At 59.9% G+C, this 93,820-nt stretch carries 93 protein-coding genes, 1 tRNA gene and 1 riboswitch; of the genes, 44 read left to right on the top strand and 50 right to left on the bottom strand.

The window, feature by feature from the left end; genetic code table 11:
* The first annotated feature begins 168 nt into the window (after positions 1-168).
* The 3 genes from ACP15V_RS13855 to ACP15V_RS13865 are packed head-to-tail and all read left to right on the top strand — an operon-like array spanning position 169 to position 1,660.
* Positions 169-732 carry a hypothetical protein gene (locus ACP15V_RS13855; RefSeq protein WP_424944297.1) on the top strand — a complete coding sequence of 188 codons (564 nt, stop codon included), beginning with the start codon at positions 169-171 and terminating at the stop codon, positions 730-732.
* Positions 733-757: 25 nt separating this feature from the next.
* Positions 758-1,432: a hypothetical protein gene (locus ACP15V_RS13860; protein WP_424944298.1), complete on the top strand. Its 675-nt coding sequence runs from the start codon at positions 758-760 to the stop codon at positions 1,430-1,432.
* 48 nt (positions 1,433-1,480) lie between these two features.
* Positions 1,481-1,660 (top strand): hypothetical protein, encoded by a 180-nt coding sequence (locus ACP15V_RS13865; RefSeq protein WP_424944299.1) that lies wholly within the window; start codon positions 1,481-1,483, stop codon positions 1,658-1,660.
* Positions 1,661-1,875: 215 nt separating this feature from the next.
* Here ACP15V_RS13865 and ACP15V_RS13870 read toward each other — a convergent pair whose 3' ends face one another.
* From ACP15V_RS13870 to ACP15V_RS13880, 3 genes are all read right to left on the bottom strand, one after another.
* On the bottom strand, positions 1,876-2,394 hold the full coding sequence (locus ACP15V_RS13870; protein ID WP_424944300.1) for a hypothetical protein: 519 nt from the start codon (positions 2,392-2,394) through the stop codon (positions 1,876-1,878).
* Between the two features lie 89 nt (positions 2,395-2,483).
* Positions 2,484-2,723 carry a hypothetical protein gene (locus tag ACP15V_RS13875; protein WP_424944301.1) on the bottom strand — a complete coding sequence of 80 codons (240 nt, stop codon included), beginning with the start codon at positions 2,721-2,723 and terminating at the stop codon, positions 2,484-2,486.
* A gap of 53 nt (positions 2,724-2,776) precedes the next feature.
* The gene (locus ACP15V_RS13880; RefSeq protein ID WP_424944302.1) at positions 2,777-3,016 is read right to left on the bottom strand and encodes a helix-turn-helix domain-containing protein; all 240 of its coding nucleotides are present in this window, start codon (positions 3,014-3,016) and stop codon (positions 2,777-2,779) included.
* Between the two features lie 227 nt (positions 3,017-3,243).
* Between ACP15V_RS13880 and ACP15V_RS13885 the strand changes: the two genes are divergently transcribed.
* From ACP15V_RS13885 to ACP15V_RS13900, 4 genes are read left to right on the top strand one after another with little or no spacing between them, the layout of a single operon-like run.
* Positions 3,244-3,387: a hypothetical protein gene (locus ACP15V_RS13885; RefSeq protein WP_424944303.1), complete on the top strand. Its 144-nt coding sequence runs from the start codon at positions 3,244-3,246 to the stop codon at positions 3,385-3,387.
* A complete protein-coding gene (locus ACP15V_RS13890; protein ID WP_424944304.1) occupies positions 3,387-3,728 on the top strand; it encodes a hypothetical protein in 342 nt (113 codons plus the stop codon). Before ACP15V_RS13885 ends, ACP15V_RS13890 begins: the two co-directional genes overlap by 1 nt.
* Positions 3,729-3,753: 25 nt before the next feature.
* Positions 3,754-3,993: a hypothetical protein gene (locus tag ACP15V_RS13895; RefSeq protein ID WP_424944305.1), complete on the top strand. Its 240-nt coding sequence runs from the start codon at positions 3,754-3,756 to the stop codon at positions 3,991-3,993.
* Positions 3,994-4,031: 38 nt separating this feature from the next.
* Positions 4,032-4,490: a hypothetical protein gene (locus tag ACP15V_RS13900; protein ID WP_424944306.1), complete on the top strand. Its 459-nt coding sequence runs from the start codon at positions 4,032-4,034 to the stop codon at positions 4,488-4,490.
* 904 nt (positions 4,491-5,394) lie between these two features.
* Here the strand turns inward: ACP15V_RS13900 and ACP15V_RS13905 are convergent.
* Positions 5,395-5,481: transfer RNA gene (locus tag ACP15V_RS13905), tRNA-Leu, on the bottom strand.
* A gap of 125 nt (positions 5,482-5,606) precedes the next feature.
* Between ACP15V_RS13905 and lipB the strand changes: the two genes are divergently transcribed.
* The 5 genes from lipB to ACP15V_RS13930 all read left to right on the top strand — a co-directional run bounded on the left by lipB (position 5,607) and on the right by ACP15V_RS13930 (position 10,535).
* A complete protein-coding gene (lipB, locus tag ACP15V_RS13910) occupies positions 5,607-6,278 on the top strand; it encodes a lipoyl(octanoyl) transferase LipB (RefSeq protein ID WP_424944307.1) in 672 nt (223 codons plus the stop codon).
* Positions 6,279-6,424: 146 nt separating this feature from the next.
* Positions 6,425-7,096 (top strand): c-type cytochrome, encoded by a 672-nt coding sequence (locus tag ACP15V_RS13915; protein ID WP_424944308.1) that lies wholly within the window; start codon positions 6,425-6,427, stop codon positions 7,094-7,096.
* 440 nt (positions 7,097-7,536) lie between these two features.
* Positions 7,537-8,019 carry a c-type cytochrome gene (locus ACP15V_RS13920; RefSeq protein ID WP_424944309.1) on the top strand — a complete coding sequence of 161 codons (483 nt, stop codon included), beginning with the start codon at positions 7,537-7,539 and terminating at the stop codon, positions 8,017-8,019.
* Between the two features lie 204 nt (positions 8,020-8,223).
* Positions 8,224-9,897 carry a cytochrome c oxidase subunit I gene (locus ACP15V_RS13925; RefSeq protein ID WP_424944310.1) on the top strand — a complete coding sequence of 558 codons (1,674 nt, stop codon included), beginning with the start codon at positions 8,224-8,226 and terminating at the stop codon, positions 9,895-9,897.
* 134 nt (positions 9,898-10,031) lie between these two features.
* Complete coding sequence (locus ACP15V_RS13930) at positions 10,032-10,535, top strand: DUF2244 domain-containing protein (protein WP_424944311.1); 504 nt, start codon at positions 10,032-10,034, stop codon at positions 10,533-10,535.
* Between the two features lie 66 nt (positions 10,536-10,601).
* Here the strand turns inward: ACP15V_RS13930 and ACP15V_RS13935 are convergent, their stop codons facing one another.
* Entirely contained in the window at positions 10,602-11,060 is a 459-nt protein-coding gene (locus tag ACP15V_RS13935; protein ID WP_424944312.1) for a GatB/YqeY domain-containing protein, read from the bottom strand.
* A gap of 202 nt (positions 11,061-11,262) precedes the next feature.
* On the opposite strand from ACP15V_RS13935, the gene carA reads away from it, so the two are divergent.
* Together carA and ACP15V_RS13945 are read left to right on the top strand one after the other, a co-directional pair.
* Positions 11,263-12,453: a glutamine-hydrolyzing carbamoyl-phosphate synthase small subunit gene (gene carA, locus ACP15V_RS13940; RefSeq protein WP_424944313.1), complete on the top strand. Its 1,191-nt coding sequence runs from the start codon at positions 11,263-11,265 to the stop codon at positions 12,451-12,453.
* Positions 12,454-12,613: 160 nt separating this feature from the next.
* On the top strand, positions 12,614-14,569 hold the full coding sequence (locus tag ACP15V_RS13945) for a glycosyltransferase family 2 protein (protein ID WP_424944314.1): 1,956 nt from the start codon (positions 12,614-12,616) through the stop codon (positions 14,567-14,569).
* Here ACP15V_RS13945 and ACP15V_RS13950 read toward each other — a convergent pair.
* On the bottom strand, positions 14,535-15,176 hold the full coding sequence (locus ACP15V_RS13950; protein ID WP_424944401.1) for a GntR family transcriptional regulator: 642 nt from the start codon (positions 15,174-15,176) through the stop codon (positions 14,535-14,537). The genes ACP15V_RS13945 and ACP15V_RS13950 overlap by 35 nt on opposite strands.
* A 265-nt stretch (positions 15,177-15,441) precedes the next feature.
* Between ACP15V_RS13950 and ACP15V_RS13955 the strand changes: the two genes are divergently transcribed.
* From ACP15V_RS13955 to ACP15V_RS13965, 3 genes are all read left to right on the top strand, one after another.
* Positions 15,442-16,089 (top strand): pyrimidine 5'-nucleotidase, encoded by a 648-nt coding sequence (locus ACP15V_RS13955; protein ID WP_424944315.1) that lies wholly within the window; start codon positions 15,442-15,444, stop codon positions 16,087-16,089.
* Between the two features lie 9 nt (positions 16,090-16,098).
* Entirely contained in the window at positions 16,099-17,310 is a 1,212-nt protein-coding gene (locus ACP15V_RS13960) for an FAD-dependent monooxygenase (protein ID WP_424944316.1), read from the top strand.
* A gap of 114 nt (positions 17,311-17,424) precedes the next feature.
* Positions 17,425-17,625, top strand: coding sequence for a hypothetical protein (locus tag ACP15V_RS13965; RefSeq protein ID WP_424944317.1), 201 nt, complete (start codon positions 17,425-17,427; stop codon positions 17,623-17,625).
* A 90-nt stretch (positions 17,626-17,715) separates the two neighbouring features.
* Here the strand turns inward: ACP15V_RS13965 and ACP15V_RS13970 are convergent, their stop codons facing one another.
* Positions 17,716-18,843, bottom strand: a complete 1,128-nt coding sequence (locus tag ACP15V_RS13970; protein WP_424944318.1) for an alanine--glyoxylate aminotransferase family protein — start codon at positions 18,841-18,843, stop codon at positions 17,716-17,718.
* 422 nt (positions 18,844-19,265) lie between these two features.
* Here ACP15V_RS13970 and ACP15V_RS13975 point away from each other — a divergent pair, with 422 nt between their 5' ends.
* A complete protein-coding gene (locus ACP15V_RS13975) occupies positions 19,266-19,592 on the top strand; it encodes an ArsR/SmtB family transcription factor (protein WP_424944319.1) in 327 nt (108 codons plus the stop codon).
* Here the strand turns inward: ACP15V_RS13975 and ACP15V_RS13980 are convergent.
* Positions 19,589-20,044, bottom strand: a complete 456-nt coding sequence (locus ACP15V_RS13980) for an Lrp/AsnC family transcriptional regulator (protein ID WP_424944320.1) — start codon at positions 20,042-20,044, stop codon at positions 19,589-19,591. The genes ACP15V_RS13975 and ACP15V_RS13980 overlap by 4 nt on opposite strands.
* Entirely contained in the window at positions 20,041-20,496 is a 456-nt protein-coding gene (locus ACP15V_RS13985; RefSeq protein ID WP_424944321.1) for an Lrp/AsnC family transcriptional regulator, read from the bottom strand. Before ACP15V_RS13985 ends, ACP15V_RS13980 begins: the two co-directional genes overlap by 4 nt.
* Between ACP15V_RS13985 and ilvC the strand changes: the two genes are divergently transcribed.
* Together ilvC and ACP15V_RS13995 are read left to right on the top strand one after the other, a co-directional pair.
* Positions 20,495-21,661 carry a ketol-acid reductoisomerase gene (gene ilvC / locus ACP15V_RS13990; RefSeq protein WP_424944322.1) on the top strand — a complete coding sequence of 389 codons (1,167 nt, stop codon included), beginning with the start codon at positions 20,495-20,497 and terminating at the stop codon, positions 21,659-21,661. The two genes, ACP15V_RS13985 and ilvC, sit on opposite strands and share 2 nt — an antisense overlap.
* Positions 21,662-21,739: 78 nt before the next feature.
* Positions 21,740-22,681, top strand: coding sequence for a DMT family transporter (locus tag ACP15V_RS13995; protein WP_424944323.1), 942 nt, complete (start codon positions 21,740-21,742; stop codon positions 22,679-22,681).
* A 56-nt stretch (positions 22,682-22,737) separates the two neighbouring features.
* Here the strand turns inward: ACP15V_RS13995 and glmM are convergent, their stop codons facing one another.
* The 8 genes from glmM to ACP15V_RS14035 form a co-directional block, all read right to left on the bottom strand.
* A complete protein-coding gene (glmM, locus tag ACP15V_RS14000) occupies positions 22,738-24,084 on the bottom strand; it encodes a phosphoglucosamine mutase (RefSeq protein ID WP_424944324.1) in 1,347 nt (448 codons plus the stop codon).
* A complete protein-coding gene (folP, locus tag ACP15V_RS14005) occupies positions 24,081-25,091 on the bottom strand; it encodes a dihydropteroate synthase (RefSeq protein WP_424944325.1) in 1,011 nt (336 codons plus the stop codon). Before folP ends, glmM begins: the two co-directional genes overlap by 4 nt.
* Positions 25,088-25,963 (bottom strand): dihydroneopterin aldolase, encoded by an 876-nt coding sequence (locus ACP15V_RS14010; protein WP_424944326.1) that lies wholly within the window; start codon positions 25,961-25,963, stop codon positions 25,088-25,090. The genes folP and ACP15V_RS14010 overlap by 4 nt, the downstream gene beginning before the upstream one ends.
* A 108-nt stretch (positions 25,964-26,071) precedes the next feature.
* Positions 26,072-26,749: a cell wall hydrolase gene (locus ACP15V_RS14015; protein ID WP_424944327.1), complete on the bottom strand. Its 678-nt coding sequence runs from the start codon at positions 26,747-26,749 to the stop codon at positions 26,072-26,074.
* Between the two features lie 156 nt (positions 26,750-26,905).
* Positions 26,906-29,455 (bottom strand): pyruvate, phosphate dikinase, encoded by a 2,550-nt coding sequence (gene ppdK, locus ACP15V_RS14020; protein WP_424944328.1) that lies wholly within the window; start codon positions 29,453-29,455, stop codon positions 26,906-26,908.
* A gap of 178 nt (positions 29,456-29,633) precedes the next feature.
* Positions 29,634-31,859 carry a glycine--tRNA ligase subunit beta gene (gene glyS / locus ACP15V_RS14025; protein ID WP_424944329.1) on the bottom strand — a complete coding sequence of 742 codons (2,226 nt, stop codon included), beginning with the start codon at positions 31,857-31,859 and terminating at the stop codon, positions 29,634-29,636.
* 17 nt (positions 31,860-31,876) lie between these two features.
* Entirely contained in the window at positions 31,877-32,344 is a 468-nt protein-coding gene (locus ACP15V_RS14030; RefSeq protein ID WP_424944330.1) for a DUF6446 family protein, read from the bottom strand.
* A gap of 27 nt (positions 32,345-32,371) precedes the next feature.
* On the bottom strand, positions 32,372-33,310 hold the full coding sequence (locus ACP15V_RS14035) for a glycine--tRNA ligase subunit alpha (RefSeq protein ID WP_424944331.1): 939 nt from the start codon (positions 33,308-33,310) through the stop codon (positions 32,372-32,374).
* Between the two features lie 185 nt (positions 33,311-33,495).
* On the opposite strand from ACP15V_RS14035, the gene ACP15V_RS14040 reads away from it, so the two are divergent.
* The gene (locus ACP15V_RS14040) at positions 33,496-35,292 is read left to right on the top strand and encodes a trypsin-like peptidase domain-containing protein (RefSeq protein WP_424944332.1); all 1,797 of its coding nucleotides are present in this window, start codon (positions 33,496-33,498) and stop codon (positions 35,290-35,292) included.
* A gap of 227 nt (positions 35,293-35,519) precedes the next feature.
* Here the strand turns inward: ACP15V_RS14040 and ACP15V_RS14045 are convergent, their stop codons facing one another.
* From ACP15V_RS14045 to ftsY, 8 genes are all read right to left on the bottom strand, one after another.
* A complete protein-coding gene (locus ACP15V_RS14045; protein WP_424944333.1) occupies positions 35,520-37,133 on the bottom strand; it encodes a 5-guanidino-2-oxopentanoate decarboxylase in 1,614 nt (537 codons plus the stop codon).
* A gap of 42 nt (positions 37,134-37,175) precedes the next feature.
* Complete coding sequence (locus tag ACP15V_RS14050) at positions 37,176-38,624, bottom strand: TrkH family potassium uptake protein (protein WP_424944334.1); 1,449 nt, start codon at positions 38,622-38,624, stop codon at positions 37,176-37,178.
* An 89-nt stretch (positions 38,625-38,713) separates the two neighbouring features.
* Positions 38,714-38,941, bottom strand: coding sequence for a hypothetical protein (locus ACP15V_RS14055; RefSeq protein WP_424944335.1), 228 nt, complete (start codon positions 38,939-38,941; stop codon positions 38,714-38,716).
* Positions 38,942-39,076: 135 nt separating this feature from the next.
* Positions 39,077-40,183: a GTP cyclohydrolase FolE2 gene (gene folE2 / locus ACP15V_RS14060; RefSeq protein ID WP_424944336.1), complete on the bottom strand. Its 1,107-nt coding sequence runs from the start codon at positions 40,181-40,183 to the stop codon at positions 39,077-39,079.
* An 82-nt stretch (positions 40,184-40,265) separates the two neighbouring features.
* Positions 40,266-41,444, bottom strand: coding sequence for an O-succinylhomoserine sulfhydrylase (gene metZ, locus ACP15V_RS14065; protein WP_424944337.1), 1,179 nt, complete (start codon positions 41,442-41,444; stop codon positions 40,266-40,268).
* Between the two features lie 64 nt (positions 41,445-41,508).
* A riboswitch (SAM riboswitch) is annotated at positions 41,509-41,587 on the bottom strand.
* Positions 41,588-41,764: 177 nt separating this feature from the next.
* Positions 41,765-42,376 (bottom strand): inner membrane-spanning protein YciB, encoded by a 612-nt coding sequence (locus ACP15V_RS14070; RefSeq protein ID WP_424944338.1) that lies wholly within the window; start codon positions 42,374-42,376, stop codon positions 41,765-41,767.
* 92 nt (positions 42,377-42,468) lie between these two features.
* Positions 42,469-43,371, bottom strand: coding sequence for a DMT family transporter (locus ACP15V_RS14075; RefSeq protein WP_424944339.1), 903 nt, complete (start codon positions 43,369-43,371; stop codon positions 42,469-42,471).
* 62 nt (positions 43,372-43,433) lie between these two features.
* On the bottom strand, positions 43,434-44,657 hold the full coding sequence (ftsY, locus tag ACP15V_RS14080) for a signal recognition particle-docking protein FtsY (protein WP_424944340.1): 1,224 nt from the start codon (positions 44,655-44,657) through the stop codon (positions 43,434-43,436).
* A 108-nt stretch (positions 44,658-44,765) separates the two neighbouring features.
* On the opposite strand from ftsY, the gene ACP15V_RS14085 reads away from it, so the two are divergent.
* Positions 44,766-45,515, top strand: a complete 750-nt coding sequence (locus ACP15V_RS14085) for a hypothetical protein (RefSeq protein WP_424944341.1) — start codon at positions 44,766-44,768, stop codon at positions 45,513-45,515.
* On the opposite strand, the gene ACP15V_RS14090 is transcribed toward ACP15V_RS14085, so the two are convergent.
* The gene (locus ACP15V_RS14090; protein ID WP_424944342.1) at positions 45,512-46,144 is read right to left on the bottom strand and encodes a lysoplasmalogenase; all 633 of its coding nucleotides are present in this window, start codon (positions 46,142-46,144) and stop codon (positions 45,512-45,514) included. The two genes, ACP15V_RS14085 and ACP15V_RS14090, sit on opposite strands and share 4 nt — an antisense overlap.
* A 108-nt stretch (positions 46,145-46,252) precedes the next feature.
* Here ACP15V_RS14090 and ACP15V_RS14095 point away from each other — a divergent pair, with 108 nt between their 5' ends.
* Entirely contained in the window at positions 46,253-47,272 is a 1,020-nt protein-coding gene (locus ACP15V_RS14095; RefSeq protein ID WP_424944343.1) for a lytic transglycosylase domain-containing protein, read from the top strand.
* 59 nt (positions 47,273-47,331) lie between these two features.
* Here the strand turns inward: ACP15V_RS14095 and ACP15V_RS14100 are convergent, their stop codons facing one another.
* Entirely contained in the window at positions 47,332-49,017 is a 1,686-nt protein-coding gene (locus tag ACP15V_RS14100; RefSeq protein ID WP_424944344.1) for an NAD(P)H-dependent oxidoreductase subunit E, read from the bottom strand.
* Positions 49,018-49,189: 172 nt separating this feature from the next.
* Between ACP15V_RS14100 and ACP15V_RS14105 the strand changes: the two genes are divergently transcribed.
* The 7 genes from ACP15V_RS14105 (at position 49,190) to dtd (ending at position 56,561) form a co-directional block, all read left to right on the top strand.
* On the top strand, positions 49,190-50,242 hold the full coding sequence (locus ACP15V_RS14105) for an alkane 1-monooxygenase (protein WP_424944345.1): 1,053 nt from the start codon (positions 49,190-49,192) through the stop codon (positions 50,240-50,242).
* A gap of 430 nt (positions 50,243-50,672) precedes the next feature.
* Positions 50,673-51,584: a 5-bromo-4-chloroindolyl phosphate hydrolysis family protein gene (locus ACP15V_RS14110; RefSeq protein ID WP_424944346.1), complete on the top strand. Its 912-nt coding sequence runs from the start codon at positions 50,673-50,675 to the stop codon at positions 51,582-51,584.
* A 27-nt stretch (positions 51,585-51,611) separates the two neighbouring features.
* Positions 51,612-52,775, top strand: coding sequence for a toxic anion resistance protein (locus ACP15V_RS14115; protein ID WP_424944347.1), 1,164 nt, complete (start codon positions 51,612-51,614; stop codon positions 52,773-52,775).
* A 7-nt stretch (positions 52,776-52,782) separates the two neighbouring features.
* On the top strand, positions 52,783-53,754 hold the full coding sequence (locus tag ACP15V_RS14120; RefSeq protein ID WP_424944348.1) for a DUF2927 domain-containing protein: 972 nt from the start codon (positions 52,783-52,785) through the stop codon (positions 53,752-53,754).
* Between the two features lie 31 nt (positions 53,755-53,785).
* Positions 53,786-54,925 (top strand): SPFH domain-containing protein, encoded by a 1,140-nt coding sequence (locus ACP15V_RS14125; protein WP_424944349.1) that lies wholly within the window; start codon positions 53,786-53,788, stop codon positions 54,923-54,925.
* Positions 54,926-54,992: 67 nt separating this feature from the next.
* The gene (locus ACP15V_RS14130) at positions 54,993-56,108 is read left to right on the top strand and encodes a primosomal protein N' (replication factor Y) - superfamily II helicase (RefSeq protein ID WP_424944350.1); all 1,116 of its coding nucleotides are present in this window, start codon (positions 54,993-54,995) and stop codon (positions 56,106-56,108) included.
* A 15-nt stretch (positions 56,109-56,123) separates the two neighbouring features.
* Positions 56,124-56,561, top strand: coding sequence for a D-aminoacyl-tRNA deacylase (dtd, locus tag ACP15V_RS14135; RefSeq protein ID WP_424944351.1), 438 nt, complete (start codon positions 56,124-56,126; stop codon positions 56,559-56,561).
* Positions 56,562-56,737: 176 nt separating this feature from the next.
* On the opposite strand, the gene ACP15V_RS14140 is transcribed toward dtd, so the two are convergent.
* Both ACP15V_RS14140 and ACP15V_RS14145 read right to left on the bottom strand, forming a co-directional pair.
* Positions 56,738-57,499, bottom strand: a complete 762-nt coding sequence (locus ACP15V_RS14140; RefSeq protein WP_424944352.1) for an esterase/lipase family protein — start codon at positions 57,497-57,499, stop codon at positions 56,738-56,740.
* Positions 57,500-57,646: 147 nt separating this feature from the next.
* Entirely contained in the window at positions 57,647-58,795 is a 1,149-nt protein-coding gene (locus ACP15V_RS14145) for a hypothetical protein (RefSeq protein ID WP_424944353.1), read from the bottom strand.
* Positions 58,796-58,998: 203 nt separating this feature from the next.
* Here ACP15V_RS14145 and ACP15V_RS14150 point away from each other — a divergent pair, with 203 nt between their 5' ends.
* Entirely contained in the window at positions 58,999-60,162 is a 1,164-nt protein-coding gene (locus ACP15V_RS14150; RefSeq protein WP_424944354.1) for a hypothetical protein, read from the top strand.
* 196 nt (positions 60,163-60,358) lie between these two features.
* Here the strand turns inward: ACP15V_RS14150 and groL are convergent, their stop codons facing one another.
* The 4 genes from groL to ACP15V_RS14170 form a co-directional block, all read right to left on the bottom strand.
* Entirely contained in the window at positions 60,359-62,008 is a 1,650-nt protein-coding gene (groL, locus tag ACP15V_RS14155) for a chaperonin GroEL (RefSeq protein WP_424944355.1), read from the bottom strand.
* A 51-nt stretch (positions 62,009-62,059) separates the two neighbouring features.
* Entirely contained in the window at positions 62,060-62,347 is a 288-nt protein-coding gene (locus ACP15V_RS14160; protein WP_424944356.1) for a co-chaperone GroES, read from the bottom strand.
* Positions 62,348-62,564: 217 nt separating this feature from the next.
* Positions 62,565-63,671, bottom strand: a complete 1,107-nt coding sequence (locus ACP15V_RS14165) for a cytochrome-c peroxidase (RefSeq protein WP_424944357.1) — start codon at positions 63,669-63,671, stop codon at positions 62,565-62,567.
* Between the two features lie 79 nt (positions 63,672-63,750).
* On the bottom strand, positions 63,751-64,401 hold the full coding sequence (locus ACP15V_RS14170; protein WP_424944358.1) for a DUF2161 domain-containing phosphodiesterase: 651 nt from the start codon (positions 64,399-64,401) through the stop codon (positions 63,751-63,753).
* Positions 64,402-64,568: 167 nt separating this feature from the next.
* On the opposite strand from ACP15V_RS14170, the gene ACP15V_RS14175 reads away from it, so the two are divergent.
* Positions 64,569-65,096, top strand: a complete 528-nt coding sequence (locus tag ACP15V_RS14175) for a dihydrofolate reductase family protein (protein WP_424944359.1) — start codon at positions 64,569-64,571, stop codon at positions 65,094-65,096.
* A gap of 108 nt (positions 65,097-65,204) precedes the next feature.
* Entirely contained in the window at positions 65,205-66,125 is a 921-nt protein-coding gene (locus ACP15V_RS14180; protein ID WP_424944360.1) for a manganese-dependent inorganic pyrophosphatase, read from the top strand.
* An 81-nt stretch (positions 66,126-66,206) separates the two neighbouring features.
* Here the strand turns inward: ACP15V_RS14180 and ACP15V_RS14185 are convergent, their stop codons facing one another.
* The gene (locus ACP15V_RS14185; RefSeq protein WP_424944361.1) at positions 66,207-67,016 is read right to left on the bottom strand and encodes a M48 family metalloprotease; all 810 of its coding nucleotides are present in this window, start codon (positions 67,014-67,016) and stop codon (positions 66,207-66,209) included.
* Positions 67,017-67,128: 112 nt separating this feature from the next.
* Between ACP15V_RS14185 and ACP15V_RS14190 the strand changes: the two genes are divergently transcribed.
* From ACP15V_RS14190 to ACP15V_RS14215, 6 genes are all read left to right on the top strand, one after another.
* Positions 67,129-68,004: a TIGR01459 family HAD-type hydrolase gene (locus ACP15V_RS14190; protein WP_424944362.1), complete on the top strand. Its 876-nt coding sequence runs from the start codon at positions 67,129-67,131 to the stop codon at positions 68,002-68,004.
* 259 nt (positions 68,005-68,263) lie between these two features.
* Positions 68,264-68,701 carry a MaoC family dehydratase gene (locus tag ACP15V_RS14195; RefSeq protein ID WP_424944363.1) on the top strand — a complete coding sequence of 146 codons (438 nt, stop codon included), beginning with the start codon at positions 68,264-68,266 and terminating at the stop codon, positions 68,699-68,701.
* 145 nt (positions 68,702-68,846) lie between these two features.
* Positions 68,847-69,785: a bifunctional riboflavin kinase/FAD synthetase gene (locus ACP15V_RS14200; protein WP_424944364.1), complete on the top strand. Its 939-nt coding sequence runs from the start codon at positions 68,847-68,849 to the stop codon at positions 69,783-69,785.
* 11 nt (positions 69,786-69,796) lie between these two features.
* Positions 69,797-70,093, top strand: a complete 297-nt coding sequence (locus tag ACP15V_RS14205) for a Dabb family protein (RefSeq protein WP_424944365.1) — start codon at positions 69,797-69,799, stop codon at positions 70,091-70,093.
* Positions 70,094-70,096: 3 nt separating this feature from the next.
* Complete coding sequence (locus ACP15V_RS14210; protein ID WP_424944366.1) at positions 70,097-70,546, top strand: YcgN family cysteine cluster protein; 450 nt, start codon at positions 70,097-70,099, stop codon at positions 70,544-70,546.
* Positions 70,546-71,595 (top strand): threonine aldolase family protein, encoded by a 1,050-nt coding sequence (locus ACP15V_RS14215; RefSeq protein WP_424944367.1) that lies wholly within the window; start codon positions 70,546-70,548, stop codon positions 71,593-71,595. The genes ACP15V_RS14210 and ACP15V_RS14215 overlap by 1 nt, the downstream gene beginning before the upstream one ends.
* 167 nt (positions 71,596-71,762) lie before the next feature.
* Here ACP15V_RS14215 and ACP15V_RS14220 read toward each other — a convergent pair whose 3' ends face one another.
* Positions 71,763-72,608, bottom strand: a complete 846-nt coding sequence (locus tag ACP15V_RS14220) for an alpha/beta fold hydrolase (protein WP_424944368.1) — start codon at positions 72,606-72,608, stop codon at positions 71,763-71,765.
* 9 nt (positions 72,609-72,617) lie between these two features.
* Complete coding sequence (locus ACP15V_RS14225) at positions 72,618-73,226, bottom strand: 2-hydroxychromene-2-carboxylate isomerase (protein WP_424944369.1); 609 nt, start codon at positions 73,224-73,226, stop codon at positions 72,618-72,620.
* 167 nt (positions 73,227-73,393) lie between these two features.
* Here ACP15V_RS14225 and ACP15V_RS14230 point away from each other — a divergent pair, with 167 nt between their 5' ends.
* Positions 73,394-74,407 carry a ribose-phosphate pyrophosphokinase gene (locus ACP15V_RS14230; protein WP_424944370.1) on the top strand — a complete coding sequence of 338 codons (1,014 nt, stop codon included), beginning with the start codon at positions 73,394-73,396 and terminating at the stop codon, positions 74,405-74,407.
* 77 nt (positions 74,408-74,484) lie between these two features.
* On the opposite strand, the gene ACP15V_RS14235 is transcribed toward ACP15V_RS14230, so the two are convergent.
* The 11 genes from ACP15V_RS14235 to ACP15V_RS14285 form a co-directional block, all read right to left on the bottom strand.
* On the bottom strand, positions 74,485-74,835 hold the full coding sequence (locus ACP15V_RS14235) for an H-type lectin domain-containing protein (RefSeq protein WP_424944371.1): 351 nt from the start codon (positions 74,833-74,835) through the stop codon (positions 74,485-74,487).
* A 52-nt stretch (positions 74,836-74,887) separates the two neighbouring features.
* Positions 74,888-76,096 carry an MFS transporter gene (locus ACP15V_RS14240; protein WP_424944372.1) on the bottom strand — a complete coding sequence of 403 codons (1,209 nt, stop codon included), beginning with the start codon at positions 76,094-76,096 and terminating at the stop codon, positions 74,888-74,890.
* A gap of 223 nt (positions 76,097-76,319) precedes the next feature.
* Complete coding sequence (locus ACP15V_RS14245; RefSeq protein ID WP_424944373.1) at positions 76,320-76,874, bottom strand: hypothetical protein; 555 nt, start codon at positions 76,872-76,874, stop codon at positions 76,320-76,322.
* A 51-nt stretch (positions 76,875-76,925) separates the two neighbouring features.
* A complete protein-coding gene (locus ACP15V_RS14250) occupies positions 76,926-77,336 on the bottom strand; it encodes a F0F1 ATP synthase subunit epsilon (protein WP_424944374.1) in 411 nt (136 codons plus the stop codon).
* Positions 77,337-77,394: 58 nt separating this feature from the next.
* A complete protein-coding gene (gene atpD / locus ACP15V_RS14255; RefSeq protein WP_424944375.1) occupies positions 77,395-78,819 on the bottom strand; it encodes a F0F1 ATP synthase subunit beta in 1,425 nt (474 codons plus the stop codon).
* Positions 78,820-78,837: 18 nt separating this feature from the next.
* A complete protein-coding gene (locus tag ACP15V_RS14260; protein WP_424944376.1) occupies positions 78,838-79,713 on the bottom strand; it encodes a F0F1 ATP synthase subunit gamma in 876 nt (291 codons plus the stop codon).
* Between the two features lie 14 nt (positions 79,714-79,727).
* Positions 79,728-81,266: a F0F1 ATP synthase subunit alpha gene (atpA, locus tag ACP15V_RS14265; protein WP_424944377.1), complete on the bottom strand. Its 1,539-nt coding sequence runs from the start codon at positions 81,264-81,266 to the stop codon at positions 79,728-79,730.
* The gene (locus tag ACP15V_RS14270) at positions 81,266-81,826 is read right to left on the bottom strand and encodes a F0F1 ATP synthase subunit delta (RefSeq protein WP_424944378.1); all 561 of its coding nucleotides are present in this window, start codon (positions 81,824-81,826) and stop codon (positions 81,266-81,268) included. The genes atpA and ACP15V_RS14270 overlap by 1 nt, the downstream gene beginning before the upstream one ends.
* 87 nt (positions 81,827-81,913) lie before the next feature.
* On the bottom strand, positions 81,914-82,201 hold the full coding sequence (locus tag ACP15V_RS14275) for a hypothetical protein (protein ID WP_424944379.1): 288 nt from the start codon (positions 82,199-82,201) through the stop codon (positions 81,914-81,916).
* 272 nt (positions 82,202-82,473) lie between these two features.
* A complete protein-coding gene (locus ACP15V_RS14280; RefSeq protein ID WP_424944380.1) occupies positions 82,474-83,262 on the bottom strand; it encodes a methyltransferase domain-containing protein in 789 nt (262 codons plus the stop codon).
* 457 nt (positions 83,263-83,719) lie between these two features.
* Positions 83,720-84,325: a DUF938 domain-containing protein gene (locus ACP15V_RS14285; protein WP_424944381.1), complete on the bottom strand. Its 606-nt coding sequence runs from the start codon at positions 84,323-84,325 to the stop codon at positions 83,720-83,722.
* Positions 84,326-84,528: 203 nt separating this feature from the next.
* Between ACP15V_RS14285 and gloB the strand changes: the two genes are divergently transcribed.
* From gloB to ACP15V_RS14300, 3 genes are all read left to right on the top strand, one after another.
* The gene (gene gloB, locus ACP15V_RS14290; protein WP_424944382.1) at positions 84,529-85,308 is read left to right on the top strand and encodes a hydroxyacylglutathione hydrolase; all 780 of its coding nucleotides are present in this window, start codon (positions 84,529-84,531) and stop codon (positions 85,306-85,308) included.
* A gap of 286 nt (positions 85,309-85,594) precedes the next feature.
* A complete protein-coding gene (gene clpA / locus ACP15V_RS14295; protein ID WP_424944383.1) occupies positions 85,595-87,919 on the top strand; it encodes an ATP-dependent Clp protease ATP-binding subunit ClpA in 2,325 nt (774 codons plus the stop codon).
* 8 nt (positions 87,920-87,927) lie between these two features.
* A complete protein-coding gene (locus ACP15V_RS14300) occupies positions 87,928-88,902 on the top strand; it encodes a M23 family metallopeptidase (protein ID WP_424944384.1) in 975 nt (324 codons plus the stop codon).
* A 67-nt stretch (positions 88,903-88,969) separates the two neighbouring features.
* Here the strand turns inward: ACP15V_RS14300 and ACP15V_RS14305 are convergent, their stop codons facing one another.
* From ACP15V_RS14305 to ACP15V_RS14315, 3 genes are all read right to left on the bottom strand, one after another.
* Positions 88,970-90,685 carry a peptidoglycan -binding protein gene (locus ACP15V_RS14305; protein WP_424944385.1) on the bottom strand — a complete coding sequence of 572 codons (1,716 nt, stop codon included), beginning with the start codon at positions 90,683-90,685 and terminating at the stop codon, positions 88,970-88,972.
* Positions 90,686-90,688: 3 nt separating this feature from the next.
* Positions 90,689-91,936 carry a biopolymer transporter ExbB gene (locus tag ACP15V_RS14310; RefSeq protein WP_424944386.1) on the bottom strand — a complete coding sequence of 416 codons (1,248 nt, stop codon included), beginning with the start codon at positions 91,934-91,936 and terminating at the stop codon, positions 90,689-90,691.
* A 114-nt stretch (positions 91,937-92,050) separates the two neighbouring features.
* Positions 92,051-92,596: a gamma-glutamylcyclotransferase gene (locus tag ACP15V_RS14315; protein WP_424944387.1), complete on the bottom strand. Its 546-nt coding sequence runs from the start codon at positions 92,594-92,596 to the stop codon at positions 92,051-92,053.
* A 67-nt stretch (positions 92,597-92,663) separates the two neighbouring features.
* Between ACP15V_RS14315 and ACP15V_RS14320 the strand changes: the two genes are divergently transcribed.
* A complete protein-coding gene (locus ACP15V_RS14320) occupies positions 92,664-93,665 on the top strand; it encodes a DUF2125 domain-containing protein (RefSeq protein ID WP_424944388.1) in 1,002 nt (333 codons plus the stop codon).
* Positions 93,666-93,820 lie beyond the last annotated feature (155 nt).

A 93,820-nucleotide genomic window follows, 5' to 3' on the forward strand; every position in this document is an offset into this window, starting at 1 on the left:
AGGTTGTCGTGTTGTTTTTCAGCGAGCGCCACCTCAACTCTAAGTGGAGAAATTTCCCTTGACGGGAACCTTAAAATGCCGTTTTTGTCGTCTAACAATAAGAAACTTACCTGCCTCACGCATTTGACCGGCGTATTTTTTGGACGAGACTTGGAGGATTCAGCGACCATGCGACCCACTGCTAATTGTGAAGCTGTCTCGGATTCAACGGCTTATGTGAAGCAGGATACGACCTATGAGACTTCAGTGACTGAAGCTCGCAAGTCGCGCTCTTCACGCATTCTCGACAATCTTTCACTTCTCCATGCTGAACATGTGGTCAAGGAGCTCTTCCAGTTGGCTTTGGAGGAAAAAGCGGATGTCATGATTTCTTCTGGCACTCTTAACTCGAAGTGCTACAGCGGACAAGTCTACAACCTAGCAGAAAAACTCTTGCAACAGGGGGGGAAAATCACCGCAGTCGTTGATGACCCAACCCACCTCGATATCGAAGGAAACAGGTTCGCTATGCTCATCGCAAATCAAAGTGATGAGCATCTATTTGCGTTGAATACTGACCGTATCGATGATGAGATCTCTCATTTTTGCGTGGTCAAGGGGCACGCTTTTCGGTTCGAGACCGACCACAGCCTAGCGAAGGCCAAACTCTCATTTAATCAAGCTGACATAGCTGGCGACCTCAGTGAAGAGTTTGAATTTTATCGCGCAAATAGTACCCCTATTGGTATCTGACTATCCCAACCCATAGAGTTCCTTTATGTCCATTCAGTTTGGTGATGTAACTCAGCTCTGCTCGCTAGGGCTCGCAATTTCTGCGCTCGGATTAGGGGTGGATGCCCTCATGGTACCGCGCCTCGAGAGAGTTCGGGACGAGACGATTGCCCGCGCAAGCCATATCGTTGACGACAACGGCATGAGGGATAAAGTTGAAGCCGCGTTGGAGAATAAGCACTCAAAGTCGGCCACAAAAATTCGGGATAACTATGCGACCCTTGAAGGGATCCGAGACGACCTGAGAGCGAGACGTTTCTTCAAAGAACTCTCATCAAGGCTATTTTTAAAGGGCTCTATCGTCCGCGTCCTGCTACTATCAATGGCCGGTTTTGCAATTATTTTAACATTGGCGGTGTTTTCCGCCTGGGAAAGTGTTCCATTGGGCGCGTCCGAAGTAGATTCTGCAGAAATTCATCCCTCTACAATCATGACCTTCGCAGAAACCCATGGCATGACTTCGTGGCTCAGAATGATAGATTTTAAGCCTCAAACATTGGCGTTGTTTTCCATTCTGATTATTGCATATCAGACATTTTCTCTTATGCGGTATATGCAAAAATGGCGCAAACAACTCGGTGAAGTCATGGAGCATGACAACAAAGCAAAAGACCTCGCCAGCGACCTCGAAATTCACTCGCATTTGCTAACCCAAAGGTAAGATCTCAGAGCCACTCAGCGTCAATAGCGGCGAAAAGAAAGGTTACTCATGTATGTCACCGCAGTAATTCTCCAGAACAATGTCGAGATACAACGCATTAAATTGGAGGTCACAAAAGATGGTATCGAAACAGCTCCACTTCAAGCTGAAATGAACCGTATTCGTAAAGAGGGCGTGGAAGTATTCGATTCCATTTCCGCAACATTTATTTCAAGTCTCGAAGAATGATGGGATCGCCTTTCACAAGGTTCTTTATTTAGAACATATCCTATTGGACGCAAACAGTACCTCTCACGTCAAACGTGGAGGGCAATATTCGTTAACGCTCCGTTCATCAATTACTGTGATAAGGGGTTAGCCAAAAAGGCAATAACCAATAACTTCCGATCAATAAGCTAGAAAAGGGGCGTCTCATTCGCTCCTATTCGCTTCATAAGCCCCCTCTACGGGTTAGAATTGCCGATAGCTTCCGCCACGCTCAATAGCCCCAAACTAAAGAAAACTAGCGATAAGATGCCTGCCAACACGGCAGCAACATGGGCAAGGTGAGTAACCCTGAGTAACCACTTCGAAGCCTGGCGCTCCTCGATGTACAGGAACTCCCAAGTAAAAGTTACCTCGCTAGATACCGCTCCCTGCAAAAACATGACGCAATAAGCCAGCCCAGAGCACACGGCAGCCACCAGCACACCCCACCCAAACCACATCAACGCATCAACGATGTCCGGCATTTCAAGCTTCACCGCCCCCGAACCATCCGCGACGCTTGCGACAAAACCTAGCATGGCGACCGCAGCACCGCCATTAATCAGGAGAAAGGCTTTCGTGGCGCTTGAAGTCAATTCAATCGCAGACTGATTGGTAAAGCCGATGAAGTCGCGACGGATGGCGTGCGCCTCTTTTGCGTCCTCCAAATTTCGCTTGAACGCATCAATTTGATCCTGCCGCTCACGATCATTCAAAGCATTTCTCCTTACTTTTCAACACCATCCCAATATTCGGGCCTATCACGCTGGGTAGTGCCGACAAATTTTGTCACCAAGTCGCGCACTCAGTGGGCCTTAAGCGCACCAGCTTCAAGGCTGAAAATGGTTTCTGCCAGCGCCCGGACCTCTACCGGTTTCCTCTTCGACTTTTCATGCCACAGACGAATGATCGCGTCAGCCTGTGCAAGAGTATACGAGATTGCCGCGGGCCGCCCGGTAAGCTGAACAGTTTCAGTCTCGTGCGGACCACGCGGTTTGATCTTGCGAAACTCAGCGAAATGGCGCGAGGTGCTATTAGGGAACACGTCATGTCAAGCGTAACGGTAGGGTTAAAGCAGCGCACCCTTTGATACTGTCATCAGTTCTTCAGCGCCACACCCGGTCCTGTTGCGGCGTCACCGCTTTCAAGGAACTGGACGCCTGCCGCCTCCAATGCTTTTTTAACGGCGTCCTGATTTTCCGCGCTCAGGCTACGGGTTCGCCCACTTTCGAATGACCGAATTGTGTCCGGTGAAATCCCAGCAGCCACTGCAAGATTGTTGGCGCTCCACCCGACAAGCCCACGTGCAGCCTTGGAGATTTCTTTTGTAATCAACATATTCCACATAAGTTGTATCATATTACACATAATGTGTTGACACAACACCTCCTGCGCCTTACATATTTTATGTATCACCCTGAAGCAATCGAATTTGACCACATTCGGGATGCGCAGGGGCGACGACCCAAAGGAGAGTGCGTGACGCCTTTTTTTGGAATAACATCATACACCTGTGAATTGCTCTCACTGTGGCCCACAAATGCTCTCAGAAAGGAGATTGAGCAATGACACGCTTTCAATGGGCGACCGCCCGCGCGGCGAGGCGCTTGGGGATCAACCTCAACTGGCTATTTGCCCCGGTGATCACTTGGCAGCGCTCTGAGCCGTTTCTACTGAAAAACATGCACAAAACTGAGGAGATTGACTGATGAAACGTAGAGATTTGATCGTTGCCACCGTCGCCGCAGCGGCAGCCATGCCCATTCCTGGATCGGCATCAACAGCAAACACTTTGACGCCAGTTGCCATGCTATTCGAAGAATGGAGCAGAAACTGGGATTGTACAACCTCAACCCCCTTGACGGATGAAGAGGGCGACAAAGCACTTGAGGTCATCTCGAACCTCGAAAAGCAGATCCTGAAAGAGCCCTGCCAATGCCCTGAGGATTTCATCAGGAAAGTTGTCGCGCTCAGCGCCTACGGCGAGTGGATGCTGCCAGACAAACGAGAAAAGCCCAGCATTTGGGCCGAAGCCAAAGCTTTCATTTAGCACCTCAAGGAATGGAGAATAACAAATGACTGATCTAATTTACGGAGAAGGCTTTTCCGGGCACGACGCAGAACGTGATGCACTCCACATTGGCAATCTGGCAAAAGCCGGGGTGGCTGCATGTGACAGCGCTACGAATATTCGCAACTTGGAAGTTGTGCTTGAAGCGCTGTTTGAAGAAATTGCCATCAAAGCGTTTGATCTGGCCGTGCGGATCGACACAGAAACTCGGCCCGTCGAAAAGATCAAGCAGGACGCCGCTTGAACTGTTATAGCACAAACCGTCGCTGGTCTGACCGCTTCATGCCTGAGATTAAGCGCATCGTTGGGGGCCACCTGATGAGGGAGGCCCCTGACCTTCTGGATATGCGTGAAGCAACCGACCTGCTGTTGTTTGACGCCAGAGACACCCGGATTGCAGCCAGGGTCCGCCGACATGGTTTTGCCAGCCGCTATCCTCACCAATTCACCATCCGTGCAGAAACCGCATATGGCGGTGAAACCGAGTTGTCCAAGATTGTAAATGGCAAGGGTGATTGGATGTTCTATGGCCATGCTAGCGCTGATGGAACACGCCTTGAGGCATGGTGGCTTCTGGACCTGAATGCTTTTCGGGCGGGACTGATCAGACAGGCAACCAACGGGTGCCGCATCCTCAGTGGAGACAAACGCAATTCTGACGGCACCGCATTTAAGTGGTTTGATATTCGGTCATTTCCGAAAGAGCCAAAACTGGTATTAGCTGGGTCGCCTCCAGCCTGATCCACGAAAACAGCTGAGCCGTTGACATGCTTCACGAGGCCATTGTGCAGGACACAGCGCGTAATCAACCCCGAGCGAAGCCCTTAGACCACCTCTGTGCGAGTGGGACAATTGGGGAGGCTTGTAGAATCGTTGCACGGCAAAGTAGAGCGAGGTAGCTTCCCGCAAAAGATAGTGGAAGGGAATTCTATGAAGGTTCGATTGTTGATCAGCGCAGCGCTCCTGGGGCTCGCGGGGTGCGCATCTGCAATTATGGAAGACTATGTTGGAAAAGACATTTCTGATGTTGTGGTGAAGTATGGTCCACCGACAAATGTCTTTGACACACCTGATGGGCGCCGGGCCTTTCAATGGCGGAGAGACGCTGCCTATGCGGTCCCCGCCACAACTACCGTGAACGCGTACGGTTATGGGAACTATGCAAGCGCCACAGCTGTCACGACTGGTGGGTATGTCTCTTCGTACTCATGTCACTATACGCTTTATGCGAAAAACACAGGCAGCAATGCTTGGACGATCACTGGCTTTGAAAAGCCCAATGTTATGTGTGAATAAGTCACATCCCCCAAGAGCGGCTCTTGTGTCACACTTGGGTTTGCCATGTGGAAAGTCAACCAAGAGTTAGGAGGGGTTTTACCCATTGGAAAACCCATCGCAGACGTAAGAACGCTTTTAAAGCGCCGCCACAGAATTGAAGGCGGCGCAAGCCATCATCCTGACGAGATATAGTGAGATACGTCCAAGCGAGTTGGCGGATGCATTGGCTAGACCCAACCAATCCAGAATTCACAACTAGCTCTGCCAAAAAGCCGCGCAGCAAACATAATTGGGTGGGTGGCAGGGTGGATAAAACCGCAAGCCTTCGCCTTAAGTTCTTGTTTTTACTAATTTTAATGGGCTTGAGTGGTGCGGTCGGTGGGACTCGAACCCACACGAGTGTTACCTCACAGCGACCTCAACGCTGCGCGTCTACCAATTCCGCCACGACCGCAAGTCTAGCTTTGGTGAGGCGCTACATAGCGAAGGGGGTGGGGCTTGTGAAGCGCAAAATGCACGGGGATCACAATTTCTGTGACCTTTTTGACATTCGCCCCATTCGCTGCCAAATGAGACCTTATGAAAGCACCTGACACCCTGCCGCCCGTCATCTGGGAAACCGCCGAAACTTTGGTTGATTACGAGGCCGCCGTGGCCCGGATGGAGGCCCATGCCGATGCGATGGCGCGCGGCGAAGCGGGCGAAATGATCTGGCTTTTGGAACACCCGCCCCTTTACACCGCCGGCACATCTGCGGACCCCAAGGATCTGGTCGCGCCCGATCGCTTTCCGGTCTACCCGTCAAAACGCGGCGGGCAGTACACCTATCACGGGCCGGGGCAGCGCGTGGCCTATGTGATGCTGGATGTGGGGGCCCGGGGCCGCGATGTGCGCGCCTTCGTGGCCGCGCTTGAGGATTGGGTGATCAAGACGCTTGCGGAATTCAATGTGACCGGTGAAAAGCGCGACGGGCGCGTCGGGGTCTGGGTGGTGCGCGATGACAAACCGCTGACCGCTTTGGGCACCAAGCCCGAGGACAAGATCGCCGCCATCGGCGTGCGCCTGCGCAAATGGATCAGCTTTCACGGCATTTCGATCAATGTCGAACCGGATCTGGAGCATTTTTCCGGCATCGTGCCCTGCGGTATCACCGAACATGGCGTCACCAGCCTCGTGGATCTGGGCCTGCCAGTCACGATGGACGATGTGGACCTGGCCTTGCGGCGCAGTTTTGACGAGGTGTTTGGCTAAGACCCGAGGCCCCAACCCATCTGATGTTAACCATTCCTTGGCCGCCTGCCCCGGCATCGCAGGCTTGGAAAACAAAGGGCGACATGGCAGCATCCTCTCATCAGCCATCCCAATCAAAGGGACCGCCGGGGGGACCGCCAATGCCAATGCCTTTCAAAACTCTCTGTAAAACCCTTGCCACATTTGCGTCGCTTATTGTCTGGCATGTCGAAGCCGCCTTGGCGGACCCGGCCTCCGCCTTTGAAGGGCGGCGGCTCTATGTCTCCTATTGCCAGCTGTGTCATGGGGTGTCCGGTCAGGGGGATGGGCCGCTCGCGAAGTCGATGCAGATCACCCCGGCCGATCTGACCACCACGGTGCGGGCACGCAGCGATGCCATCCTGACCAAGATCATCACCGGAGAGGGCGAGCAGACCATCACCGGGCGCGACCGCCACAACCTGATCAGCGACGCGATGCCGGAATGGCGCGCGTTCTTTGATGACCGGGAAATCGGAGCCTTGATTGCCTGGCTACGTTTCATGAGCCGCGCCAAGCATGACCTGATGGGGGATCCGCAGCTGGGATACGAGCTGTTTCAGAACTATTGCACGGTCTGTCATGGCGAAGACGGGTATGGCGACGGTGTGATGGGCAAGTTGCTGGCGATGTCACCGATGGATCTGACCAACCCCATCGAGACCGATACGCTGGACAACGCCGAACTTGCGACGGCCATTTTGGACGGGCGCGGTCGGTACATGCCCGCCTGGCGCGGCATTCTGGGGCAGGAAGATGTAGAGGCCCTGGTCAGCTATATTCGCCTCTTGGCGTTCTGATCCCGTTTCCGAGGGAATCGCCCCCGCCCATTGGCATTCCGCAAGCCACGGCCTGACACAGCAAAGATTGCCACCGCGGACGCAAGGACCGTACAGATCTACGCCTGCGATCACAAATGCGGGATGGGCTGCGACAGGTGACCGCAGTATCGGCCCGAGCAACCAGACAGGTTTGCGCTCCATTTCCATGGGCGCTTCCCCCCATCTGCTTTAACTTTCCCCCTGTTTTCAAAGGCATCCCACGCCCCCATACTCCATCTGGGTCAACTGGCGGACCTGCAGGACGGATTTCCTTGCCATGTTAAGGGGTTCGGCGAAATCCCACCGTTACAATCCGTCACAGTTCACACCCTTTTATTTTACATGAATTTGCGGCAAGGTCCGCTCCGGAATGAAATGTCACGTGCAGTAGCGTGGTTCTGTCAAACACGAGGACAAACATGAAAAAAGCTCTTACTTCCGCCGCCCTTCTCTTCGCTCTGGCCGGTGGTGCCCAAGCCGAAGGTGATGCGGCCGCTGGCGAAAAAGACTTCAAAAAATGCAAGGCCTGCCACACCGTGGTCAGCCCGGAAGGCGACGTGATCTTCAAAGGCGGCAAAACCGGCCCGAACCTTTATGGCATTGTTGGCCGTCAAATCGCCTCGGTTGAAGGGTTCAAATACGGCGCGTCGATCGCAGCCCTGGGGGAAACCGGCGCGGTCTGGACCGAAGAATTGCTGGCCGCCTACATCATGGACCCCAAAGGCTTCCTGAAAGAGCAGTTGGGGGATGGCAAAGCCAAGTCGAAAATGACCTTCAAGTGGAAAAAACCGGAAAACATCATCGCCTATCTGGCAAGCGTGGCCCCTGCGATGGAAGCCCCGGCTGAAGACGCCGCCGCTGAGGAAGCACCTGCTGAAGGCGAATCGACTGCCACCAACTAAGGCACCGGCGGAAATCGCGGCCTGACGGCCTTTTCTGCACCGCAACATCGCGCCTCGGCGGGTCAATCCCCTGCCGGGGCGCATTTTTTTGGCCCTTCATCTGCATCGCAGCGTTGCACCAGCCCCCCTTCCCATATTAAACACGTTAAAAAACCGGGCGAAGTGACTCTTCGGCCCATAATTTAATCCCATAGGGAGGTATCTATGGCGGACGCAGCCGTTTCGAGCCATGACCACCACGACGATCGCGGGTTTTTCACGCGGTGGTTCATGTCCACCAACCACAAGGATATCGGCATCCTTTACCTGTTTCTGGCAGGTCTGACCGGTCTGATTTCGGTCAGCTTCACCGTTTACATGCGGATGGAGCTGATGGAGCCGGGCGTGCAATACATGTGCCTGGAAGGCGCACGGTTCTTTGCGGACGCCTCCGCCGAATGTACCCCGAACGGGCACCTTTGGAACGTGATGATCACCTATCACGGTGTGTTGATGATGTTCTTTGTTGTGATCCCCGCCCTCTTCGGTGGGTTTGGCAACTATTTCATGCCGTTGCAGATCGGCGCGCCGGATATGGCGTTCCCACGGATGAACAACCTGTCCTTCTGGCTGTATGCCACCGGTGTGGCGCTTGGCGTGGCCTCGCTGCTGGCGCCGGGGGGCAATGACCAGCTGGGGTCGGGCGTGGGCTGGGTTCTGTACCCGCCGCTGTCGACCACCGAAGGTGGCTACTCGATGGACCTCGCGATCTTCGCGGTGCACGTTTCCGGTGCTTCGTCGATCCTTGGGGCGATCAACATCATCACCACCTTCCTCAATATGCGCGCACCGGGCATGACCCTTTTCAAAGTGCCGCTGTTTGCCTGGTCGGTATTTGTCACCGCCTGGCTGATCCTTCTGTCGCTGCCGGTTCTGGCAGGCGCGATCACCATGCTGCTCGTGGACCGCAACTTTGGCGGCACCTTCTTTGACCCGTCGGGCGGCGGTGACCCGATCCTTTACCAGCACATCCTTTGGTTCTTCGGCCACCCGGAAGTGTATATCGTGATCCTGCCCGGCTTTGGCCTGATCAGCCATGTGTTCGGCACCTTTGCCCGCAAACCGATCTTTGGCTATCTGCCGATGGTCTGGGCGCTGATCGCGATTGGTGTGATTGGCTTTGTCGTCTGGGCGCACCACATGTACACGGTTGGCATGTCGCTGCAGCAGCAGTCCTACTTCATGCTGGCCACCATGGTGATCGCGGTGCCCACGGGCGTTAAGATCTTCTCGTGGATTGCGACCATGTGGGGCGGCTCGATTGAATTCAAGACGCCGATGCTCTTTGCCTTCGGCTTCCTGTTCCTCTTCACCATCGGCGGTGTGACCGGCGTTGTGCTGTCGCAGGCGGGCGTGGACCGGATCTATCACGACACTTACTACGTGGTGGCCCACTTCCACTACACCATGTCCATGGGCGCGGCCTTCTGTATCTTTGCCGGTATCTATTACTGGATGGCGAAGATGTCGGGCCGTCAGTACCCGGAGTGGGCAGGCAAGGTGCACTTCTGGCTGTTCTTCATCGGCGTGAACGTGACCTTCTTCCCGCAGCACTTCCTGGGCCGTCAGGGCATGCCGCGTCGTTACATCGACTATCCGGAAGCCTTTGCCTATTGGAACAAGATCAGCTCGATCGGGGCGATGATTTCCTTCGCGTCATTCCTGTTCTTCATCGGCATCGTGGCCTACACGCTGCTGGCCGGCCGTCGCGAGACGCGCCCGAACTACTGGAACGAATATGCGGATACGCTGGAGTTCACCCTGCCGACCCCGCCGCCGGAGCACACCTTTGAAATCCTGCCGAAGCAGGAAGAGTGGGATAAGGGCCACTCGCACTAAGGTGACGAAACAAGGCGAGGCCCGGACAATGCTCCGGGCCTTTTCTTTTGAGGACATGCTGGGGGCGCTGTCCCCAGACCCCCGAGGTATTTTTCGCAAGAGGAAGGGGGCACGGCCCGAGTGGGAGAGGTTGAATGCCGTATGAATGGGTAGAGCCAACCGGCGAGGCACCCCCGCGGGTAGAGCTGCATCTTTGGCCCTATCGGTCGCTGTCACGCCGTGGGTTCGTGCGGGTGATTTCTCTTTTGGCGGTGGGGCTGTCCCTGCCCCTGCTGGGGCTTTTGGGGCATCCGAGCCTGTGGCTGTTTCTGCCAATCCTTCTGGGCACGGTCGGGTTGTTGTGGTTTTTCATCGACCGATCCTACAGAGATGGTGAAATCCTGGAAGTGCTGAAAATCTGGCCCGACCAGATCATCCTGACCCGCGACGGGCCGCGCGGGGCCCATGCCGACTGGGAGGCGAACCCCTATTGGGTCACGGTGCGTCTGCATCCCGAGGCCGGGCCGGTGAAGAACTATGTCACCCTGAAGGGCAATGAGCGCGAGGTTGAAATCGGGGCTTTTTTGTCAGAGGACGAACGACCCGCTCTTTATGATGAGTTGGCGCAGGCCCTTAGGGATGTGAAAACCGCGTCATAAAAAACCCCGCGACCGGCGCAGGGTTTCCGTCTTTGTACAATCGCGCTTTGCGATCCCGGGCGATGGTCAGCCCAGCTTGTCCTTGACCATCGGGCCCACGCGACCGAAATCCATCTGGCCAGTGTACTTGGCCTTCAGCTCACCCATCACCTTGCCCATGTCCCGGATGCTTTCCGCGCCGACCGAGGCAATCGCCTTGTCCACAGCGGCCTTGGTTTCCGCCTCATCCAGCTGCTTGGGCAGGAAATCCTCGATGATCGAGATCTCTCCGCGTTCCTTTTCGGCCAGCTCCAGCCGCCCACCCTCTTCATAGGCGCGCGCGCTTTCCTGGCGCTGCTTCACCATCTTGCCGAGGATTGCCATCACATCGGCATCCGAGGTCTGCCCCTCTTCGCCGCCACCGCGTAACGCAATGTCACGATCCTTGATGGCCGCATTGATCAGGCGCAGGGTCGACAGCCGAACGGCGTCTTTTTCTTTCATCGCCGTCTTCAGGGCGTCATTGATACGGGCACGCATATCCATGTCCTTTGGGTCCGTTGTTGGTCCGAAGCCCGAATCTATCGAAAAGTTCAATGTCGTTCAACACACAACATGTTGCGGCACCCCTTTTAAACAAGGGAAAATCTGTTTTTGCTGCGCGTGCAAGATCGGCTCAGACTCCCCCTTGACCCACCCCGCACCTTTCCTTAGTTTCGCGCCAATTTGACCTGCCGGAGTCGAGAAAATGTCAGCTGCCACCGCCACCGAAACTGCCCCCGAAATCACCACTGAAACCGTCACCCCCACCGCTTGCCTTGCCCTGGCCGACGGAACCGTTTTCTACGGGATGGGATTTGGCGCAACCGGCATGACCACCGCCGAATTGTGCTTTAACACCGCCATGACCGGGTATCAGGAAATCATGACCGACCCGTCTTATGCGGGCCAGGTGGTGACGTTCACCTTCCCGCATATCGGCAACACCGGCACCAATGCCGAAGATGACGAAACCGGGGAACCGGTCGCCGCGGGCATGGTGGTGAAATGGGATCCCACCGACCCGTCAAACTGGCGCAACACCGAAGAGCTGACCGCATGGCTGGCCAAACGGGGCCGGATCGGCATCGGCGGCATTGACACCCGCCGCCTGACCCGCGCCATTCGCCAACAAGGCGCGCCGCATGTGGCCATTGCCCATGACCCGAACGGCAAGTTTGATGTCGAAGCGCTGGTGGCCGAGGCGCGCGGTTTTTCGGGTCTGGAAGGGCTGGACCTTGCGAAAGACGTGACCTGTGCGCAAAGCTATAAATGGGACGAAATGCGGTGGGCCTGGCCGGATGGCTACCCGACGCAAACCGCCCCCCGTCACAAGGTGGTGGCGTTGGATTACGGCGCGAAACGCAACATTCTGCGCTGTCTGGCCTCGGCCGGCTGCGAGGTGATCGTGCTGCCGGCCACCGCCACCGCAGAAGAGGTGCTGGCCCATAACCCCGACGGTGTCTTTCTGTCAAACGGCCCCGGAGACCCCGCCGCCACCGGTGAATATGCGGTGCCGATGATCCAGGAGATCCTCAAAACCGAGCTGCCCGTGTTCGGAATTTGCCTTGGCCACCAGATGCTTGCGCTGGCGCTTGGCGCGCAGACCGTCAAGATGAACCACGGCCATCACGGTGCGAACCACCCGGTCAAAGAACATGAGACGGGCAAGGTGGAAATCACTTCGATGAACCACGGGTTTGCAGTGGATGCCCAGACCCTGCCCGCAGGTGTGGTGGAAACCCATGTGTCTCTGTTTGACGGGTCCAACTGCGGCATCAAGATCGAAGGCCGCCCGGTCTTTTCGGTGCAACATCACCCCGAAGCCAGCCCCGGCCCGATGGACAGCTACTACCTGTTTGAACGGTTTGCCGCCGCGATGGATGCGCGCAAGTCGTAAGACGCAAGAGTTTCAGGAAACGGCCCGTGCGATCCCCTCGCGCGGGCCGTTTTGGTTAATGGCGGATCAACTCGCCATTTATGGGTAAGGTTAACCTGCCGTTAACCCTTTCCAGCGCATTTTGATCGGGTCTGACAGTTCAACCGGTTCACCCTCGCACATGCCCGCACCTCAGCTTCGCCTTGTTCATACCGAAAGCGCGCTTTCCTCTCCGCCCACAGCGGCGAAGCCGGCACGGCAAAGACGCAAACCGCTTGGGCAAGTGCTGCTGGAGATGGGCGCCCTGTCGAAGGACAATCTGGAAATCGCCGCCGGACTTCAACGCACCCAGGACGCCCGCCTTGGCGATATCCTTCTGGCAAATGGGTTCGTGCGCCGCACTGATCTTTACGCGGCCCTCGCGCGCCAGTTCAACTGCGCAATTGCCGATCTGACATCAGAGCCGCCTGATGTGCGGCTGATCGACGATCTGGGGGCTGACTTTTGCATTCGAAACCGCGTGGTCCCGTGGAAAAAAGTAGGGGCCGGGACGGTGATCATCTGTTCACGGCCCGAAGAGTTCGAGACCCTGAAACGGGAATTCCCCGCCCATTGGGGGCGCTGTTTCCTGGCCATTGCCCCCGAAGAGGATATTCTGGATCGCCTTGTGGCCATGCGCCATCGCACCCTGACGCAACGCGCGGAAAACCGTGTGGCGGGCCATGAAAGCTGCCGTGGCTGGCGACCTAAAACCGTTCTGCGCCACGCGTTCACCCTGTGCCTGATCCTGGCCGGGCTGTTTTTCTACTCCACCCTGTTGGGATTTTCCGTTCTGGTGGCCTGGGCGGTGATCACACTCTTTATGAATTCCATCATGAAAGCCGCCGCCAGCTACATGTTTTGGAAACACCAGAAAACCGTCGTGACCGAGTTCAAGTCGACCCGTTCAAAAAAGACCGATCACCGCCTGCCGATGATTTCAATCATGGTGCCGCTTTACAAGGAACGCGAAATCGCTGGGCGGCTGGTGAAGCGGTTGGAGCGGCTGATCTATCCGCGCGAGCTGCTTGAGATTTGCCTGGTGGTTGAAGAAGATGACATTCTGACCCAGTCGACTTTGGCAAAATCCGAGCTCCCACGCTGGATGCGCCAGGTGACGGTGCCGCGCGGGGTTGTGAAAACCAAGCCGCGCGCCCTGAATTTTGCGTTGGATTTCTGCCGTGGCTCGATTGTTGGAGTGTATGACGCCGAAGATGCGCCCGCGCCCGACCAGCTTCTAAAAATTGCCCGCCGGTTTTCGGAACGCGGGCCAGAGGTGGCCTGCCTGCAAGGCAAGCTCGATTTCTACAATGCCCGCACCAATTGGCTCAGTCGCTGTTTTACCGTGGAATACGCCAGTTGGTGGGGGTTGATCCTGCCCGGGGTTGAAAAGATGGGGTTTGCCATTCCGCTGGGCGGCACCACCCTGTTTTTTCGCCGCCACGCGTTGGAGGAACTGGGCGGCTGGGACGCCCATAACGTGACCGAGGATGCCGATCTGGGCGTGCGCCTGGCCCGACATGGCTATCGGACCGAATTGGTGGATACGGTCACGGAAGAGGAAGCCAACTGCCGGACCTGGCCCTGGATCAAACAGCGATCTCGCTGGATCAAGGGCTACGCCATGACCTACGGGGTGCATATGCGCCGGCCGATGCAGCTGCTTCAGGACCTCGGCTGGTGGAAATTCCTGGGCTTTCAGGTGATCTTTCTCGGCTCATTGTCCGGCGTATTGCTCGCCCCGATGCTGTGGACCTTCTGGGCCTTCCCGCTTGGGCTGCCCCATCCCTTGCGTGGGCTGATGCCAGACACGCTTTTGACCATACTGGGCGTGACCTTCATGGCGGCAGAATTGTTGACCATCTCGGTGGGTGTACAGGCCGTGAGCGGGGTGAAACATCGCTGGCTACGCTGGTGGGTCCCAACATTACACTTGTATTACCCTCTCGCCTCAGCCGCGGCCCTCAAGGGATTTATCGAGATTATCACCCGCCCGTTCTATTGGGACAAAACCCAGCACGGCAAGTTTGACACGCCCGCCACGGGGCGGATTTCGGGCACGATCACCGCGCCACATCCGCTCCGGCATCGAGCTTGAGCCGCGTTTCAAACGCCTTGGAGATATGGGTCTTGAGCGCCGCTTGCGCGGCCATCCGGTCACGGTCTTCCAATGCGGACACAATGGCATCATGTTCTGCCACGGCCACTTCGCTGCGCCCTTCGGCGGCCAGGGACGTGGTGGCCAGAAGCGCCATGGTGCGATGCACAAGATCAAGTTGCTGCACCAGGTAACGGTTATGAGAGGCAAGGTGCAGCTGCTTGTGAAAGCGCCGGTTCGACCGCGCAAGGGCCGCATGATCTTCCAGCCGGGCGCGATCTTCTTCCACCATGTCGCGCAGCACGCGGATTTCCTCGGGCGTGGCATGTTGGGCGGCCAGCGACGCGGCCAGCCCTTCCAATTCTGCCCGCACCACGTAAAGCTCTGCCAATTGGTTGTGGGTCAGAGACGCCACAATCAGGCTGCGCCCATCCCGGGTCAGAAGCGATTGGGTTTCCAGGCGCTGCAGGGCCTCGCGGATCGGGGTGCGCGACACGCCGAACCGTTCCGCCAGCTCGCTTTCCACAAGCCGATCCCCCGGTTTGTAAATCCCCACATCAATGGCTTCGAGGATCATTTCATAGGCATCCTTCTGCCCGGATTTCACATCTGCCACCTGTCTCTCCTAAAGTGTTTCGCGGAAAATCAGCAAACTGGGTTTCCCGAAACGCCCATGACATTTCTGCGTAATACAGCACCCCCACTCTTCCCGTATTTCGGCTGTGAATGGAAACGCTTTGACCTTCCTGTCGCGCAACTATGCACGTCACCCGCGCCAAAGCAAACCCGGAACCCGTCACATCTCGTCGCAGGACAGCCAGAAGGGCATTTCACGGCTTTTCCCCGGCGGGTGGGCGGGGTAGATTTGCCGCATGGCTCGTGATCATTTCTCGCATGTATCAGAGTGGGTGTTCGATCTGGACAACACGCTCTACCCGCCCTCGGCCCGTCTTTTTGACCAGATCGAGGTTCGGATGACCAACTGGGTCATGCGCGAGTTGGGCGTGGATCGGGACAAGGCAAACCAGTTGCGCACCACCTATTGGCGCGACCACGGCACGACGCTGGCCGGGTTGATGCGGTTGCATGATGTGGACCCGGGCCCCTATCTGCACGATGTTCATGACATTTCTTTTGATGCGCTGGAGCCGGATCCGGAACTGGCGGCGCGCATCCGCGCCCTGCCCGGCCGCGTCATTGTCTATACCAACGGCTCCGCCCCGTACGCCGAACAGGTGCTGGCGGCACGTGGGCTGTCGGGGCTGTTCGATGCGATCTACGGCGTGGAACACGCGGATTTCCATCCGAAACCCGACCGGGCCGCGTTTGACGCGATTTTTGCGCGTGACGGGATCACGCCAACCCAGGCGGCCATGTTCGAAGATGATCCCCGCAACCTGCAGGTGCCCCATGATCTGGGGATGCGCACGATCCACGTGGCCCCGGATCCGCACCCGGCGGACCACATCCATCACCATACAGACGACCTGGCGGGGTTTCTGACCCGCCTGACCGCATGAGGCATTGTCATGACAGACCATCACGCTGATCTATTCATTTCCGGCGGCGGCATTGCGGGGCAGGTCACGGCCTGCGCCTTTGCGGCAGCCGGGTTTTCGGTGGTTCTGGCCGACCCTTTTGTGCCGGTCACCACGGCGGATGAAGAGAAATCCGACCTGCGCTCCACCGCGTTTTTGCAACCGGCGCGGGGGTTGTTTGACCGGATTGGTCTGTGGGACGTGCTGGCGCCCCATGCCAAACCGCTGGACCAGTTGGCCGTGATTGACACGGTCGGCTGGCCACCACAGATCCGCGACCGTCGCGTTTTCAAATCCGCGGACATGAGCGCCGACGACCAACATGAACCCTTTGGCTGGAACCTGATGAACTGGGTCGTGCGGCGCGAGATCTGGACCTACCTGCAGGACCAGCCTCGCATCACCGCGCTTTACGGCACCGGCTTCAAATCCATAGTGAACCGGTCGGAAGAGATCATTGTCACGCTGGACAATGGTGTCCGGGTGCGCGCGCGGATGGGCATCGCGGCGGATGGCAAGTTTTCCCCCCTGCGCGAGGCGGTGGGGATCACGGTGTCCACAACACGATATGGGCAAAAATCGCTAGCCTTCACCGTGACCCATGACCTGCCGCATGACAATATCTCGACCGAGATTTACAACGAAGGCGGCCCGTTCACCATTGTGCCCTTGCCCGATATGGACGGCCGGTCTGCCTCGGCCATTGTCTGGATGAACAAGGGCCCGCGCGCGGTCGAGCTGATGGGGCTTCCGGTGCCCGAATTTGAAGAGGTGATGTATCAACGGTCAACCGGGCTTTTGGGCCGGATGCGGCTGGAGGGCAATCGCTCGATCTGGCCGATTATCACCCAGACGGCGGACCAGCTGAGTGCCGGGCGTGTGGCCGTGGTGGCCGAGGCGGCGCACGCGCTGCCGCCGATCGGGGCGCAGGGGCTGAACACGTCGCTCAACGACGTGATTGCGCTTTTGGAGCTGGCCGAAGCGCAACCCGGCAATCTTGGCAGCCCCGCAATGATGGCAGCCTATGACAAGGCCCGGCACGCCGACATTGCCCGCCGCGCCAAGGTGATTGACCTTTTCAACCGTGTGACACGGTCAGGGGACGGTGTGATGCAGGCCGTCCGCCTGATGGGATTGAAAGCTGTTCACGACGTGACCCCGATGCGCAAATCGGTGATGCGGGCGGGGCTGGGGTCGCGCTGACCCTACTTGGGATTTGCAATTGAAATGCGACAGGTTGGCGCAAGGGAACCATACCGCATTCCCTTTTCTGAACTCGTGCACCATAAGGTCGCAACTTTGATAGGAGAAACGCGCATGGCCACCGAACTGACCCCTGAACAGAAACTGGCGGACGCCGCCGCTGAAAAGAAAGCCTGGGGCATTATCGTCCTGATCATCGCCGCCTTGGCCGGTGGGTTCGTGACCATGGGTCTGCCGGGTGTTGGGCTGGTGGCGCTGGCACTGGTTGCCGTGATCTATGTGCTGCTGGTGCTGATGGCAGGCGGTAAGGGCTGACCCTACCCTGACTTACTGCAAAAGGCGCGCCCGGTGGGACGCGCCTTTTTTGTATCTTGCTTGTATCTTGCTTGTATCTTGGGGCCGGGATCAGAGCACCTTATCCAGAACGTGCTCCAACCGCGCGACAGACGCATCCACATCGTAAAGTTTGTCGAGGCCGAACAGGCCAAGGCGGAAGGACTGATAGTCGTCCCCTTCATCACACATCAGCGGCACACCTGCGGCGATCTGCACCCCTTCTGCGGCAAAAGGTTTGCCCAGTTTGATCTCTTCGCTGGGCGCATAAGCGACCACAACACCCGGTGCTTCGAACCCTTCGGCGGCCACTGATTTGATGCCCCGGGCAGACAGGGCTGCACGCACCCGGCGCCCCTGCTCCCACTGGGCGTCTCGCAGCTTTTCGAACCCGTAATCCCGTGTCTCCAGCATGGTGTCCCGAAATGCCCGCAAAGCATCCGTGGGCATGGTCGCGTGATAGGCATGCCCGCCCCCTTCATAGGCTTCCATGATGGCAAGCCACTTCGCCAGGTCTACGGCGAAACTGGTGGATGTGGTGGATGTGGCGATGTCACGTGCCGCGGCGTTCATCATGACAATTCCGGCTGAGGGTTGCGCGGACCAGCCTTTTTGCGGCGCGGAAATCAACACGTCGACCCCGGTTTCCTGCGTATCAACCCAGACACAACCCGATGCGATACAGTCCAGCACGAAGATCCCCCCGACCTCATGCACGGCTTTTGTCACCGCCTTGATATAGCTATCTGGCAAGATCATCCCCGAAGCGGTTTCTACATGCGGCGCGAAAACCACGTCAGGGCGTGTTTCACGGATCTTTGCCACCACCTCTTCGATCGGCGCCGGGGCAAAACCCGCATCCGGCGCATTGCCCACCCGGCGCGCCATCATCACGGTTTCTTCTGCAGGGATCTTGCCCATGTCAAAAATCTGGGACCACCGGAAAGAGAAGAATCCGTTGCGGATCACCATCACACGTTTGCCGGTGGCAAACTGACGGGCCACGGCCTCCATCGCATAGGTCCCACCACCGGGGACAAGCGCCACCGCATCAGCATTGTAGACCTCTTTCAGGGTCGAAGAGATGTCGGTCATCACCCCCTGAAATGCTTTTGACATGTGATTGAGGGATCGGTCTGTAAAGACCACCGAAAACTCGAGCATTCCATCCGGATCGATATCTGGCAAAAGCGCTTTCATGTTGGGCTCCTTGTCTTTGTTGGTGGCGGGCTGCAGATGTATCGTGCGACTGGCCGTATCCCGTTTGCGCAGGCTAACAGAACCGTCAGATGAGTTTGTAAAAAATATTGGCCGCGAAGGGTGTGACGTCGCAATTGACGCATCTTGTCATCTGCCCAAAGCCCGAATTTCATTGACCGGGTCACTCACAAAACCAGAAAACTAGTTTTCTAGTTTTCTAGTTTTCTAGTTTTCTAGTTTTCTAGTTTTCTAGTTTTCTAGTTTTCTAGTTTTCTAGTTTTCTAGTTTTCTAGTTTTCTTCGAAATGCGGGCTTTCATCAGCCGGTCAAGTTTTATTGAAACAATTCACTTGAAATTAACCATCCTTCACGAAGCTGAACGAGAACATTGTCAGAACTTCCTCGACCGGAAAGGACATACCCGTGACAGACCGCACAAACGTCAATATTGCGACCAGCCTGACCGCCCTCTCCCATCCCCGTCGTATGGCCGTCTTTCGCCTACTGGCCGCGCAGCCCAAAGCTGAAATGCCGTTTCAGTCCATTCAGGCCGCAACCAAATTGCGCACCACCCCCTTGGTGCATCATCTGCGCGAAATGGAAAAGGCCTGGCTGATCACGCGACAGCGCAAGGGCAAGGAGACCTATTACCAGCTGACCCCCGAAAGCCTGATGACCTCGATGGACAGCCTGTTTGAAATCCTCAACATGCGCTACCGCCGCGCACCCGGCCTAAGCGCCGCGGCCTAAAGCGGCCCGGGGCGGCGTTCTTCGGACAACAGCACGTTCGCTTCCACATCACCAACCCCCGGCAGGGTCATGACCCGGCGGCGCAGCACACGTTCGAAATCGGCCAAATCCCGCGCCACGACACGCAGGCGATAATCATAAAGCCCCAGCACATGTTCCACCGTCTGCACTTCGGGAATGGCCGACACGGCGCGTTCGAAATCCTCCAGCGACACCCGCCCCTTGGTGGCAAGCTTCACCCCGAGGAATACGGTCACTCCGAACCCAAGCGCCTCTCGGTCCAGATCGAGCTGTCGGCCGGCAATCACCCCCGCCTCATTCAACCGCTTAATCCGGCGCCAGGTGGCGGGTTGCGAAAGGCCCACATCACGCCCCAACGCCCCGGCGGATTGTGTGGCATCGTCGGCAAGCGCGCGCAACAGGGCGCGGTCAATATCGTCCAATTCAATCATAATGGCAGACTGTCATCATCCTTGATCCGCGCCACATGCATCAGCGCTTCGATATCGGCGATATGCGGCAGGGCAAGGATCTGGTTGCGATAGATGCTCTGATAATGGGGCATGTCTTGCGCGATCACCGACAGGCGCACATCCACCCGCCCAAGAAAGGTTTGAATGGCCGTGACTTCGGCAATCCCTCGTGCGGCTTCAATGAAGTCATCAAAAGCGCGTGGCTGTGTCTTGTCCAACGTCACCCGCAGCGACACCTCGACCTCATATCCCAAGGCGCGCCAGTTGATCACCGCACGCGGACCACGCAGCACTTTGCGGTCTCGCAATCGTTCGATACGTCGGCTCAACCGCGCCGCAGACAGCCCGACTCGCTCGGCAAGATCGGGCGTGGCCATCATAGGGTCGGCCTGCATCTGTCGTAAAATCCGCCTATCCAGATCATCAAGCATGAATAGTTCACCATTATTATGTTTGACGAATGATATACCGGATAATTACTGGATATTTCAACATTTCCAGCCTCGCATTCCACCCTCGCATACCTATGATGCCCTCAAACACATTCCGCAACACGAACCGCGAGGGAAAATCATGCGCGTTTATTACGATCGCGATTGCGACATCAACCTGATCAAAGACAAGAAAGTGGCCATTCTGGGTTACGGTTCTCAGGGCCACGCCCACGCGCTGAACCTGCGCGACTCGGGTGCTAAAAACCTTGTGGTGGCTCTGCGCGAAGGCTCGGCATCGGCCAAAAAAGCCCAAGCCGAAGGTCTGGAAGTGATGGGCATCGCTGAAGCGGCAGCCTGGTGTGACGTGATCATGTTCACCATGCCCGACGAACTGCAGGCCGAGACCTACAAGAAATACGTGCATGACAACATCAAGCCGGGCGCAGCCATTGCATTTGCCCACGGGTTGAACGTTCACTTTGGCCTGATCGAGCCGAAAGAAGGCGTTGACGTGATCATGATGGCGCCGAAAGGCCCGGGTCACACCGTGCGCGGCGAATATGTCAAAGGCGGCGGCGTGCCCTGCCTTGTGGCCGTTGACACCGACGCCACCGGCAAAGCGCTGGAAATCGGCCTGTCCTATTGCTCGGCCATCGGTGGCGGCCGCTCGGGCATCATCGAGACCAACTTCCGCGAAGAGTGTGAAACCGACCTCTTTGGCGAGCAGGCTGTTCTGTGCGGCGGCATCGTTGAACTGATCCGTTGCGGCTTTGAAACCCTGGTCGAAGCGGGCTACGCGCCGGAAATGGCCTATTTCGAGTGTCTGCACGAAACCAAGCTGATCGTGGACCTGATCTATGAAGGCGGCATTGCCAACATGGATTACTCGATCTCGAACACCGCAGAATACGGCCAGTATGTCACCGGCCCGCGCATCCTGCCCTATGAGGCCACCAAGAAAGCGATGAAAGAATCGCTGGAAGACATCCAGACCGGTAAATTCGTGCGTGACTTCATGCTGGAAAACGCCGTGGGCCAGCCGACCATCAAAGCCGCCCGTCGCCACAATGACGAGCACCAGATCGAAGTGGTTGGTAAGAAACTGCGCGACATGATGCCGTGGATTTCGGCCGGCAAACTGGTGGACCAGGAAAAGAACTAAGCGGCTGGACATTCCAACCGACACAGGGTCATGTGGGGCGTCCAACCGGGCGCCCCATTCATTTCAGGAACATGCCATATGCCGTCCCCCACCCGCCTTGATTGGTTGACCCTTGCCGCCCTTGGCCTGATGTTCGGGGCGAGCTTCATGGGGGTTTCCGTGGCGCTTCAAGGGTTTGGGCCATTTACCATTGCGGCCGTGCGCATCGCGCTGGGGGCGGTCATTCTGGTCACCTTTGCCAAGATCAGCGGGCGGCGGATGCCTGCGTTGTCCGCGCCAAACGGCCCCGCGATCTGGGCCTCGGCCATCGCGATGGGGGCGTTTTCAAACGCGGTGCCGTTTTTCCTGCTGGGCTGGGCGCAGGCGCATGTGGCATCGGGCTTTGCTGGCGTGTCGATGGCGGCGATGCCGCTGATCACGCTGGTGCTTGCCCATTTTCTGATCGCGGAAGAGCGCATCACCCTGCGCCGCCTGATCGGGATTTTGATCGGGTTCATCGGCGTGTTGGTCCTGATCGGACCGTCCGCGTTTGAAAGCACGGGACAGGTGATGGAGAACACCGCGCGCCTTGTTTGCCTGGCCGCCGGGGCCTGCTACGCGATTGGGTCGATTGTCGCGCGGCTGTGCCCGGACGTGGACCGGCGCGCCTTTGCCGCCACCACCCTTGTGGCCGCAACGGTGATGATCGTCCCGGTGGCGCTGTGGCAGGAGGCCCCCCCCACGCAGGCCCCGTCGACCCTGCCCACCCTGTCACTGATCCTGTTGGGCATTTTCCCCACCGCGCTGGCGCAAATCCTTCTGGTGATTCTGGTCCGCCGCGCAGGCCCGACCTTCCTGAGCCTGGTGAATTACCAGGTGCCACTTTGGGCGATCTTTTTGGGCGCCGCTTTGTTGGGAGAAGACCTGCCCTCAAGCCTGATCTGGGCGATGGGGTTGATCCTGATCGGGGTGGCGGTCAGCCAGCTTGGCGCGTTGTCGCGCCTGTTTGCCAAAGCGCCGACCGAGAACAACCCAACCTGAACGACAAAAAAGGCGGCGCCAAGCAGCACCGCCTTGTTCTTTTCATGTATTCGGGGTCAGCTTGCGGCGGCTTCCACCTCGGCAACAATCCCGTCAACAACCTGGTTCAAAAGCGCCTCGTCTTCGCATTCTGCCATGACCCGGATCAGCGGTTCGGTGCCGGATTTGCGAATGAGCAGGCGGCCCCTGCCGTTCAAAACCCCTTCGGCGTCGGCAATGGCCGACTTGACGCTGTCCGCATCCAACGGGGTCTGCCCCGCGCCGTAACGCACATTTTTCAAAAGTTGCGGTACGGTGCTGAACACCTGGCAGAGTTCAGACGCTGGCTTGCCGGTTTCCACCATCGCCGCGAGAAACTGAATGCCCGCCAACAAACCATCGCCGGTGGTGGCATAGTCCGACATCACGATGTGGCCGGATTGTTCACCGCCCAGATTGTATCCGCCCGCGCGCATCGCCTCGACCACATGGCGGTCGCCAACTTTGGTGCGCACCAGGTCGAGCCCCTGCCCCTGCAAGAACCGCTCCAGCCCCAGATTTGACATGACGGTGGCGACCAGCGCGCCGCCTTTCAGCGTGCCCTGTTGCGCCCAATGGGCCGCAAACATCGCCATGATCTGATCCCCATCGGCCACACGGCCTTTTTCGTCGATGATCATGATCCGGTCCGCATCGCCATCCAGGCAAATGCCCAGATCGGCTCCGGTTTCCAGCACGGTTTGCGCGGCCAGGGCGGTATCGGTAGAGCCACACCCTTTGTTGATATTGGTGCCGTCCGGGGTCACGCCAACTGGGACAATGTCTGCGCCCAGCTCCCACAAAGCGGCGGGGGCGGTGCGGTGTGCGGCGCCATTGGCGCAATCCACCACAACCTTTATCCCATTCAGCTTTTTCTGTGCCGGGAAGGTGGTCTTCAGGTATTCTGTATAGCGCTGGCGCGCCTCTTCGATGCGTTTGGCGCGACCGATATTTTGAGGCTGCACCGGTTCGACACCTTCATGCACCAGCCGCTCGATCTCGGCCTCATCCTGATCCGACAGCTTGAACCCGTCGGGGCCGAAAAACTTGATCCCATTGTCGTGGAACGGATTGTGCGACGCAGAAATCATGATGCCCAGATCGGCCCGCATCGATTGGGTCATGCGCCCGACAGCAGGGGTCGGCACCGGCCCCAGCAACAGCACATTCATCCCGGTTGACGTCAGCCCCGCGGTCAAAGCGTTTTCAATCATATAGCCGGACAGGCGCGTGTCCTTGCCAATCACCACCCGGTGGCCGTTGGACCCGTCACGACGAAAATGCCGCCCGGCGGCCGCGCCCAGTTTCAATGCCATTTCTGCGGTCATCGGCCAGGAATTGGCCAACCCACGCACACCGTCCGTTCCAAAGAGCTTTTTGGTCACTCTGCGTCCCTTTTTATCAATGCGTTTTGCAATCTCAGGGCCTGCGCCGTTTCCGCCACATCATGCACCCGCAGGATATGCGCCCCCTGCGCCACGCCATCCAAAGCAACAGCAATGGATCCGGCGACCCTGTCACGGGCATTTTCAACCCCGCCCAATGTGCCAATGAACCGCTTGCGCGAGACCCCCAGCAACACGGGCAATCCCAGATCATGTAACAGGGCAAGGGCGCGCAGCAAAGTCACATTGTGCTGCAAAGTCTTACCAAACCCGATGCCGGGGTCGGTGATGATGCGGTCCCGGCGGATCCCCGCCGCCTCGGCCACGGCAATGCGCTCTTCCAGATGATCCACCACATCGAACAGCACATCATCATAACGCGGGTCGTCCTGCATTGTCTCAGGACGGCCTTGCGCGTGCATCAGACAGACCGGCACATCCCTTTCGGCCACCAGATCCGCCAGTTCGGGATCAAAGACAAAGGCCGATACATCATTCACGATATCCGCCCCGGCAGTTAATGCGGCCTCGGCCACGGCGGCTTTGCGTGTGTCGATTGAGATCGGGGTGGCAATGCCCGCCGCGCGCAGCGCCCGAATGACCGGCGCGGTACGGCGAATTTCTTCTTTTACGTCAACCTCTTCGGCACCGGGGCGTGTGCTCTCCCCGCCGATATCCAAAATATCGACATCGCCCTGCCAGACCTGCGCGCGGTCAACGGCGGCCTGCACCGTGGTCAGATCGCCACCGTCGGAAAAGCTGTCGGGTGTCACATTCAAAATCCCCATGATCCGAGGTCTGTCGAGCGTCAGCCCGGCAACCTCGGCCCGAGGGGCGGACAGACGGGTCAGCACCTCGTGCGGGCACGCATCGGCGCGCAATAGCTCTGCTTGCCCGCCTCTGGACCGGCGCAGCAGCTGATCAAACCAGAGGTCACGAGACCCGGCAATCGAGTGCCCACCAAAGGGAAACCCGTGACGCGGAAGGGGCTGGTAACGGGTGCTCACAAAACGTCCCCCAGATCGTGGGCTGCGGGCAAGATTTTGCTCCCGCTTGCCGTAAGTTCCTTGGAAAGCCACGCCAGAAGATGCTCAGGCAAGATCCCCTCAGGCCCGTCGACGGCGTCCAACACCATCTTGGTGGGGGCCCAGACGGACAGCTGGCCGTTTTTCATGCCCCAATCCAGTTCGGTGCGGGTGGCAACCACCTTGAGCCGCGCGTCGCGTGCAGCCAGCAGGCAGGCGTTCTGCTCGATGGCCAGAAGGTCGATCCGGCGCTGCATCTGGTCATCTGCGCAGTGTGGCACCGGGGTGTTGCCGATCCCGACCAAAAGCACCACGGGATGCTCGTGCCGCGCGCAGGCATCAAGAAACCCGGGCAATTCCGGCGCACAAATGGCATCGTTGCCAAGATGGATCAGCAAGGGGTGCGGGATGTCTGCCCTGTCCAATCGATGGGCATCATCGCGGCTGCGCACGATCTCGACCCCCAGCTTGCCGGGGCCACGGTCCAGCTTCTCGATCCGCACAAAAACCCGCAAGGGCTGGGGTTCGCGCAGAATACGGTCGGCAATCCGCTCGGCCAGGGTCTCCAGAAGATTGAGCCGCTCCGCCGCCAGCTCGGCCGCGATCGCCTCGGTCACCGCATCATAAGACAGGATGTCGTCCACATCGTCGGTTTCCGCGCCAGAGCTGGGGGCAACTTCGACCACCACGCTGAACCGCACCCTCTGCGTCACATCCCGTTCGGCCTGAAATGCGCCGATTTCCACTTCGACCGTATGATCACGCACGGAAATACGGTCGGGCGGCGTGTCCCCGGCCATCGCAATCACGCGCGCTTCAAGCGGTTCAAACGCAGTGCTGTCTTCGTCGGTCATGTCAGTTCCATCCTGGCCCGAAAATTTGCGCCATACTGACCGCAAACCGGAGCAAATGACCAGCCGGTTCCGACGGGTCACGCGCAGAATGCGCAAGGATGGTGGGGGTCAGTTGGACGACACCCGAACCGGCATCCGATAGAAGCGGTGAACCCCGATCTTGGCGGTCTGCTGGAACCGACGGGCCCAGCTGGGGCGCACGGCGGTGGTGTGATAATGGGTGGCCCCTTCGGTCAGCGCACGCGGCGCCCCGTCGATCATGGCCTGCGCCACTTTGCCCACCCGCCGATAGGCTTTGGGTTCGTTGATCACCTCGGCCCGCCCATCGCAGGTATAGGTGAACTGGCATTGGTATTTCTTGCCGGTGCCCTGGTTGACCACCCCGCAGATCGAGTTGGGATATCGCGCGTGATCCACCCGGTTCAGGATGACCTCAGCCACGGCAAACTGCCCTTTCAGGCTTTCCCCCCGGGCTTCGAAATACAACGCTTCGGCCAGGCATTCCCATTGTTTGCCACCTTTGGGCTTGGGTTGATTTGCCAGCCAATCTTTCGTGTAGCTGACCTTCGCATCTTCGGAATTCCGGGGCAGGCTGGCCAGGCGGTCGATCTGGTCACGCGACATCGCAGCCACCCCGGCCTTTTCCTGCAAGAACAATTTGGCAAACAGGTTCGACGACGGGTCCGTTGCACCATCCGCATCTGCCAGTGACATCGCTGGCATACAGCCCAAAACCGCACTCAGAACCACTGCGCCCACCCGGCGCTTCATCTCGCTCTTCAGCATCTCGCCCACTCCTAAACCCCGCCATCAGCGGTCCAGTTGACGGCGCGATGTAAGGGAAAAAGGGCTTCGCGTCCAGTGCGGCCCTGTCGCAGGCCATTCTATGCCCTTGATGATAGCGACAAAACTGATGCTGCACCGCAACATATGGTGGGAGGATCAGGTCCCTTCCCCTAGCTTTGCTGCAACCGCCAAGTGGGCCGCGGCCAGGCGCGCGATGGGCACACGGAAGGGGGAACAGGACACATAAGAGAAGCCCGCGTCGCGACAGAAGCGGATTGATTCGGGGTTACCGCCATGTTCACCACAAATCGATAGGGTCAGATCCGGGTCCTCTTCGCGCCCCCGATCTGCACCGATTTGCAAAAGCTCACCCACCCCGTCGGTATCCAGCACATGGAACGGGTCTTCCTCATACACCCCCTGCTTGACATATTCCCCCATGAACCGCCCCGCATCGTCGCGCGACAGACCATAGGTCATCTGGGTCAGGTCATTCGTGCCGAAGGACAGGAAATGGGTGTGCTGGGCAATTTCGCCCGCCCGCAATGCGGCACGGGGTGTTTCGACCATCACCCCCAGCCGATAGGTAAACTCTTCGCCGCGCTCGATCTTGACCGCTGCGGCCACCGCATCAATACGCGCCTTGACGATTTCCACTTCGCGCTTGGCAGAGACCAGCGGGATCATGATCTCGGGCACAACCCGCTTGCCCGCATGAGAGGCATCAAGCGTGGCCTCGAAGATCGCACGGGCTTGCATGTCGTAAATCTCGGGGACGGTCACACCAAGGCGCACCCCGCGCATCCCAAGCATCGGGTTAAACTCGCGCAGGCTCGACACGCGACGTTCCACATCCGACACGCCAAGATCCAGCGCCTCGGCCAATTCGCGCAACCCTTCGCGCCCGTGCGGAAGGAATTCATGCAACGGCGGATCGAACAGGCGGATGCAGACCGGCAACCCCTGCATGATCTCAAAAAGCTCGGTGAAATCGGCGCGCTGCATCGGCAGCAGGCGGTCCAGCGCGGCGCGGCGATCTTCGGGCTGATCCGCGAAGATCATCTCGCGCATGGCCAGCAGGCGATCATCGTCAAAGAACATATGCTCGGTCCGGCAAAGACCAATCCCTTCGGCGGCGAACATGCGGGCATTTCGCGCATCCGGTGGGGTGTCGGCATTGGCGCGCACCCCGATGTCACGGAATTCATCCACCCAGGACATCAGAGTCTGAAAACTCTCGCCCAGTTCCGGCGGCAACATGCCCACGGCCCCCATCAGGGCCTCACCCTCGGCCCCGTCGATGGTGATCACGTCCCCTTCAAGCAGCACACGACCATCTTGGGCAATCAGTTTTTTCTTTTTCTTTTCAATGGACATCCCATTGGCCCCCACCACACAGGGCAGGCCAAGGCCACGGGCAATCACGGCGGCGTGGCTGGTGATGCCGCCGCGGATGGTCAGAATACCCTTGGCGGCATGCATGCCCCGAATGTCCTCAGGGCTGGTTTCACGACGCACCAGAATACACTCTTCCCCCTGCGCGGCCATGGCCTGCGCGGCGCGGGCGGAAAAGACGATCTTTCCGGTCGCAGCCCCGGGGCTGGCCGGAATGCCGGAAGCAAACACATCACGGATGCCTTCCGGGTCCACCTGGCTGTGCAGAAGTTCGGCCAGAGCACGGGGCGGAATACGCATCACCGCCTCTTCGCGGGTGATGATCTTGTCCTTCGCCAACTGCACCGCAATCCGCACATTGGCCCGTTCGCTGCGCGGCACCCGCACCGCGTCAAGGATGAAAAGCTCTTCATTGTCGATGGTGAACTCGACTTCCATTTCTTCGCGCAGACGGGTCCGGCACAGTTCACCTGCGTCCAGCAGCGCCTGGAAACTGTCGGGCAGCACCTCTTCGATCGACCGGCCCCGAGGGTCTTTGGTCAGATACATCACGTCGCGCGCATCCGCATCGGTCAGCGCATCGCGGCCCTGGCTTTTGCACAGATATCGCCCGCGGATTTCCCGATGCCCGGTTTGGCCGTTCACAAACTGGATCACCCCAGAGCCACAGACATTCTGCCCGACCCCCAGCGCCATCTTTTGCACCACAAGCCCCAGGCCCGCATCCGCCGGCGCGCCCTTGGCTTCGCGCAACAGACGCGCGGTAGTGCCTTGCCAGGCCCGCGCCATGGACCGCAGCACTTCGGCCAGCTGCTCCTTGGGATCTTGCGGGAAATAGCTGTCGGTTTCTTCTTCATAAAGGTCAAGCGCCGCCTGAACCGCATCTGCGGTTGGGGTGGAAAACTCGTCAAATTCGTCCGGGTCCAACCGGCCCACATGCACCGCGTAAGCCTGGATGAAGCGCAGATAGAGCGCGTGGGCCGCCATTTCACCATGGCTTTCCATCAGCTTGGCATGGATGACGTCATTCATGCCGATATTCAGGATCGCACCCGGCCCCCCCCAGTCAGGGTCCTCGGAGGAAGGACGCACGGACACCAGAGGGTCGTCGCCAAAAAGCTCAAACATCGCGTCCAGATCCGGCAGGTCGCCGGCAGACACGCCGTGCACCGCGTCAAAGCTGAGCGCCACCGTGAGCGGCACTGGCATATCGAGCCGAATGAGCCGCTGCAGGCATTTTGCACGCCCACCATGCTCCGCCGTGTGAATGGGGGCCGTGGAGGTGATTTCCGTATATCCGAGATCGCTCATGTTTCTGCACCGCAGCAATGTGATTTCCGCAAGCATAGCAAGGGCTGTGCATCACACAAGGGGCGTGGGGGTGGAAAAAGGGGAAAGGGGCGCTGCCCCTCGCGAGGCAAGCTCGCTCACCCCGGGATATTTATGACCAGAAAATAAGGGCGCCGGTTTTCGCGGCACCCTTGTTTTTTTAACCTTCGACTTTGGTGAGGTCCGCCACGGAGAGGCAGATCTGCCGGATCCGCGACAGGAGGTTCAGGCGGTTGCGGCGGATGATCTCATTGTCGGTGTTGATCTGCACCGCTTCGAAAAAGGCGTCGATGGGCGCGCGGAGCGTCGCCATTGCAGTCATGGCGGCGGCGAAATCTTCGGCCTCCATCGCGGGCTTGATCGTGGCCTCGGCGCGATCAAGCGCGGCGAACAGCGCCTTTTCGCTGTCGTCTTCGGCGAATTTCACATCCGCACCGTAGGAATACTCCACCCCATCCTTTTCTTCGGCCTGGGTCAGGATGTTGTTGGCGCGTTTGAAGCCTTGCAGCAGATTTTCGCCATCGTCGGTTTTCAGCAGACCAGACAGCGCCTCGGCCCGGTTCACCAGCAGCGCAAGGTCATCGTTTCCGGGCATGGCAAGGCAGGCGTCGATCACGTCATGGCGGATGCCCTGGTCGCGCAGATAGACTTTCAGGCGGTCGTGGAAGAACCCCAACAGGTTGTCGGACGTGTCTGGCAGGTCGGCTTTCACCGCTTCCAGATGTTTGGTCAGATCGCCATCAAAATGGTCAAGCACCGTGCGGATCGCTGCTCCGAACACGCCGTGGTCGGCAATCTCGCGATCCAGATCCGCCAAAAGGGCATTCCGTTGGGCTTTGTCATTTTCCAAAGCAATTCCATGGCGCAAAAGCTGGGCATCGAACAGTTGATCGAGGTTCACCCGCAATCCGTTTTCCAGCACCAGACGGATCACCCCAAGGGCTGCACGGCGCAGGGCAAACGGGTCTTTTGACCCGGTGGGTTTTTCGTCGATGGCCCAGAAGCCGGTCAGGGTGTCGAGCTTGTCGGCCAGCGCCACGGCCACCGAAGTGGGCGCAGAGGGGACGTCGTCGGACGGGCCAAGCGGCGAATAATGTTCGGTGGCGGCGTTGGCGACCTCCACCGGGTGGCCTGCGGGGCCTGCGTAATATTTGCCCATCAGGCCCTGAAGTTCGGGGAATTCATAGACCATTTCCGAGCTGAGATCCGCCTTGGCCCAGCGCGCGGCGCGTTCTGCCAGATCGGCGTCCGCCCCGATGGTCGGCGCAATGGCGCGGGCAAGGGCTGCGATCCGGTCAATACGCGCGGCCTGGGTGCCCAGCTTGTTGTGGAAAGTCACGTTCGAAAGGCTATCCAGCCATTTTTGCCCCCCTGCTTCGGCCTCGCGAATATCGTTTTCCCAGAAGAACTTGGCGTCCGCCAGACGGGCAAAAAGTACTTTTTGGTTCCCGGCCAGAATGGTCGCACCATGGTCGGCAGTTTCCACATTTGCGACGGTGATGAACTTTTCGATCCGGTCGGTTTTCGGGTTTCTGACCGAGAAAAACTTCTGGTGTTCGCGCATTGAGGTTTGCAGCACTTCTGGCGGCAAGCCGATGAAATCCTCGGCAATGTCACCCATCAGCACGACAGGCCATTCGACCAGACCAGCAACTTCGCGCAGAAGGCCCGCATCTTCGACAATCTCCAGCCCCTGGGCGAAGGCCGCGTTTTTCGCGTCTTCCCAGATATGATCGGCGCGCTCTTGCGGGTCAAGGACCACTTTGGCCGCTTTCAGCTTGGCGGCGTAATCGTCAAACGAGGTGACGGTGATTGTGCCCGGCGCCATGAAACGGTGGCCCTGGGTGGTGTCCCCCGATGCGATGCCGTCGATCTCCATCGGCACCACCTCGGCCCCGGCCTCATCCGACAGGATGCAGAGGATCGAGTGCAGCGGCCGGACCCAGCGCAGGGTGCCCGCGCCCCAGCGCATCGATTTGGGCCAGGGGAAATTGCGGATGGTTTTTTCCAGCACCTCGGCGATGATCTCGGCGGCCGGGCGGCCCTTGTTTTCGATCATTGCGAAATAGACCGGGCCTTTCGGCGTGTCGCGTTCCACCAGCTGATCGCGGGTCAGCCCCGCGCCGCGCAGGAAGCCCTCGATCGCCTTGTCCGGCGCGCCCACCTTGGGGCCTTTGCGTTCCTCGCGTGTATCAGGCGATTGCTCCAGCAGGCCTTCGATGGCCAGCGTCAGGCGGCGCGGCGTGGACAGCGCGTGCGCCCCCGCATAGGTCAGGCCCGCCTCGACCAGACCGTCGGTTACGAGCTTTTTCAGATCTTCCGCCGCGCGCGACTGCATCCGGGCGGGGATTTCTTCCGAGAAGAGTTCAATCAGCAGATCGGGCATATCGCATCCTCGCCGTATTATTCGCTATATTTTTCGTTCAGTTGATGCCAGGCGAAGCCCCGGCCATCAGGATAGACGGCAACCACGCGGTCGACCCCGTCTTTGATGTTTTTTTCGCCCAGAAAGGCAATCGCCTCGCCCTGTTCCAAAGCGGCCCCAATGGCGTGGGCATCGAAACAATCGAACCAGCCGGGGGCGACCAGGGGGGTGGCCTCTTCATAGACCTCGAAGGTTTCGGTCAGCATGGCCTGCGACATGGTGGTGGTGAAACAGCCGCGAAACCGCAAGGGCGAGCTGTCGCTGTCGATCCCTTCGAAACTGTCATAGATCACCACTTCGGGTTCGCCGGTGACCAGATTGGTCAGGCGCAGTTCCGTATCGGCCGCGGCCGGTTCATAAAACGCGTAAAGCTGGGTGTAATAAACCACAGCCCCGAAAATAAGGGAGGATGCGACGATCATGATTGCTACGAGTTTTCCGCTCATATCCCTGCCACTCGCCCGAACCGGGCGTTATGCCTCTTCTGCCACAAAACCACCCGCGCCGGTTTGCACAAAGGCATCAGCACAGAGTTTCGCCAGCGCGCGCACCCGGCCAATATAGGCTTGGCGCTCGGTGACCGAAATCACCCCGCGCGCGTCGAGCAGGTTGAAAAGATGCGACGCCTTGATGCATTGGTCATAGGCCGGATGGGCCATGATGATGCGCTTGCCGGTTTTGGGGTCGATATGGTCTTGGTCGAGGATCTTCTGGCATTCCACCTCGGCCTCTTCGAACTGCTTCAACAGCACATCGGTGTTGGCAATATCAAAGTTCCAGCGCGCGTATTCTTCTTCGGTCTGCTTGAACACATCCCCGTAGGACAGCGGGATCAGCGCATCGGGCGCGTTGAACGGCATGTCCATCACGTGATCGACGCCCAGAATGTACATCGCCAGCCGTTCCAGACCATAGGTCAGCTCGCCCGAGACGGGTTTGCAATCATGGCCGCCGACCTGCTGGAAATAGGTGAACTGGCTGACTTCCATCCCGTCGCACCAGACTTCCCAGCCGAGACCCCAAGCCCCCAGCGTCGGGCTTTCCCAGTCGTCCTCGACAAAGCGGATGTCGTGCATCGCCATATCAACGCCGATCGCCTCAAGCGACCCCAGATACAGATCCTGCAAATCGGGCGGGCTGGGTTTGATCAGTACCTGATACTGGTAGTAATGCTGCAACCGGTTCGGGTTTTCCCCATAGCGCCCATCGGTCGGGCGGCGCGAGGGTTGCACATAGGCCGCGGCCCACGGCTGTGACCCAAGCGAACGCAGGGTCGTGGCCGGGTGAAAGGTGCCCGCGCCCACTTCCATGTCATACGGCTGCAACACCGCACAGCCTTTTTGCGCCCAGTAATTCTGCAGCCGCAGGATAATTTCCTGAAAGCTCTGCGGTTTTGTGTCAGCCTGGCCCATATTCGTCGCCCGTTCCGTCGCCCGTGTGTTCAGATTAACTTGGCCCTTCAATAGGCATTGGGTCACAAAGGGTCAATCATTGCATCCGGGTTATTGACCTATCCGGGGCAGGTTGTGTTACTTGCCCAAAGAATATTGCAATCGCCCGTAAGAGGCCGCAGCATACAGATAGGCCAAGAGGATCCATGAAAACGCTTTTTGCATCTGCCCTGATCGCGGGCGCCACCGCATTGTCGACCAGTATTTTGGCGCCACAGGTCACTTTGGCCCAGGCCACCCAGACCCAGAACGCCATCTGGATTCAGATCGAGGCCCACCCCTCGCTGCGAGAAGCCGAAGCACGCGTGCGCGGCTATGCCGGGCGGATCGAAGGCGTGAACGGATTTCGCGTTGGCGGCAACTGGTATGCGGTCGTGCTTGGGCCATATTCACAAGCCGCGGCTGACATCCAACTGCGCCAGCTGCGCAACCAGGGCATTATTCCGCGCGACAGTTTCCTGGTGCGGTCGCGGGATTTGCGGCAACAGTTCTGGCCAGTGGGCGCAAGTGCCGCACAGGCCCCGGTCACCATCACCCCCCTGCCAGACACAGATCCCGTGACCGAAGCCACCGCGCCGGTTGCCACCCCATCCCCCACCCCGGCTGAACTGCCGGATGAGACCAAACGCGAAGCACAGGCCAGCGAGCGTTTATTGACCCGCGAAGAACGGATGGACCTGCAACGCGCGCTGAAATTTGCGGGCTTTTATACCTCTGGCATCGACGGTGCCTTTGGCCGCGGCACACGTGGATCCATGGCGGCCTGGCAAGAGGCGCGCGGCTATGAACCCACCGGTGTTCTGACCACGAAACAGCGCATGGCGGTGCTGGGCGAACGTCAGGCTGTGCTCGATAGTATCGGCATGGCCGCCCATGAAGATCTGGACGCTGGCATTGCCATCACCCTGCCCAAGGCCGTGGTGGAATTTGATCGCTATGAAGCGCCCTTTGCCCATTTCAAACCCCGCGAAAACGGGTCTGAAAAGGTGGTTCTGATCAGCCAGACCGGCAATCAGGACACATTGTTCGGGCTGTACGACATCCTGCAAACGCTGGAAATCGTTCCTGAAAACGGCCCGCGCAAACGCAAGGACCGTGAATTTACGCTGGAAGGCGAAAACGCCGAGATCATCTCGCACACCTATGCCCGCCTGGTGGACGGCACCGTGAAAGGCTTCACCCTGGTCTGGCCGAAAGGCGACGACAAACGCCGTCAGCTTGTCCTGAACGAAATGAAACAAAGCTTCCGCTCGTTGGGGGGCACTGCCCTTGATGACAATGCCGGGCTGGACGCAGCAGTGCAGGATATCGACCTGATCTCGGGTCTGGAAATTCGCCGCCCCGACCTGTCGCGCTCGGGCTTTTTTGTGACCGCAGAGGGCACGATCCTGACCTCGGCGGACGCGGTGGCGCAATGCCAGCGCATCACCATCAATGACGAATATGACGCCGAAGTTGTGGCCAATGAACCGGATTTGGGCTTGGCCATCGTCAAGCCCACCACGCCGCTGGCCCCGGTCGCCGTCGCGTCTTTCCTGACAACAGAGCCACGACTGGGCAGCGACATCGCCGTATCGGGATTTTCCTATGAAGGGCGCCTTGGCAGCCCGAGCATGACCTTTGGGAACCTCGCAGATATCAACGGGCTGGACGGGCAAGCCGACCTGAGCCGCCTGGCGATTACCACCCTGGCGGGGGACAGCGGCGGGCCGGTTCTGGATGCTGGTGGGGCCGTGGTTGGGGTTTTGTTGCCGCGCGACACGGCCTCCGGTCGCAGCCTGCCCGACGATGTGCAATTCGCCCGGGATGCGGGCTCTGCCGCCGAGTTTTTGGCCGCCCATGGGATCACCCCGGACGCCACGGACGCCATCGCCTCGATGGATCCTGTGGACATCAGCGCCATGGCTTCGGATATGACGGTTCTGGTGAGCTGCTGGAATTGATCATCCAACCCATCTGAAAATGAACGCCCCCGCGCCCAATTGGCCGGGGGTTTTTCTTGGCAGGGGGGCCTCAGCTGACGCTTCGGCCCGCTTTCGGTGGCTCACGCTGTGAGCCTGATGGAAGCGAGTCGCGTGGGTTTGCTCGAAACACGCAGGGGCGCTGCCCCTCGGCCTGCGGCCTCACCCCGAGGTATTTCGGGCAAGAAAAAGAGCGGGCCGCGTTCCGATCACCCCTTTAGCACGTCCGGGGTGACATGGATCAGGGTTGGGCCATCGGCGACGAAGGCGGCATTTACCGCCTCGCACAATGCGCTAAGAGAGGTTGGTCTGTCCGCATTGGCCCCATAAGCCTTTGCCAACGCGCAGAAATCCGGATTTCTGGCGCTGACCGCATTGGGGGCTATCTGGCGCGCGACCATGCAGTCCTCGATCTCTTTCAGCGTGGCATTGTCCCAGATCAGGATCGGCAGCGCGAGGCCAAGATCCACCGCCGTGCCAAGTTCGGGCAGCGTGAACTGGACCCCGTAATCGCCCGCGATGGCCATCACCGGCAGATCCGGGCGGCCCAGCTTGCCGCCAATGGCCGCGGGCAACGCATAGCCCAGGGTGCCGAAACCAGACGGGTGGTGCCAGTGGCCGGGGCGATCCAGCGGCCAGACCTCGTTGGCCACATAGGCGAATTGGGTCATATCGGAATAGATCATCACATCTTCCGGCAGGGCCGGCCCCAGGCGCTCGCAGATGGGCAGGATATCCGGGCGCGCCTGGTCGGCCTCCAGGTGAAAGCGGGCCCGCGCCTGGGTGACCTCTGCCTGTGTCCATTTGGTCGCGGGTTTGGCATGGCCGTCCACCAGCGCCAGCAGTTCTTGCAGAAACGGCCCCGCATCCCCAAGGATTGGCAGCTCGGCCCGATGTTCGTCGGCCAGCACCTCGGGATCCAGATCCACACGGATCATCGGCGCCTCGTGGCCCAGATGATCGCGCCACAGATCCACCTCGCTCAACTCGGTGCCCACAGCGACAATCAGATCCGCCTTGGCAATCTCGTGCACGCTGTCAGGCCGCGGCAGGATGGGGCCATATGCCAGCGGCGCATCATCCGAAATCACCCCATGACCGGCGACCGTCGAGATGCTGGCGGCCCCGGTTTCGTTCACCAGTTTTCGGGCGGCATCAGCCCCCGTCACGGCCCCGCCCCCAAAGATGAACAGTGGACGTTCCGCACCCAAAAGCCATTCTGCGGCCGCCGCCACCTCTTCCGGGCGGGCCAGCGGGCGGGCCGGCAAGACGCCCGCATCAGGTGCGGCCCCGACCCGTTCGCCAAGCACCTTGATCGGCACCTGAATATGTTTCGGACGCGCCCGCCGCGTCGCAAACTCCATCAATGCGCGGTCCACAAGCCGATAGGCCGAAGCTGCATCCATCGCGGTCAGGGACCAGTCACAGACTGCAGCGCCGGCAGCTTGCTGATCTTTCATCTCGTGCAGACGCCCCCGTCCAATGCCCAGATCCGAAGGGTTGAGGCAGGAGCTGATGGCCAGGACCGGCACGCTATCGGAATAGGCCTGCCCCAGCGGGGTCATCGCATTGCACACCCCCGGCCCGGTGATCAGATAGCAGACACCGGGTTGTCCCGTTGCACGGGCATAGCCATCGGCCATGAACCCCGCCCCCTGTTCGTGGCGGGCCAGAACATGGGTGATCCCCGCCTCTTCAAGACCGCGATAGAGTTCTACATTATGCACGCCAGGGATGCCAAAAATCACGTCCACCCCGCGCGACTTCAGCATATGCGACAGTTGCACCCCGAGGGGTTTCGCGTTGGTTGTATTATTGACCATGATCCATCCTTAGTCGCCTTCGCTCCACGCGATCCCCCGCGTTCAGCCTCTCCAGAATTGCGGTGTGAACAGCACAAACACGGCCAGCAGTTCCAACCGGCCAATGAGCATGGTGAACGACAAGATCCATTTCGCCACGTCATTGAGCCCTGCGAAATTGCCTGCCGGACCAATTTCCTGCCCGAGCCCCGGCCCGATATTGGCCACCGCCGTGGCCGCCCCCGAAACCGAGGTGATGAAATCCAACCCGGTCAGGCCAAGCAACACCGACACAACGCCCATCGTCACCACGAAAAACACGAAAAAGCTCATCACCGACGAGAGCACATCTTCGTCCACCCGCTTGCCCGCATAGCGCGGCGAAAAAATTCCATGCGGGGTGTGGATCGACCGGATCTGTGCCTTGATCGAGGAGATCAACAGCTGATAGCGGAAGATCTTGACCGAACAGGCCGTGGATCCCGCACAGCCACCGATAAGGCCGATGAAAAAGAAGGCCGCTACGGGGAAGCTGCCCCAGCCCATATAGTCCTGCGAGGCATATCCGGTGCCGGTCAGAATCGAGGTCACGTTAAACAGCGTCTTGCGGACCATTTCTTCGTCGCCGCTCCCCGCCGCCATCAACCGCCAGCCCGCCATGCCCAGCACCAACACGATCAGAGTGCCGAAAAAAACGCGGATCTGCGGGTCGACAAACAATGGTTGCACCGTGCCCGACAGCATCTGCACATAGCGCACGAATGGCAGGGCGGCGGCCAGCATGAACACCACGGCCACATATTCCACACCCGGTGCAAAGCCCGCAAACGAGCTGTCGTAATTGGCAAATCCGCCCGTGGCGATGGTGGTCATCGCATGTGTGGCAGCGTCAAAAACATCCATACCCATGGCGTAGTAGGACACCGCGCAGGCCGCCGTCAGGGAAAAGTAGATCACCGAGATACGCGACGAAATCTCGGTTGCTCGGGGCAAGATTTTACCAAAAGTATCAAAGCCTTCGGATCGAAAGATCTGCATCCCCCCCACACGCAGTTCGGGAAGGAACACCATGGCGACGACGATGATGCCAATGCCGCCGAACCATTGCAGAAGGCCACGCCAAAACAGGATCCCGCGGGGCATATCATCCAACCCCGACAGGACCGTGGCCCCGGTGGTGGTCAGGCCGGACATCGCCTCGAAAAACGCGTCCACCGGGCGGGCATCCAGTTCTGACAAAAAGAACGGCAGCGCGCCAAACATAGGCAGCGCCAGCCACACGCCGGTGGTCAAAAGAAAGGTTTGCTGGATCGACAAACCGCGCCCCACCCCATTGGCTGAGGCAAGCGCCATTGACCCGCCCACCAGCGAGGTCAACAAAGCGCTTTCCAAAAACACCAGCCAATCGTCGCTGTCATAGACAAGGTCGATCCCCATCGGGATCAGCATTGCAATGCCAAGCGCCAACAAAAGCAGGCCGGTCACATAGGCCACAGGGCGAAGGTCGAACATGGGCGAAGGGTTGGCCTTGCGGGGGCCGGGTGTCAAGCCGGAACGCCGCTGTTTGACCCAATTCCGGGCGGGGTCACCCGGGGGATCGATCAGATGTGGTACATCGACCCGAAGGCATGACGCGGAATGTCGTCGCGGGTCAGCCCCATTTTCGCCAGTTCAGCATCGCTTTTGGCGTTCAGCACCCGAATGGTGCGTGCATAATGTGTCCGGTTGGCATGGTTTTCCATGGCCTGCAGGAACGCGGTCCCCCAGCGGGCAAACGCGGCGCGCAATCCGGTGCGGGGCAATTCAATATTCGTGGCGTGAGTGGCCATTTGGAAACCTCATCATTATCTGGTTTCCTCCCTGCGCACGGAAATAGGTCGGCGGACATGGCGCGACCACCGGCAAATCTGCATCCCCGCCATGCGTGAGATGCAACGCATTGAATATGCCAAATATTTGAGGGATCAGCCGACGTGGAACAGGGTCGAAAAGAGCTTCGGATCCAGCGATTGCGCCTCAAAGGTCTCGCCTTCGGTCAGGATCGACACGGCGTCATGGCTGTGCAGGCTTTCCTGATGGCTGGCGACGACGCGGAAATCGCCGATGCGGGGATCTTGTTGCAATTGTTCGCAGAACAGGCGCGTGGCATCTTCGACAAAAATCGGGTTGGCGGCGTTGAGTTCGGCAAAGGCCTGTTCATCTTCGCGCTTGACCATCACCTGCGTTTCGGTTGGCACCGCGACACGGCACATGTCGATCAGGTCTTCAAACCAGAGCGTGTTGCCCGGCTGATGGATTTTCTCGACCGAAATCCGTGCCACCGACCGCTGCGAATGAGGCGTCGCCAACTGCCCTCGGAACTGTCGGGCGTGCTCACTCAGTTCCAGCGAACAGGGGCAGGTCGAGCTGTAGACATAGTCGAGATGCATGAATTTGCGGCGCTTGCCGTGATGTTCAAAGAGTTCCAGCGCAATGTCGTAATATTGATAGCCAACAAGGCCAGAGCGCAGGCTTTCCACCTTGGCGGGGTAGGAAAAGCGCATTTCGATGCGGGCGTCCAGGCTTTCCAGATCCGCTTTGTAATCGTCCAGCGCGTGTTCGATCACCTCGAAGCTGAAGGTCTTTTCGGCGTGCTGGTAAAAGCTGCGCATGATGCGCGACATGTTAATGCCCTTTTTGCCCGCCTCAAGGCTGACCGTGCCGGTGACCGAGGTTTCCAGCGTCAGATCCGACCCGTCGCGCGTGTGAAACCGCAAAGGCAGGCGGAAATTGGAAATCCCCACATGCTGGATATGCCGTTTGGCGCCCTGGATCAGGCTGGCGGGCCCATTTTGCAGGTCCGGCATCGAGGCCTTGTAATCGGCATCAGGCGTAAAATCAGACGGGTAGTTGCGGCTGAGCGCCGGGTAATTCGACACCTCGCCGCCGGGCAGAAGCCGGGCAATCGAGGGGTCAAGGGCGGCCACTTCCACCGGGTCGGCAGCTTCGGCCCACGCGCGCAAAGTGGCCAGCGCCTCTTCGGCGCTCGCCTTATCAACATCGTTTTTTGATCCGCGTTTCATCTGATTCATCGCGGCCCCCGCATCTGTCGCACGTCCAAGTCTAACCGTTCTGCCAGTAAAATGCCAAACCGGTAGGGCAGGATGCGACAAATCAGACCGCGTTTAAGCCATGCTTCAGGTCGGCAATCAGGTCATCCACGTCTTCCAGCCCAATCGACAGGCGCACCAACCCGTCGGAAATGCCCAGCATGTCCTTTTGGTCTTGCGGCAGGCGCTGATGGGTTGTGGTGGCCGGATGGGTGGCGATGGATTTGGCATCGGCGAAGTTGTTGGAGATGATAAAGATCTCCAGCGCGTTGAGGAAGCGGAAGCAGGCGTCTTTGCCACCTTTCACCTCAATCGCCAGCACCGTGCCGCCCGAAGGCGATTGTTCCATCGCAATGGCGTGTTGCGGGTGCGAGGGGTGCTGCGGATAGCGCATCTGGCTGAGCTTCGGATGGTCGGCCAGCGCCTCGGCCACTTTCATCGCGGCATCGGCCTGCGCGCGCACGCGAAGGTCCAGCGTTTCCAGCGCCTTCAGATGGGTCCAGGCGGCAAAGGGGTTGATCGCCCCCCCGGTGTGTTTGACGTAGGTTTCAATCGGGCCCCGGATCAGCTCGCGCGAGCCGCAGATCGCGCCGCCCAGCATCCGCCCCTGCCCGTCCACATGTTTCGTGGTGGAGTAGACCACCAGATCCGCGCCCAGTTTCGCGGCATAGGAAAAGACCGGGGTGGGCATGGCGTTGTCCACCACCACCAGCGCGCCATTGGCATGGGCCAGCTTGATCACATGCGCCAGATCAATCACTTCCAGCGTCGGGTTGGAAATGGCTTCGAGGAACACGACCTTGGTGTCCGGGCGAATGGCGGCTTCCCATTCTGCGTTGTCCGTGCCGTCGACCAGCGTGATCTCGACACCAAAACGGCCCAGCACATCCTCAAGCACATAAAGGCAGGAGCCAAACAGCGCGCGCGAGGACACCACGTGGTCGCCCGCCTGGGTCAGCGCCATCAGCGCGCCGTTGACGGCGGCCATGCCAGAGGCGCAGGCGAAGGCGTCTTCGGTGCCTTCGATCGCCGCGATCCGGTCTTCGAACATGCGGTTGGTGGGATTGCCGTAACGGGCATAAATGAACTCGTCCGGGCCGCTTTCAATAAAGCGCGCCTCGGCGGCCTCGGCTGTGTCATAGACAAAGGCCTGGGTCATGAACATCGCCTCGGACAGCTCGTTATACTGGCTGCGACGTGTGCCGCCATGCACGGCCTCGGTGCGTTTCCCCCATCTTGTCATCGCGTGTTCCTTTCACACAATAAAGCCCCCACCGCTGATGAGCGTCGGGGGCTGACACGGCATCCGCCTTCATTCCCAGACCTCTTTAGCGGAATATTTTACGTGGCCCGCAATCCGGTGAACAAATCGCCACGGGGCTGATCTAGCGCCTGCGGCAATTTGCGTCAAGTGGGAAGGGGTCGGGCTGCGCCTTCGCCCGCTTCTGGTGGCTCACGATGTGAGCCTGGACCTTGTACGCCGTAAAGCGGCGGATGAGGGGCGTTGCCCCTCGCGCTGTGCGCTCACCCCAGGATATTTACGACCAGAAAAGAAGGGGCAGGTCAGGCGTCGGGTTTGTCCTCGGTGCCGTAGCGTTTGAACAGGGTGCCCTGGGTCATGAAGAAGGCAATGGTGCCGAGCGGCAGGCCGAAGGTTTTGAAATTCACCCAGGCGTCGGTGGACATCATGCGCCAGATCACTTCGTTGGCCACGGCAAGACCCAGGAAGAATAGCGCCAGACGTTTGGTCAGGATCATCCAGCCGTCGCGTTCCAGCGGAAGGGCCGCGTCAAGCACGCTTTCCAGATAGCTTTGCCCGCGCATCAGGCCAAAGCCGAGGATGCCCGCGAACAAGAGGTAGATAATGGTGGGCTTCATCTTGAAGAAGCGTTCGTCATTGAACCAGATCGACAACCCGCCAAAGACCACCACCAGCACCAGCGTGACGATCTGCATTTTCGACAGGTGCCCGGTGAGTTTCCACATGCCCAACGTGGCGGCCACCAGCAGGGGGATGAAGAGCGCGGTCACGGCGACAAAGCCGGAGTATTCCGTCCCTGCGACCAGGAAAGTGCGGTCTTTCAGGAAGGTGTAGGCCACAAAGAAAAGCACAATAGGCCCGTATTCGAGCACGGCTTTCACGGTGGGATTAACGGGTTTGGTCTGGTCGGTCATGGGATCCGCATCCTGTTTCGGAGTTGGCGGGAATGTGAGGGGCGAAGGGGGCAATGGCAAGGGGGGGGGGCGGGAAATTTCCCTGAGAGGCGTCAGCCCCCCATTTCCACCAGCACCGCCCCCGCCGCAATCAGGGCCATCATGGTCAGGCGGCGCGGCCCGACCTTTTCTTTCAACACCACCCAGCCAATGAGCGCCGCGAAGACGGTGGAGGTTTCGCGCAGCACCGCGGCCTCGCCCACACTGTCCAGACGGGTCGCCAGCATGATCGAGCCGAAACTGGCATAGGCGATGAAGGCGCCCAGGATGCCGCGCCTCATCAGCGGGGCCAGCGCCGGGCGGGCCGGCATGTTCCACCAGCGGATGCCTGCGATCACGGGCATGAAGAACCCGTCGATGAAGAAAAACCACGCGAGGAAGGTGAAGGGGTCGGCGGTGGCGCGGATGCCGTAGGCGTCAAGCGTGGTGTAGGCTGCGACAAACAACCCGGTCAGCACCGCCATCGCCAGCGCGGGTTTCAGCATTTCGCGCCCCAACTGCCAATGGCGAAGGTTGTACCAGCCCAGCGCGTAGATCCCGGCCAGAAGCGTGAACACCCCCAGCCACTGGAGCCAAGTGTAGGTTTCTCCAAAGACAATCCCCGCGCCGATCACCGTGAAGAGCGGCCCGGTGCCCCGCACCACGGGATAGACCACGGTGTAGGAGCCAAGCACATAGGTATAGCTTTGCGCGAGCTTGTAGCCCACATGGATCACCCAAACGACCGCGAAGATCGCCCACATATGGGGTTCGGGCCAAGGCACGACAAACAGCGCAAAGGGGGCGGCGATCAGCCCGTAAGACAGGTCAATCGCGCCGCGCGACAACCATGGATCATGACGACCCTTTTGTAGTGCGCCGAAGAACGCGTGCAGGAAGGCGGCCATCAGCGCGAGGCCAAGGGCGAGGGTGTGGCCTGCTTGCGTGCCTTCGAGAGAGATCAGCCAGTTGCTCATATTGCGACGCCGGGGGTTTCACACCCCCGGACCCCCGTGGGATATTTCGGGACCAAAGATGGTCAGCTGCGGATGCCGATCAGGGCGTTGGCGAACTCTTCCGGGTCAAAGGGTGCGAGGTCGTCGATCTGTTCACCCACCCCGATGGCGTGGATCGGCAAGGCAAATTTGTCTGCCAGCGCCACCAGCACCCCGCCTTTTGCGGTGCCGTCGAGCTTGGTCATCACGAGGCCGGAGACATCGGCGAGCTGTTGGAACGTGCCCACCTGGCTCAGCGCGTTTTGCCCGGTGGTCGCATCCAGCACCAGCAGGGTGTTGTGCGGCGCGCTTTCGTCTTTCTTTTTGATCACGCGCACGATCTTGGCGAGCTCTTCCATCAAGTCGGTGCGGTTTTGCAGGCGGCCTGCGGTGTCGATCATCAGAAGGTCGGCGCCATCGGCCTCGGCCTTGGTCATCGCGTCAAAAGCCAGCGACGCCGGGTCGGACCCTTCGGGCGCGGTCAACACCGGCACACCGGCGCGTTCGCCCCAGACCTGAAGCTGCTCCACGGCGGCGGCGCGAAACGTGTCTCCGGCGGCAATCACCACCTTTTTGCCGGCGGCGGTGAACTGGCTGGCCAGCTTGCCGATGGTGGTGGTTTTGCCCGCGCCATTGACGCCAACCACCAGCACCACCTGCGGGCGCTTGGGATAGATCGGCAGGGGCACGGCGACGGGGTCCATGATGCGGGCAACTTCGGTGGCCAGCACGGACTTGATCTCGTCAACCGACAGTTTCTTGCCGAAATGCGCGGCGGAGATATTGGCGGTCACGCGCATTGCGGTGTCGACGCCCATATCTGATGTGATCATCAGGTCTTCGAGGTCTTCCAGCATGTTGTCATCCACCGTGCGGCGGGTGACGGTTGCGGGGGCGGCGCGGCCCAGCATGCGCCCAATCAAACCGGGTTTGGAGGCTTGCTCCGTGGTCTTTTCGACAGGCGTCGCCACGGGTTCGGGGGCCGGTGTTGGGGCGATGGCAGGCGCGGCGCGCGGCGCGGGCGCTGGGGGCAGATCGGCAGATGGCTCTGATGCGGGCGTGTTCTCTGGCACCGGCGTTTCGGGCGCCTCCGATGCAGGTGCCTCACTGGGGGCGGTGGATGGCGCGTCGGGGGTGTCAACTGGGGTGTCGATCGTGGCCTCAACAAGCTCTTCCTCGCCCCCCTCATCGACAATTGCCTCAAGCCCTTCCTCCAATTTGGACGAAGATTTGAACAAACGATCCTTGAGCTTTGAGAAAAACGCCATGACTGCCTCCGGTTGCTTCTTTCCAACTATGCCAGTTTTTCCCGATTTGAAAGGGGCAGCCGTGCCTTGCGAATTTGCATTCGCCCGCGAAGTTGCTACATGGGGCGCATGACCAATGAGCCCAAGCCTTTTGATGACCCGGCCTTGCAGACCCAGCTGGACGCCTTTCTGGCCGATAAGACCGCGCGCATTCGCCGGTTGGAACAAGATGGTGTGGCCTATTGGGCCAAGAAACCCGAGACCCTTTCGCTGAAATGGCGGTTGCAAAAGGGCGACCCGGCGGTGGGGTTCAAGGCGGATATGGCGGGGCTTCATGCGCTTGCGGCAGCCGGGGTGCCGGTGCCGGTGGTGGTGGCGGAAGGCCCAGATTTTGTGGTCACGCGCGACAGTGGCCTGATCCTGTCCGATCTGTTGACGCAACAGACCGGCACGTTGGAAGAGCGGACCCGCGCGATGGCGGCGGCGGGGCGCGAGTTGGCGCGGATGCACGGCAAAGGCTTGTCCCATGGGCGTCCGGCGGCGAAGGATATGTGCTGGGACGGCACCCACCTGACCTTTCTGGATTTCGAACGCTATTCCCCCCAGCGCAACACGATGAAAGGCCATATGCAGGACCTGATCATCTTTGTGCATTCCTGCTTTGCCTTCGCGCAGACCAACCTGCCCGAGATCGAAGCGGCCTGCGCGGCCTACCGCGCCCAGGATGACAAGGGTGTGTGGGACATGGCGGCGGCGTGGTGTGCGCGGAAATGGTGGCTCGATCCGCTGACCAAACCGCTGCAATGGGGCAGTCGTGAAGGCGCAAAAGAGTTCAAGGCGATCCCGATGACCCTGCGCGCCTTTGGGGTGGACCGTTAAAAAATCCCGCCCATAAGGATCAGCGCCTGTCCGGCGATGTAAAACCCCCAGACCGCGAGGCTGGCCAAGGGACGGCGTGGGTGATCATCCCCCATACGAAAGAGCTCCACCGCCAGGATCAGATCCGACAGGATAAAGAGCGCCGCGCCGATTGTGCTGGCCCCGAAGGGCACCAGCAGGGCCGACAAGCCCATCACCCCGATCACCAGAACATAGATCCGCACCGGCCAGGTCAGGGCCCCGGTATGGGGCGTCAGCCACAGCTCGGTTGAGACGACCAGCGCGACAAGGATCAGGGCGGGAATGGGTGCCAGGCTAAACACCTCCCACAGGGGGGCATGGGCCAGCGACAGGAAATGCAGGATGTACAGGACATGCGCCAGCGCAAAGGCCGATAGACCGTATAGAAACGCGCTGTCGCCATCGCGCGACAGGCCGAAATCCCCCAAGGCGGACAGGAACAGGCCAGCCACCAGAAAGGCAGGCGCCTCAAGCAGATAGGCCCCGGCGGCGAAACACAAAAGCGGCAGGGTCTTGTGGATCGACCGCCGCCAGCTGGTCGTGGCATCGGTCAGGGGCAGATAGGCCAGCGCAATCGCCAGCCCCAGATAGGCAGGGGCAAAACTCATGCCCTAGCGATGCAAAGGCCGGGGGCGCAGGTCAAGCCCGATCTTGGCAATCCGGCGATTGACGTAGACGGAAGTTGACAGGCGCGCAGGGTCGGGCAGGATTTGAGGATGCATTTGCGCCTTTTCATTCTGTGTCTTTGGTCCATCGCCATAACCATTTCGGGATCAACAACCGGGTTTTCGGAAACCGCCCCGGATCCTGTCGCCAAAACACCTAAGGATCCCACCGCCTGCTCCTCCCCCAGATGGGGCGAGGTACGCTGCATCCGCGAGGATGCGTTCGCCCGCGACACCTGCATCGCAATCGAAGATTTCGCCAAACGGCATGGGCTGGACGTGGGGTTCTTCGCCCGGCTGATTTGGCAGGAAAGCCGCTTTGACCCGAACGCCATCAGCCATGCGGGCGCCGAAGGCATTGCCCAGTTCATGCCCTTCACCGCCCGCAAACGGGGGTTGCGCAATGCGTTCAACCCGGCGGAGGCGCTGGACCACTCGGCAGAATATCTTGCAGAAATGACACGGGAATTTGGCAATATTGGGTTGGCTGCCATCGGCTATAATGCGGGCGAACAACGGGTGGAAGAGCTGCTGCGCTATGGCCGCCGCCCGCCCCCCGAAACGCGGGCCTATGTGAAAATCATCACCGGGATGAGCTTTGAGCGCTGGGTTACGACCCCTTCCACCCTGCCCGATCTGCGGCTGGATCAAACCCGACCGTTTCTGGACGCCTGTATCACCATGGCGGCAAATCGCAGGCTCTCTGCCCCGCCCCGCCGGTTTGCCACGGCGCTACAGTTCCGCCCGGACCTGATCTATAGTGCCCTGGCCCCCGGCACCTCACCCTTCCCGAAACCGCGCCCGAAACGTCTGGCCCCCTGGGGCGTACAACTGGCCTTCGGCACGTCACGCGCCAATGCTTTGAAAAAGTTCAACCGGGCCACGCGCCGCTGCAAAGGACCGATCAAAGGCGAGGAACCGGACCTGATCCCGGTGAAAAACCGCGTGGCGGCGCGCAAGGGGTTCATCATGGCGCGAATTGGACGCGACAGCTTGCTGGAGGCACGGCGCCTGTGCGAACGTCTGGCGGCGCAGGGCTGCCCCTGCCGCGTCTATCGCAATGAAAGGTAAAAGAAAAAACGGGTCCGCATGTGACAGACCCGTTTTAAAATGTCCGCGTGTGGTGCGCGTTACACTTCGTCGGGGAAGTGCTTCATGGTCAGGCGGATCGGGTTCGGCGCAGCCTGCCCCAAACCACAGATCGAGGCATCCACCATGGTGGCGCTCAGCTCTTCCAGCAGATCCTGATCCCACTTATCCGCCTGCATCAGTTTGACGGCCTTCTCGCAGCCCACACGGCAGGGAGTACATTGCCCACAGCTTTCATCCTCAAAGAAGCGCAGCATGTTCAGGGCGGCGTCGCGCGCGCTGTCCTGATCGGACAAAACCACCACGGCGGCGGACCCGATAAAGGTGCCATGTGGTTGCAGCGTGTCAAAGTCGAGCGGGATGTCATTCATATGCGCGGGCAGCAACCCGGACGACGGGCCACCCGGTTGATACGCCTTGAAACTATGGCCATCCAGCATCCCACCAGCCGCGTCAATGATGTCGGTGATGGTCGACCCTGCGGGCAACAGATGCACACCCGGGCTTTTCACCCGCCCCGATACCGAATAAGACCGCAGCCCCTTGCGGCCGTTCTTTTCAACCGAGGTCAGGATTTCGGGCCCTTCGCGCAGGATACGCGCCACCCAAAGCAGGGTTTCCACGTTATGCACCAGGGTCGGACGGTTGAAGATGCCCACCTGCGCCACAAAGGGCGGGCGGTGACGCGGCTCACCGCGCTTGCCTTCAATCGATTCGATCATCGCGCTTTCTTCGCCGCAAATATAAGCCCCGGCCCCGCGCCGCAGTTCGATATAGCCGGGATCGACAAGGCCCGCCTCTTCCAAGGCTTTGATTTCATTGGCGAGAATGGTCAGCACAGCGGGATATTCATCGCGCATGTAGATAAAGCAGGTCTCGGCCTCAACCGCCCAGGCGGCGATCAACATGCCCTCGAGCATCAGATGCGGGGTGCGTTCCAGATAGTAGCGGTCTTTGAACGTGCCCGGCTCGCCCTCATCGCCATTCACGGCAAGGTAGCGCGGCCCTTCATTGGCGCGCACAAAACCCCATTTCGTGCCCGACGGGAAGCCCGCGCCGCCAAGGCCACGCAGCCCGGCCGACAGCACGGTGTCCTGCACGTCTTTCCAGTCACCACCCTCGCGCAGCTTGGCCAGCTCGCCATAGCCGCCTTCGGCCTGATAGTCGGCAAGGTCTTGATATTGCGGGATATGTGCGTGGGTATCCCCCGCCTCGATCGCCGCCAAAACCTTCTCTGGCGTGGCGTGGTCAATGTGGTTGTGACCCAGTTCCAGCACCGGCGCGGTGTCGCAACGGCCCATGCAAGGCGCGCGCACCACGCGGACCTCATCCGCATTCAGCCCGTCTTCCAGCGCTTTTTGCAGCTGCTCTGCCCCGGCCAGTTCGCAGGACAGGGAATCGCAAACCCGGATGGTCAGCGATGGCGGCGGGGTCTCGCCCTCTTTCACCACATCGAAATGGGCATAGAAGCTGGCGACCTCGTAAATCTCGGCCTGACCAGTGCCAAGTTCCTGCGCCAAAGCGCGGATATGGGCGGCGGACAGATGGCCGTATTTGTCCTGGATGAGGTGCAGAAATTCAATCAACAGATCACGGCGACGCGGCCTATCCCCCAGCAATGATTGAATTTCTTCCATTGCCACCGGATCGATCTGACGCCCTTTGGGAACCCGGCGCCCCTTGCCGCGTGCGTTTTTCCAGATCCCTTTTTTTTCATCCAAGGCCATTGCCCACTCCTAAAACCGTTCCGGGCAATCCTATCCTGCGCGCTGAAAGCGGCACATGTCAAAAACGACATAGGCGTGGCGGATTGCGCAGCATTGCGTCCCGGCAAAAAAATCCCGATAGTTTGCCGAAACGCGCAAAGCGAGCGGTGCGAGTGACCGCAAGGGGAAGATGATGACATATAAGTTGCGCTATTTCGCCGTGGCCGCCGGCCTGCCCGTGGGGGTGCTGGTATTGGGGGCATTCTTTGGCGGATGGTTCGCGTTTTGCGCCCTTATCTATATGACTTTGCTGTCTTTTGCGCTGGATGAGGGGATCAGAAAACTGGCCGGAACCGCCGACCCGAATGATGATTTCACCTCGGCAAATCAACTGTCTGTCCTGCTGGTCGCGGCCCATTTTCTGCTGCTGCCCTTGATGGTGCTTGCCCTTTCCGGCGGCACCGGGATCGGCTTTTGGCCCGGGGCGGCGCTGCTGTTTGCGACCGGGTTGTTCTTTGGGCAAGTGTCCAATTCCAACGCGCATGAACTGATCCACAGAACAGATAAGCGTTTGTTTAACTTGGGGAAATGGGTCTATATCTCACTTCTGTTCGGGCATCACACCTCGGCCCATAACAAAGTGCATCACCGGTTTGTCGCCACCGAGGACGACCCCAATTCCGCCCGCGAAGGCGAGATATTCTATGCCTTTGCCGCCCGCGCCTGGAAAGGTTCTTTCAAGGCTGGATACGAGATGGAAAAGGCCGATATTGCCCGTGCCAAATCCGCGGGGAAACGACGGTTCAACCCGTATCTGACCTATCTTGCGGGCGCAGGGGTGATGCTGTTTCTGGCCTGGGTCATCGCAGGTGTCAGTGGGCTGGCCGTCTATCTAGTGCTTTGTATTCACGCCCAAATTCAGCTCCTCCTCTCCGATTACGTGCAGCATTACGGGTTGATGCGCGCGCGTCAAAACGACGGGAGTTATGAACCGGTGGGTGACCATCACAGTTGGAATTCGCCGCATTGGTTCACCTCGCATCTGATGATGAATGCACCGCGTCATTCCGATCACCACGCCCACCCGTCGCGCCCCTATCCGGCGCTGCGTCTGCCGGATGCCACAAAGGCCCCGATGTTGCCCTATCCGCTGCCAACCATGGCAACGCTTGCCCTGATCCCGCCGCTTTGGAACCGGGTGATGACGCGGTCGCTCGCGCATTGGCAGGACATTCGGAAAGTTTAAACTTTTGAGGGGCGGCGCGGCGAAAGTTTAAAGTTTTGCAGGGGTCAGATCCAAAACTTTAAACTTTTTAAAGCCCACAATGCCTGCAACGAGAGAAATCCGCCATCAGCGGTAATACGCTTTCAACGCCCACCGCAATGGAACCGCCATAGATGAGGTCCCCGCCCCGGTTTTCCCCCTTGTTCCACCGCCGGGGGACGGGCATGCTGGCGGTAACATCAGGGGGATGGCGTCGCGGTGCGGAAAGCAGGCGGCAGATCGCGCAAAGTGCGGCGCGCCATGGCAAAAATCAGCCACCCACCCTATATTGAAATGCAAGTGACAGATGTGGGAGCATTGACGCAGATATGTCCGGAAGCGGATTACAGAAAACGGCCTATTTCGCGCTGGTCGCGTTGATCCTTTACGTGTCGATCACGGGGGGCGCGTAATGGCCCAGCGATATGGCGGCGCCTATAGCCCCGATGGGCGGAAATCCCCGTCCGAAAACCCCTCGGAATCGGGCCAGACATCCCGGCGTTCACCGCTGCACGGGGCGGCCCCTGCGCGGGCGGGGGCGCGGGTGAACCTGTTGTTCCTGGCGCCACTGCCTTTGGTTGGGCTGGCGTTTTTTCGCGACCCCGCGCCGATGGCCTTGTCGCTTGTTGGGGCCGGGCTGTTGCTGGCGGCGGCCTGGTTGACCCGCGAAGGGGTGGCCGCGCATGAGGCCTATGACGCGCGCAAAGTGGCGCGACGCCCTGCCTTTCCGCGCAAGATCTTTGCCTCTCTCCTGACCGGCGCGGGGCTGGCTGCGGCCGGCCTGGTGCAAGGGTCCGTGATCGAGGCCGCGATTTATGCGGTGCTGGGGGCTGGTCTGCATCTCTTTTCTTTTGGACTCGACCCCCTGAAAAACAAGGGCGCCGAAGGGGTAGACGAATTTCAAACCGACCGCGTGGCCCGCGCCGTGGGCGAGGCCGAGGCGCAGCTTTCAGCCATGTCAGATGCGATCTTGCGGGTACGGGATCGGGCGCTTCAGGCGCGCGTTGACGGGTTTCAGACCACGGCGCGTGACATGTTCCGCGTGGTCGAAGATGACCCCCGCGACCTGACCGCCGCGCGCAAATACCTGTCGGTCTATTTGCGGGGTGCACGGGACGCGACGGTGAAATTCACCGAGCTTTATGCGCGCAACCAAGATCCGGAGGCGCGCGCCGATTACGAGGCGTTGCTGGATGATCTGGAACAGAACTTCGCGGCCAAGACCCAGGCCCTTTTGACAGATAACCGCGCCGATCTTGAGGTCGAGATCGAAGTGCTGCGTGACCGTCTTGCCCGCGAGGGCGTGCGGATGGATCGCGCTTGAGTGAACAAAGATTAAGAGGATTACGATATGTCGACTTTGCCAAGCGAGACCCAGGTGAAAGAGCTCGAAGAGGTGACGGCCGTCACCCTGCCCGAACCGATGGGCGACCTTGTGCCCCTGAGTGAGGCCGAGGGGAAAGATCGCGCCGCGATCGAGGCGCGCATGGATGAGATTGACATGGGCGACAGCCAGTCGATCATCGAGTTCGGATCCGCCGCGCAAAGCGAATTGCAGGTGATCAGCCAGGACATGCTGCAAGGGGTGCGCAACAAGGACCTGGGCCCGGCGGGCGATGGGCTGCGCAATATGGTCACCACCATCCGGGGCTTTTCGGTCTCGGAACTGGATATGCGGCGCAAACGGTCGTGGTGGGAAAAACTGCTGGGCCGTGCGGCGCCGGCGGCGAAATTCATGGCGCGGTTTGAAGATGTGCAAGGCCAGATCGACAAGATCACCGACAATCTGCTGGGCCATGAGCATACGCTTTTGAAAGACATCAAATCGCTTGATAAGCTTTATGAAAAGACGCTGGAGTTTTATGACGAGCTGGCGCTTTACATCGCGGCGGGTGAGGCCAAGCTGGACCAGCTGGATGCCGATGTGATCCCGGCGAAAGAGGCCGAACTGGCCGCCGCCCCCGAAGAGCAAGGCGTGCTGAAGGCGCAGGAATTGCGCGACCTGCGCGCTGCGCGCGACGATCTGGAACGCCGGGTGCATGATCTGAAGCTGACCCGTCAGGTGACAATGCAATCGCTGCCCTCGATCCGTCTGGTGCAGGAAAACGACAAGTCGTTGGTGACAAAGATCAATTCGACCCTCGTCAACACCGTGCCGCTGTGGGAAACGCAACTGGCGCAGGCGGTGACCATTCAACGCTCCACCGAGGCCGCCGCGGCGGTGAAAGATGCCACCGACCTGACCAATGAGCTGCTCACGGCCAACGCGTCGAACCTGCGCGAAGCCAATGAGTTGGTGCGCGAACAGATGGAGCGCGGCGTGTTTGACATCGAGGCGATCAAGGCCGCAAACGAAGACCTGATTGGAACGATCGAAGACAGCCTGCGCATTGCCGATGAGGGCAAGGCAAAACGGGCCGCGGCGGAAGAAGAACTGATCAAGATGGAAGCCGAGTTGAAGGCAACGCTGGCCGCCGCCCGCGCCCGCAAACCGGCCTCTGCCGACGCAAGCTGAGGTGAGAATGGGCAGGCGTATCGCTGAACAAAAAGTTGTGTCACATTGGGGCATAAGGGGGCTGGTGCTGTCACTGGCCCTGTCGGCCTGTGTGGATCAGGGGGGGCCGGTACGCTCGCCCGCCCCACAGCCAAGACCCACCCCCGTGGCCTATGAGCCGTCGAGCGAAAGCCTGGCGCTGCGGCGCTATTACGGCGCGGTGGAACGCAGCCTGTTGACCCAGGGGTTGCTGCGCACGGATGGTGGGGGGGCGGATGTGCCCTTTACCGGTGCGATGCTGGCCCGCAACTTTCAACGTATTGCGTTTTATCAGGAATATTCGCGGGCCGGGAATGCTCTGGTGGCGCGCGAAAGCCGGTCAAACCTGAACCGCTGGGATCGTCCGGTGCGCCTGTCGCTGCAATTCGGGGCCTCGGTTGATCCGGACACGCGGATCAAGGATCGTGCCTTTGTGGCGCGGTATGCCGCCCGTTTGGCGCGGGTGACCGGCCACCCGATTTCGATGACCTCCCCGGGGGTGAAAACCGGCAATTTCCGGGTTTTTGTTCTGAACAATGACGAGCTGCGCAATTTTGGCCCCGAGTTGAAGCGCCTTGTGCCGGGGATCAGCCCGGCCGCGCTGAATGCTGTGGTGAACATGCGGCGCGAGGAATATTGCCTGGTGCTGGCCAATGACACGGGTGGGACGGGGCGCTTTCAGCAGGCGGTTGCCGTGGTGCGGGCGGAACATCCCGACCTGATGCGCAAAGGGTGCTATCATGAAGAGATCGCGCAGGGGCTGGGCCTGTCCAATGACAGCCCGCAGGCCCGCCCGTCCATCTTCAATGATGACGAGGAATTTGGCCTTCTGACCACCCATGACGAGCAGCTTTTGAAGATGCTTTACGACCCGCGCCTGACCCCCGGAATGAGCGCCGAGGAGGCCGCGCCAATTGTGCGCCGGATGGCTGAGGAATTGACGGGCGGCGGTGCGGCCTGATCCGTGCCTGCCCCCACAAAGGAGAAGACAGATGGGAATTTTTGACTTTCTGACCGGTGAATTTATCGACGTGATCCATTGGGTCGATGACACGCGTGACACGATGGTCTGGCGGTTTGAGCGCGAAGGGCATGAGATCAAATACGGGGCCAAGCTGACCGTGCGCGAGGGGCAATCGGCCGTGTTCATCCACGAGGGGCAGCTGGCGGATGTGTTCACCCCCGGGCTTTATATGCTCGAGACCAACAATATGCCGATCCTGACCACGCTGAACCATTGGGATCACGGGTTCAAATCCCCCTTCAAATCCGAGATCTATTTCGTCAACACCACCCGGTTTGCCGATTTGAAATGGGGCACCAAGAACCCGATCATGATCCGTGACCCGGAATTTGGCCCGACCCGCATTCGCGCCTTTGGCACCTATGCGGTGCGCGTGACGGACCCCGCTCGTTTCCTGACCGAGATTGTCGGAACAGACGGCGAGTTCACCATGGATGAGATCAGCTATCAGATCCGCAATATCATCGTGCAGGCGTTTTCACGCGTGATCGCCAGCGCAGGCATTCCGGTGCTGGATATGGCCGCCAACACCCATGATCTGGGGCAAATCGTGGCGCGCGAAATCTCTGGCATTGTTGCCGAATATGGCCTGTCGATCCCGGAATTTTATATCGAAAACATCAGCCTGCCGCCCGCAGTCGAAGCGGTACTGGACAAACGCACCTCGATGGGGATTGCCGGCAATCTGGACAATTACATGAAGTTCAATGCGGCTGAGGCGATGGGCGCAGATGGCTCGGCCATGGCCACAAGCATGGGCGCAGGCATGGGGGCCGGAATGGGCATGGCCATGGCTGGCGGGATGGCCGGAGGGATGCAAAACGGCCCATGGGGCACGGCCCCGACCCAAGCGGCCCCTGCCCCGCAATCCGCACCGGTTGCCCCACCGCCCCCGCCGGTTGAGAAAGTCTGGCATTTGGCGGAAGACGGCGCAACCAAGGGGCCCTATTCCAAGGCAAAACTGGGCCGGATGGCCGCAGATGGCAGCCTGACCCGCGACACGTTTGTCTGGACCCCCGGTCAGGGTGGCTGGCAGCGGGCCGAAGATGTGGCAGAGCTGGCGCAGCTTTTCACCATCCTGCCCCCGCCCCCGCCGCCGGGCGCCTGATCTGATGTCTGCTGACCGGAGGGGGCTCTCCTCCGGCATTTCCCTTATGAATTAAAGGCCTTGCCCCATGTCATACCCGCCTGAGGACGTTCCGAAAGCGCCTTTGGACGAACATCGTTTCCCTTGTGATCAATGCGGGGCGGATCTGCGGTTCAACCCGGACCGGGGCGGGTTGACCTGTGATCATTGCGGCAATCAGATCCCGATGCAAGAGAGCAGCCCGCCGCAGGCCATCACCGAGATGGACTATCAGGCCGCCCTGTCGCGCAGCCTGCCCGACGCCGAGACCGAGGTGACCCGCGCCACCTCTTGTACGAATTGTGCAGCAGTGTTCGAATTTGACCCGCAGATCCACGCCGCTGAATGCCCGTTTTGTGCAACCCCGGTTGTGGCGGATACCGGCACCCAACGGCAGATCAAACCCAAGGGCGTGGCGCCATTTGTTCTGTCGGAACAGGCGGCGCGTGACGCGATGACCCATTGGCTGGGACGGCTGTGGTTTGCCCCCAATGGCCTTCAGGACTATGCGCGCAAGGGGCGGCGTCTACACGGGATCTATGTGCCCTATTGGACCTATGACGCCGACACGCGCACCGCCTATTCCGGCCAGCGCGGCGATGATTATTACGTCGAACGCACGGTGATGGTGGATGGCAAGCGCCAGACCCGGCGCCAGCGCAAAACCCGCTGGTCAGCCCGATCGGGCCGGGTGGCGCGGTTTTTTGACGATGTGCTGGTGCTGGCCTCGCGCGGCCTGCCGAAGCGCTATACCGATGCGCTGGCCCCCTGGGACCTGTCCCGGCTGGAGCCTTACAGCCCGGAATATCTGGCCGGGTTTCAGGCCGAAGGCTATACGGTGGAACTGCCGGATGGCTTTGCCGAGGCCCGCGACCATATGGATCGGGTGATCCTGCGTGATGTGAAGTTCGACATTGGCGGGGATCGGCAGCGGGTCACCTCGCTGGACACCAAACTGTCGGATGTGACCTTCAAACATATCCTGTTGCCGGTCTGGCTGGCGGCCTACAAATACCGCGGCAAGACCTATCGCTTTGTGGTCAACGGCCAAAGTGGCCGGGTGCAGGGCGAACGGCCGTATTCTGCCGTGAAAATCACCATCGCCGTGATTTTGGGGCTGATTGTCGCCGGTGTCCTGGGCTATGTGGTGGCGCAAAACCAGTAAGAGACGAGGAAGAACATGCGTGCATTGATCCAACGGGTCTCGGAGGCCGCCGTGCGGGTGGACGATGAGGTGATTGGCGAGATCGGCGCGGGGCTGTTGATCCTGATCTGCGCGATGGAGGGGGATGAGGAGGCCAATGCCGATCAACTGGCCGCCAAGATTGCCAAGTTGCGCATTTTCAAAGATGAAAATGACAAGATGAACCGGTCAGTGAAAGACATTGGCGGGGCGGCGCTGGTGGTCAGCCAGTTCACATTGGCGGCAGATACATCGCGCGGCAATCGACCCGGGTTTTCCACGGCGGCCAAGCCCGACGAGGGCAATCGCCTGTACGCGTATTTCGCGGATCAGCTGCGCGCGCAGGGGCTGGAGGTGGCGCAGGGCCAGTTTGGCGCGGATATGAAAGTGTCTTTGGTCAATGATGGCCCGGTCACGATCTGGATGGAAATCTGACCCCACCCATTCATGCGCGCTTAACAAAACTAGAAAACTAGTTTTCTAGTTTTCTAGTTTTCTAGTTTTCTAGTTTTCTAGTTTTCTTCGAAATGCGCGCGCGGTCGCCTACGTCAAGCCCAGTCAGGCCCAGATGCGCGAGACCGACCAGGCGCAGGAACACGTTGGGGCGCCTCTCACTCCAGATATCCGGCTTCGCGCGCCACCCGTTCCAAAAGCGCACCCAGTGTCAGATCATGGTCAAACTGCCCGGATTGCAAAAAGGTGATGGTCTGCGCAATCACCAGCGGATTGGTCATCATGAACGTATGCGTGACCGGCAGGGTGATGTGATCGGCCATGCCCTCGATCTTGGTGTTTTCCACCGACACTTTCCCGTCATCTTCCCCTTCGATCAGCGAGGAATAGATCGGGTTCAGGGACCGGTTCCCGGCAATCACGCCCAGTTCGAAATTGGGCAATCCCGTCTTGTTGGGCACCGATTCCGGCCCGGTGCCCAGCTGCTTCCCCGCCGGGCCATTGATCCATTCAAACGGTTCCAGCGTGGCAAATTCATCAACCAGTTCAGATCCGTGATTGGGAGGGGCCATCATCACCACGCGCCCCATCTGAGCGGGGCGATTATCCTGCAACCAGACCCGCGCCAAGATGCCGCCCATGGAATGGGTTACGAAGTGGATCTGCTCCTCTCCGCAGGCGTCCAATGCGGGGGGGATGGCGGTTTCGACCAGTGTTGCAATCTTCGCTTCGGTTGACGGATACCCCAGGTTGACGACCTTATAGCCTTCCACCTCCAACGCCTCTTCCATCACCCAAAGCGAAGACGGAGAGCGCGCCAAACCGTGCAACAATACGACGCATTCAGCCACGGCCGGGGTGGCGGCGATCAGGCCAAACAGAAAACTGGCGGCAAGGCGAAAAGGGATTTGTCTAATCATGCCCCTTAGATAGGGCGCTTCGCGGCGCGATACGAGGGGGCACGGTGCAAAGATCAAACATTTGCGGTCCTTCGCCCATCAATGCCCCGCGACGGCAAGACAAAGGGGCGCCGCATGGACGCCCCTTTTCAACAGGACAAACCGGGATCAGACCTCGGTGTAAAACCCGGGCGCGATCCAGCGGATCACCAGCGCCCCGGCCCCGGCCAAGGCAACCGCGACCACCAGGGGCCAGCCCACCACCGGGATCAGGGCCAGCACCGTGATCGACACCGCCCCGGCCAGCGCCGCAATGGCGCGCTCGGGGAAGGTCACCGGCAGCGGTTGACCCGCCAGTTTCACGGCCCCAACACCCAACAGATACGCACCGATCACATAGCCAGTGACCCCCAGAAGCAACGCCCCCAAAACGGCGAAGGGCGCCAGCAGAATGCCATAGCCGGTGATCGCCAGCACAATCAGCGCACCGGCCAGGGCAGAGACCGACAAGAACCCCATCCAGATCGCCCGGAACGGGCTTTCGAGGGTGCGGTCGCGCAGCGCCATCAAGAACCCGGGGGCAAAATAGGCCACGATGCTGGCCAGCACCGCCAGGGTCAGGATCGACCCGATCTGGCCGCCCAACCAGGACATCCAGCCCCCGGTGGAGGTCGGCGCTGACGTGGCCCCTCCGTCGGGGTCGGCCGATCCGTCAAACTCGCTCGCGGCGTGGCGTTCGATCCGCTCGGCGGGGATCACAGTTTCCGGCACCTCAATCGCGTCCACATCTTCGGAATAGAGGTAAAGCGTGCCTTCGATCCGGGCATTTTCCCCAAAGGACACATTGTCGGTGGCAAAGCTGGCATCCCCTGCAATCACCTCGGTCAACAGGATGTTTTCCGCCGCAACCAGCGCGCTGTCGCCGACCGATCCGGTGATTTCAACGCGCTGCGCTGCCACACGAAGGTCACCCGCCACCGGTGCGGCCACCAGCACGGTGTCACCTGCCAGCTGGGCGTCGCCGCCCACCCCGGCGGCCACATTCACATTCATCCCCGCCGCGTAAACATTGTTGCCCACGGGGCCAGAGATTGAAACGGATCGCCCGCCCGCATGGGCCGAGCCTTCGACCGGGGCAGAGATGACCACGGTATTGCCCGCGATGAAGGCATCATCCACCGCCTCGCCCGACAGGGTGACATTGTCCCCGGCCATATAGGCGTCATTGCCGAAACGATAGACCTCTTGCGCGCTGGCGGGCAGGGCCGCCAGACCGATCACAGGGGTCAGAAGGGAAATCAGTAAAGTTCGAAACATGGCTGTCCCCGCCAGATGTTGATGTTATGGGCGTTAACATAGGGGCAATCTGACCGGGTTGTAAGACCCGATCCCGATATTTTCCAAAATCGTCGCCAGATCTCCACGGAACATTCACAATCTCGCCAGATTTAAATTGAATTTTAGCGACCAAGGCCAATCTTCTGGCCATTTCAGATTTCGATTGTTGGAGTGATTTGCACATGCTTTCTCTGCTATTTCTGATCGGCGGCATTGCCGGCCTGTCGATGATTGTCCCTTCTGATGACACTGGGGATGAGGGGGACACCGTCGACGACACCCCGGTACCCGTGGACTATGGCGGCACAGCCGGAGATGACTCTGTAGAGGGCGACGATGAAGCCCCAGAGACGGGTGACCTTTCTGATGGGGGCCCGGGACCCACATCGGGCGCAACGATCACCGCGTCGGGTGACCCGGTTCTAAGCGCCGAGACCATTGTCCTGACCGATGCCGAGGGCATTGAAACCAGCTATGCCCTTGCTGATCATCTTGTCGCGGAAAGCGGCGATGCGGCCAATGGCATGGCAAAATATGAATTTGATTTCGCGGATCAGTCCAGCTTCGTCTACACCGTTGAATGGGAGACCGACCCGGATGAACCAGGGGCCGGACCTTTGCTGGATCAATCCTTTGACGTGCATATGTCGGACGCAACCGCGAACTGGGATTACCGCACAGACGGCTTCACCATTTCGCTGTTTGACGATGCGGGGGAACAGGTGGGGGACCCGTCATATGACATCGACACTTTGGTCGCGGGCCAAGGGGCCAATACCATCTGGACCACCAATACAATCCAGGTGGAAAGCACCCCGGATGGTCAGAGTGACCGGATCTATGTGATGGTCGATGAGGTTGCAGAGGGCGAGAGTTTTGAAACCGCGGGCCTGTCTGATGATGATGGCGGCATCACACCGCCAGCAGACGCCATCATGCCCTCACATGAGCTTTTGCAGGACAACCTTCTGAGCCCCTATGAGGCCGACGACCAATTGGTGGTTTCGATCGACGAAGATCTGGAAGGGTATGTGCATCTGATGAAGGTGACCGTATCGGAAAGCGTTACCTTGGCGGATGGAACGATTCAGGCCGGGACCTACAATACCGTTGACTACCTTGTGCAAACCGACAGCGCAGATCCCCCCTCGGTTTCGGATCTGAACGTGCAGGCCCGCGGGGCGGTGATGCCAGAGGATGGGCTGACTGTGCTCGCGGCCTTTGTGGTGGAAAGCGGCGTCGAGACAGCGGGTTTCCTGTTCCCGGACACGGACTATGTTGATCCGGAGTATTCCGGGAAGCCCATCACCACGACCAACACTTACGGTATCCGACTGGACGTCTAGGCCGGGGGCAAACCGCCACCTCCCCCACTCTCACACATGAAAAAGGCGCCCCGTGGGGCGCCTTTGCACTAGATCTTTAGGCTGTTTGGCTCTCGGTGATTTCTCTGCCGAGACATCACCTGTCGCCGGGTAGCTCTCGGCGATTTCCCGTTGGGAATTCGCCTGACGCCATCAGAATTCGCGGGGCGAATTCTGATTACATCATGCCGCCCATGCCGCCCATGCCGCCCATGTCGGGCATACCGCCACCGGCGCCTGCGTCTTTCGACGGCTTGTCGGCCACCATGGCTTCGGTGGTGATCAGAAGACCAGCGATCGAGGCCGCGTCTTCCAGAGCGGTCCGGGTCACTTTGGCCGGGTCGATCACACCGAAGGAGAACATGTCGCCATATTCTTCGGTCTGTGCGTTGAAGCCGTAGGAAGTGTCGTCGCTTTCGCGCACTTTGCCAGCCACAACAGCACCGTCAACGCCTGCGTTTTCAGCGATCTGACGCAGCGGGGCTTCGATGGCCTTGCGCACGATCACGATGCCAGCGTTCTGATCCGAGTTCGCACCTTCCAGACCGTCCAGGGCTTTGCCAGCCTGAACCAGGGCAACACCGCCACCGACGATCACGCCTTCCTGCACGGCCGCGCGGGTCGCGTTCAGGGCATCGTCCACACGGTCTTTGCGCTCTTTCACTTCCACTTCGGTCATGCCACCAACGCGGATCACGGCAACACCGCCAGCCAGTTTGGCCACGCGTTCCTGCAGTTTTTCACGGTCGTAATCCGAGGTGGTTTCCTCGGCCTGGGTGCGGATCTGGGCCACGCGGGCTTCGATCTCGGCTTTCTCGCCAGCACCGTCAACGATGGTGGTTTCGTCTTTGGTGATTTCGATCTTCTTGGCGGTGCCCAGCATGTCCATGGTGACCGACTCAAGCTTCATGCCCAGATCTTCCGAGATCACCTGGCCGCCGGTCAGGATCGCGATGTCCTGCAGCATGGCCTTGCGGCGATCACCAAAGCCCGGGGCCTTGACGGCTGCGATTTTCAGACCGCCACGCAGTTTGTTCACCACGAGGGTCGCCAGCGCTTCGCCTTCCACGTCTTCGGCAATGATCAGAAGCGGTTTTTGCGACTGGATCACTTGTTCCAGCAGCGGAACCATCGGCTGCAGCGACGAGAGTTTCTTCTCGTGCAGCAGAACCAGACAGTCGTCCAGCTCGGCAATCATCTTGTCCGGGTTGGTCACGAAATAGGGCGACAGGTAGCCGCGGTCGAACTGCATGCCTTCCACAACGGTGGTTTCGGTTTCCAGACCTTTGTTTTCTTCAACGGTGATCACACCTTCGTTGCCAACTTTTTGCATCGCGTCTGCGATTTGCTGGCCAATCTCGGCTTCGCCGTTGGCGGAAATGGTGCCAACCTGCGCCACTTCTTCGCTGTCTTTCACGTCGCGGGCCGATGCTTTGATCGCTTCCACAACCTTGGCGGTGGCCAGGTCGATGCCGCGCTTCAGGTCCATCGGGTTCAGGCCGGCAGCAACCTGTTTCAGGCCTTCACGCACGATGGCCTGGGCCAGAACGGTGGCGGTGGTGGTGCCGTCGCCAGCTTCGTCATTGGTGCGCGAGGCCACTTCTTTGACCATCTGTGCGCCCATGTTTTCGAACTTGTCTTCCAGCTCGATTTCCTTGGCGACAGACACACCGTCTTTGGTGATGCGCGGGGCGCCGAACGACTTGTCCAGAACCACGTTGCGGCCTTTCGGGCCCAGGGTCACTTTGACAGCGTCAGCGAGAACATTGACGCCGCGCAGCATTGCGTTGCGGGCGTCGGTATCGAACTTTACGTCCTTAGCAGCCATGATGCTTGCTCCTAGAATTCTTTGTAATCAGGTCAGTTTGGAAGGGTCGGATCAGGACAGGATGCCCATGATGTCCGATTCTTTCATGATCAGCAGCTCTTCACCGTCGATGGTGATTTCAGTGCCGGACCATTTGCCGAACAGGATCTTGTCGCCTTCTTTGACGTCCATGGCGATGCGATCACCGTCGTCGTCCTTGGCGCCTGCCCCCACGGCCACAACCAGGCCTTCTGCGGGTTTTTCTTTGGCGCTGTCGGGGATGATCAGGCCGCCTGCGGTTTTTTCGTCGCTTTCAACACGGCGGACCAGAACGCGGTCATGCAGCGGAGTAAATGCCATTTCTGAGGCTCCCTAAGCTCAGTTTCGTTTCAGTTCCTACACCCGGCCCGTCTGCGTGTCCCAACAGGGACCTGACGGCGGGCGTTTTGGCACTCACCTTCAGAGAGTGCTAACGGCGAAACAGTTAGGCATGGGACTGGGAGGTGTCAACAGGGGGAATGCCGGAAATTTGAACGATAGCCCCCGTTTTCTTCTGCCGGGAAAGTGAAGGCGACGCTCACTCCTCTAACAGGTGTTCATAGCGCTGATCGGTGAGGGTTTTCAAGAAGGCCACCAGCGCGTCGATGCGTTTGTCATCCAGCGCAGGTCCGTCGGTCAGGATGTCATTGGACAGGTTCATCGGAATTTCGGGCGGGCCGAAGGGGGCCCCGGTTTCCGGGTTGATCTGACGACCCGGATTGGTGGTGTTGTAGCGGTTGTAGAACAGGATCACGGTGCGCAGATCCTGAAACACGCTGTTGTGCATGTAAGGCCCGGTCACCGCCACATTGCGCAGGGTCGGCGTTTTGAACCGGCCAGACGCTTTGGCGTCGACCACATCGGGGTGTTGGATCAACCCGCCATCGACGCCGGTTGGCCCCAACAGCCCCTTCAGCGCGGGGTTCTTGGGCGTGCCGATATTGTGATATTCATAGTTCGAAAAGGTCTCATCCGCCGCGATGGGCGAGGGGCGCAGCTGGTGGCATTGGTTGCAATTGGTAAATTGCTGCGAGAAGAACAGCAGACGGCCCAGCTCTTCTTCGTCGGTCAGCGTGGCTTCGCCGCGCAGGAACCGGTCATATTTGCTGTCAAAGGGCGCAAAAAGGTCAGTGCTCTCAAACGCGGCAATGGATTGGGTCATCGCGTCGAACGCGGCGGCGTCATCGGCAAAGATCTCCTGCCCGAACAGCGCCTTGAAACTGGTCACATAATCGGCGTTTTCCTGCAGGCGCAGAACAACCGACGCCTTGTCCGGCATCCCCATTTCGATCGGGTTCAGAGGCGGCCCACCCGCCTGCCCGGCCAGATCCGGCGCGCGCCCATCCCAGAACATTCCGCCAACCCAGGCGCCATCATCAAGCTTGCGAAACTCGGGTGTCATCATTGCATAGGCCGCGGTCGGCGCGGTGCGCCCGCCCAGGCTTTCGCCGTCATCCCCCAGCGACACCGGCCCGCGCGGATCGACAAAGGCAAATTCCGGATCATGGCAGGTGGCACAGCTTTGGGTGCGGTTCTTCGACAGGTTCACGTCAAAAAACAGCGCCTCGCCCAGCGCCTCCAGCGTGTCAAAAGCGGCGGCGGGTGTGGCGGTGATCAGACCGATCAAAAGGGCAAGGCGGCGCATGGGAACTCCTCAACTGGCGCGGGGCACCCCCTTCGTATAGGGTATTTTCGCGAAAGGGAATTGATCCTGATCAAAACAGTCAGATTATTGCCGCCCGGCCCACATCCGTCAGCCCGTATATGCCGCGCCCCACCCGTTCGAACCAGCCATAATGGTTTGCCGCCATCATGGTGGTGGCCTTGGCGATCCCCGTCGCCTTGGCCAGATCCGCCCCTTTCATCGGGCCATGTTCGGCCAGATGGGTGGCGAGTTTCTCGGCATCCTGACGGTAGGCGGTGACAATCTTGCCATTGGTGCCGCCAATGTTCGGGTCGCCTTCGCGCCGGGCAAACTCCCCCAAAAGCCGCGCGGATTTCACCTTGGATTTGCGGGGCTGGAAAGGGGCCGGGTCACAATGCAGTTGCACAAACCCGTCTTTCAGGCGCACCGAAAGCACGCCCAGCCCAAGGCGCCGACACAGGCCAATATTGCCCTTGAACGCGCGCCAGCCCGCTTTGCCCGCCCAGCGCGGTACAGCCACGTACACATGATCACTGATCGCCTGTCGCGCCACGGCCTGTTGCAAAAGGGTCAGGGAAAATCCGGTCTTGAGTTCCACCACCAGCGGGTCTTGCCCGTCGCGCAACGCCACAACATCCGCCCCGGACACCTCGGATTTCACCTCATAGCCCAGCGTTTCCAGCCAGGTTTTCACCGGGGCGTAAAGATCGGTTTCCGTCGGTTTAGACATGTGGCCTTTCTAACGTCAACGATGGGCATGCGCCAAGGGATTTACGAACGCCCAACGCTTGGCTAAACTTTCCAGACGCAAGAGGAGTGCCCTGCCAGTGATCACGTAAACCCCCCGCTTCAGTTCCCCTTTCAGGGTCGGTTTACATTCACACGACAGGATACCTCATGCGTGAGATCATTTATGACGTTGCCGTCAGCCTTGACGGTTTTATTGCAGCCCCCGGCGGAGATGCTTCGGCCTTCCCCGGCGAGGGCGATCACATTGCCCCCTATTTTGATCGACTGGCCGGATATGGCACGGTGATCATGGGGCGGCGCACCTATGAATACGGATATGGCTTCGGCCTGGAACCGGGCGCCCGCGCCTATCCACACATGGATCACCACATCTTCTCCACCACCATCAATCTGCCGGACGGGGCGGACGTCACGGTCGTAACGTCCAACTGGTTGCGCCATCTGGAGGCGTTGCGGGCCCAAAAGGGTATGCCGATCTATCTATGCGGTGGCGGTCAGTTCGCTGGCTGGCTCTTGCAGCAGGGTTTGATCGACAGGCTGATCTTGAAGTCCGCGCCGATCACATTGGGCGACGGTGTGCCGCTGTTTGCTGAGGCGCCTTTGACAACGCAATGGCGCACCAAATCTGTGACGCCTTATGCAAGCGGCGTCACTTTGCTGGAACTGACACGCTGACACAGGGTGCGCCCGCTGAGAATGCTGCAACGCAGCAGGTGACAAAGGCGGGCGCGCGCCTTATAAGGCAGGCAAAAATCAGTGACTCATCAAGACGGACAAACCAAAATGACCACCCTCGTATTCGGCCACAAATCACCCGACACCGACTCGACCGGCTCGCCCCTCGTCTGGGCCTGGTATCTGAACGAAGTGAAAGGGATCGACGCCAAGCCCGTGCTGCTGGGCACCCCCAACACCGAAGCCCAGTTCATGGTCGAGCGCTGGGGCTTTGACATGCCCGAGATCATCGAAGACCTGGCCGACGATCAGGCCTGCGTTGTGGTCGACACCAACAACCCCGCCGAACTGCCCGCCAATATCAATGGCGCGGATGTGCAGGCGATCATCGACCACCACAAACTGGTGGGCGGTCTGGAAACCAAAGGTCCGATCGACATCACCATCCGTCCGTTGGCCTGCACCGCCACCATCATGATCGACCTGATGGGGGACGACGCGGCCAAGATGCCCGACAACATCAAAGGCGCGGCGCTGACCTGCATCCTGTCGGACACGCTGGAATTCCGCTCGCCCACCACCACCGATCACGACCGCGCCGTTGTTGAAAAACTGGCCGCTGATCTGGGCATCGACATCCCGGCCTACGCGTCTGAGATGTTCGAAGCGAAATCGGATGTGTCGGCGTTTTCGGCCGCCGAGCTTTGCCGCCTTGATTCGAAAGAATACGAAGTGGACGGTGTGAAATTCCGCGTCGGCGTTCTGGAAACCACCGCGCCCAAGATGATCCTGGATCGCAAGGACGAACTGATGGCCGCTTTCCCCGAGGTCGCCAAGGAAGACGGTCTGGATCAGGTGCTGCTGTTTGTCGTCGACATCCTGAACGAAGAGGCCACCCTGTTTGTGCCGAACGATCTGGTGAAGGGCGTGGCCGAGAAAAGCTTTGGTGCCACCGTTGAGGGCGACACTGTGGTTCTGCCCGGCATCATGAGCCGCAAGAAACAAATCATCCCGAACCTGGCTGTGTAATCCCGGTGTAGTCACCGCCCTTGGGAAAATGACAAAAGGCCCGTGCACTTGCGCGGGCCTTTTCTTATGTGGCAGCTGCGATCACCGCCCCGCCTTGATCCGCTCCACCTCGGCCAACACGGTTGCGACCCGGCGGCGATCCGGCGGGTGGGTGGACCAGAAACTGCCCCCGTTGCGCGCGCCTTTCTTGGCGGCCCGGGTGAAAAACTTCAGCCCCTTCACCGGATCATATCCCGCCGCATAGGCGATGCGGGTGCCAAGTACATCACTCTCCAGCTCATAGTCCTGCGAGTAAGCGCGCCCGCCCACGGCGGCACCAAGATCCATGCTGGCATCAATCGCCGAAGCATCTCCGCCCACCGCTGCGGTCAGTGCCCCCAGGATAAACGCACCGGCCTGGGCCTGTTGCACGCTTTTCTGGATGTGTTGGCCCAACATATGTCCGTATTCATGGGCAAGCACAAAGGCGACCTCGTCATCCGATCCGCTTTCCTGCAACAGCGCCACCGACACCCGTACAACAGGCCGCCCGTTTTGAAAGGTGAAATAGGCGTTGGGCACGTTCAGTTTTGGATCGATGCCAAAATCGACATTGCAAAACGCCGTACTTCCCCCCGGGCGCACCGACCGGCAGTACGTCTCGCCTGCCCGTCGCACCCGGGGCATGACCCGCTTGAACCGGGCCACCGCGGCCCCGCGCGACAGTTTGCCCGCGTTGTCATTTTGCGCGGCCTGATACAGCTCTTGCGCCTTGTTTTGGTGGTTTTGCTGCGCCTGTGGCACCTCGGTTGAGGTGGTACATCCAGCCAACACCAACACCGCAACAAGCGCCAACTTGCCCGCCCGTGCCGCAATACCAAACCGGTGACCTGATCGGAAAATCTCTACCATGCCCCTCTCCAAATCGAACGCAGTGGTCTAAACTCAGATCAGATTTAACGAAAACTCATGGTCAAACCAGCCCTGATTTGGCATATCCCGCCTATAAGCGAAAAGGACCCCCATGCCCCGTATCATCACCGCCCTCACCGACATATCCGCCAACTATGACGCCATGTTCGTTGACCTTTGGGGCTGTGTGCACAATGGAATCACCGCCTTTGACGAGGCGGTGGCCGCATTGCGGGCGTATCGCGCAGGAGGCGGCTTTGTGGTGCTTCTGACCAATTCGCCCAAGCCCCGTGCCGGTGTGGCGGCACAATTGCCGGACTTTGGCGTGCCTGCCGATTGCTATGACACCATTGCCACCTCGGGTGACAGCGCGCGCGCCGCGATGTTCACCGGGGCTGTGGGCAACAAGGTCTTCTTCATGGGGGAATGGGAACGCGACGCCGGGTTCTTTGAACCGATGCAGGTGATCGACAACCCGGTTGAGATCACCCGCGTTCCCGTGAGTGAGGCCGAGGGCATCGTCTGTTGCGGACCGTTTGACCCGATGGCCGATCCCGATACCTGGCGCGCGGATCTGATGATGGCAAAACAGATGGGCGCAAAGCTCCTTTGTGCCAACCCGGATATCATCGTCGACCGGGGTGAAGAGCGGGAATGGTGCGCCGGCGCCGTCGCGCGCATGTATACCGAGATGGGCGGCGAGAGCCTGTACTTTGGCAAACCCCACCCGCCGATCTATGACCTCGCCCGGCGTCGGATGCTGGCGGAAGGGCGCGATGTGGCCAATGCCCGCATTCTGGCCATTGGCGACGGCATCCACACCGATATTCGTGGGGCCCTGGGGGAAGATATCGATTCGCTTTTCATCACTGGCGGCCTGGCCCGCAACGACACGAAAACCACCACGCAGCCCGACCCGGATGCGCTGGAGGCCTTTGCAAACAAGGAAATGGTCACGCCCACATTCGCCATAGGCTATTTGCGCTAAAGCGTTTCGGCTTTCACCTGAGGCAAGGGAAAGCAGACAAGGGAAAGCCGAAACGCAGTGTGACCCACCAATGTCACGGGCGTTTCGGAACAGACATGTGCCTGAAGTTTATCCCGAAACGCTTTTAGGGGAAAATCCCCCTTGCTTTCTGCGACTGCAAAGTAATATTGTTTCGCCACGGGCGTGGTGAGCGTCCTTTTGTTACTCGCAGAATGACAGAAAGGGGCCGCGAGGGCCCAAGGACAGCAAAGGGAAGACCATGTCAGACACGATCACCCGTGGCACCATCCACGCAGACGAGCTTGAGGTCGGCATGGTCCGCACCCTCACCAAGGAAGTGACCGACCGCGATATCGAGCTGTTTGCCGAAGTCTCAACCGACCGCAACCCGGTGCATCTGGATGAGGATTACGCCAAGAGCACCATGTTCAAGGGCCGCATCGCCCATGGGATGCTGACCGCCGGGCTGATTTCTGCAGTGATTGGCGAGCAACTGCCCGGTCATGGCACCATCTATCTGGGCCAGACCCTGGCCTTCAAAGCCCCGGTACGCCCGGGGGACGTGGTGACGGCTGAGGTGACGGTGCTGGAGGTGGACCCGGCGAAGGGCCGCGCGACGCTCAAGACCGAATGCCTGGTGGAGGGCAAACCGGTTCTGACCGGCGAGGCCAAGGTGCTGGCACCGAAGCGTGGCTGATGGCTTAGGAAGAGGGGCGCTGCCCCTCGACCTGCGGTCTCACCCCGAGGTATTTTTGGCAAGAGGAAGATGGGGCGAAGTTTTGTCGCCGCCCGCCCTGATCACCGGGCTTGCACAGGCGCGCGCGGGGCGGTAATGCAGCCACATGCGCATCGTACGAGACTATCAGTTTGCCAGCCCGGAAGATCGCGGGGCTTCTGCCGCGATTGGCAATTTTGACGGGGTCCATCTGGGCCACCAATATGTGATCGATATTGCCCGCCGCGAAGGCGCCAAGATCGGCGCGCCGCTGGGGGTGATGACCTTTGAGCCGCACCCGCGCGAGTATTTTGCCCCCAAGGCCCCGCCCTTTCGCCTGATGGGTTCCGATGCGCGCGCGCATCGGTTGGAAAAGCTGGGGGTCGAGCACCTTTATGAGTTGAGCTTCAATGACACGCTGTCGGCGCTGACGCCGCGCGACTTTGCGCAGGATGTGATTGTCGATGGGCTGGGTCTGGCCCATGTCGTCGTCGGCGCGGATTTCTGTTTCGGCAAGGGGCGCGCGGGCCAGGCCGATGATCTGGTGGCGCTGGGACAAGAGCTGGGCTTTGGCGTAACCATCGCACCCCTGATGCATGATGACGGCAACGAAGTCAGTTCCACCGCGATCCGCCGCGCGCTGTCGGATGGTCGCCCGCAGGATGCCGCGCGGATGCTGGGCCATTTGCACCGGATCGAGGGCGAAGTGATCCGCGGCGACCAGCGTGGCCGTGATCTGGGTTATCCCACCGCGAACATGTCAATCGCGGGGCTGCATCCGCCCAAATTTGGCGTCTACGTGGTCGAGGTCGACATTCTGACGGGCCCACATCAGGGCACCTACGGGGGGGCTGCCTCGATGGGCACCCGGCCGATGTTCGGGGAAAACCTGCCCAATATCGAAAGTTTCATTTTCGATTTCAAAGGAGACATTTATGGCGAGCATCTGTCGGTCGCGCTGATCGAATACCTGCGTCCGGAAACCGTGTTTGACAGCCTGGATGCGCTGATCGCCCAGATGAACGCCGATTGCGACACCGCCCGCAAGATCCTGGCGACACGGTAAAGGGGGCACCGATGATCCGACATGTGGTTTTCTTCACCGCGCGGGACCCGAAGGACCGGGACGTGATTTTTGACGGGCTGAACCTTTTGGACGGCATCCCGCACAAACGCTTTCTTGAGGTGGGGCGCAACCTGGCCACCGACCCGATCCCCGGCACCCACCCGGATTTTGTGGTCTATGGCGAGTTTGACGACGAAGCCCAGCTGGCCGCCTTCAAGGCGCACCCGCTCTATCAGGAAAGCATCAACAAGGTGCGCCCGCTGCGCGATCTGCGCATGTCGGCCGATTTCCTGTCGGATCGGAGCTGATCCATGGCCGCGCTGCGCAAGGGGTTCTGGACCCGCCCGCTGGACGAGCTAACGCCCGAGGAATGGGAAGCGCTCTGTGATGGGTGCGGCAAATGTTGCCTGAACAAGCTGGAAGACGAAGAAAGCGGCGAGGTGGTCTTTACCCGCATCGCCTGCCGCCTTCTGGACAATGAAACCTGCCGCTGTGCGCAATATGATATCCGCTTGAATTTTGTGCCGGAATGCATTGTGCTCAGCCAGAAGAACATGGCCGAGATTGCCTATTTCATGCCTGCTTCCTGCGCCTATCGGCTGCGCCACGAAGGCAAACCGCTGGAACCGTGGCACCCGCTGATCGCCGGTGGGCCCGACCGGATGCACGAAGAAGGCCGGTCGGTGAAAGGCTGGACCATTCCGGAATTCGAGGTTCCGGAAGAGGACTGGGAAGACCATCTGATCGAGGAGCCCCACTGATGTTTTTTGCCTCTGACAATACCGGCCCGGTGCACCCGAAAATCATGGACGCGGTCACCAGGGCCAATGATGGCTACGCCATGCCCTACGGGGCCGATGATCTGAACACGCAGGTTACGGCGCGCATTCGCGAGGTGTTCGAAGCGCCCGAGGCCGCCGTCTACCTGGTCGCCACCGGCACCGCCGCCAATGTGCTGTCGCTTGCCACGCTCGCGCAACCGTTCGAAACCATTTTCTGCGCGCCCGAAGCGCATATCCACGAAGATGAATGCAACGGCCCGGAGTTCTACACCGGGGGCGCCAAGCTCACCCTCGTGCCCAGCGTCGACGCTAAAATGACCCCGGACGCTCTGCGCGCGACCATCGCCAAGGAAGAAACCCGCGGCGTGCATGGTCCGCAGCGCGGTCCGGTTTCAATCACCAATGTCACCGAACGCGGCACGGTCTATTCGGTCGCGGAAATTGCCGCACTGACCAAGGTCGCCAAAGATTACGGCCTTGCCACCCATCTTGATGGCGCGCGTTTTGCCAATGCCATTGTCGCCACCGGCAGCACGCCTGCTGAAATGACCTGGAAAGCGGGCATTGATGTGGTCAGCTTTGGGGGCACCAAGAACGGTTGTATGGGGGTCGAGGCGGTCATTTTCTTTGACCCGAAACACGCCTGGGAATTTGAGCTGCGACGCAAGCGTGGCGCGCATCTCTTCTCGAAACACCGTTTCCTGTCGGCGCAGATGCTGGCCTATCTGGACGACGGGTTGTGGCTCGATCTGGCGGCCCGCGCCAATGCCGCCAATGCCCGCCTTGCCCGTGGGCTAAAGCAGGTCGACGGCACCTCTTACATGTTTGACGCGCAAGCCAATATCAGCTTCGCCCGCTGGTCGCGTGAAGGCCACAAACGCCTGCATGACGCAGGCGCGGCCTATTATGTCTGGAATGACGACCTGATTGGCGAAGATCCCCTTGAGGCGCTCGAAGCCCGTCTTGTCACCGGCTGGTCTACCACCGATGAACACGTCGATCGCTTCCTTGACCTCATTCGTGGCTAACACCGCCCATATTTTCTGGTCTGAAATATCCCGGGGTTCGAGGGCTTCCCGGAATTGATCCGGGGGATCAATTTGCCCGAAGAACGGGCGGAGCCCAAGCACGTCGTCCGAGGGGCAGCGCCCCTTGCCGAGGCGCAGCCGAGGCCACCCCCAACAAAAACCGGTCGTCAGTCCGTATTTTTGGCCGTGTTTTTGGCGGGAGCACCTTCCAGCAACTGACCGATCTCTGCCGCCACCCGCTCCGGGTGGGTCATCGGGGCCATATGCCCGGCCCCCTCAATCACCACGCGCCGCGCATCCGGGATGCGCGCCTCAAATACGTCGTGGATTGCGGCAACAACGCCCGGACTGTCTGCCCCTTCGATCAAAAGGCAGGGCATGCCCAACGCCTCCAGCGCGCCGGGGGCGGCCTGTCCGTGCACGTCTTCGGATGTGACCGGCGCACAGGCCGGGATCAGATGGATCCGCGCGGCCATATCGTCACGCAGCACCACGGGCAGGTACGCCCACGCCACATGGCCACCCCAGATCGAATGAAACAGCCGCGCCGCTTCAATCCGGTCGCCGCGATGGAAGGCATCAGCAAAGGGCCCGGTCATGAAGGCCTCGACCTGCGCAAACTCCGGGTGGTCCTTGGCGGCGGCGAACAGAACCGGTTCGATCAGGGTCAGGCTGCGCACGCGGTCGGGGGCCATTTGGGCCAGCCGCAGCGCAATGGTGCCGCCAAAACTGTGCCCCACCAGATCCACCGGCCCCGAGGCCTCGCGCTCCAGCAGGGCCAGCGCCGCCTCACTCGCCTGTGTCTGGTAATCGCGCGCCGGATCCCAATCGCCGCTTTGCCCGTGGCCCGGCAGGTCCAGCGCCAACATAGACAGATCACCCGCCAGCTCCGCCGCAACCCCACGCCACGCGCCCAGATGGGCCAATGAGCAGTGCAGCAAAAGCGCCTCGCGACGCCCCTGCCCCAGCTTTGTCCAGTGGATCTCTGTTCCGGCGAATATGTCTTTTCCCATGCCCCCTTTTCAGCGGGCGGCAAGGTGCGCGTCAAGCAGGGCCAGCCGATCCTGCCCCCAGAACCTAGCGTCATCATCGGTGATATAGAAAGGCGAACCAAAAACCCCCGCCTTCACCGCGTCCTCGGTGTTGCGGGCATAGGTCTCCGCCCCCTCCAACATCCCGGTCATGGTCAACATGCGTGAAAACCCCGTGGCCTCCAGCACGTCACCGATCACCTCGTCCAGCGCGATGTCTTTTTCCTCGGCCCAAGTGGCGCACAGAATGCCCTGCACCAGCGCGCCCACATCCCCGCCCTCGCCTTTTTCGGCCGCTTTGGCCGCCGCGATGATCGCGTAGGATGCGGGCGCCGGGTTGGTGGGCCAGAAGGCCGGGTTGGGCGTCAGCGGCATGTCGAGCACCTTGGACCAGCGCAAAAGCTCCTGCATGCGGTAGTCCATCCGGCTGGGGTGCCTGTCTGCCGGCTTGGTGCCGCCCATGCGATCAAAGATCTGCATGATGTCCATCGGCTTATAGGTCACGCTCGCCCCGTGCCGGGTTGCGATCTCTTCCATCCGCGCGCCCGCCAGATAGGCCCAGGGCGAAAGCACTGTGAAGTAATAGTCGATATGCGCCATGCTGGCCTCTCTTCTTTGTCACATTCTGTCGCCAAACCTGCGACAGGTTCAACGAAAACCCTATTCGACTGTTTAAAGGAATCTGCACGGATGGTAATGGGGGGCATCGTCACGATTCTGTCAAACAGACCATCTGCAGACCACTTGGGCCACTTGGGGACACGACCATGCCTTCGATCACCGAACCGAAACTTATTTCCGGCAATGCCAACCAACCGCTTGCCCAATCCGTGGCCAAGCGCATGTCGCTGCATCGCGGTGAACGCGTGGGGCTGGTGGATGCCCGCGTGGAACGCTTCAACGACCAGGAGGTCTTTGTCGAGATCTACGAAAACGTGCGTGGCGAAGACATGTTCATCATCCAGCCGACCTCGAACCCGGCGAATGACAACCTGATGGAGCTGTTGATCATCTCGGACACGCTGCGCCGGTCATCAGCCGCGCGCATCACCGCCGTGATCCCCTATTTCGGCTATGCCCGTCAGGACCGCCGCACCAAGGCGCGCACGCCGATTTCGGCCAAGCTGGTTGCCAATCTGATTGCCCAGTCGGGCATTGAGCGGGTTCTGACCATGGACCTGCATGCCACTCAGATCCAAGGGTTTTTCGACATTCCGGTGGACAACCTTTACGCCAGCCCGGTCTTTGCGCTGGACGTGAAGCACCACTTCAAGGATTGCCTGGACGAGGTGATGGTGATCTCGCCGGACGTGGGCGGTGTGGGCCGTGCGCGCGAGCTGGCAAAACGCATCAACGCCCCGCTGGCAATCGTTGACAAGCGCCGCGAGAAAGCTGGCGAAGTGGCTGAGATGATCGTGATCGGCGACGTGACCGGCAAGCGCTGCATCATCGTGGATGACATCTGCGACACGGCGGGCACCCTGTGCAAGGCCGCCGAAGTTCTGATGGAAAAGGGCGCCAGCGAAGTGCACGCCTATATCACCCACGGCGTGATGTCCGGCCCGGCGGTCGAGCGGGTCACCAACTCGGTCATGAAATCGCTGGTGATCACGGATTCGATCCAACCGACCGATGCCGTGAAGAACGCACCGAACATTCGCATCGTGCCCACCGCGCCGATTTTTGCCCAGGCGATCCAGAACATCTGGGGCGGCATGTCGGTGAGCTCGTTGTTTGACCACGACACGCTGGAGCCGCTCTACGAAGGCATGTATACCTGAGCATTTTCAGAGCGTTGGAAGACCGAAAGGGCCCTCTTGGGCCCTTTTTTATTGTACCTATCGGGATGGTGGTGGATCTATTCCACGACCCAATTGTCCGGGTCACGCACCGCGCCCATCGCCAGCCAATCGGCCCGGATCCGCGCCACTTTCGTGTCGCCCCAGGTGCGAAAGACAATCTCGAACCCTTCGTGACTGATATTCTCGGCGGTGATATCCGCGCGCTGATTGGTATCACTGGACATGTCCCACATCGACATGCTGACCTGCACCACGGGCAGTTCGTCAAAGCGGCCATTGAAACTGACGGCCGCGCGAAATTCACGCGGGCCGTCCCCGGACCACATCTCGCCATCATGCTCGAAATCAGAAAACAGCACACGGCTGCCCTGTTCGATGCCCAAAAGATTGCGGTCAAATGTCCTCATGGTTGAACCTGTCTTTCCCTTTTCGCCAGTAGGCCAAAGAATTCGGGCCTTTTCAAGGCGTTCCAGCGGGTTTCATACGCAGGAACAGGGGGAAAATCACGGCCAGGATGATCCCGGAAAAGAGGAATGGCGCGCCGGGTAGGTAGATGATGGCGTCTTCGGCGGCGAAGAACTGAAACATCCCGGTCATCACCATGGGGGCCAGAACGGCGGCGATGGATCCCAGCGAGGCGATCACCCCTTGCAGCAATCCCTGACGGTCCTCGGCCACCATGTTTGCCATCATCGCGGTCATGGTCGGCGGGGCCATATCGGCGAGTGCCGCCACAATCAGGAAGCTGAACATCACGTAAACGCTGGCAGTCAGGCCAAAGACGATGAAGGCCACCAAGGCGCAACCCGTTGAAAAAATGAGGGTTTTATACTCCCCCAGCCGGGGGATCAGGAACCGCATCACCACACCCTGGGTGAAGGTGATCCCCACCCCATACGCGGCAAGCGTCAGGCCAATCAGCGCCGTGCCCCAGCCAAACACCTCGCGCGTCCAGAACGCCCAGAGCGTGGGGTAGACCATATTGGCGAACTCAAACAGGAAGATCAGCATGAGCGGCAGGCCCAGCCCGGGCAGGCGAAATGCGTCGAGGATCGCACCAAACGGGTTCAGATCCCGGCGGGCAAAACGGCGACGTTTTTCCGGGCTAAGGCTTTCTGGTAAAACGAAAATTCCAAAAAGCACATTCAGCCCCGACATCGCCGCGGCAAGCCAGAAGGGGGCGGTGATATGCCAGCTGGCAACCACGCCGCCGATGGCTGGGCCGATGACAAATCCGATGCCGAAGGCCGCGCCGATCAACCCGAAATTCGCAGCACGCTCCTCGGGTTTCGAAATGTCCGAAAGATAGGCCGTGGCGGTGATATAGGTCGCGCCCGCGATGCCCGCCAGCACACGGCCGATCAAGAGCCACCAGAACGTGGTCGCCAGCGCCATCACCACATAGTCAATGGTGAGGGTGACAAGGGCCAGAAGAAGCACCGGGCGCCGACCGTAACTGTCTGATAACCCGCCAATAATCGGCGCAAACAGAAACTGCATCGCGGCGTAGGACGCCATCAGAATGCCACCCCAGAACGCCCCATCCGCGGTGCTGCCCGCCCCCACCTTTGCCATCAGATCCGGCATGATCGGGAACACGATGCCAATCCCGATCGCATCAAGGAACAGGGTGGCAAGGATGAACCAAAGGGCGGAGCGATTTTTCATGCCGGAAAATCCGATGGGGGTTTGATCAATGGGACAAGTTCTGACCGGAAGCCGCGCGGGTTGCAATCTTTAAAGTTTTTAAAGGGCCGGGAGGCAAAACTTTAAAGTTTTGAAGGGCGAAAAAGGGAAAGTTTAAAGTTTCATGGCGATTGCCCCCTCGTATGATAACTAATTCTAACGAAATGAACGCAAGGATCTTCGACAACTGAGGGAAATGGGACATCTAAATATCGCGTGCAATGTGATTTTCACGAAGAATGTGGGCGCATCTCAGGATTAGCGCATCAGCAATATACCAATCGATAAGAACACCAAATTGATCTATTTCGTCGGAATGATCTACGAAAAACCGATGCAGTTCATCACTCCCTAAAAAAGTTTCAACACGCTGCACATAGTCAACGTAAATTCTTTGAATTTCAGTGTATTCCTCTACGAGTTTCAAAAAGCCTACAGCCCCGGCATCTTGGCAGGCCGCATACGCTAAGATCATAGTTGCATCACGGTTCAATTGACGATCCGGAGCTTCGCTGAAGTATTGCCACAGCGGAAAGGCGGCAAAAACGGCAGCAGAAATGATGATTAGGCGCTCGATAGATCTTAGCGTAGCTAGAACCTTTTCCATAGGATTTCCTCTGTCTTCAATTTGAACGATATTCTTATCTAGTATTTCAGCAAACCCAACAACCAACGGATGAACAAGCCATTGGTGCGAGCCGCAGCTTCCGGCAAACAGGTTCGCGCGGCGAACTCGGCAACAACAAAGAAACCCCGCCACTTGGACGGGGTTTCTTTGTCTTTGCCGGGCGTGTGCCGGATGCCGTTTGGCTTACGAGCGGGCGGTGAAGCCCAACTCGTTGGCCATGGCGGCGATGTCGACGGTGCGTTTGGCCAGCTCGTCGAGGTTCTCGGCGGTGGCGTTCTCGCTGGCGTCGGCGGCGTCTTGCACGAAGCTGTCCAGAACCTCTTGGGTCACTTCTGCCACCGGCACGGCGCGTTCGGCCAGGACCGAGGTGCCATTGGCGGTGATTTCAGCAAACCCGCCGGTCACGGCGTAGGCGGCGTCGCCTGCCGGGCTTTCCACCTTCACGATGCCTGGACGCAGCGTGGTGATGGTCGGCGCGTGGTTCGGCATGGCCGTCATGTCGCCATCGGCCCCGGGCAGCTGAACGGCGGTGGCCTGAAGCGAAGCCAGGCTGCGCTCGGGCGATACCAGATCAAATTGCATCGTATCTGCCATTTAGGGTCTCCTTTCAGGATGGTCGGGGGCGGGTTGCCCCACCCCGTCTTGTCCCAGATTAAGCAGCGTCAGCGGCCATTTTCTCGGCTTTGGCGATCACTTCCTCGATGCCGCCAACCATGTAGAAGGCGCCTTCGGGCAGGTGGTCATATTCGCCGGCCACAACAGCTTTGAACGAGCTGATGGTGTCTTCGAGCGGAACCTGAACACCGTCCGAGCCGGTGAACACTTTCGCCACGTCGAAGGGCTGCGAGAGGAAACGCTGGATTTTCCGGGCGCGGGCCACGGTCAGCTTGTCCTCTTCCGACAGTTCGTCCATGCCAAGGATGGCGATGATGTCCTGCAGCGACTTGTAGCGCTGGAGGATCTGCTGAACGTCGTTGGCCACTTTGTAGTGCTCTTCGCCCACGATCTGCGGGTCGAGGATCCGCGACGACGAGTCGAGCGGGTCAACAGCCGGGTAGATGCCCAGTTCCGAGATCGCACGCGACAGAACGGTGGTTGCGTCGAGGTGCGCAAAGGTGGTGGCCGGTGCCGGGTCGGTAAGGTCATCCGCGGGAACGTAGACGGCCTGGATCGAAGTGATCGAACCCTGCTTGGTCGAGGTAATGCGTTCCTGCATCGCACCCATGTCGGTGGCCAGCGTCGGCTGGTAGCCCACAGCGGAGGGGATACGGCCAAGAAGGGCCGACACCTCGGAACCCGCCTGGGTAAAGCGGAAGATGTTGTCGACGAAGAACAGAACGTCGGTCCCGGATTGGTCGCGGAACTGTTCAGCGAGCGTCAGACCGGTCAGCGCCACACGAGCACGTGCCCCCGGAGGTTCGTTCATCTGACCGTAAACCAGGGCCACTTGGCTTTCTTCCAGGTTGTCCGGCTTGATAACGTTGGATTCGATCATCTCCCAGTAAAGGTCGTTGCCTTCACGGGTCCGTTCGCCAACACCCGCAAACACCGAGTAACCCGAGTGCACTTTTGCGATGTTGTTGATGAGTTCCATGATCAGAACGGTTTTGCCCACGCCGGCACCGCCGAACAGACCAATTTTACCACCCTTCGAGTAGGGGGCGAGCAGGTCGATCACCTTGATGCCGGTGACGAGGATTTCCGATTCCGTGGCTTGCTCGTCAAATTCCGGAGCAGGCTGGTGGATGGCGCGGGTTTCCTTGGCCACAACCGGGCCTTTTTCGTCCACGGGTTCGCCAACCACGTTCAGGATGCGGCCGAGCGTTGCGTTGCCAACCGGCACCGAGATCGGTGCGCCGGTGTCTTCCACGGGGGCGCCGCGAACCAGACCTTCGGTGGCGTCCATAGCGATACAACGCACGGTGTTTTCACCGAGGTGCTGGGACACTTCCAGAACCAGTTTGTTGCCATTGTTGTCGGTGTTGAGTGCGTTCAGGATTTCGGGAAGGGCATCCTCGAACTGAACGTCTACAACGGCGCCGATCACCTGGGTGATCTTACCTTTTGCATTTGCCATTGTCGTTTCTCCGATTTCTTAGAGCGCCTCGGCGCCCGAAATGATTTCGATAAGTTCGTTGGTGATCACAGCCTGACGCGAGCGGTTGAACTCGATGGTCAGCTTGTCGATCATTTCGCCAGCGTTGCGGGTTGCGTTGTCCATGGCGGACATCCGCGCGCCCTGTTCTGACGCCGCGTTTTCCAGAAGCGCCGAGAAGATCTGGGTGGCCACGCCCGAGGGCAGCAGCGTTTTCAGGATACCTTCTTCCGACGGTTCGTAATCATAGACCACCGATGCGTCCGCGCCCTCTTCGGGGGCGTCGAAGCTGGCCGGGATGACCTGCGTCGCGGTCGGGATCTGGCTGATCACGCTTTCGAACTTGTTGTAAAAGATCGTCGCCACGTCGAACTCGCCCTCGTTGAAACGATGGATGAGGTCATTGGCAACGGCCTGTGCGTTGGCATAGCCGACGTTGCGCACAGCCGAAAGATCCACATGGTCCACCATCTGGTCTTCGAAATCACGCTTCATCTGCTCGCGGCCTTTTTTGCCGACCGTCAGGATTTTCACCGTCTTGCCGTTGGCCGTAAGCTCTTCTGCCTTTGCACGCGCCATCTTGACGATCGACGAGTTGAAGCCCCCGCAGAGGCCGCGTTCGGCGGTCATGACCACAAGCATGTGGACTTGATCGGAACCCGAGCCTGCCAGAAGCGCAGGCGCATTGCCCCCGCTTGACGCCGCAGCAAGGCTCCCCAGAACGGCGTTGAACCGTTCTGCATAGGGACGACCTGCTTCGGCAGCTTCCTGTGCCCGCCGCAATTTTGCGGCGGCCACCATCTGCATGGCCTTCGTGATCTTCCGCGTGGATTTCACGCTTTCGATCCGGTTTTTGAGGTCCTTAAGGTTGGGCATGGTTCGCGCCCCCCTTAAGCGAAGTCAGCGGCGAACGCGTCCAGCGCAGCTTTGACTTTGTCTTCCAGCTCACCTTTGACCTTGCGGTCATTGTTGGTGATGTCAGCCAGCAGATCTGCGTGGTTCGAGCGCAGGTGGTTCAGCAGACCCGCTTCGAAACGACCCACTTCGGATACGTCGATCTTGTCGAGGTAACCGTTGGTCCCGGCGAAGATCACGCAGACGATTTCAGCGTTGGTCAGCGGCGAGTACTGCGGCTGTTTCATCAGCTCGGTCAGGCGGGCACCCCGGTTCAGAAGCTGCTGGGTGGCAGCGTCGAGGTCCGAGCCGAACTGAGCAAAGGCTGCCATCTCGCGGTACTGCGCGAGCGACAGTTTCACCGGGCCTGCAACCGAAGACATCGCTTTGGTCTGGGCCGAGGACCCAACGCGCGACACCGACAGACCGGTGTTCACAGCAGGACGGATCCCTTGGTAGAACAGTTCGGTTTCCAGGAAGATCTGACCGTCGGTGATCGAGATCACGTTGGTCGGAATAAACGCGGACACGTCGCCGCCCTGGGTTTCGATGATCGGCAGCGCGGTCAGCGAACCGGCACCGAAATCTTCGTTCAGCTTGGCCGAACGTTCCAAGAGACGCGAGTGGAGGTAGAAAACGTCACCCGGATAAGCTTCACGTCCCGGCGGACGGCGCAGAAGCAGCGACATCTGGCGATAGGACACAGCCTGTTTCGACAGGTCATCATAGATGATCAGCGCGTGGCGGCCATTGTCACGGAAGTGCTCGGCCATGGCGGTTGCGGCATAGGGGGCCAGGAACTGCATGGGGGCCGGGTCGGATGCGGTAGCCGCCACAACGATCGAATATTCGATCGCGCCGGTTTCTTCCAGTTTCTTCACCAGCTGGGCCACGGTCGACCGCTTTTGGCCAACGGCCACATACACACAGTACAGCTTTTTCGACTCGTCGTCGCCAGCGGCGTCGTTGTAGGATTTCTGGTTCAGGATCGCGTCCAGAGCAACGGCGGTTTTACCGGTCTGACGGTCACCAATGATCAGCTCGCGCTGGCCACGACCAATCGGGATCATCGCGTCAACCGATTTCAGGCCGGTTGCCATCGGTTCGTGAACCGACTTACGCGGGATGATGCCCGGGGCTTTCACGTCGGCCACGCCGCGTTTGGCGGCTTTGATCGGGCCTTTGCCGTCAATCGGGTTGCCCAGGCCGTCCACAACGCGACCCAAAAGCTCGTCACCGATCGGCACGTCCACAATGGCGTTCGTGCGCTTAACGGTGTCGCCTTCTTTAATGTCGCGGTCCGACCCGAAGATAACAACACCCACGTTGTCGGCTTCGAGGTTCAGCGCCATCCCGCGGATACCACCGGGGAATTCGACCATTTCACCAGCCTGGATGTTGTCCAGGCCATGCACGCGGGCAATACCGTCACCGACGGAGAGCACACGACCAACTTCAGCAACTTCGGCGTCCTGGCCGAAGTTCTTGATCTGGTCCTTCAGGATCGCAGAGATTTCTGCTGCTTGGATACCCATTATCCGACCTCTTTCATGGAATTCTGCAATGCATCGAGCTTGGCTTTGATCGAGGTGTCGATCATGCGCGAGCCCACTTTCACAACGAGGCCACCGATGAGGGTCTCATCAACGGCCACGTCCACTTTCACATCCTTGCCGATGGAGCTTTTCAGCGCCTTGGCAAGCTTGTCTTGTTGCGCCTTGGTCATGGCCTTGGCCGAGGTCACCTCTGCGGTCACCTCGCCCTTGTCCTCGGCGATCAGCGCGCGCAGCGCGGCAATCAGTTGAGGCAATGCAAACAAACGACGCTTCTGGGCCATCAGACCCAGCGTGTTTGTCACCATTGGCGAAAGTTTCATTTTCTTGGCGATGGCGGCGATTGCGGCGCCCTGTTCTTCGCGGGTGATAACCGGCGAAGTGATCAGGTTGCTGAAATCGTCACTATCGGCGAGAGCCGCGTCCAGGGCATCGATATCCCCTTCCACAGCTTTCAGGTCTTTGCCTTCCTTGGCCAGTTCGAAAACGGCCGTGGCATATCGCTGGGCAATTCCAGCAGAGATCGCGACTGGTTCGGACACGTCCACCCTTCCGATGTCTTGAGCCCCTTTGTGACATGCCGTGCGGGGCATGTCGGGGCGGCCTACAGATGCCGCGGTTTTCGCGTGTCATCTAAATCGGGTCGGGATGTAGCAGGGAAAGCCCTGTGTCGCAACAGGCATGAACGGGTTTAACGCCAACATCTTTGCCCAATTTTGCGCAGGGCCACAGCTTGTGTCGGCCAGACCCCTATGGGCATGGAAGAAATTGCATTTTCCGGTTTCAAAACTGCAGAAGGAAATTTCGGGATACAATTGCATACCAAAACCCTTTGCGCTGTTAATTAGTCGCGGTTTTGCCACACATTCCTCTGCCGCTTCCCCATAAATTACGCCCTGCGCAAGATTGTAAGCCATGTGATTCTCGCCATTTTCAGGACGATTTGCGACCAGACCTGGGTCATTCGCCCAGCGCGCCAACGTGTCTGTACCGCCTGCCCTCGAACTGAAAGCGTTTCGGTTGTTCCCCCGCGTCAGGTTAAAACCGAAACGCTATAGGTTGCAGTGTCAAAGAGGCGCCCGGGCCGGGAAGCGATACGTGACATGCGATATGTGCCAATCGACAGGTCCGACAGCTTCACCGACACCCATTCGACCATCGGTCAGTTCTTCACGACAGCTGATGTCTCTTATTTCGGGGCGCGCTCTGCGATGGCCTGGACCCGTCCCGCAGGTTCCACCACCGGCTGGCCCATGCCCTCCAGCACTTTCAACGGCTGGCGCACGCGTTGGGCAAGGCCCGGGCGTTTGGGGGCCGGGATTTGTTTTGAGACTTCGACCATCAGGACGCCACCTGCCATCACAACAGGAAGCTGCATGCCCGCGCGTTCCCAGAAATTGCCGGTCTTCAGCCAGAAGCGGCGCGACGAGGGCGGCTGATACAGGGCGGAGAGGTGGCGTTCCACGTTGAACCCGTAGGTCTTGAGCTGCGCTTCCAGCTGGCTCGCGGAATAGGGCCGGCCAAAGCCAAACGGCGTCTTGTCCGAGCGCGCCCAGAGCCCGGCCCGGTTTGGCACCACAAAAAGCGCCCGCCCCCCTGGGCCCAGCACACGGTAGCATTCATCGAGCAGAAACCCCGGGTTCTCGGAGGTCTCAAGCCCGTGCATCAGGATCAGCCGATCCACGACACCGTTCTCAATCGGCCAGATCGTGTCCTCGACCAGCACCGAGACATTGTTCATGCCCGCGGGCCACGGCATCACGCCCTGAGGCGCAGGCATCAAGCCCATCACCCGACGCGCGGGCTTGAGGTAAGGGCGCAAGAGCGGCACCGCGAAACCGAACCCTGCCACGGTCTGCCCTTTGGTGCGGTCGGGCGGCCAAAGCCGCACCACCTTGTCGCGCACCGCCTTCTGCGCAGACCGGCCCAGCGTGCTGCGGTAATAGAAGTTGCGAAGGTCTTGCACGTCGAGATGCATTTGCGGGTCCTGAGCGAGGGGTGTTTCGGTCGAACTCTTGGCACAGTAACGCGAATTTTCGGAAATGCCAGCGGGAGCAACGGCTTCCGCCTTTCTCGGGTGGATGTGATGGGGGGATGTGATGGGGGGATGTGATGGGGGGATCTGGTGGGGCGTCCGAGCTTACGCTCTGGCCGCGCTGTTGGTGGCCTCGCGGTGCTCGGCAGGATTTCTTGCCTCCGGCGGGGATATTGGAGACCAGAAAATGAAGGCAGGCATCTGCTGCGTTTTCCTGTGTCATTTGTCCGGGGGGGGAGGGCTTTGGAAACAGCCGGGGAACCGGTTTCGCCCGAAGAACGGGCGGCGCCCAGCGAAGCGCGGGGGGCTACGCGGGACGAGAGCATCCGGGTCGATCATCTGGACGTCAGCGCAGCTGCCGGAGCAGGCCTGTCAGGTAAGGGGCCGGATCAGGTGGTTGTCATGGACGCTTTTCGAAAAACGCCATCAGGTTGTTGGCGGGCATTTCTTTCAGGGCCACACGGGTCAGGCCATGGTCGGCGGCCAGATCGCAGACCGCCTCGATCTCTTTGTAGCCGATCATCGGGTCATCTTCGCGCAGGCGGGTGTGAAAGATCAGATCACCCTCGGACCGAAACCCGCCCCCGGAGCGGAACGGGCCGTAAAGGCACCAGCGCCCGCCAATTTCCAGCGAGCGGGCCACGCCGGACACAACCGCCCCCATGTCGGGATCGGTGATCAGATGCATCAGGTTCACCGTGACCATCACGTCGAACCCGGGCGCATACCATCCCGGGTCGGTGGCATCCAGATACTGCGCCAGCCGCATATTGCGATGGCCTTCCTTGGCGCGCCAGGCATCGATACTGTCCAGCCGTTCATCCGCGATATCGGTGGGTTGCCAGACAATGCCCGGGAAGGCGCGGGCATAGGCGATGGCATGTTCCCCGGTGCCGGACGCGATTTCCAGCCCATAGCCCTGATCGGGCAGGAAGGGGCGCATCGCGTCGATGATCGGGGCGATGTTGCGCGCAGCCGACGGCGCGGACAGGCGCACATCTTCCATATCCCCGGTCTCCTCCCCCGGGTCCGAAGACACAGCATGTGCAAAGGAGTGCGCTTTCTCTCCTGCCATCGTCCATCCCAATTCAGGCTCTCACTGCAAACCAGTATTGAGCCTTACCGCCTTTTGCGCAAGACTGAGCTGTCGTGGAGCCGCGCTGCCTCAACCCTATGATCAGCCCGCCCCACCCGTTTGATACAGTTTGCATGAAAGAGGCCCCGATGCTGAGCGTTGTCACCCTGCCCTGCCTGTCCGACAATTACGCCTATCTGCTGCATGACAGTGCAACCGGCGCCACGGCGGCCATCGACGTGCCAGAGGCCAACCCAATCCTGGGTGAGCTGCAGCACCGCGGCTGGCAATTGTCCGAGATCTGGCTGACCCATCACCATTATGACCATATCGACGGGGTGGCGGATCTGGTCCGTATGACCGGCGCGCTGGTCACCGGGGCGGCGGCGGATGCCCATCGCCTGCCGCCGCTGGACCGTGTGCTTGGCCCCGGCGAAGGGTTCACCTTCTCTGGCCATCAGGTCGAGGTTCTGGATGTGCCCGGGCATACGCTGGGCCATATCGCCTATCACGTCCCTGCCGCCAAAGCCGCCTTTACGGGCGACAGCCTGATGGTGATGGGCTGTGGGCGGCTGTTTGAGGGCACGCCCGATCAGATGTGGGCCAGCCTGTCCACCCTTGCAAATCTGCCGGGCGACACCAATATCTGTTCAGGCCATGAATACACGGCCAGCAATGCCGCCTTTGCGGTGACCATTGAGCCCGACAACGCCGCCCTAGCCGCCCGCCGGCAGGATATCGAAACCGCCCGCACCCAGGGCCTGCCCACGGTGCCCGCCCCCCTGTCGCTTGAACTGGAGACCAACCCGTTTTTGCGGGCCGGTCACGCGTCGGTGAAATCCGCCCTTGGCATGCAAGACGCAACAGATGTGGCGGTCTTTGCCGAAATTCGCGCCCGAAAAGACACGTTTTGAGGATAGATACAATTCACGAGTTCAGTTTCCGCCCAAAAGGGTGTAAGATATCAGTATCTTGTGGCGCCGCCCGTGCGGGCGACGCAGCCGCTTCGTCCGTCCCGTCAATCCGCAAAACCATGATCACTCACGCAGGTTTCGCAAGAAATTGACTTAAAACCCCTTGAAGCGACGCCCGGAAAACCGAAACTTAATAATATGAGGCCAGTCTTGGGTGTGCCCCCTGGTGCACAAAGACCCACGCGGGACCATTCAGGACCCCGCGCAGAATACGAGGAGAAGCCACGTGCCGTCTTTTTCAAAACCACTCGAAGACGCCATTCACCACGCGTTGGCGCTGGCAAATGAGCGCAAGCACGAATTGGCGACGCTGGAGCATCTCCTGCTGGCGCTGATCGACGAACCGGATGCCGCGCGGGTCATGCAGGCCTGCTCCGTGGACCTGACCGACCTGCGCAAGACGCTGATCGAATTCATCGAAGATGAGCTGGCGACCCTGATCACCGATGTTGAAGGCAACGAGGCCGTGCCCACCGCCGCCTTCCAGCGGGTGATCCAGCGCGCCGCGATCCATGTGCAAAGTTCGGGCCGCACCGAGGTGACCGGCGCAAATGTGCTGGTCGCGATCTTTGCCGAACGCGAATCAAACGCCGCCTATTTCCTGCAAGAACAGGACATGACCCGCTATGACGCGGTGAATTATATCGCCCATGGGGTCGCCAAAGACCCCAGCTTTGGCGAGGCACGCCCCCTTTCCGGCAGCCCCGATTTCGAGGAAGACATGGCCGAGGCGCAGCCGGTTGAGGAAAAGGAAACCGCGCTGGGAAAATACTGCGTGGACCTGAACGCCAAGGCACGCGCCGGTGACATTGACCCGCTGATCGGCCGCGATCATGAGGTAGAGCGCGCCATCCAGGTTCTGTGCCGCCGCCGCAAGAACAACCCGCTTTTGGTGGGCGATCCGGGTGTGGGCAAAACCGCCATTGCCGAAGGGCTGGCCACCAAGATCGTCGGCGGGCAGACCCCTGCAATCCTGTCGGAAACCACCATCTACTCGCTTGATATGGGCGCACTTTTGGCCGGCACCCGCTATCGCGGCGATTTTGAAGAACGCCTGAAAGCGGTGATGAAAGAGCTGGAAGAGCATCCCGATGCGGTGCTGTTCATCGACGAAATTCACACCGTGATCGGCGCAGGCGCCACGTCGGGCGGCGCTATGGATGCTTCGAACCTGCTGAAACCAGCGCTGCAGGGCGGAAAACTCCGCTGCATGGGCTCGACCACCTATAAGGAATTCCGCCAGCATTTCGAAAAAGACCGGGCGCTGTCGCGCCGGTTCCAGAAAATCGACGTGAATGAACCCTCGGTCGATGATGCGGTGCAGATCCTGAAAGGTCTGAAACCCTATTTCGAAGAACATCACGGGGTGGAATTCACCTCGGACGCGATCAAATCCGCGGTGGAACTGTCGGACCGCTATGTGAATGACCGCAAACTGCCCGACAAAGCCATCGACGTGATCGACGAAGCGGGCGCGGCGCAGCATTTGCTGGACGAAGACAAGCGCAAGAAGACCATCGGCACCAAGGAAATCGAGGCCGTGGTCGCCAAAATCGCGCGCATCCCGCCGAAGAACGTGTCGAAAGACGATGCCGAAACCCTGCGCGATCTGGAGAAATCCCTGAAACGCGTGGTGTTTGGGCAGGATAAGGCGATCGAAGCGCTGTCCTCTGCGATCAAACTGGCGCGCGCGGGTCTGCGTGAACCGGAAAAACCCATCGGCAACTACCTGTTTGCCGGGCCAACCGGGGTCGGCAAAACCGAGGTTGCCAAACAATTGGCCGACAACCTGGGTGTGGAACTTCTGCGTTTCGACATGTCGGAATATATGGAGAAACACGCGGTCTCCCGCCTGATTGGCGCGCCTCCCGGCTATGTTGGCTTTGATCAGGGCGGCCTTCTGACCGATGGCGTCGACCAGCACCCGCATTGTGTCCTGCTGCTGGATGAGATCGAAAAGGCGCACCCGGATGTCTACAACATCCTGTTGCAGGTGATGGATAATGGTGAACTGACCGACCACAATGGACGCACCGTCAGCTTCCGCAATGTGGTGCTGATCATGACCTCCAACGCCGGTGCCAGCGAACAGGCGAAGGCCGCTGTCGGCTTTGGCCGCGACCGTCGCGAAGGTGAAGACACCGCCGCGATCGAACGCACTTTCACCCCGGAATTCCGCAACCGTCTGGACGCGGTGATCAGTTTTGCGCCCTTGGGCAAAGAGGTGATCCTGCAAGTGGTCGAGAAGTTCGTCATGCAGCTGGAAGCGCAGCTTCTGGATCGCGGCGTGACCATCGAGCTGACCCGCGCGGCCGCCGAATGGATTGCCGATAAGGGCTATGATGACCGCATGGGCGCACGTCCGCTCAGCCGCGTCATTCAAGAACACATCAAAAAGCCGCTCGCCGAAGAGCTGCTGTTTGGCAAGCTCGCGAAAGGCGGCATGGTGCAGGTTGGCGTGAAAGCGGGCGAGTTGGAGCTTCGGATGGAGAAGCCGAAAAACCGGCAGATCAGCCCGAAGAAAAAACCACCGCTGCTGACTGCTGACTGATGCGCCTTATGGCGGCAGCCCTCTGGGCAAGCCTATTCCTGTCCCTCGCCGCAGCGCCCGCCGCGGCGAGGGATCCACGTTTTGCCCAGCCGATTGATTGCACGCTGGGCGACACATGCTTCCTTCTGAACCTCGCAGATGCCGACCCCGGAAAGGGGGCCGCAGATTACACCTGTGGTCCGCGCAGCTATGATGGGCATAAGGGCACCGATTTTGCCCTGCCCTCTTATGCGGCGATGACAGCGGGGGTTGATGTGTTGGCCGCCGCCCCCGGCAAGGTGCTGGGCGTGCGGGACGGGATGAAAGACCTGCTCTATAGCGCCGAACAGGACAGCTATATTGACGGGCGCGACTGCGGCAATGGCGTGTCGATTGATCATGGCGGCGGTTGGGTCACGCAATACTGCCACCTCGCGCAGGGATCGGTTGCGGTCAAGACCGGCGACCGGGTGCGCATGGGGCAGACCCTTGGCCAGGTTGGCCTGTCAGGGCGCACGCAATATCCGCATGTGCACCTGTCGATCCGCAAGGATGGCCGGGTGGTGGACCCGTTTCACCCGCAAGGTCAGCCCGATTGCACCACATCTGCGCCGCCGCAGGATCAGCTGTGGCAGACCCCCATCGACTATCCCGCCGGGGGCATTGTCACCTCCGGGCTGTCCCCGGATATGCCCAGCTATGATGCGGTGAAATCCGGCAGCGCCGCCCACGGGACGCTACCGGCAGATGGCCCGGCCTTGGTGGGATGGAGTTTTGTGTACGGCCCCCGCGCCGGGGACGTGTTGCGGTTGCAGCTTTCCGGCCCAGGCGGGGTGATCGTGGAAAAAGACGTGGCGTTGAAGAAGGATCAGGTGCTGGCCTTTCGCGCCATTGGCAAGAAAACCCGCGCGCCCTGGCCTGGCGGAGAATACCAGGTTCAATCCTGGTTGATCCGCGATGGCGTGGTGCTGGATGCCCATCTGACGATTGCGACAATTCCCTAACCTCCGCGCCAGACGGCAAAACTCTTTCAAAGAGTTTTGGGCGGAAAATTTGTAATTTTCCGTCCCCTTACCGCTCGGTCAGTTTCAATTCGATCCGCCGGTTCTGGGCGCGGGCCGCGTCCGTATCCGCCGGGTTGACCGGGCGATATTCTCCAAACCCGGTGGCCGCCAAACGGTCGGGCGGGAACCCCAGCGCGTCGATCATATATTCCACAACGGACAAGGCACGCGCCTGGCTCAGCTCCCAGTTGTTGCGAAATTCCCCGGTGCCAGAGAGCGGCTGATTGTCGGTGTGGCCGTCAACACGGATCACCCAATCCACCTCATCCGGGATCTCATCGGAAACATCAGACAAAAGCCGCGCCACGCGGGCAACTTGTTGTTTGCCGGCCGGTTGCAACACGGCCTCACCTGAGGAAAACAGCACCTCGGAGGAGAAGACAAAGCGGTCGCCGACAATTTGCACCCCTTCGCGATTGCCCAGAACTTGTCGCAACTTGCCAAAAAATTCTGACCGGTAGGAGGCCAGTTCCTTCGCTTCTTCCTCAAGCCGCTTGCGTTCCGCTTCTTCAAGGGCGGCGCGTTTGCGTTCTTCGGCGGCCACGCGGGCGAGCGCGGCGTTCAGCTCTGTCCCCAGTTTCTGGATCTGGATCTGCGCGTCGGCGTCGCGGGTGTTGCTGTCTTCGAGAATGGATTGCAGCGTGCCCAGTTGCGCGCGCAGAGCGGCGACCTGTTCATTCAACAACGCCACACGGCGCTGGCTTTCGGCAGAGGCGGCCTCTTCTTCGGACAGGGCCAGATTGGCCGCGGCGAGCAGGCGTTTTTGTTCCTCGGCATCCGAGATTGCCAGCTCGGCGCGGGTTTCGGCGGCAAGCCGTTCGGCGAGGGCGGCACGCAGTTCTTCGCCCAGACGTTCGGCATCCGCCCCGTCAGATTTCAGCGCTTCGAGTTCCAGAAGCGCGCTGGCAAGGCGGGCATCAAGGTCCACCCCGGTGGCTTCGGCCGCGGCCAGCAAAGTCAGCGTTTCCTCTGCCTTTTTGCGCTGCGCTTCCAGTGCGAGGGTCATCGCGGTCAGTTCGCTGTCGGCATTTTCCAACCGTTTGCGCAGGGCCTCGGCGGCGGCGGCTTCGGCCAATTTGGTGGCTTCCGCGTCGCTAAGGGCCTGTTGCCCCTCTTCGACCTTGATCTCAAGATCCTTGACCAGCGCCTCAAGCGCCTCGCGCTTGGCGGCGGCAAGGCGGGCGGCTTCGGCGCCAGCGTCAATTTCATCGCGCGCCTGCGCGAGCGCCAGTTGCAGCGCTTCCTGGTCCGAGATCAGTTTGGCCTGTGCCGCTTCCAGATCTTCGATGGTGGCGGCCTGCGCGCGGCCGGTGGCCAGTGCGTCGTCGCGTTGGGTCAAAAGCGAGGCGACCTGCGCCTCAAAGCTGGCGATCTGCGCCTGTTGCGCTTCGGTCTGGTTGGTCAGTTCGGCAATCAGCGCGGTTTGTGCATCGGCGATATTGCGCGCCTCGGCCAGGGTTGAGGTGAGCAGGCCCACTTCGCCCTGCAAAGCCTCGGACCGGGTGCGTTCCAGCCCCAGCGCATCAGCCAGTTCAGAGACCTGAACGGCCAGCTCGTCCAGCTTGTCCGCCTGACCGGAAATGGTTTCGCGCAGGATAAACTGCACCACCATAAAGATGGTCAGGACGAAAAACAGCACCAGAAGAAGCGCGGTCATCGCGTCGACAAAGCCGGGCCAGATGGACCCGCTGACCCGATTGGTGGCGCGCCGCGACATGGCCATGGGTCAGACCCGATCCTGGCCGGACGCGACGCGGATCACGTGAATAAGCGTCGCCATATCCTGCCGCAGATCGGCCAGGCTTTCCTGTCGCCCGGCCTGCATTTCTTCGAGGATGCGCAGCAGTTGCACATCGATCGAGCGCAGGCGCATCCGGCTTTCTGCATCCGGGTGGGTGCCCACTTCGCCCTGCCCTTCAAGCGCTGCGATGATCCGGTCCTGCCCTTCGGTCAGACGGGACAGGGCCGGGGCGATATCGGCCAGCGGGGCCAGATGCGGGGACAGATCCGGCGCGGGGTCCGGCGTGCGGGATTTCGTGTCAGAGAGTTCTGCGGTCAGCCCCTGCAGGCTGCCGACCATCTGGCCGATCCGTTCATCCAGCATGGCGCGATTGACGTCGGTCTGGGCGAACATGGTTTGCATCGCTTCGACCTGTTCGGCCATGGCCCCCAGATAGGCGACCGCCGCGCTGCCGCCATCGCCCTCTCCTTCCACAGGTGCGATGGAGAGTTTGGTGATGGTCGACAACCATTCTTCGAGTTCACGATAAAAGCGGTTCTGACCGTGGCCGGCGAAGAGCTCCATCAACCCAACCACAAGCGACCCGGCAAGCCCGAGGAGCGACGAAGAAAACGCCGTGCCCATACCGCCCAATTGCTCTTCCAGACCGGTCATCAGGCGGTTGAACACCTCAACCCCGCCTTCATCGCCCGATGGCGCGAGCGAGCCGATGGTCTTCACCACGGCGGGCACCGTGGTGGCGAGGCCAAAGAAGGTGCCAAGAAGGCCGAGGAAAATCAGCAGGTTGACGATGTAGCGCGTGATGTCGCGGGCTTCATCGATGCGGGTAGCGACGCTGTCGAGGATCGAGCGCGACGAGGACGCGCCGATTTGCAGGCGCGCGCCACGGGCGGACAGGAGCTTTGCCAGCGCCGCCAGCAAACGCGGGGCCCGGTCCGGGTTGTGCCCGTCACGTTCGCCAACGAACCCTTCGATCCAGATGACCGAGGCCGCCACCTGCCAGACCTGCCAGAAGCAGGCGAGCAGGCCAAAGACGAAGACCAGCGCGATGAAGGCGTTGAGGTAGAGGTTCGCCAGGAACACCGGCAGCACCTGTGGCAGCGCGACAAAACCGCCGAACCCCACAAGGCCCAGCACCACCAGCATCACGAAGATCTGGCGAAACGGTTGCGAAAATTGCGGCTCGGCCCCTTTGCGGCGCTTCAGTGACGGCCTGCGATCTGGCTCTTCCATCGGGTGTTTTCCCCATCGCCTGAATGCTTTGCACTTACGATAGGGGGGAAAGCGCGGCCTGCCAAGGAGGGATTGCCCCGCTTTTGGAATGGGTCGCCAACTTGCCGGGTTTGATCAGCTGAGCACTTCGGTGATTTCGCGCACACGGGCCGACAGCCAGCTGAGATCGGGGTCTTCGATCCCCAGCTCTGTCAGGTGATCCGCGGTGTTATAGAGATAATCGGTGTTGGGGCCACGCCCCCCCACGGCGGTTGCGATGATATGGGCCTGTTCGGTCAGGTCGATATGGCAATATTGCACGTGATCGGGGTCGATCACATAGGTCACGGCCTCGACCTCGCGCCCATCAGACAGGGTGATCCTCAGGTTTTTCTCAAGATAGGCCGATGAAACCAGCTCGCGTTCGCGCAGCTCGACCATGGTTTTGGCCTCTGCACCGGGGGTGACGCGGAAGGCCACGCCCTGACAGGACGCGCCGTCTTCGGCATCAAGCGCCAGCACGAGGCCCGGCTTTTCCTCGGTCCCGCGGTGGTGGATCGAGCGCATGCAGAAGGATCGGTGATACCCATTGAGCGTCGCAATCACCGTTTCCTCATGGTCAAAACCGGGGTGCCAGATCAGTGATCCGTAGCCAAAGACCCACAATTCCGAATTGCTCATGCACATGCCCTTTCCGTCCTTCACAAGACCCCCCATATAAGGGGCCACGGGATAAGAGGAAAGTTGTATGCGCAAACTGATCGTGATCATTCTGGTGCTGGCTGGCGCTTGGGCGGGCTATTGGTGGGTCGGCGCGGGGGCGGCCGAACGCGGATACAAGGCGTGGTTTGACGCGCGGCGCACCGAGGGGTGGGTTGCGGAGTATACGGATCTGCGGGTGCAGGGCTTTCCGAACCGGTTTGACATGGTTGCGGATGGTGTGGCGCTGGCTGATCCCGACACCGGGCTGTCGTGGGAGGCGGAGCAGTTCCAGATCCTGACGCTCAGCTACAAGCCCAACCATCTGATCGCGGTCTGGCCGGGCGTTCAACGCCTGTCGACCCCGGATCAGAAAATCGATATTACGTCAGATGATTTCAAGGGATCGCTGGTGGTTGAGGCGGATCCGAATTTGCCACTCGACCGGTCGTCTATTGTGATTAAAAACCTGAAGATGTCGTCCTCGGCGGGTTGGACATCATCGCTGGCCAGCGCAAATCTCGCCACCCGTCAGGTGGACGGGCAACCCAACACCCATGAGGTGCATTTCGAGGCAAAAGATCTGGTGCCCGCGTCGGGAACCATCCAAAGCCTTGGCGCAGACAGCGTGCTGCCGCCGGTGTTCGAAGGGGTCACGTTAAAGGCCACGCTGGGGTTCGACGCGCCCTGGGATCGGCTGGCGATTGAACGCGCGCGCCCGCAGCCAACCGAAATTGACCTGGAGCTGCTCAGTGCAAAATGGGGAGAGATGGATCTGCAGATGGCCGGGAAGGTGACGGTGGACGCGGCGGGCCTGCCCACGGGGGACGTGACGGTGAAGGCAAAGAACTGGCGCCAGATGGTCGAAGTGGCGAAGGCGTCGGGGGCGCTGGCGCCAGAGTTTGAAAGCACGTTGGTGGGCGCCTTGGGGCTGATTGCGGGCCTGTCGGGGGATCCCGAAACCATCGACGTTCCGCTTGGGTTTTCAAATGGATACATGACGCTGGGCCCCTTGCCGATTGGCCGCGCCCCGGTCATCCGGATCCGCTAAGACCAGCAAGCGCCGCAGGCCCCCCTCAACAAAACCAGAAAACTAGTTTTCTAGTTTTCTAGTTTTCTAGTTTTCTAGTTTTCTAGTTTTCTAGTTTTCTAGTTTTCTAGTTTTCTAGTTTTCTAGTTTTCTAGTTTTCTAGTTTTCTAGTTTTC

The sequence above is a fragment of the Aliiroseovarius crassostreae genome, assembly GCF_049803815.1.
GTDB classification, from domain to species: Bacteria; Pseudomonadota; Alphaproteobacteria; order Rhodobacterales; family Rhodobacteraceae; genus Aliiroseovarius; species Aliiroseovarius crassostreae_A.

Excerpts from the sequence above, each read along its gene's own strand:
- ACP15V_RS13855 (WP_424944297.1), top strand. The coding sequence starts at position 169 with ATGCGACCCACTGCTAATTGTGAAGCTGTCTCGGATTCAACGGCTTAT.
- ACP15V_RS13860 (WP_424944298.1), top strand. The coding sequence starts at position 758 with ATGTCCATTCAGTTTGGTGATGTAACTCAGCTCTGCTCGCTAGGGCTC.
- ACP15V_RS13865 (WP_424944299.1), top strand. The coding sequence starts at position 1,481 with ATGTATGTCACCGCAGTAATTCTCCAGAACAATGTCGAGATACAACGC.
- ACP15V_RS13880 (WP_424944302.1), bottom strand. The coding sequence starts at position 3,016 with ATGTTGATTACAAAAGAAATCTCCAAGGCTGCACGTGGGCTTGTCGGG.
- ACP15V_RS13885 (WP_424944303.1), top strand. The coding sequence starts at position 3,244 with ATGACACGCTTTCAATGGGCGACCGCCCGCGCGGCGAGGCGCTTGGGG.
- ACP15V_RS13890 (WP_424944304.1), top strand. The coding sequence starts at position 3,387 with ATGAAACGTAGAGATTTGATCGTTGCCACCGTCGCCGCAGCGGCAGCC.
- ACP15V_RS13895 (WP_424944305.1), top strand. The coding sequence starts at position 3,754 with ATGACTGATCTAATTTACGGAGAAGGCTTTTCCGGGCACGACGCAGAA.
- ACP15V_RS13900 (WP_424944306.1), top strand. The coding sequence starts at position 4,032 with ATGCCTGAGATTAAGCGCATCGTTGGGGGCCACCTGATGAGGGAGGCC.
- lipB (WP_424944307.1), top strand. The coding sequence starts at position 5,607 with ATGAAAGCACCTGACACCCTGCCGCCCGTCATCTGGGAAACCGCCGAA.
- ACP15V_RS13915 (WP_424944308.1), top strand. The coding sequence starts at position 6,425 with ATGCCTTTCAAAACTCTCTGTAAAACCCTTGCCACATTTGCGTCGCTT.
- ACP15V_RS13920 (WP_424944309.1), top strand. The coding sequence starts at position 7,537 with ATGAAAAAAGCTCTTACTTCCGCCGCCCTTCTCTTCGCTCTGGCCGGT.
- ACP15V_RS13925 (WP_424944310.1), top strand. The coding sequence starts at position 8,224 with ATGGCGGACGCAGCCGTTTCGAGCCATGACCACCACGACGATCGCGGG.
- ACP15V_RS13930 (WP_424944311.1), top strand. The coding sequence starts at position 10,032 with ATGCCGTATGAATGGGTAGAGCCAACCGGCGAGGCACCCCCGCGGGTA.
- ACP15V_RS13935 (WP_424944312.1), bottom strand. The coding sequence starts at position 11,060 with ATGGATATGCGTGCCCGTATCAATGACGCCCTGAAGACGGCGATGAAA.
- carA (WP_424944313.1), top strand. The coding sequence starts at position 11,263 with ATGTCAGCTGCCACCGCCACCGAAACTGCCCCCGAAATCACCACTGAA.
- ACP15V_RS13945 (WP_424944314.1), top strand. The coding sequence starts at position 12,614 with ATGCCCGCACCTCAGCTTCGCCTTGTTCATACCGAAAGCGCGCTTTCC.
- ACP15V_RS13955 (WP_424944315.1), top strand. The coding sequence starts at position 15,442 with ATGGCTCGTGATCATTTCTCGCATGTATCAGAGTGGGTGTTCGATCTG.
- ACP15V_RS13960 (WP_424944316.1), top strand. The coding sequence starts at position 16,099 with ATGACAGACCATCACGCTGATCTATTCATTTCCGGCGGCGGCATTGCG.
- ACP15V_RS13965 (WP_424944317.1), top strand. The coding sequence starts at position 17,425 with ATGGCCACCGAACTGACCCCTGAACAGAAACTGGCGGACGCCGCCGCT.
- ACP15V_RS13970 (WP_424944318.1), bottom strand. The coding sequence starts at position 18,843 with ATGAAAGCGCTTTTGCCAGATATCGATCCGGATGGAATGCTCGAGTTT.
- ACP15V_RS13980 (WP_424944320.1), bottom strand. The coding sequence starts at position 20,044 with ATGATTGAATTGGACGATATTGACCGCGCCCTGTTGCGCGCGCTTGCC.
- ilvC (WP_424944322.1), top strand. The coding sequence starts at position 20,495 with ATGAATAGTTCACCATTATTATGTTTGACGAATGATATACCGGATAAT.
- ACP15V_RS13985 (WP_424944321.1), bottom strand. The coding sequence starts at position 20,496 with ATGCTTGATGATCTGGATAGGCGGATTTTACGACAGATGCAGGCCGAC.
- ACP15V_RS13995 (WP_424944323.1), top strand. The coding sequence starts at position 21,740 with ATGCCGTCCCCCACCCGCCTTGATTGGTTGACCCTTGCCGCCCTTGGC.
- ACP15V_RS14010 (WP_424944326.1), bottom strand. The coding sequence starts at position 25,963 with ATGACCGACGAAGACAGCACTGCGTTTGAACCGCTTGAAGCGCGCGTG.
- ACP15V_RS14015 (WP_424944327.1), bottom strand. The coding sequence starts at position 26,749 with ATGCTGAAGAGCGAGATGAAGCGCCGGGTGGGCGCAGTGGTTCTGAGT.
- ppdK (WP_424944328.1), bottom strand. The coding sequence starts at position 29,455 with ATGAGCGATCTCGGATATACGGAAATCACCTCCACGGCCCCCATTCAC.
- glyS (WP_424944329.1), bottom strand. The coding sequence starts at position 31,859 with ATGCCCGATCTGCTGATTGAACTCTTCTCGGAAGAAATCCCCGCCCGG.
- ACP15V_RS14030 (WP_424944330.1), bottom strand. The coding sequence starts at position 32,344 with ATGAGCGGAAAACTCGTAGCAATCATGATCGTCGCATCCTCCCTTATT.
- ACP15V_RS14035 (WP_424944331.1), bottom strand. The coding sequence starts at position 33,310 with ATGGGCCAGGCTGACACAAAACCGCAGAGCTTTCAGGAAATTATCCTG.
- ACP15V_RS14040 (WP_424944332.1), top strand. The coding sequence starts at position 33,496 with ATGAAAACGCTTTTTGCATCTGCCCTGATCGCGGGCGCCACCGCATTG.
- ACP15V_RS14045 (WP_424944333.1), bottom strand. The coding sequence starts at position 37,133 with ATGGTCAATAATACAACCAACGCGAAACCCCTCGGGGTGCAACTGTCG.
- ACP15V_RS14050 (WP_424944334.1), bottom strand. The coding sequence starts at position 38,624 with ATGTTCGACCTTCGCCCTGTGGCCTATGTGACCGGCCTGCTTTTGTTG.
- ACP15V_RS14055 (WP_424944335.1), bottom strand. The coding sequence starts at position 38,941 with ATGGCCACTCACGCCACGAATATTGAATTGCCCCGCACCGGATTGCGC.
- folE2 (WP_424944336.1), bottom strand. The coding sequence starts at position 40,183 with ATGAATCAGATGAAACGCGGATCAAAAAACGATGTTGATAAGGCGAGC.
- metZ (WP_424944337.1), bottom strand. The coding sequence starts at position 41,444 with ATGACAAGATGGGGGAAACGCACCGAGGCCGTGCATGGCGGCACACGT.
- ACP15V_RS14070 (WP_424944338.1), bottom strand. The coding sequence starts at position 42,376 with ATGACCGACCAGACCAAACCCGTTAATCCCACCGTGAAAGCCGTGCTC.
- ACP15V_RS14075 (WP_424944339.1), bottom strand. The coding sequence starts at position 43,371 with ATGAGCAACTGGCTGATCTCTCTCGAAGGCACGCAAGCAGGCCACACC.
- ftsY (WP_424944340.1), bottom strand. The coding sequence starts at position 44,657 with ATGGCGTTTTTCTCAAAGCTCAAGGATCGTTTGTTCAAATCTTCGTCC.
- ACP15V_RS14085 (WP_424944341.1), top strand. The coding sequence starts at position 44,766 with ATGACCAATGAGCCCAAGCCTTTTGATGACCCGGCCTTGCAGACCCAG.
- ACP15V_RS14090 (WP_424944342.1), bottom strand. The coding sequence starts at position 46,144 with ATGAGTTTTGCCCCTGCCTATCTGGGGCTGGCGATTGCGCTGGCCTAT.
- ACP15V_RS14095 (WP_424944343.1), top strand. The coding sequence starts at position 46,253 with ATGCATTTGCGCCTTTTCATTCTGTGTCTTTGGTCCATCGCCATAACC.
- ACP15V_RS14100 (WP_424944344.1), bottom strand. The coding sequence starts at position 49,017 with ATGGCCTTGGATGAAAAAAAAGGGATCTGGAAAAACGCACGCGGCAAG.
- ACP15V_RS14105 (WP_424944345.1), top strand. The coding sequence starts at position 49,190 with ATGACATATAAGTTGCGCTATTTCGCCGTGGCCGCCGGCCTGCCCGTG.
- ACP15V_RS14110 (WP_424944346.1), top strand. The coding sequence starts at position 50,673 with ATGGCCCAGCGATATGGCGGCGCCTATAGCCCCGATGGGCGGAAATCC.
- ACP15V_RS14115 (WP_424944347.1), top strand. The coding sequence starts at position 51,612 with ATGTCGACTTTGCCAAGCGAGACCCAGGTGAAAGAGCTCGAAGAGGTG.
- ACP15V_RS14120 (WP_424944348.1), top strand. The coding sequence starts at position 52,783 with ATGGGCAGGCGTATCGCTGAACAAAAAGTTGTGTCACATTGGGGCATA.
- ACP15V_RS14125 (WP_424944349.1), top strand. The coding sequence starts at position 53,786 with ATGGGAATTTTTGACTTTCTGACCGGTGAATTTATCGACGTGATCCAT.
- ACP15V_RS14130 (WP_424944350.1), top strand. The coding sequence starts at position 54,993 with ATGTCATACCCGCCTGAGGACGTTCCGAAAGCGCCTTTGGACGAACAT.
- dtd (WP_424944351.1), top strand. The coding sequence starts at position 56,124 with ATGCGTGCATTGATCCAACGGGTCTCGGAGGCCGCCGTGCGGGTGGAC.
- ACP15V_RS14140 (WP_424944352.1), bottom strand. The coding sequence starts at position 57,499 with ATGATTAGACAAATCCCTTTTCGCCTTGCCGCCAGTTTTCTGTTTGGC.
- ACP15V_RS14145 (WP_424944353.1), bottom strand. The coding sequence starts at position 58,795 with ATGTTTCGAACTTTACTGATTTCCCTTCTGACCCCTGTGATCGGTCTG.
- ACP15V_RS14150 (WP_424944354.1), top strand. The coding sequence starts at position 58,999 with ATGCTTTCTCTGCTATTTCTGATCGGCGGCATTGCCGGCCTGTCGATG.
- groL (WP_424944355.1), bottom strand. The coding sequence starts at position 62,008 with ATGGCTGCTAAGGACGTAAAGTTCGATACCGACGCCCGCAACGCAATG.
- ACP15V_RS14160 (WP_424944356.1), bottom strand. The coding sequence starts at position 62,347 with ATGGCATTTACTCCGCTGCATGACCGCGTTCTGGTCCGCCGTGTTGAA.
- ACP15V_RS14165 (WP_424944357.1), bottom strand. The coding sequence starts at position 63,671 with ATGCGCCGCCTTGCCCTTTTGATCGGTCTGATCACCGCCACACCCGCC.
- ACP15V_RS14170 (WP_424944358.1), bottom strand. The coding sequence starts at position 64,401 with ATGTCTAAACCGACGGAAACCGATCTTTACGCCCCGGTGAAAACCTGG.
- ACP15V_RS14175 (WP_424944359.1), top strand. The coding sequence starts at position 64,569 with ATGCGTGAGATCATTTATGACGTTGCCGTCAGCCTTGACGGTTTTATT.
- ACP15V_RS14180 (WP_424944360.1), top strand. The coding sequence starts at position 65,205 with ATGACCACCCTCGTATTCGGCCACAAATCACCCGACACCGACTCGACC.
- ACP15V_RS14185 (WP_424944361.1), bottom strand. The coding sequence starts at position 67,016 with ATGGTAGAGATTTTCCGATCAGGTCACCGGTTTGGTATTGCGGCACGG.
- ACP15V_RS14190 (WP_424944362.1), top strand. The coding sequence starts at position 67,129 with ATGCCCCGTATCATCACCGCCCTCACCGACATATCCGCCAACTATGAC.
- ACP15V_RS14195 (WP_424944363.1), top strand. The coding sequence starts at position 68,264 with ATGTCAGACACGATCACCCGTGGCACCATCCACGCAGACGAGCTTGAG.
- ACP15V_RS14200 (WP_424944364.1), top strand. The coding sequence starts at position 68,847 with ATGCGCATCGTACGAGACTATCAGTTTGCCAGCCCGGAAGATCGCGGG.
- ACP15V_RS14205 (WP_424944365.1), top strand. The coding sequence starts at position 69,797 with ATGATCCGACATGTGGTTTTCTTCACCGCGCGGGACCCGAAGGACCGG.
- ACP15V_RS14210 (WP_424944366.1), top strand. The coding sequence starts at position 70,097 with ATGGCCGCGCTGCGCAAGGGGTTCTGGACCCGCCCGCTGGACGAGCTA.
- ACP15V_RS14215 (WP_424944367.1), top strand. The coding sequence starts at position 70,546 with ATGTTTTTTGCCTCTGACAATACCGGCCCGGTGCACCCGAAAATCATG.
- ACP15V_RS14220 (WP_424944368.1), bottom strand. The coding sequence starts at position 72,608 with ATGGGAAAAGACATATTCGCCGGAACAGAGATCCACTGGACAAAGCTG.
- ACP15V_RS14225 (WP_424944369.1), bottom strand. The coding sequence starts at position 73,226 with ATGGCGCATATCGACTATTACTTCACAGTGCTTTCGCCCTGGGCCTAT.
- ACP15V_RS14230 (WP_424944370.1), top strand. The coding sequence starts at position 73,394 with ATGCCTTCGATCACCGAACCGAAACTTATTTCCGGCAATGCCAACCAA.
- ACP15V_RS14235 (WP_424944371.1), bottom strand. The coding sequence starts at position 74,835 with ATGAGGACATTTGACCGCAATCTTTTGGGCATCGAACAGGGCAGCCGT.
- ACP15V_RS14240 (WP_424944372.1), bottom strand. The coding sequence starts at position 76,096 with ATGAAAAATCGCTCCGCCCTTTGGTTCATCCTTGCCACCCTGTTCCTT.
- ACP15V_RS14250 (WP_424944374.1), bottom strand. The coding sequence starts at position 77,336 with ATGGCAGATACGATGCAATTTGATCTGGTATCGCCCGAGCGCAGCCTG.
- atpD (WP_424944375.1), bottom strand. The coding sequence starts at position 78,819 with ATGGCAAATGCAAAAGGTAAGATCACCCAGGTGATCGGCGCCGTTGTA.
- ACP15V_RS14260 (WP_424944376.1), bottom strand. The coding sequence starts at position 79,713 with ATGCCCAACCTTAAGGACCTCAAAAACCGGATCGAAAGCGTGAAATCC.
- atpA (WP_424944377.1), bottom strand. The coding sequence starts at position 81,266 with ATGGGTATCCAAGCAGCAGAAATCTCTGCGATCCTGAAGGACCAGATC.
- ACP15V_RS14275 (WP_424944379.1), bottom strand. The coding sequence starts at position 82,201 with ATGGCTTACAATCTTGCGCAGGGCGTAATTTATGGGGAAGCGGCAGAG.
- ACP15V_RS14280 (WP_424944380.1), bottom strand. The coding sequence starts at position 83,262 with ATGCATCTCGACGTGCAAGACCTTCGCAACTTCTATTACCGCAGCACG.
- ACP15V_RS14285 (WP_424944381.1), bottom strand. The coding sequence starts at position 84,325 with ATGGAAGATGTGCGCCTGTCCGCGCCGTCGGCTGCGCGCAACATCGCC.
- gloB (WP_424944382.1), top strand. The coding sequence starts at position 84,529 with ATGAAAGAGGCCCCGATGCTGAGCGTTGTCACCCTGCCCTGCCTGTCC.
- ACP15V_RS14300 (WP_424944384.1), top strand. The coding sequence starts at position 87,928 with ATGGCGGCAGCCCTCTGGGCAAGCCTATTCCTGTCCCTCGCCGCAGCG.
- ACP15V_RS14305 (WP_424944385.1), bottom strand. The coding sequence starts at position 90,685 with ATGGCCATGTCGCGGCGCGCCACCAATCGGGTCAGCGGGTCCATCTGG.
- ACP15V_RS14310 (WP_424944386.1), bottom strand. The coding sequence starts at position 91,936 with ATGGAAGAGCCAGATCGCAGGCCGTCACTGAAGCGCCGCAAAGGGGCC.
- ACP15V_RS14315 (WP_424944387.1), bottom strand. The coding sequence starts at position 92,596 with ATGAGCAATTCGGAATTGTGGGTCTTTGGCTACGGATCACTGATCTGG.
- ACP15V_RS14320 (WP_424944388.1), top strand. The coding sequence starts at position 92,664 with ATGCGCAAACTGATCGTGATCATTCTGGTGCTGGCTGGCGCTTGGGCG.